The 113671-nt window shown below is 70.0% G+C and carries 99 protein-coding genes, 2 tRNA genes and 4 pseudogenes (1 of these 105 cut by a window edge); 55 read left to right on the plus strand and 50 right to left on the minus strand.

Annotated elements, in window-relative coordinates:
- Positions 1 to 143: 143 nt before the first annotated feature.
- Both ACZ6KY_RS29885 and ACZ6KY_RS29890 read right to left on the minus strand, forming a co-directional pair.
- Positions 144 to 479 carry a hypothetical protein gene (locus tag ACZ6KY_RS29885; RefSeq protein WP_469313375.1) on the minus strand — a complete coding sequence of 112 codons (336 nt, stop codon included), beginning with the start codon at positions 477 to 479 and terminating at the stop codon, positions 144 to 146.
- Positions 476 to 739 (minus strand): hypothetical protein, encoded by a 264-nt coding sequence (locus ACZ6KY_RS29890; protein WP_469313376.1) that lies wholly within the window; start codon positions 737 to 739, stop codon positions 476 to 478. Before ACZ6KY_RS29890 ends, ACZ6KY_RS29885 begins: the two co-directional genes overlap by 4 nt.
- 181 nt (positions 740 to 920) lie before the next feature.
- On the opposite strand from ACZ6KY_RS29890, the gene ACZ6KY_RS29895 reads away from it, so the two are divergent.
- The gene (locus tag ACZ6KY_RS29895; RefSeq protein ID WP_469313377.1) at positions 921 to 1913 is read left to right on the plus strand and encodes a helix-turn-helix transcriptional regulator; all 993 of its coding nucleotides are present in this window, start codon (positions 921 to 923) and stop codon (positions 1911 to 1913) included.
- A 68-nt stretch (positions 1914 to 1981) separates the two neighbouring features.
- On the opposite strand, the gene ACZ6KY_RS29900 is transcribed toward ACZ6KY_RS29895, so the two are convergent.
- The 3 genes from ACZ6KY_RS29900 to ACZ6KY_RS29910 form a co-directional block, all read right to left on the minus strand.
- Positions 1982 to 3046: a helix-turn-helix transcriptional regulator gene (locus ACZ6KY_RS29900; protein WP_469313378.1), complete on the minus strand. Its 1065-nt coding sequence runs from the start codon at positions 3044 to 3046 to the stop codon at positions 1982 to 1984.
- 355 nt (positions 3047 to 3401) lie between these two features.
- Positions 3402 to 4076: a M15 family metallopeptidase gene (locus ACZ6KY_RS29905; RefSeq protein WP_469313474.1), complete on the minus strand. Its 675-nt coding sequence runs from the start codon at positions 4074 to 4076 to the stop codon at positions 3402 to 3404.
- A 581-nt stretch (positions 4077 to 4657) separates the two neighbouring features.
- On the minus strand, positions 4658 to 5782 hold the full coding sequence (locus ACZ6KY_RS29910) for a sugar ABC transporter substrate-binding protein (protein WP_469313379.1): 1125 nt from the start codon (positions 5780 to 5782) through the stop codon (positions 4658 to 4660).
- A 281-nt stretch (positions 5783 to 6063) separates the two neighbouring features.
- Here ACZ6KY_RS29910 and ACZ6KY_RS29915 point away from each other — a divergent pair, with 281 nt between their 5' ends.
- Positions 6064 to 7734, plus strand: a complete 1671-nt coding sequence (locus ACZ6KY_RS29915; RefSeq protein WP_469313380.1) for a PA14 domain-containing protein — start codon at positions 6064 to 6066, stop codon at positions 7732 to 7734.
- Positions 7735 to 7801: 67 nt separating this feature from the next.
- Here the strand turns inward: ACZ6KY_RS29915 and ACZ6KY_RS29920 are convergent, their stop codons facing one another.
- From ACZ6KY_RS29920 to ACZ6KY_RS29940, 5 genes are all read right to left on the minus strand, one after another.
- Complete coding sequence (locus ACZ6KY_RS29920; protein WP_469313381.1) at positions 7802 to 8254, minus strand: heat shock protein transcriptional repressor HspR; 453 nt, start codon at positions 8252 to 8254, stop codon at positions 7802 to 7804.
- A 7-nt stretch (positions 8255 to 8261) separates the two neighbouring features.
- Complete coding sequence (dnaJ, locus tag ACZ6KY_RS29925; protein WP_469313382.1) at positions 8262 to 9455, minus strand: molecular chaperone DnaJ; 1194 nt, start codon at positions 9453 to 9455, stop codon at positions 8262 to 8264.
- 33 nt (positions 9456 to 9488) lie between these two features.
- Positions 9489 to 10148, minus strand: coding sequence for a nucleotide exchange factor GrpE (gene grpE / locus ACZ6KY_RS29930; protein ID WP_469313383.1), 660 nt, complete (start codon positions 10146 to 10148; stop codon positions 9489 to 9491).
- Entirely contained in the window at positions 10145 to 11989 is a 1845-nt protein-coding gene (dnaK, locus tag ACZ6KY_RS29935) for a molecular chaperone DnaK (RefSeq protein WP_355846512.1), read from the minus strand. Before dnaK ends, grpE begins: the two co-directional genes overlap by 4 nt.
- Positions 11990 to 12136: 147 nt before the next feature.
- Entirely contained in the window at positions 12137 to 13252 is a 1116-nt protein-coding gene (locus tag ACZ6KY_RS29940; RefSeq protein ID WP_469313384.1) for an MraY family glycosyltransferase, read from the minus strand.
- Between the two features lie 266 nt (positions 13253 to 13518).
- Here ACZ6KY_RS29940 and ACZ6KY_RS29945 point away from each other — a divergent pair, with 266 nt between their 5' ends.
- The 3 genes from ACZ6KY_RS29945 (at position 13519) to ACZ6KY_RS29955 (ending at position 19035) form a co-directional block, all read left to right on the plus strand.
- Positions 13519 to 15810 carry a (Fe-S)-binding protein gene (locus ACZ6KY_RS29945; RefSeq protein ID WP_469313385.1) on the plus strand — a complete coding sequence of 764 codons (2292 nt, stop codon included), beginning with the start codon at positions 13519 to 13521 and terminating at the stop codon, positions 15808 to 15810.
- Positions 15811 to 16136: 326 nt separating this feature from the next.
- Entirely contained in the window at positions 16137 to 17630 is a 1494-nt protein-coding gene (locus ACZ6KY_RS29950; RefSeq protein WP_469313386.1) for an FG-GAP and VCBS repeat-containing protein, read from the plus strand.
- A 331-nt stretch (positions 17631 to 17961) separates the two neighbouring features.
- Positions 17962 to 19035 (plus strand): Yip1 family protein, encoded by a 1074-nt coding sequence (locus ACZ6KY_RS29955; RefSeq protein WP_469313387.1) that lies wholly within the window; start codon positions 17962 to 17964, stop codon positions 19033 to 19035.
- Between the two features lie 188 nt (positions 19036 to 19223).
- Here the strand turns inward: ACZ6KY_RS29955 and ACZ6KY_RS29960 are convergent.
- Positions 19224 to 19313 (minus strand): annotated as a pseudogene (locus tag ACZ6KY_RS29960) (phosphoribosyltransferase); the annotation flags it as partial.
- A 70-nt stretch (positions 19314 to 19383) separates the two neighbouring features.
- Here ACZ6KY_RS29960 and ACZ6KY_RS29965 point away from each other — a divergent pair.
- Complete coding sequence (locus ACZ6KY_RS29965; protein WP_469313388.1) at positions 19384 to 21054, plus strand: recombinase family protein; 1671 nt, start codon at positions 19384 to 19386, stop codon at positions 21052 to 21054.
- Between the two features lie 732 nt (positions 21055 to 21786).
- Here ACZ6KY_RS29965 and ACZ6KY_RS29970 read toward each other — a convergent pair.
- Positions 21787 to 22203 carry a hypothetical protein gene (locus tag ACZ6KY_RS29970; protein ID WP_469313389.1) on the minus strand — a complete coding sequence of 139 codons (417 nt, stop codon included), beginning with the start codon at positions 22201 to 22203 and terminating at the stop codon, positions 21787 to 21789.
- Positions 22204 to 22978: 775 nt separating this feature from the next.
- On the opposite strand from ACZ6KY_RS29970, the gene ACZ6KY_RS29975 reads away from it, so the two are divergent.
- The 4 genes from ACZ6KY_RS29975 to ACZ6KY_RS29990 all read left to right on the plus strand — a co-directional run bounded on the left by ACZ6KY_RS29975 (position 22979) and on the right by ACZ6KY_RS29990 (position 26194).
- Complete coding sequence (locus ACZ6KY_RS29975) at positions 22979 to 23527, plus strand: hypothetical protein (RefSeq protein ID WP_469313390.1); 549 nt, start codon at positions 22979 to 22981, stop codon at positions 23525 to 23527.
- Between the two features lie 299 nt (positions 23528 to 23826).
- Positions 23827 to 24375, plus strand: a complete 549-nt coding sequence (locus ACZ6KY_RS29980) for a hypothetical protein (RefSeq protein WP_469313391.1) — start codon at positions 23827 to 23829, stop codon at positions 24373 to 24375.
- 456 nt (positions 24376 to 24831) lie between these two features.
- On the plus strand, positions 24832 to 25224 hold the full coding sequence (locus tag ACZ6KY_RS29985) for a hypothetical protein (RefSeq protein WP_469313392.1): 393 nt from the start codon (positions 24832 to 24834) through the stop codon (positions 25222 to 25224).
- Position 25225: 1 nt separating this feature from the next.
- Positions 25226 to 26194, plus strand: a complete 969-nt coding sequence (locus ACZ6KY_RS29990) for a hypothetical protein (RefSeq protein ID WP_469313393.1) — start codon at positions 25226 to 25228, stop codon at positions 26192 to 26194.
- Positions 26195 to 26927: 733 nt separating this feature from the next.
- Here ACZ6KY_RS29990 and ACZ6KY_RS29995 read toward each other — a convergent pair.
- The 5 genes from ACZ6KY_RS29995 to dcd form a co-directional block, all read right to left on the minus strand.
- Entirely contained in the window at positions 26928 to 27773 is an 846-nt protein-coding gene (locus ACZ6KY_RS29995) for a helix-turn-helix domain-containing protein (protein ID WP_469313394.1), read from the minus strand.
- On the minus strand, positions 27757 to 28287 hold the full coding sequence (locus ACZ6KY_RS30000) for a DUF6879 family protein (RefSeq protein ID WP_469313395.1): 531 nt from the start codon (positions 28285 to 28287) through the stop codon (positions 27757 to 27759). Before ACZ6KY_RS30000 ends, ACZ6KY_RS29995 begins: the two co-directional genes overlap by 17 nt.
- Positions 28271 to 28477, minus strand: coding sequence for a hypothetical protein (locus ACZ6KY_RS30005; RefSeq protein WP_469313396.1), 207 nt, complete (start codon positions 28475 to 28477; stop codon positions 28271 to 28273). Before ACZ6KY_RS30005 ends, ACZ6KY_RS30000 begins: the two co-directional genes overlap by 17 nt.
- Before the next feature lie 195 nt (positions 28478 to 28672).
- Positions 28673 to 29176, minus strand: coding sequence for a phosphoribosyltransferase (locus tag ACZ6KY_RS30010; protein WP_469313397.1), 504 nt, complete (start codon positions 29174 to 29176; stop codon positions 28673 to 28675).
- Between the two features lie 10 nt (positions 29177 to 29186).
- A complete protein-coding gene (dcd, locus tag ACZ6KY_RS30015; protein WP_351128951.1) occupies positions 29187 to 29762 on the minus strand; it encodes a dCTP deaminase in 576 nt (191 codons plus the stop codon).
- A gap of 606 nt (positions 29763 to 30368) precedes the next feature.
- On the opposite strand from dcd, the gene ACZ6KY_RS30020 reads away from it, so the two are divergent.
- A tRNA-Gly gene (locus tag ACZ6KY_RS30020) sits at positions 30369 to 30442 on the plus strand.
- 580 nt (positions 30443 to 31022) lie between these two features.
- Here the strand turns inward: ACZ6KY_RS30020 and ACZ6KY_RS30025 are convergent.
- Positions 31023 to 31114: transfer RNA gene (locus tag ACZ6KY_RS30025), tRNA-OTHER, on the minus strand.
- A gap of 494 nt (positions 31115 to 31608) precedes the next feature.
- Between ACZ6KY_RS30025 and ACZ6KY_RS30030 the strand changes: the two genes are divergently transcribed.
- The 5 genes from ACZ6KY_RS30030 to ACZ6KY_RS30050 all read left to right on the plus strand — a co-directional run bounded on the left by ACZ6KY_RS30030 (position 31609) and on the right by ACZ6KY_RS30050 (position 40155).
- The gene (locus ACZ6KY_RS30030) at positions 31609 to 33546 is read left to right on the plus strand and encodes an NHL repeat-containing protein (protein WP_469313398.1); all 1938 of its coding nucleotides are present in this window, start codon (positions 31609 to 31611) and stop codon (positions 33544 to 33546) included.
- 997 nt (positions 33547 to 34543) lie between these two features.
- Positions 34544 to 35803, plus strand: coding sequence for an SNIPE associated domain-containing protein (locus ACZ6KY_RS30035; protein ID WP_469313399.1), 1260 nt, complete (start codon positions 34544 to 34546; stop codon positions 35801 to 35803).
- Between the two features lie 451 nt (positions 35804 to 36254).
- The gene (locus ACZ6KY_RS30040) at positions 36255 to 37028 is read left to right on the plus strand and encodes a polysaccharide deacetylase family protein (RefSeq protein WP_469313400.1); all 774 of its coding nucleotides are present in this window, start codon (positions 36255 to 36257) and stop codon (positions 37026 to 37028) included.
- Between the two features lie 713 nt (positions 37029 to 37741).
- A complete protein-coding gene (locus ACZ6KY_RS30045) occupies positions 37742 to 39136 on the plus strand; it encodes a hypothetical protein (protein WP_469313401.1) in 1395 nt (464 codons plus the stop codon).
- A gap of 353 nt (positions 39137 to 39489) precedes the next feature.
- Entirely contained in the window at positions 39490 to 40155 is a 666-nt protein-coding gene (locus tag ACZ6KY_RS30050) for a DUF4142 domain-containing protein (protein ID WP_469313402.1), read from the plus strand.
- A gap of 194 nt (positions 40156 to 40349) precedes the next feature.
- On the opposite strand, the gene ACZ6KY_RS30055 is transcribed toward ACZ6KY_RS30050, so the two are convergent.
- Positions 40350 to 40937 carry a hypothetical protein gene (locus ACZ6KY_RS30055; RefSeq protein ID WP_469313403.1) on the minus strand — a complete coding sequence of 196 codons (588 nt, stop codon included), beginning with the start codon at positions 40935 to 40937 and terminating at the stop codon, positions 40350 to 40352.
- Positions 40938 to 41695: 758 nt separating this feature from the next.
- Here ACZ6KY_RS30055 and ACZ6KY_RS30060 point away from each other — a divergent pair.
- From ACZ6KY_RS30060 to ACZ6KY_RS30075, 4 genes are all read left to right on the plus strand, one after another.
- Positions 41696 to 41899, plus strand: coding sequence for a cold-shock protein (locus ACZ6KY_RS30060; protein ID WP_030224351.1), 204 nt, complete (start codon positions 41696 to 41698; stop codon positions 41897 to 41899).
- A gap of 694 nt (positions 41900 to 42593) precedes the next feature.
- On the plus strand, positions 42594 to 44087 hold the full coding sequence (locus tag ACZ6KY_RS30065; RefSeq protein WP_469313404.1) for a DEAD/DEAH box helicase: 1494 nt from the start codon (positions 42594 to 42596) through the stop codon (positions 44085 to 44087).
- 233 nt (positions 44088 to 44320) lie between these two features.
- Entirely contained in the window at positions 44321 to 44656 is a 336-nt protein-coding gene (locus tag ACZ6KY_RS30070) for a CBS domain-containing protein (protein ID WP_469313405.1), read from the plus strand.
- A gap of 77 nt (positions 44657 to 44733) precedes the next feature.
- Positions 44734 to 45048 (plus strand): SCO5918 family protein, encoded by a 315-nt coding sequence (locus ACZ6KY_RS30075; protein ID WP_469313406.1) that lies wholly within the window; start codon positions 44734 to 44736, stop codon positions 45046 to 45048.
- Between the two features lie 69 nt (positions 45049 to 45117).
- Here the strand turns inward: ACZ6KY_RS30075 and ACZ6KY_RS30080 are convergent, their stop codons facing one another.
- Positions 45118 to 45492, minus strand: a complete 375-nt coding sequence (locus ACZ6KY_RS30080) for a hypothetical protein (RefSeq protein ID WP_469313407.1) — start codon at positions 45490 to 45492, stop codon at positions 45118 to 45120.
- 453 nt (positions 45493 to 45945) lie between these two features.
- Here ACZ6KY_RS30080 and ACZ6KY_RS30085 point away from each other — a divergent pair, with 453 nt between their 5' ends.
- From ACZ6KY_RS30085 to ACZ6KY_RS30095, 3 genes are all read left to right on the plus strand, one after another.
- Entirely contained in the window at positions 45946 to 46290 is a 345-nt protein-coding gene (locus tag ACZ6KY_RS30085; protein ID WP_469313408.1) for a MerR family transcriptional regulator, read from the plus strand.
- Between the two features lie 439 nt (positions 46291 to 46729).
- Entirely contained in the window at positions 46730 to 47074 is a 345-nt protein-coding gene (locus ACZ6KY_RS30090; RefSeq protein ID WP_469313475.1) for a hypothetical protein, read from the plus strand.
- A 148-nt stretch (positions 47075 to 47222) separates the two neighbouring features.
- Positions 47223 to 48218, plus strand: coding sequence for an NAD-dependent epimerase/dehydratase family protein (locus ACZ6KY_RS30095; RefSeq protein WP_469313409.1), 996 nt, complete (start codon positions 47223 to 47225; stop codon positions 48216 to 48218).
- 261 nt (positions 48219 to 48479) lie between these two features.
- On the opposite strand, the gene ACZ6KY_RS30100 is transcribed toward ACZ6KY_RS30095, so the two are convergent.
- Both ACZ6KY_RS30100 and ACZ6KY_RS30105 read right to left on the minus strand, forming a co-directional pair.
- Positions 48480 to 49574, minus strand: coding sequence for a sensor histidine kinase (locus tag ACZ6KY_RS30100; RefSeq protein ID WP_469313476.1), 1095 nt, complete (start codon positions 49572 to 49574; stop codon positions 48480 to 48482).
- A 14-nt stretch (positions 49575 to 49588) separates the two neighbouring features.
- Positions 49589 to 50395 (minus strand): response regulator transcription factor, encoded by an 807-nt coding sequence (locus ACZ6KY_RS30105; RefSeq protein WP_469313410.1) that lies wholly within the window; start codon positions 50393 to 50395, stop codon positions 49589 to 49591.
- 316 nt (positions 50396 to 50711) lie between these two features.
- Between ACZ6KY_RS30105 and ACZ6KY_RS30110 the strand changes: the two are divergent.
- The 3 genes and pseudogenes from ACZ6KY_RS30110 to ACZ6KY_RS30120 form a co-directional block, all read left to right on the plus strand.
- Positions 50712 to 51398, plus strand: a pseudogene (locus ACZ6KY_RS30110) (glycosyltransferase family 2 protein); the annotation flags it as partial.
- Positions 51399 to 51628: 230 nt separating this feature from the next.
- A pseudogene (locus ACZ6KY_RS30115) lies at positions 51629 to 52237 on the plus strand (TIGR04282 family arsenosugar biosynthesis glycosyltransferase); the annotation flags it as partial.
- A gap of 485 nt (positions 52238 to 52722) precedes the next feature.
- Positions 52723 to 53754, plus strand: coding sequence for a class I SAM-dependent methyltransferase (locus ACZ6KY_RS30120; protein WP_469313411.1), 1032 nt, complete (start codon positions 52723 to 52725; stop codon positions 53752 to 53754).
- A gap of 385 nt (positions 53755 to 54139) precedes the next feature.
- Here ACZ6KY_RS30120 and ACZ6KY_RS30125 read toward each other — a convergent pair whose 3' ends face one another.
- The gene (locus ACZ6KY_RS30125; RefSeq protein ID WP_469313412.1) at positions 54140 to 55462 is read right to left on the minus strand and encodes a molybdopterin-dependent oxidoreductase; all 1323 of its coding nucleotides are present in this window, start codon (positions 55460 to 55462) and stop codon (positions 54140 to 54142) included.
- Between the two features lie 112 nt (positions 55463 to 55574).
- Here ACZ6KY_RS30125 and ACZ6KY_RS30130 point away from each other — a divergent pair, with 112 nt between their 5' ends.
- Positions 55575 to 57434: a hypothetical protein gene (locus ACZ6KY_RS30130; protein ID WP_469313413.1), complete on the plus strand. Its 1860-nt coding sequence runs from the start codon at positions 55575 to 55577 to the stop codon at positions 57432 to 57434.
- A 49-nt stretch (positions 57435 to 57483) separates the two neighbouring features.
- Here the strand turns inward: ACZ6KY_RS30130 and ACZ6KY_RS30135 are convergent, their stop codons facing one another.
- Positions 57484 to 58299, minus strand: a complete 816-nt coding sequence (locus ACZ6KY_RS30135; protein ID WP_469313414.1) for a hypothetical protein — start codon at positions 58297 to 58299, stop codon at positions 57484 to 57486.
- A gap of 332 nt (positions 58300 to 58631) precedes the next feature.
- Between ACZ6KY_RS30135 and ACZ6KY_RS30140 the strand changes: the two genes are divergently transcribed.
- The 4 genes from ACZ6KY_RS30140 (at position 58632) to ACZ6KY_RS30155 (ending at position 62520) form a co-directional block, all read left to right on the plus strand.
- Positions 58632 to 60101: an APC family permease gene (locus tag ACZ6KY_RS30140; protein WP_469313415.1), complete on the plus strand. Its 1470-nt coding sequence runs from the start codon at positions 58632 to 58634 to the stop codon at positions 60099 to 60101.
- Complete coding sequence (locus tag ACZ6KY_RS30145; RefSeq protein WP_469313416.1) at positions 60098 to 60535, plus strand: hypothetical protein; 438 nt, start codon at positions 60098 to 60100, stop codon at positions 60533 to 60535. Before ACZ6KY_RS30140 ends, ACZ6KY_RS30145 begins: the two co-directional genes overlap by 4 nt.
- Positions 60532 to 61896: a M20/M25/M40 family metallo-hydrolase gene (locus tag ACZ6KY_RS30150; RefSeq protein WP_469313417.1), complete on the plus strand. Its 1365-nt coding sequence runs from the start codon at positions 60532 to 60534 to the stop codon at positions 61894 to 61896. Before ACZ6KY_RS30145 ends, ACZ6KY_RS30150 begins: the two co-directional genes overlap by 4 nt.
- Before the next feature lie 228 nt (positions 61897 to 62124).
- A complete protein-coding gene (locus ACZ6KY_RS30155; protein ID WP_469313418.1) occupies positions 62125 to 62520 on the plus strand; it encodes a TOBE domain-containing protein in 396 nt (131 codons plus the stop codon).
- A 64-nt stretch (positions 62521 to 62584) separates the two neighbouring features.
- Here the strand turns inward: ACZ6KY_RS30155 and ACZ6KY_RS30160 are convergent, their stop codons facing one another.
- The 3 genes from ACZ6KY_RS30160 to ACZ6KY_RS30170 form a co-directional block, all read right to left on the minus strand.
- Positions 62585 to 63748, minus strand: a complete 1164-nt coding sequence (locus ACZ6KY_RS30160) for an NAD-dependent formate dehydrogenase (protein ID WP_469313419.1) — start codon at positions 63746 to 63748, stop codon at positions 62585 to 62587.
- Positions 63749 to 63851: 103 nt separating this feature from the next.
- A complete protein-coding gene (locus tag ACZ6KY_RS30165; RefSeq protein WP_469313420.1) occupies positions 63852 to 64787 on the minus strand; it encodes a LysR family transcriptional regulator in 936 nt (311 codons plus the stop codon).
- Between the two features lie 136 nt (positions 64788 to 64923).
- Positions 64924 to 65421, minus strand: coding sequence for a molybdopterin-dependent oxidoreductase (locus tag ACZ6KY_RS30170; protein WP_469313421.1), 498 nt, complete (start codon positions 65419 to 65421; stop codon positions 64924 to 64926).
- 220 nt (positions 65422 to 65641) lie between these two features.
- Here ACZ6KY_RS30170 and modA point away from each other — a divergent pair, with 220 nt between their 5' ends.
- The 3 genes from modA (at position 65642) to ACZ6KY_RS30185 (ending at position 68571) form a co-directional block, all read left to right on the plus strand.
- Complete coding sequence (gene modA / locus ACZ6KY_RS30175; protein WP_469313422.1) at positions 65642 to 66490, plus strand: molybdate ABC transporter substrate-binding protein; 849 nt, start codon at positions 65642 to 65644, stop codon at positions 66488 to 66490.
- 52 nt (positions 66491 to 66542) lie between these two features.
- Complete coding sequence (locus tag ACZ6KY_RS30180; protein WP_469313423.1) at positions 66543 to 67424, plus strand: ABC transporter permease; 882 nt, start codon at positions 66543 to 66545, stop codon at positions 67422 to 67424.
- 64 nt (positions 67425 to 67488) lie between these two features.
- Positions 67489 to 68571: an ABC transporter ATP-binding protein gene (locus ACZ6KY_RS30185; protein ID WP_469313424.1), complete on the plus strand. Its 1083-nt coding sequence runs from the start codon at positions 67489 to 67491 to the stop codon at positions 68569 to 68571.
- A 41-nt stretch (positions 68572 to 68612) separates the two neighbouring features.
- On the opposite strand, the gene ACZ6KY_RS30190 is transcribed toward ACZ6KY_RS30185, so the two are convergent.
- Positions 68613 to 69545 (minus strand): FkbM family methyltransferase, encoded by a 933-nt coding sequence (locus tag ACZ6KY_RS30190; protein WP_469313425.1) that lies wholly within the window; start codon positions 69543 to 69545, stop codon positions 68613 to 68615.
- Between the two features lie 81 nt (positions 69546 to 69626).
- Here ACZ6KY_RS30190 and ACZ6KY_RS30195 point away from each other — a divergent pair, with 81 nt between their 5' ends.
- Both ACZ6KY_RS30195 and ACZ6KY_RS30200 read left to right on the plus strand, forming a co-directional pair.
- Complete coding sequence (locus tag ACZ6KY_RS30195; protein ID WP_469313426.1) at positions 69627 to 70085, plus strand: cupin domain-containing protein; 459 nt, start codon at positions 69627 to 69629, stop codon at positions 70083 to 70085.
- 183 nt (positions 70086 to 70268) lie between these two features.
- Complete coding sequence (locus ACZ6KY_RS30200) at positions 70269 to 70688, plus strand: ATP-binding protein (RefSeq protein ID WP_469313427.1); 420 nt, start codon at positions 70269 to 70271, stop codon at positions 70686 to 70688.
- A gap of 284 nt (positions 70689 to 70972) precedes the next feature.
- Here ACZ6KY_RS30200 and ACZ6KY_RS30205 read toward each other — a convergent pair whose 3' ends face one another.
- Both ACZ6KY_RS30205 and ACZ6KY_RS30210 read right to left on the minus strand, forming a co-directional pair.
- Entirely contained in the window at positions 70973 to 71176 is a 204-nt protein-coding gene (locus tag ACZ6KY_RS30205; RefSeq protein ID WP_020871138.1) for a cold-shock protein, read from the minus strand.
- A gap of 280 nt (positions 71177 to 71456) precedes the next feature.
- On the minus strand, positions 71457 to 71771 hold the full coding sequence (locus ACZ6KY_RS30210; RefSeq protein ID WP_469313428.1) for a MerR family transcriptional regulator: 315 nt from the start codon (positions 71769 to 71771) through the stop codon (positions 71457 to 71459).
- 199 nt (positions 71772 to 71970) lie between these two features.
- On the opposite strand from ACZ6KY_RS30210, the gene ACZ6KY_RS30215 reads away from it, so the two are divergent.
- Positions 71971 to 72825 carry a hypothetical protein gene (locus ACZ6KY_RS30215; RefSeq protein WP_469313429.1) on the plus strand — a complete coding sequence of 285 codons (855 nt, stop codon included), beginning with the start codon at positions 71971 to 71973 and terminating at the stop codon, positions 72823 to 72825.
- A 214-nt stretch (positions 72826 to 73039) separates the two neighbouring features.
- On the opposite strand, the gene ACZ6KY_RS30220 is transcribed toward ACZ6KY_RS30215, so the two are convergent.
- The 6 genes from ACZ6KY_RS30220 to ACZ6KY_RS30245 form a co-directional block, all read right to left on the minus strand.
- Positions 73040 to 73261 (minus strand): hypothetical protein, encoded by a 222-nt coding sequence (locus ACZ6KY_RS30220; RefSeq protein ID WP_329300745.1) that lies wholly within the window; start codon positions 73259 to 73261, stop codon positions 73040 to 73042.
- 448 nt (positions 73262 to 73709) lie between these two features.
- On the minus strand, positions 73710 to 75299 hold the full coding sequence (locus ACZ6KY_RS30225; protein WP_469313430.1) for a transglycosylase domain-containing protein: 1590 nt from the start codon (positions 75297 to 75299) through the stop codon (positions 73710 to 73712).
- A 239-nt stretch (positions 75300 to 75538) separates the two neighbouring features.
- Entirely contained in the window at positions 75539 to 76276 is a 738-nt protein-coding gene (locus ACZ6KY_RS30230; RefSeq protein ID WP_469313431.1) for a hypothetical protein, read from the minus strand.
- On the minus strand, positions 76273 to 76824 hold the full coding sequence (locus ACZ6KY_RS30235; RefSeq protein ID WP_469313432.1) for a SigE family RNA polymerase sigma factor: 552 nt from the start codon (positions 76822 to 76824) through the stop codon (positions 76273 to 76275). The genes ACZ6KY_RS30230 and ACZ6KY_RS30235 overlap by 4 nt, the downstream gene beginning before the upstream one ends.
- 92 nt (positions 76825 to 76916) lie before the next feature.
- A complete protein-coding gene (locus ACZ6KY_RS30240) occupies positions 76917 to 77519 on the minus strand; it encodes a hypothetical protein (RefSeq protein ID WP_469313433.1) in 603 nt (200 codons plus the stop codon).
- Between the two features lie 125 nt (positions 77520 to 77644).
- Positions 77645 to 78607, minus strand: coding sequence for a L,D-transpeptidase (locus tag ACZ6KY_RS30245; protein ID WP_469313434.1), 963 nt, complete (start codon positions 78605 to 78607; stop codon positions 77645 to 77647).
- Between the two features lie 111 nt (positions 78608 to 78718).
- On the opposite strand from ACZ6KY_RS30245, the gene ACZ6KY_RS30250 reads away from it, so the two are divergent.
- The 4 genes from ACZ6KY_RS30250 to ACZ6KY_RS30265 are packed head-to-tail and all read left to right on the plus strand — an operon-like array spanning position 78719 to position 80484.
- Entirely contained in the window at positions 78719 to 79276 is a 558-nt protein-coding gene (locus tag ACZ6KY_RS30250) for a SigE family RNA polymerase sigma factor (RefSeq protein WP_469313435.1), read from the plus strand.
- Positions 79266 to 80015 (plus strand): L,D-transpeptidase family protein, encoded by a 750-nt coding sequence (locus tag ACZ6KY_RS30255; RefSeq protein ID WP_469313436.1) that lies wholly within the window; start codon positions 79266 to 79268, stop codon positions 80013 to 80015. The genes ACZ6KY_RS30250 and ACZ6KY_RS30255 overlap by 11 nt, the downstream gene beginning before the upstream one ends.
- 35 nt (positions 80016 to 80050) lie before the next feature.
- Positions 80051 to 80194, plus strand: a complete 144-nt coding sequence (locus ACZ6KY_RS30260) for a hypothetical protein (RefSeq protein ID WP_469313437.1) — start codon at positions 80051 to 80053, stop codon at positions 80192 to 80194.
- 11 nt (positions 80195 to 80205) lie between these two features.
- Positions 80206 to 80484 (plus strand): ribosomal protein L7/L12, encoded by a 279-nt coding sequence (locus ACZ6KY_RS30265; protein WP_469313438.1) that lies wholly within the window; start codon positions 80206 to 80208, stop codon positions 80482 to 80484.
- Positions 80485 to 80567: 83 nt separating this feature from the next.
- Here ACZ6KY_RS30265 and ACZ6KY_RS30270 read toward each other — a convergent pair whose 3' ends face one another.
- Positions 80568 to 81911, minus strand: a complete 1344-nt coding sequence (locus ACZ6KY_RS30270) for a helix-turn-helix domain-containing protein (RefSeq protein WP_469313439.1) — start codon at positions 81909 to 81911, stop codon at positions 80568 to 80570.
- Between the two features lie 151 nt (positions 81912 to 82062).
- On the opposite strand from ACZ6KY_RS30270, the gene ACZ6KY_RS30275 reads away from it, so the two are divergent.
- The gene (locus ACZ6KY_RS30275; RefSeq protein ID WP_469313440.1) at positions 82063 to 82212 is read left to right on the plus strand and encodes a hypothetical protein; all 150 of its coding nucleotides are present in this window, start codon (positions 82063 to 82065) and stop codon (positions 82210 to 82212) included.
- A gap of 54 nt (positions 82213 to 82266) precedes the next feature.
- Here ACZ6KY_RS30275 and ACZ6KY_RS30280 read toward each other — a convergent pair whose 3' ends face one another.
- Genes ACZ6KY_RS30280 through ACZ6KY_RS30295 form a run of 4 tightly spaced genes read right to left on the minus strand, consistent with a single transcriptional unit; the run spans position 82267 to position 83722 of the window.
- Positions 82267 to 82470 (minus strand): DUF397 domain-containing protein, encoded by a 204-nt coding sequence (locus tag ACZ6KY_RS30280; protein WP_469313441.1) that lies wholly within the window; start codon positions 82468 to 82470, stop codon positions 82267 to 82269.
- 12 nt (positions 82471 to 82482) lie between these two features.
- On the minus strand, positions 82483 to 82692 hold the full coding sequence (locus ACZ6KY_RS30285) for a DUF397 domain-containing protein (RefSeq protein ID WP_469313442.1): 210 nt from the start codon (positions 82690 to 82692) through the stop codon (positions 82483 to 82485).
- A 12-nt stretch (positions 82693 to 82704) separates the two neighbouring features.
- Positions 82705 to 82914: a DUF397 domain-containing protein gene (locus ACZ6KY_RS30290; RefSeq protein ID WP_469313443.1), complete on the minus strand. Its 210-nt coding sequence runs from the start codon at positions 82912 to 82914 to the stop codon at positions 82705 to 82707.
- Complete coding sequence (locus ACZ6KY_RS30295; protein ID WP_469313444.1) at positions 82874 to 83722, minus strand: helix-turn-helix domain-containing protein; 849 nt, start codon at positions 83720 to 83722, stop codon at positions 82874 to 82876. Before ACZ6KY_RS30295 ends, ACZ6KY_RS30290 begins: the two co-directional genes overlap by 41 nt.
- Before the next feature lie 86 nt (positions 83723 to 83808).
- Here ACZ6KY_RS30295 and ACZ6KY_RS30300 point away from each other — a divergent pair, with 86 nt between their 5' ends.
- On the plus strand, positions 83809 to 84258 hold the full coding sequence (locus ACZ6KY_RS30300; protein ID WP_469313445.1) for an ATP-binding protein: 450 nt from the start codon (positions 83809 to 83811) through the stop codon (positions 84256 to 84258).
- Between the two features lie 104 nt (positions 84259 to 84362).
- Positions 84363 to 85610 carry an amidohydrolase gene (locus tag ACZ6KY_RS30305; protein WP_469313446.1) on the plus strand — a complete coding sequence of 416 codons (1248 nt, stop codon included), beginning with the start codon at positions 84363 to 84365 and terminating at the stop codon, positions 85608 to 85610.
- A 108-nt stretch (positions 85611 to 85718) separates the two neighbouring features.
- Here the strand turns inward: ACZ6KY_RS30305 and ACZ6KY_RS30310 are convergent, their stop codons facing one another.
- From ACZ6KY_RS30310 to ACZ6KY_RS30320, 3 genes are all read right to left on the minus strand, one after another.
- A complete protein-coding gene (locus ACZ6KY_RS30310) occupies positions 85719 to 86963 on the minus strand; it encodes a hypothetical protein (RefSeq protein ID WP_469313447.1) in 1245 nt (414 codons plus the stop codon).
- 124 nt (positions 86964 to 87087) lie between these two features.
- Positions 87088 to 88263 carry a PP2C family protein-serine/threonine phosphatase gene (locus tag ACZ6KY_RS30315; protein ID WP_469313448.1) on the minus strand — a complete coding sequence of 392 codons (1176 nt, stop codon included), beginning with the start codon at positions 88261 to 88263 and terminating at the stop codon, positions 87088 to 87090.
- Between the two features lie 30 nt (positions 88264 to 88293).
- Entirely contained in the window at positions 88294 to 88932 is a 639-nt protein-coding gene (locus tag ACZ6KY_RS30320; RefSeq protein ID WP_469313449.1) for an NAD(P)-dependent oxidoreductase, read from the minus strand.
- A gap of 208 nt (positions 88933 to 89140) precedes the next feature.
- Here ACZ6KY_RS30320 and ACZ6KY_RS30325 point away from each other — a divergent pair, with 208 nt between their 5' ends.
- Positions 89141 to 89575 carry a hypothetical protein gene (locus ACZ6KY_RS30325; RefSeq protein ID WP_469313450.1) on the plus strand — a complete coding sequence of 145 codons (435 nt, stop codon included), beginning with the start codon at positions 89141 to 89143 and terminating at the stop codon, positions 89573 to 89575.
- Positions 89576 to 89696: 121 nt separating this feature from the next.
- On the opposite strand, the gene ACZ6KY_RS30330 is transcribed toward ACZ6KY_RS30325, so the two are convergent.
- Positions 89697 to 90254 carry an SH3 domain-containing protein gene (locus tag ACZ6KY_RS30330; protein WP_469313451.1) on the minus strand — a complete coding sequence of 186 codons (558 nt, stop codon included), beginning with the start codon at positions 90252 to 90254 and terminating at the stop codon, positions 89697 to 89699.
- A gap of 247 nt (positions 90255 to 90501) precedes the next feature.
- On the opposite strand from ACZ6KY_RS30330, the gene ACZ6KY_RS30335 reads away from it, so the two are divergent.
- The 7 genes and pseudogenes from ACZ6KY_RS30335 to ACZ6KY_RS30365 all read left to right on the plus strand — a co-directional run bounded on the left by ACZ6KY_RS30335 (position 90502) and on the right by ACZ6KY_RS30365 (position 101803).
- Positions 90502 to 91401: a hypothetical protein gene (locus ACZ6KY_RS30335; protein ID WP_469313452.1), complete on the plus strand. Its 900-nt coding sequence runs from the start codon at positions 90502 to 90504 to the stop codon at positions 91399 to 91401.
- Positions 91402 to 91462: 61 nt separating this feature from the next.
- Positions 91463 to 91822, plus strand: a pseudogene (locus ACZ6KY_RS30340) (endonuclease/exonuclease/phosphatase family protein); the annotation flags it as partial.
- A 50-nt stretch (positions 91823 to 91872) separates the two neighbouring features.
- The gene (locus ACZ6KY_RS30345) at positions 91873 to 93807 is read left to right on the plus strand and encodes an FUSC family protein (protein ID WP_469313453.1); all 1935 of its coding nucleotides are present in this window, start codon (positions 91873 to 91875) and stop codon (positions 93805 to 93807) included.
- A 281-nt stretch (positions 93808 to 94088) separates the two neighbouring features.
- Entirely contained in the window at positions 94089 to 95954 is a 1866-nt protein-coding gene (locus ACZ6KY_RS30350) for a VWA domain-containing protein (RefSeq protein WP_469313454.1), read from the plus strand.
- Between the two features lie 165 nt (positions 95955 to 96119).
- A complete protein-coding gene (gene metG / locus ACZ6KY_RS30355) occupies positions 96120 to 97853 on the plus strand; it encodes a methionine--tRNA ligase (protein ID WP_469313455.1) in 1734 nt (577 codons plus the stop codon).
- Between the two features lie 197 nt (positions 97854 to 98050).
- Positions 98051 to 101140, plus strand: coding sequence for an FG-GAP repeat domain-containing protein (locus ACZ6KY_RS30360; RefSeq protein WP_469313456.1), 3090 nt, complete (start codon positions 98051 to 98053; stop codon positions 101138 to 101140).
- A gap of 186 nt (positions 101141 to 101326) precedes the next feature.
- On the plus strand, positions 101327 to 101803 hold the full coding sequence (locus ACZ6KY_RS30365) for a hypothetical protein (RefSeq protein ID WP_469313457.1): 477 nt from the start codon (positions 101327 to 101329) through the stop codon (positions 101801 to 101803).
- A gap of 140 nt (positions 101804 to 101943) precedes the next feature.
- Here the strand turns inward: ACZ6KY_RS30365 and ACZ6KY_RS30370 are convergent, their stop codons facing one another.
- Positions 101944 to 102912, minus strand: coding sequence for an intradiol ring-cleavage dioxygenase (locus tag ACZ6KY_RS30370; protein ID WP_469313458.1), 969 nt, complete (start codon positions 102910 to 102912; stop codon positions 101944 to 101946).
- A 190-nt stretch (positions 102913 to 103102) separates the two neighbouring features.
- Entirely contained in the window at positions 103103 to 104866 is a 1764-nt protein-coding gene (aspS, locus tag ACZ6KY_RS30375) for an aspartate--tRNA ligase (RefSeq protein ID WP_469313459.1), read from the minus strand.
- A gap of 166 nt (positions 104867 to 105032) precedes the next feature.
- Here aspS and ACZ6KY_RS30380 point away from each other — a divergent pair, with 166 nt between their 5' ends.
- A complete protein-coding gene (locus ACZ6KY_RS30380) occupies positions 105033 to 107393 on the plus strand; it encodes an ATP-binding SpoIIE family protein phosphatase (protein ID WP_469313460.1) in 2361 nt (786 codons plus the stop codon).
- On the opposite strand, the gene ACZ6KY_RS30385 is transcribed toward ACZ6KY_RS30380, so the two are convergent.
- From ACZ6KY_RS30385 to ACZ6KY_RS30395, 3 genes are all read right to left on the minus strand, one after another.
- Complete coding sequence (locus ACZ6KY_RS30385) at positions 107300 to 108409, minus strand: AI-2E family transporter (RefSeq protein WP_469313461.1); 1110 nt, start codon at positions 108407 to 108409, stop codon at positions 107300 to 107302. The genes ACZ6KY_RS30380 and ACZ6KY_RS30385 overlap by 94 nt on opposite strands.
- 182 nt (positions 108410 to 108591) lie before the next feature.
- The gene (locus tag ACZ6KY_RS30390; RefSeq protein ID WP_469313462.1) at positions 108592 to 109563 is read right to left on the minus strand and encodes a pirin family protein; all 972 of its coding nucleotides are present in this window, start codon (positions 109561 to 109563) and stop codon (positions 108592 to 108594) included.
- A 200-nt stretch (positions 109564 to 109763) separates the two neighbouring features.
- The gene (locus ACZ6KY_RS30395) at positions 109764 to 110255 is read right to left on the minus strand and encodes an SseB family protein (protein ID WP_266760725.1); all 492 of its coding nucleotides are present in this window, start codon (positions 110253 to 110255) and stop codon (positions 109764 to 109766) included.
- A 143-nt stretch (positions 110256 to 110398) separates the two neighbouring features.
- Between ACZ6KY_RS30395 and ACZ6KY_RS30400 the strand changes: the two genes are divergently transcribed.
- Entirely contained in the window at positions 110399 to 112240 is a 1842-nt protein-coding gene (locus ACZ6KY_RS30400; protein WP_469313463.1) for an acyl-CoA dehydrogenase, read from the plus strand.
- Positions 112241 to 112492: 252 nt separating this feature from the next.
- Positions 112493 to 113671, plus strand: the 5' portion of a protein-coding gene (locus ACZ6KY_RS30405; RefSeq protein ID WP_469313464.1) for a M18 family aminopeptidase. 129 nt of this gene lie beyond the right edge of the window; 1179 of the gene's 1308 nt are visible here — the first part of the coding sequence; its start codon is at positions 112493 to 112495; its stop codon lies beyond the right edge, outside the window.

Here is a 113671-nt window from a genome sequence, read left to right on the forward strand (position 1 = left end):
CCCCCCCCCCCCCCCCCCCCCCCACCCCCCCCCCCCCCCCCCCCCCCCCCCCCCCCCCCCCCCCCCCCCCCCCCCCCCCCCCCCCCCCCCCCCCCGCTGCGGGGGGAAGTACCTGCGCGATCTACTACGACGGGGGAATCGCGTCAGGCACTGCGGGGGGTGGCTGCGATGGTCTCGACGTCAGGGACGTCCGGTCCGGCCAGCTGGTGGTCACGCTGGTCGAGGTTCACAAAGATCATTCCGTAACGGATGGCGCACCGGACGGGCTGCGGCGCCCCCCGAGGCCGCCGCAGACACCGGTAGGCCCGTACGTCCTCGTCGTCGTCGCGGGTGACGACGACGGGCTCCCCGAACACGGTCACCATCAGCGAGTCGCCGCTGTAGGGGATGGCGGTGACCAGGTCGATGAAGTGCCAGCCGGATCGGTAGGCGGTGGCCATTTCTCGGCGGAAGGAGCGGTCGTCGGGGGGAATGGTCATGCTTCTGCGCCCGCGGGGATGATCGTCCAGCCGCTGTCGCCCGGGTCCACGGCGGCTTCGACGTGGGTCCAGCCGCTGTCGCCCTGGACCGTCGCCTCGACGTGGGTCCAGCCGCTGTCACCCTGGACCGCCGCCTCGACAGCGGTCCAGCCGCTGTCCGCCGCGGTCGCCTTCACGCTGGTCCAACCGCTGTCCAGGGCGGCCCTCGTCCGGGCACCCCCGGCATCAAGACCCGAGCCCCCCAGGGCGCCGGACGCCACAGCGACAGAGAAGACTGCGGCAAGCACTGAACCAAGCAATCTCGCTCGCATAGTCGGCTTCGTCCTCACTTGATGGAATCTTCTCCCCCGTCGTCACAGACGATGGCTCATTCAGGCACGTCAATGCCACAGGAGCGATGCATCATGTTCCTGCACGTTCAGGACCCTGGGGGGTGGAGATTTGACCACAAAGAACTCACAACCGACACATCCCCACGCTGTCACCACGTTGTGTGACGAAGGAGCACGCCTTTACGCCAGTGCGCTGCACTCCGGCCGCATCACTCGGGTCGAAGTGGAAACAGCCCCTTGCCTCTTGGAGTTCGCACTGCTTCATCCCGATCCCGACGACGAGAAGTGGCTGCGCCCCGTTCCGCCGTCCGTCGCGCTCGCCCAACGCCTTCAGCCCCTGGAACGGGAGATCCAGGAACGCCGGCGGCTGGCGATCGAACTGACCGACTCCTTCGATCCGTTCATCGCGATCAGCACGCAGAGCGCGGCGAGCATCCACGCGATCACCGTCCTTGAGGGATTCGACCGGATCAACGCGGCACTCAATTCGGCCACCGCCGAGTGTCACACGGAGATGCTGACGATCCAGCCGGGCGGCGGCCGCCCCGCCGACGCCCTCATGCAGGCGCTGGAGCGCGACAGGCCGCTCACCGACCGCGGGGTGCGCATCCGCACGCTGTACCAGCACACCGCACGGCACAGCCAGGGCACGCTCGCCTATGTGGAGCGCATATCCGGCGGCCGGATCCAGGTCCGCACCCTCGAGGAACTCATCGAGCGGCTGATCATCTTCGACCGGACCGTCGCCTTCATACCGGCCAGCGACGACCGGCGGGTCGCCCTCGAACTCCGTCACCCCGGCCTGGTGCTGTACCTGAGCAAGGTCTTCGAGCAGCTCTGGCAGCGCGCGGTCCCGCTCACCGAGGACGTCCCGAACGATGTCGGCCCCAACGGCATCACCGGCGTACAGCGTTCCATCGCCAAACTGCTCATCGAGGGGCACGTGGACGAGGCAATAGCCCGCCGCCTGGGCATGAACGTCCGTACCTGCCGCGCCCACATCGCCAAGCTGGCCTCCGCCCTCGGCAGCGGGAGCCGGGCTCAACTCGGCTTCCTGATAGCGCAGTCGGGACTCCTGGACCAGCCCGAGGGAGGGGAGTGACCCCGGCTGCCGTCAGACCGCCGGCCCCGTCTCCCCGGGCGGTGGAAGCCGGACCCGGCCCGCCGTCCTCAACGGCCGGTCGGGGATCCGCGGTCGGGGACCGCGGGGGCTCCCGAGACCACCTCCGCGACGGTGACCGCCTCGAGTCCGGGGGAACGCTGAGGCCCGTCCAGCCCCGCCTGAGCGATCCGCACGCCCAACTGCGTCCGGCTCGCCGCGCCCAGCGTCTCCGACAGCCGGGCGATGTGCGCCCGGCACGTCCGCACGCTGATGCCCAGGCGTTCCGCGACGACCGCGTCCTGGTGGCCCTCGGCCAGCAGTGCCGCGATGGACCGCTCCCGATGGGTGATCCCCTCGATGCCCGTCGCGGGCATCGGCGAGGTCAGCGGGATTCCCAGCCGCCACAGCCGCTCGAAGACCGTCACCAAGTAGTCGACCAGCGCCGGGTGGCGCAGCTCAAGGGCGATCGTGCGGTCGGAGTTCGCGGGGATGAAGGCGACCGTGCGGTCGAAGAGGATGAGCCGTTCGACGACCTCGTCGAGGGTACGGGCCTCCGCCGCGTCGCCCATCAACTCCATGTAGTTCAACAGGCCTTGGCCGTGCCGGGCCACGTGGGTGTACAGATCGCGCATGCGTACCCCGCGCCGCCGCATCTCCAGTGCCCGGTGCAGGCCCTCGACGAGTTCGTCCTCGCGCCGGATGCCGCCCGGCTGCACCGTCAGGACCTCACGGGTGCACTCCTCGGTCGCCTTGTCCATGGCGGCGTGGATCCGCGGCAGCCCGTCGAGGACACGGATCGCCACCCCTTCGGCCGGCGCCCGCACCCGGCCGCCGAGGCCCGCGTACCACTCGAAGGCCGACACCGCGTCGCCCACCCGCGCCTGGCTCGCGCTGACTTCCTCGTACACACCGCGCAGGAGCCGGGTCATGACCTCCTGGGGCGAGGTCGGCACCAGCCAGCCCATGTCGTCCGGATCGGGGTGCAGCAGCGCCAGTTCCAGCAGGCAGGGCACCGCCTCGGCGTCCTCGCGGGGCACCCGGCCACGCCGCACGGCCCGGGAGTACACCCGGTCGCCCGCATCGCACAGTCGGTCAGCGCCGTGCGGATGCCTGTCCGTCCCGTGCCCGGCCATCTCCCACCCCTGGCTCCAGCTCCAACCCCTGGCGTGCAGCCCCGCGTCAGGGCGTCCTCCGCAGCGCAACTATGCGCGGACGCGTCCTGCATCGCAACAAGGCTGTATCACCCAGCGGCGTCCGTTCGCCCCGTCCCATCCGCATAAAGCACGACCTCCACCGCACTCGCTGCAACAAGCTGAAGGGGGTGTCACCCGGACGTCCGCCGCATCGCGGAACGGCCCGTGTGAGCACGCCGGGCCACGGCCGGGCCTCGGCGCCCGAGGCACAACTACCTTTGTTATCGCGGAACTTGGGATGGCACGGATGGTGTCCCCGGAGCCGAAGGCCACGCCGCGGACGCCGAAGCGGAGGCTACGAGGGGCCGACGGCCGTGACAGAAAGTTCACGGGGACCGTAGATCGCGTGAGCGGCACCCGTGGCGAGCGCCCAGTAACGGTCGCCGTAGGACCAATGCCACCACTCGGTCGGGTAGTTGACGAGGCCCGCGGCGGTCAGCGCGTCGGCCAGGAGCCGGCGGTGGGCACGCGCCGTCCCGCCGATGCCCTCCGCTGCGGTGTAACAGGCGCCGTCGCTGTCCTCGGGGTTCGCGTTCACGCGCGTACCCATGTCCAGTTCCCGGCCGTCGGCGTCCACGAGGGTGAGGTCGACGGCGGCGCCCGCGCTGTGCGGGGCGATCTCCGGCGGGGACACATAGCGGCTCGCCGCGTCGCGCAGGCGCCCGGCGTCCCACTCGGGGTGGTCCGCGCGCAGTCCGGCGGCGTACCGGTCGAAGTGGAGCCGCTGCGTCGAGGGCGGGCGGTAGCCCTCGACGAACAGCAGCCGCACACCGTCCGGCAGCAGGTCCCCCGCCGCCACGAGCCGGTTCAGCACCCCTTCGCGCAGATGCGCGTACGCCCCGGTGTCGTCGCCTCTGCGGGCGTCGACGGGGAACGGGTCCTCCGTCCGTACGTCGAGGAGCGGCTCGCCACAGTCCACGACGGGTATCGCGGCGATCTTCGGGTCGGACATCAACACGATCGAGGGCATGCGGGGATCATGCCGGATCGGCGCGTACGGCCCCAGGGGGGCGCGGGAAGTCCGGGTGCGCGCCCGGGCCAGGGCGCGCGGGTGCCGTGCGGTCAGACGGCCGCACAGGTCCCCTGACGGGCCCCGGGCCGCCCGCCACCCGGTCGTCCGGGCCCGGGCCCCGTGCCCGTCGCGCAGGGAGGCGCCGGGCGGGGCGGGTCGGTCGCGCAGGGCGCCGGTCGGGGTACCCGCCCGAGTGGTCGCCGAGACGCCACCCGGAGTGCCCGCCGAGGTGTCCGCCTGGGCGCCCGCCAGAATGGCCGCCGAGGCGCCGCCCAGGGTGCCCGCCGAGGCGCCGACCGGAGTAGCCGCCAAGGTGTCTGCCTGGGCGCCAGCCGAGGTGTCTGCCGGAGTGGCCGCCGTGGCGCCAGCCTGGGTGCCAGCCGGAGTAGCCGCCAAGGTGTCCGCCTGGGTGCCCGCCCAGGCGGACACGGAGCGGCCCCGGGTGCCGGTGCGCGCTCATGGCGCGCACCCGCAGCCGGGGCCGGAACCGTGCTGGTCCGTGCCCGCCGCCTCGGTCACGAGACAGCCGGGCGGACGTCCTACTTGATGCCGAGCGAGTTGCAGGCCGCCCTGTAGGGCGCCGTGCAGATCTGCTTGACGGTGTAGATGCTGTCCTGGACGACCGTGTTCTCGATGTTGTCCGTGGTGAGGTCCACCACGGGCACGAGCTGGGACGGGATGTCCTTGTTGGTGGGGCTGCTGACCTTGTCGCGGGTGAGCGCGTCGAACTCGATCGAACGGCCCTGGACCCGGGCGACCGCCATCTCGGCGGCGGCGCTGGCCTCCTGCGGGTACGACTTGTACACGCTCATGAACTGGTCGCCCTTGATGATCCGCTGCACGGCGACGAGCTCGGAGTCCTGACCGGTGACCGGCGGCACCTTGCTGACGCCCGCGGCCTTGAAGGCGTCGATGACCGCGCCCGCGATGCCGTCGTTGGCGGCGTAGACACCGGCGATGTTGCTCAGACCGATGTCCTGGATGGACTTCTCCATGTTGGCCTTGGCGTTGACCGGGTCCCAGTCCTTGGTGTCGTACTTGCTCGCGATGATCACCTTGTCCTGGAGCTCGGACATGGCGCCGGCCTTGAACTGCGCCGCGTTCGGGTCGGTCAGCGAGCCGTTCATCATGACGATCTTCTTCGAGGCCGAGTTGGTGCCCAGCGCGCCGACCAGGGCCTTGCCCTGGACCTCGCCGACCAGCTCGTTGTCGAAGGAGATGTACGCGTCGATCGGACCCTGCGCCAGACGGTCGTAGGCGATGACCGGGATACCGGCCTCCTTCGCCTTGCGGACGCCCTTCGCGATGGTCACCGAGTCCACCGAGTCCACGAGGATGACGTCGACCTTGTCGTCGACCATCTGCTGCATCTGACGCAGCTGCTTGGCGCCGTCCTGCTCGGCGTTGGCGTAGACGACGTCACCCTTGTGATCGGTGAGCTTCTGAACCTGCTCGCGGATGATCGGGTAGTCAAACTTCTCGTAACGGGTGTTCTCCTTCTCCGGAAGGAGCAGGCCCACCTTGATGTCGTCGCCCTTCGTGGGGCTTGCCGAGGTGCCGTTCCCGCCGAGTCCGACCATGCCGCAGCCCGAGAGGGTGACGGCCATGGCGGAGGACGCCAGGGATATGACGGTACGGCGGAGGCCGGTGTTACGAGTGTTCACATCAGGTGCCTTCCGGGCGAGGTTGCAGCATTGCGACCCAGGTGGCTGAAAGCCAACGCGGCGATCACCTCAGCGTCAAGGAGTAATCACTTAACGAGATGGCAACGGCGTTTCGTGTTCCACAAGTGAACACGACGGGAAAAGACTACGCCCATCCTTCCACCAATCCCCTCAGCTTCACCTTCTGTCATTCACAGGTACAACCAACTCCCGTGCGTGGGAGTCGTGATCGTCAACGGATTTTTAACCACCGTTGACGATCAGGCAGACAGAAGGAACGCATGACCAGAGCCACCGGCACGAAGGGCGCCCTCTCCTCGGCCCTCGTGCTCGCCATCGCGGGCGGACCGCTCACGGCAGTCGGCACAGCCGCCTCCGCAGTGACCAACTGCACATCGCCTTTCTATAAGCGGCAGTTCTACGCGAACACCGCATTCTCGGGCACTCCGAAAAAGACGGACTGCGACTCCGCGATCGACCAGAACTGGGGTTCCGGCGCGCCCGCGTCGGGTCTGCCCGCCGACAACTTCGGCGTCCGCTGGACGGTGACCCGCGACTTCGGCTCGGGCGGCCCCTTCACCCTCCCGCTCTCGGCCCAGGACGGAATACGGGCCTATCTGGACGACACACGCAAAGTCGACCTCTGGAAGAACGTTTCGGCCACTCAGTCAAAAACGGTCAACCTCACCATTCCGTCCGGAAAACACACACTGCGCGTCGATTTCGTCAACTGGACAGGCAAGGCAAACGTCACTTTCGCCTACAAACCCACCACTTCCCCCGGTGCCGACAAGATCAAGCCGCTTGTGCCCACGGGTTCTTCGGCCACGTACGACTCCGCCACGGGCAGGGCGAAGGTCTCCTGGTCCAAGAACCAGGAGATGGACCTCGCGGGATACCGCGTCCTCCGCCGCCTCAAGGGCAGCACCACGTGGACGCGACTGACCACCACGACCGCGACCTCGTACACCGACGCGCCCCTCCCGATGACCGGCGACACCTACTACTACGAGGTCCGCGCCTACGACAAGGCGGGCAACGAGTCCGCCGGCACGACGGACCGCCCGGTGACCACCGTCGACCGGACGGCGCCGGCGCGCGTCACCGGCCTGTCGGCCGAGGGCACCACCGCGGGCAACGTCCTGACGTGGCAGGCCTCCTCGAAGGACGTCGACCACTACGAGGTGTGGGGCGCGCCGCTCGGACAGAGCGACCCCGACGGTCCCCAGCCCGTGTTCGGGACGTCCTTCACGGACCCGGTCGCGCCGGTGGGGACCGGCTACCGGTACACCGTCCAGGCCGTCGACGGCGCCGGGAACATCTCCCCCGTCTCCGACGCCGTGACCGTCACGCGCCCGGAGGCGTCCACGGCGCCCGCGCCGTCCGCGCCCGTGGGCACGCCCGCCGACGCCTCCACCCACGTCACCTGGACCCCGGCGGACGATCCCGAGGCGCAGGTCACCGGGTTCCACGTCTACCGCCGTACGAGCCCTCAGGGCGCCTGGACCCTGCTGGGCGGCGCCGGAGCGTCGGCCGCCTCCTACGAGGACACCTCCGCCCCGAAGGGCGCCGCGTTCTACTACGTCGCCTCGGTCGACAGCGGGGGAGCCGAGTCGGCGCCCTCCGGGCAGGCCGCCGTCGACCGGCTGACCGCGGCCACCGCCACCGGACCCGCCGCGCCGCGGCTGAGCGTGGTCTCCGAAGGGGGTACGCGCTTCCCCATCACTGTCGGCGTGCGGCCCGGGACGGGTGACGAGGGACGGCTGCTGAAGGGGTACTCCTGGGACGTCTCCGGCGCCTGCGGCTTCAGCGGCACCCGGTTCACCGCGTCGGACACCCTCTCCTGGACCCCGCCGTACACGGGCCCGTGCACCGTCGCGGTCCGGGCGGTGGACGCCTACGGACGGGTGGGCGAGTCGGCCTCCTCCGTCGAGGTCATGGTCGGCCGCTGACCATGTGACGGCATGCGAAGGGGCCCGGAGGCCATCGGCCTCCGGGCCCCTTCGGGGTGTCCGGGTCCTACTCGGGCGACCGCTTGGGGCGCCACACCACCAGCGCGCTGGTCTGCTGGACCTCCTGGTACGGGACCAGGTCCCGGCGGTAGGAGGCGTGCACGGCGGCCTCGCGCTGCCGCATGGCGGCCGCGGCGCCGTCGAGGGCCGACTCCATCTCCGCGACACGGGACTGGAGCGCGGCCACCTGGTTCTCCAGCTCGATGATGCGCTTGATGCCGGCCAGGTTGATGCCCTCGTCCTGCGACAACTGCTGGACGGTGCGCAGCAGCTCGATGTCGCGGGCCGAGTAACGACGGCCCCGGCCCGCCGTGCGGTCGGGGGAGACCAGACCGAGCCGGTCGTACTGACGCAGTGTCTGCGGGTGCAGTCCGGAGAGCTGGGCCGCCACCGAGATGACGTAGACCGGAGTCTCCTCGGTCAGTTCGTACGGGTTGCGTCGACGACCGGTCGTGTCCATGGCTCCGTCATGCTCCCTTCGCGGCCTGGAACAGCTCCGCCCGCGGATCCTCACCCGCGGTCGCCTCGCGATACGCCTCCAGAGCGTCACGAGCCTTGCCGGACAGGTCCTGGGGAACCGTCACTTCGACGGTGACCAGGAGGTCGCCCCGCGTGCCGTCCTTGCGGACCGCGCCCCTGCCCCGGGCGCGCATGGTGCGTCCGTTGGGCGTGCCCGGCGGCAGCTTCAGAGTCACCGGGGGGCCGCCCAGGGTCGGCACCTTCACCTCGCCGCCGAGTGCCGCCTCCGCGAAGGTGACGGGCACGGTGACGGTGAGGTTGTCCTCCTTGCGGCCGAAGACCGGGTGGGCGTCCACGTGGACCGTGACGTACAGGTCGCCGGACGGGCCGCCCCGCTCGCCGGGCGCGCCCTTGCCGCGCAGCCGGATCCGCTGGCTGTCGCTGACGCCCGCCGGGATCCGGACCTGCATGGTCCGGGACGACTTGGCCCGGCCGCTGCCCTTGCAGATCTCGCAGGGGTTCTCCGAGATCAGGCCGCGGCCCTTGCAGTCCGGGCACGGGTCGGTGAGCGAGAAGCCACCGCCCGAGCCGCGGGCGACCTGGCCGGTGCCGACGCACGTCGGGCACACGCGCGGTGTGCCGTTCGCGTCGCCGGTGCCCGAACAGGCCTTGCAGGGCGCCTGCGAGGTCATGCGCAGCGGAACGGTCGCGCCGTCCACCGCCTCCGTGAAGGAGAGCGTGACCTCGGTGTCGATGTCCTGGCCGCGCCGGGGCTGCGTACGGGTGCCCGTGGTGGCGCCCCCGCGGTTGAACAGGCCCCCGAAGACGTCACCTATACCGCCGCCGAAGCCGCCGGCTCCTCCCGCTCCCTGGCCCTGGCCCTGGGCGCCGCCTCCGAAGAGGTCACCCAGGTCGAAGTTGAAGTTGCCGCCGCCGGCGCCGGGACCCGGCCGGAAGCCACCGTTGCCGAAGAGGGCGCGTGCCTCGTCGTACTCCTTGCGCTTCTTGGGGTCGCCGAGCACGTCGTTCGCCTCGGAGATCTCCTTGAAGCGCTCCTCGGCCTTGGCGTTGCCCTTGTTGGCGTCCGGGTGGAACTCGCGGGCGAGCTTCCGGTACGCCTTCTTGATCTCGGCCTCGGTGGCGTCCTTGGGGACGCCGAGGACCTTGTAGAAGTCCTTCTCGATGAAGTCCTTGGTGCTCATCCCCGACGTCCCTCCTCCCTCGTCCGTTCAAGCTCAGCCCTCGTCCGGGCCACCGCTCTCCTTGTCCTCGACCGCCTCGGCCGATTCCTCGGCCTTGACCGTCTGCGCCCCGGGCTGCGGCTCGGCGACGGCCACCCGCGCGGGGCGGATGGTGCGCTCGCCGAAGCGATACCCCGGCTGCAGAATCGCCACGCACGTCGTCTCCGTGACGTCCGGCGCGTACGAGTGCATCAGGGCCTCGTGGATCGTCGGGTCGAAGGGCTCGCCCTCCTTGCCGAACTGCTGGAGCCCCATCTTCGCCGCGACGGTCTCCAGCGATTCGGCGACGGACTTGAATCCGCCGACGAGCTCGCCGTGATCCCGCGCGCGGCCGATGTCGTCGAGTACGGGCAGGAGCTCGGTCAGGAGGCTCGCGACGGCGACCTCCCGGACCGCGATCCGGTCGCGCTCGACACGGCGGCGGTAGTTCTGGAACTCGGCCTGGAGCCGCTGGAGGTCCGCGGTGCGCTCGGTGAGCGCCATGCGGGCCTGGTCCAGCTGGGCCGTCAGGCCGACCAACTGTGCTGCTGCGTCCCCGTCCGGGGCCGCCGCCCCCTCCGCAGAGGGGGTGGCGGACTGCGGCTCGGCGTCGTCAGAGGTGGCGCCGGAAGGGACGTCGGGCTGCTCTTCGTAGCCCGGGGTCTCCTCCGTCACGCGGCACCGTCCCGGCGGTCCTCGTCGACGATCTCGGCGTCGACGACATCGTCGTCGGCCTTCGGGGCCTCGGCGCCGTGGGCGTCGCCACCCGCGGCCTGCGCGGCCTGGGCGTCGGCGTACATGGCCTGGCCGAGCTTCTGCGAGACCGCGGCGACCTTCTCCGTGGCGGTGCGGATCTCGGCGCTGTCCTCGCCCTTGAGCGCGGCCTTCAGCTCCTCGACGGACGCCTCGACCTCGGTCTTGATGTCGCCGGGGACCTTGTCCTCGTTGTCCTTGAGGAACTTCTCCGTCTGGTAGACGAGCTGCTCGCCCTGGTTGCGGGTCTCGGCGGCCTCGCGGCGGGCGTGGTCCTCGTCCGCGTACTTCTCGGCCTCCTGGCGCATCCGGTCGACCTCGTCCCTCGGCAGCGAGGAGCCGCCGGTGACGGTCATCTTCTGCTCCTTGCCCGTGCCGAGGTCCTTCGCGGTCACGTGCATGATGCCGTTGGCGTCGATGTCGAAGGCGACCTCGATCTGCGGGACACCGCGCGGGGCCGGCGGCAGACCGGTCAGCTCGAACATCCCGAGCTTCTTGTTGTACGCCGCGATCTCGCGCTCGCCCTGGTAGACCTGGATCTGCACGGACGGCTGGTTGTCCTCGGCCGTCGTGAAGATCTCGGAGCGCTTGGTCGGGATCGTGGTGTTGCGCTCGATGAGCTTGGTCATGATCCCTCCCTTGGTCTCGATACCGAGGGACAGCGGGGTCACGTCGAGGAGCAGGACGTCCTTGACCTCACCCTTGAGGACACCGGCCTGGAGGGCCGCGCCGATGGCGACGACCTCGTCCGGGTTCACACCCTTGTTGGCCTCGTTGCCACCGGTCAGCTCCTTGACGAGCTCGGCGACGGCGGGCATACGGGTGGAGCCGCCGACGAGAACGACGTGGTCGATCTCGGACAGCTGGATGCCGGCGTCCTTGATGACGTTGTGGAACGGCGTCTTGCAGCGCTCCAGAAGGTCGGCCGTCAGCTGCTGGAACTGGGCGCGCGTGAGCTTCTCGTCCAGGTGCAGCGGGCCCTCGGCGGAGGCCGTGATGTAGGGCAGGTTGATCGAGGTCTCGGTGGACGAGGACAGCTCGATCTTGGCCTTCTCTGCGGCCTCACGCAGACGCTGGAGCGCCATCTTGTCCTTGGCGAGGTCCACGCCGTGACCGGAGCGGAACTGCTGCACCAGGTAGTCGACGACGCGCTGGTCCCAGTCGTCACCACCGAGGTGGTTGTCACCGTTGGTGGCCTTCACCTCGACGACGCCGTCACCGATCTCCAGGAGGGACACGTCGAACGTGCCGCCACCGAGGTCGAAGACGAGGATCGTCTGGTCGTCCTTGTCGAGGCCGTACGCCAGGGCGGCGGCGGTCGGCTCGTTGACGATACGAAGGACGTTGAGACCGGCGATCTCACCGGCTTCCTTCGTCGCCTGACGCTCGGAGTCGTTGAAGTACGCCGGGACGGTGATGACCGCGTCGGCCACCTTCTCGCCCAGGTACGCCTCCGCGTCGCGCTTCAGCTTCTGCAGGATGAAGGCGCTCATCTGCTGCGGGTTGAAGCTCTTGCCGTCGAGCTCGATCTTCCAGTCCGTGCCCATGTGACGCTTCACCGAACGGATGGTCCGGTCCACGTTCGTGACCGCCTGGCGCTTGGCGACCTCGCCGACGAGCACCTCACCGTTCTTCGCGAAGGCGACGACGGACGGCGTGGTCCTGGCGCCCTCGGCGTTGGTGATGACGGTGGGCTCGCCGCCCTCCAGAACGCTGACGACCGAGTTCGTCGTGCCCAGGTCGATGCCGACCGCACGTGCCATTTCAATTCCTCCAACAATGACTTGAGTGGAACGGACTCAAGTGTGCACGACACCCGCCTCCCGGTCAACAGACATGAGCCTCAGGGGCTCAACTCTTATCCGCTCCTTACACGCATGGCGGCTCTGACCTGCTCCTTTCGCGCAGAGTCAGTGCACCTTCACCGGCCCCGGAGCCTCCGGACGGGGCCGTCCGGGTCTGCCCAGAGATCTCGGGGCGGGTCCCCCGGGCGCGGGGATCGCATGCGGATGCGGGCGGCGCGGGCGGGGTCCCGGACGCAGGGCCCCCACGACGGCGACCAGCGCCACGGCACCGGCCGGCCACCAGGCGGCTCCCGCCCCCAGCCACCCGAGATCGATGAGCAGCCCCACGAGCGCACCCGCGAACGCGGCGAGCCCCGTCACGACCATGACCCCCTGCCGGGTGAGCCCGGCCCGCCGCAGCCGGTGCGCCAGATGGTCCTGCGCCGGGCGCAGCAACGGCCGCCCCGCCCGCCGCCGCGACACGAGGACGAGGACGGCGTCGGCACTGGCCACGGCAGTCAGCGCGAACCCGGCGCCGAACCCGGGCCCGGCGGGCCGCTCGGCGTGCACCTGAACGACCGCCGCGGCCAGCACGAACCCGGCGAACAGCGAGCCGCACCGCCCCGGCGCGATCCGGGCCGGAGGCCATCCGTGCATCAGGAAGCCGGTGAGGGCGGCGGCCAGCACGCTGAGCAGCGCCGCGAGCCCGTCCATGATCTCGGCGGCCGCGCACCCGCTGAGCGCGAACGCGGTGATGACGCCGACCGTCCCCATCACCCCGTCGGCGTGGTCGAGCGAGCGGAAGGCCTGCGTGACGAAGACGATCCAGGCCACGGCCAGCGCCCCGGCGGGCATTCCCAGTTCGTCATAGGGGACGGTCAGCGCGGCGGCGACCGCGACACCGGCGGCGCACACCACGGGGGGCACGGGCAGCAGATCGGCGGCCAGGCCGAGCAGGGCGACCACGATCCCGGCGACCAGCAGCCGTCCGGCCTCCGGCCCGAGCGGGGCGGCGCCGGTCCAGTCCCCGGCCCAGCCGACGAGCGCCGTCCCGCCCACCACGGCCACCCCGCCGAGCAGGGGGACCGGCCGCCCTCTCCCGGGCGCCCGGGGTTTCGCCCGGCGCGCGGGAAGCCCCGTTCCGTCGACCGCGCCGAAGCGCAGGGAGAGCGACCGCAGCAGCGCGGCGAGCGCGGCGGTCAGGAGCAGAGCGGCGGTGGCGGCCGTGATTCCGTACAGCACGTCGCCAATTTAGGGGTAATTGTCACAGTATTGGGTGAATAACACGATCGGGTTTACGTGTCCTGCCGCCCCTGGGCGAACCGGACCTTCTGCCCGGCCCCCGCACGGCCACTCAGGCTTCCCTCAGCGACGCAGATCACCGCACCTCTGGCTACAGTGCGGCGGAGGAAGTGGGTAGTCTCAGACGGACTGCATAAGTTACCGCTTAGTAATCACCTTCGAGGTCACTCTCGAAGCAACACCTCGCAGGCCCGAGGAGCCCCCGAATGCAACTCGCCGCGATCATTGTGTCGCTGGTCCTGACCGTGGTCGGCGTCGCGCTGATCGCGCGGGCCGTCGCGCAGATCTACCGGTTCATCAAGCTCGGCCAGCCCGTACCCGCCGGCAGCCGCACCGACGACTGGAAGGCCCGCAGCGTCACGCTGGCCAAGGAGTTCGTCGGCCACACCCGTATGAACCGGTGGGGGATCATCGGCGTCGCGCACTGGTTCGTGGCCGTCGGCTTCCTGACCCTGGGCCTGACGATCGTCACGGCCTACGGTCAGCTGTTCAAGGCCGACTGGACGCTGCCGATCGTCGGCGGCTGGCTCCCGTACGAGCTCTACACCGAGTTCATCGCGCTGTTCACGACGCTCGGCATCATCGTGCTGATCGCGGTCCGCCAGCTGAACCGGCCGTCGAAGCCGGGCCGCAAGTCGCGCTTCGCCGGCTCCAAGACGGGCCAGGCCTACTTCGTCGAGGCCGTGATCCTCGTCATCGGCCTCGCGATCATGACCCTGCGCGGCCTGGAGGGCGCGATCCACGGTGTCGACCACTACGAGGCCGCGTACTGGGCCTCGTACCCCCTGGTCGCCGCCTTCAAGGGCCTGAGCTACGGAACGCTGCAGAACCTGGTCTACCTGACCGCCATGATCAAGCTCGGCGTCACCATGGGCTGGGCGATCACGGTCGGCCTGAACACCAACATGGGTGTCGCCTGGCACCGCTTCCTCGCCTTCCCCAACATCTGGTTCAAGCGCGACGCCAAGGGCGCGACCGCCCTCGGCGAGCTGCTCCCGATGACCAGCGGCGGCAAGGCCATCGACTTCACCGACCCCGGTGAGGACGACGTCTTCGGCGTCTCCCAGGTCGAGCAGTTCTCCTGGAAGGGCCTGCTCGACTTCTCCACCTGCACCGAGTGCGGCCGCTGCCAGTCGCAGTGCCCCGCCTGGAACACCGGCAAGCCGCTCTCCCCCAAGCTCCTCATCATGTCGCTGCGCGACCACGCGCACGCCAAGGCCCCGTACCTGCTGGCCGGCGGCGGCAAGAACATGGAGGGCGAGGAGAAGGCGTCCGAGGAGCAGCTCAAGGACGTCCCCGCGGCCGCCCTCGCCGAGGCCGAGCGCCCGCTGATCGGCACCGCGGAAGAGAACGGCGTCATCGACCCGGACGTCCTGTGGTCCTGCACCACCTGCGGCGCCTGCGTCGAGCAGTGCCCGGTGGACATCGAGCACATCGACCACATCGTCGACATGCGCCGCTACCAGGTGATGATCGAGAGCGCGTTCCCGTCCGAGGCGGGCACGATGCTCAAGAACCTGGAGAAGAAGGGCAACCCCTGGGGGCTGGCCAAGAAGCAGCGGCTGGAGTGGACCAAGGAGGTCGACTTCGAGATCCCCGTCGTCGGCCGCGACATCGAGGACCTCAGCGAGGTCGAGTACCTGTACTGGGTCGGCTGCGCCGGCGCTCTGGAAGACCGCGCCAAGAAGACGACGAAGGCCTTCGCCGAGCTGCTGCACATGGCGGGCGTCAAGTTCGCGATCATGGGCGGCGACGAGAAGTGCACCGGTGACTCCGCCCGCCGCCTCGGCAACGAGCCCCTGTTCCAGGAGCTCGGCATGGAGAACGTCGCGGCACTGAACATGGCGTTCGGCGAGGAGACGGACGACGAGGGCAACACCACCCCCGAGTCCAGGAAGCCGAAGTCGGCGAAGAAGATCGTCGCCACCTGCCCGCACTGCCTCAACACCATCGGCAACGAGTACCCGCAGCTCGGCGGCGACTACGAGGTCATCCACCACACCCAGCTGCTCCAGCACCTCATCGACGAGGGCAAGCTGCTCCCGGTGACTCCGGTGGAAGGGCTCATCACCTACCACGACCCGTGCTACCTGGGCCGCCACAACAAGATCTACACGCCCCCGCGCGAGATCATGTCCGCCGTCCCGGGCCTGCGCCAGCAGGAGATGCACCGCCACAAGGAACGCGGCTTCTGCTGCGGTGCCGGTGGCGCGCGGATGTGGATGGAGGAGCGGATCGGCAAGCGCATCAACAACGAGCGTGTCGACGAGGCTCTGTCGCTGAACCCCGACATCGTCTCCACCGCCTGCCCGTTCTGCCTCGTCATGCTGACCGACTCGGTCAACGGCAAGAAGAACGACGGCCAGGCCAAGGAGTCCGTCCAGGTCGTCGACGTCGCCCAGCTTCTCCTCGACTCCGTCAGGACCCCGGTCGAGGAAGAGCCCCCGGCGGGCGCGGCCGAGTCGGAGAGCGAGCCGGAGCCCGAGCCGGTGAAGTAGCCGGCCCCGGCCGGCCCAGCCGTCCGACAGGACTGTCCGACCCGGCTGTCCGCCCCAGCCGCCTGACCCGGCTGTCAGGCGCAGCCGGCCGCCCTGATCCGATCGGTACGACCGACACCCCCGTGCTCTCCGGAGCGCGGGGGTGTCGCCGTGTCCCGAGAGCGAAAAAAACCGAACTCACGTACAACCCTTACCTGCCACCAGCGGTCTCCTGTTCGCCGATCAGTCAGTGAACTGCCGTACAACTCCAGGCGAACACAGACGCTCGGATCCCATTGACAGGGGACGCGCGCCCAGCGTCCCCGCATGCCGCAGGAGAATCCCGCATGCATATGCGTCACCCGCACCACGTGCGACTCGCCCTCGCGACGGCAACGGCTGCCGCGCTGACGGGCGGTCTGCTCACCTTCTCGGCCGCGACCGCGACCGCCGCGGACTCCACGACGGTCCCGCAGGCCGACTTCAACGGCGACGGCATCGGCGACGTGGCCGTCTCGGCGCACGGCGCCTACGTCAGCGGTCACTCGGGCGCGGGCCAGATCGTCGCCCTCTACGGCACCGCCACCGGCGTGTCGTCCGCCAAGCGCTCCACGATCAGCCAGAACACCACCGGTGTCCCCGGCACCGCCGAGGCCGGGGACGGTTTCGGCGGTGAGACGGCGTACGCCGACTTCAACAACGACGGGTACGACGACCTCGCCGTCGCCTCCCCCTGGGAGAAGGTCGGCACCGACACCAACGGCGGCGCCCTCGCCATCCTCTGGGGCTCCGCGAGCGGCCTCACCGGCAAGAGCGTCGACGTCCCGGACCCGTCCCCCTCCTCGCACGACTACTGGGGCAAGGACCTGGCCGCCGGCGACTTCGACGGCGACGGCAAGGCCGACCTCGCGGTCGGCAGCTCCGCGAGCACGATCTACGTCTACAAGGGCGGCTTCAGCACGGCCGGCACCCCCGGGGCCCGTACGACGATCAAGCCCCCCATCCAGTCGGGCACCAACGACCACCCCTACGGCCCGCTCAGCCTGACCGCGGGTGACGTGAACGGCGACGGCAGGACCGACCTGATCGTCGACGGCTTCGAGACGCAGACCGACATCGGCTGGAACACGAACTACTACGTGCCCGGCACCGCGAGCGGTCTGAGCGTGGCGTCCGCCAAGGCCCTCAAGCCGGGCATGATCACCGCCGTCGGTGACATCAACGGCGACGGCTTCGGCGACATCGTCAGCGGCGCGGGCTGGGACGCCACCACGGACGACGGGCTCGAGCTCCCGGACGCCTCCAACGGCGGCCAGGTGAACATCACCTACGGCTCGGCGTCCGGCCCGGCCGGCACGACCGAGGTCACCCAGAACAGCGGCAGCGTCCCGGGCACCTCGGAGAAGGGCGACGCCTTCGGCTGGGACCTGGACATGGGCGACGTCAACGGAGACCGCTACCAGGACCTGGTCGTCTCGACCCCGAACGAGGACATCGACGGCGTCACCAACACGGGGATGGTCACCGTCCTGTACGGCTCCGCGACCGGCGTCAACGTCTCCTCCGGCACCCAGGCGTTCGCGCAGAGCACGGCGGGTGTCCCCGGCAACGACGAGAAGGGCGACCTGTTCGGCGCGGACGTCAAGCTCGACGACGTCAACGGCGACGGCAAGGCCGACCTGCTCGTCGGCTCGTACGAGAACGCCGCCAACGGCGCGGTCACGTACCTCCCCTCGAACGGCAGCAAGATCACCACCACCGGCTCCCGCACCGTCTCGCCGAGCACGTCGGGCGTCTCGACGTCGGGCACCCCGCAGTTCGGCGCCATCTTCGCCGACTGACCGAGTTCACTCCCAGGGCTGATCCCGGTCACCCCCGAACGGCCGAACTGTCGAACAGCCGAAGTCGTTTCATACGGTCGACGTTGTTTCGTACGGTCGAGGTTTCGAACAGTCGAAGTTTCGAACCGATGCTCGCGCGGCGACCAGGCCACTCGCCCCGAGGGGCCGCCCGTCCCCGGGTGGCCCCTCTCCCCGCACGCCGGGCCCGTACCGCTCACGGGCCCGGCGTGCCCCCTCTTTACTGTCTTCCGGGGTCCCGACCCTCCCCGCTCTCCGCGCATTCCGTCGAACAAGCGCTCCCGTAAGGGCCGCCCGGAGTGCCCCTTAGGGGATGTCACAGCTCGGACCCAATGCCCGGCCCGTTGCCCCGGGCCCGGCACGTCACTCTTCGGGACCAGGTACGTTCGATAACGTGGCTGGATTCAGGATCGGACGCGGCGGCCGGGACAACCGTGCCCCGCAAGCGCGACCGCAACAACAATCGCCGTACGGGCAGGCACCCCAGGGACGTGGGCAGCAGTCCCCCCAGGGGGGCGGGCAGCCGTCCTCCCAGGGAGGCGGGCAGCAGCCGTACGGCTATCCGCCCGCGCCGCCGCAGCCGCAGTACGGGGGACAGCCGCCGTACGGCGGACAGCAGGGCGGTCAGCCCTACCGCGGCGGACAGCAGGGCGGCTGGCCCCAGGGCGGCGGGCACGGCGGCGGACACGGCGAGCCGGAGTACTTCGGCGACGGTCACCCGCAGCAGGGCCCGGACCCGTACGCCGCGAACAGCCCTGGCCACACCCAGGCCTTCTCGATCGGCGAGGACCCGTACAACCAGGGCGAGACCTACCGTGCGGGCCAGGCGGCCGCGCCACCGGTCGGCCCGCGGCTGCACTGGAAGGACCTGCTCAAGGGCATCGTGACGGCCCCCAACCGGACCTTCCTCCAGATGCGCGACTACACGATGTGGGCCCCGGCCCTGATCGTGACGTTCCTCTACGGCCTGCTGGCGGTCTTCGGCTTCGACGGCGCCCGCCAGGACGCCATCAGCGCGACGCTCTCCAACGCCGTGCCGATCGTGCTGACGACCGCCGTCGCCCTCGTCCTCAGCACGTTCGTCCTGGGCGTGGTCACCCACAGCCTGGCCCGCCAGCTCGGCGGCGACGGCGCCTGGCAGCCCACGGTCGGCCTCTCCATGCTGATCATGTCCATCACGGACACCCCGCGGCTGCTCTTCGCCATGTTCCTCGGCGGCGACGCGTCCTTCGTCAAGCTCCTCGGCTGGATCACCTGGGTCGCCGCGGGCGCCCTGCTGACGCTGATGGTCGGCAAGTCCCACGACCTCCCGTGGCCCAAGGCCCTCGCCGCGTCATCCATTCAGCTGATCGCGATCCTGTCGATCATCAAGCTGGGCACGTTCTAGCGGCCTCCGCGCTTCCCGTACAGGGCTCACGCAGAGGCCCACGCAGACAGACAGACGACAGACGAGAGGGGCTCCCGGCACCAGGCCGGGAGCCCCTCTCGCGTTCCAGCGTTCCGGTCTGCCGTGTCAGACCTGCCATACCTGTCAGACCCGTCAGACACGGCATCCCGTTGGACCTGTCGGACCTGTCAGAGCGCGTCCTTCGACGGAGTGATCGGCTCGCCGGCCTTGCGTACCGGAGGGAGCACGCTCCAGGGGAAGTTGATCCACTCGTGGGTTCAGACTTCTTCCACACGCGCCTAGACTGGCTCCGCAGGCACACACGGTTGAGGTAAGGGAGCCAGGGCGTTGTACAAGCTGGAGACAGGTATGCGGGTGCTCCGCGTCCGCCGCATCAGCCGCGACACCGAGTCAAGTAGCTCGTTGGACCGCCAGCAGGAGCAGCAGACAGAAGCCCTCAAGGGCACCGGCTGCATCGTCGTGGACGACGTGGTGGACGCCACGGTGTCCGGGAAGATCAACCTTGATGACCGGCCCAAGCTGGGCAAGTGGATGAAGCAACCACTGTGGCACGAGTGGGACGCAATCATGGTCACGTCCTTGGACCGGATCACGAGAAACCAGGCTCACTGGGAAGCATTCGCCGAGAGATGCCACCAGGGCGGCAAGGAGATCATCTGTCTCGATGATCCTGCACTGGACATCCACACCGGCGTAGGCCGAGTGGTCGCCTATATCAAGGCATCCCAAGCCCAGGCATACCGAGAGGCAATCTCAGAGAAGCGCATAAATCAAAACGTCTCGTTCAGGGCGGCGCGACTTTGGGCAGGCGGCACATGGCCATTCGGCTACCGGCCGGTGCGCGTCAGCCATGAAGGAAAAGAAAGGTTCAAGCTCTTTCTTGACCCGGTGACTTCCGAACTGGTCCGAGAAGCCTACGAGCGGATCATCAACGACGAATGGTCACTCGGCAAGATTGCCCGCGACTGGAACGCGCGCGGAGTCCTTACTCCGAAGGATTACCAGCGGAGCGAAACGGCGATTACCAAGGGGCTCACTCCGGAGATCAGGGGAAGCAAGTGGTCCTCCAGTAACCTCGGAGCGATTTTGAAAAAGCCAGCCGTAAAGGGGCTGGCCATGCATAACGGTGAGTCCTTTAAAGAACATGGGATGGATGTCAGGTGGGCTGACCCGATCCTGACAGATGAAGAGTTTGACCGCCTCCAGGACGCATTGAAAAACATGGGAAAGAATCGAAGTGGCATCAGAGGCAACACCAATCCGATTTCAGGACTCGCGCTTTGTCCGTGCGGCTGCCGCCTCTACCCGGAAGTCAGAAACAATGCCCGCAAGGACGGCACCACTAAGGCGTACCACGTATTCCGGTGTGGATCTCGAATCCTGAACGGCACCTCGTGTGGATTCCAACCCACCTGGCCTCAAGATGTTGTTCTCAACGAACTGGAGGAAAGGTTCCTCAAGGGATACGGCGAAACTGAGATGATCGAGCGCACTTGGATTCCAGGCAAGAACAACAGGAAGCGCATTAAGGAACTAAAGGCATCAATCTCGAATCTGACTGACGCAATCGGCCAGGCTGCCTCCGCTACTGTCATTTCCAGCCTGGTAGCAGCACAGGAAACCAACTCGGGAGAACTCGCGACGCTGGAAAAGGAACCCTTCGTTTCCGGGTACTGGAAAGAGATGGGCACCGGTAAGACGTACGGCGAGATGTGGGCAGGACTCCGGGGATGGCAGGAGCGAGGGCCCTTCCTCCGGCGGGCAGGGTTCCGCATCTTGCCCGTGAAATCCGAGGGAGAAGCATTCTTCGCAGTGATCGGCGACATGACCAGTGACGCGGCCGCCGCCGATTCTGAGAACCAGTTCGACTCGAAGGAGTACGACAAGGCCGTACACGCCGCCTACCTTCAGATGATGGGGGCCCCAGACGGCATCGCTGAGTCGGTGGAAGACCTCCGAGCACTCCCACTACTGAAGCAGGCTGAACAGACGGCCTGATCCCCAGAGAAGCCCCCGGTGTCGAGCCGGGGGCTTTCTCATGCCCGCACGAATGTCCTCACGAAAAATAAGGAATCCAGCATTTGGACAGATGCAGCAAAAGATGCCTCTTGCCCAGTAATACCAAGGGCACGTGATTGTGGTCACACACCCAAAATGACCTCTCGTCTACGGCTTTCAAATCCACGGAGACTCGTACAGGATGGAAGACCGTATGACGTCCCGAGCAGTGTGACGCAGATATCCGGACCCCCCCGCACCCCCTGGCACACATATGAGAACTCACGCACACTCTCAGCAACACCACGAAACGAGTGCTGCTAAAGCTTCCGTCGACATCATCGACAAACAGCCTGAGCGCTTGTCTAAGCGCCTTTCTCGCAGCCTTCGGGCTGGCACTCTCGCTCTCTTCTCTCAGTCGTTCAGATCAAAGCTCACGACGTTGTCGACAAGGCAGACCGAAGCCACTCGCCATAGGTCGACGGCCGGTACCGAAGGACGGGCCACAACGGCACCCCTGGGCGGCTCAGACCCCCGGAGTCAGGTGTTGGATGCCGGGGAGGCCCTGAGAGGGCGGCAGGGGGAGACGCGGGCCCCCGGGGGTCTTGCCGACAACCCACTACCCCAGACATGCCGAAGGGGCCGACTCCAGAGCCGACCCCCAGGGGTCTTACTGAGCACCCATCCGGCTACTCGATTCCAGTCGAAGAGAGGGGTCCCCTCCCCCTATCCCTATTCGAGGAATCCCAGCTCCCTAGCTTTATCCAAGTGATTCTCAATAGTGCGGACATCATCCGGCAGGAAATACGACATCCTCTCGGCCGGCTCCGTGGCCCCTGTTTTACTCATTGCCGCATAAGCGGCGGACAGAGCTTTGAGGTAGTCGTCATCTATTGAATCTTTTCCATCACTCCGATAATCCCTCACTATCCGTAGCGAATCGAGAGCCGCATTCATAGCGGATGCAGACTCTGGGGGATTCGGGTGTATGAGCTTCACCTCTCGAAGCACTGAGTTCGTGATGCCGTACTCGGCGGCTCCCGACTTGCCGGTTGTGATGTGCAGCTCCGAGGGGAACGGGCCTGCCTCCGTCCAAACGGCCCGCACGGTCCAGGGGCCGATCTGCTGTGTCGTCTCTGTGCTCTCCATGCCGATGACCGTACTCCCTGGCACAGGGCCTCAACTCATGGACAGCCATTGCTACTTGCTCGCCCTCCCCCTTACTTAGTTAGTTAGGTAGAGGGACACCTAAATAAGTCTGAGAGTCGGATCACAGAACTCCCTCTTGAATCGACATCAACATGTCCCGTACAGTTGAAATTAGGAGCACGGAAGGAGCCACAACCCGCTGGAACAAACCTCCACACCTAGGTGGGAGGAGCTGGAAACCGATGGTCTGCGAGTCATTGCAGGTCAGGAATTTGCGGACATGATGTCCACTAATTACTCCTTCGGTCGTGGACGCCCGTCTGTGACGCTATTCACCCGCCGTGCCGTTCTCCTGGTGGGGATGAACTGAAGTCACTCAAAGACTTTGGTTCAGTCGGCACGGCGGTCAAGTAGCTATGCAGAGGGGCGACCCCTGGAAGGCTTCGAATTACGGGCCATCACGGCCCAATATTCTTCACCCGTCGTTCTGTACTCCTGATGGGGATGAACTGAGTTCCCTAAAGGAACCCGGTTCGGCAGGTAAGCGTGCCGCTTGAATCGGATTGGTAACCAATCAGTATTCGTTCGGCCGTGGTCGACCTTCGATGACCATCTTCACCCCTGACTCACGAGTCGGCATCAAACGATGCTGGCTCTTTTTTAATGCCCAGACACTCGACATCAACCTTTCCAAACTGTTCGCCTGACCGACACACCTATCTGAGGCACCAGCCATCGCGGCCGGTGCCTTTTTTCATGCCCAAGGAGCCAACACATGAACAACCCTTGCGACCACTGTGATACCCACGATCTCTGGGACGGGATGCATAGCAAGAATGCCGACGGCACTGGGCCCATCGGGGAGCGGTACTGCCGGAATCGACAGGAGCCTGTCTCGCATCCTGAAAAGGTCGAGTCGGTACCTACTCCCGCTGAACCCGAGAAAGCCTCGGGGAAGGGAAGGCAGAGGCATCCGAACCCCTGGCCTAAGTCCGAATGGGAGAAGGAAGTCATGGGGTGCCCCGGTATCCCGCCGTCGAAGATGGCCGCACTTTGGTCAGTGGCTCGGTTCGCCGACTGGGGTACCGGCAAGGACTCCAAGCAGCGGCAAACAATCCTGGCTGCTGCTGCCAAGAAGACTCCTCGTGCAATCCGGAAGGATCTGGATTGGTGCAGGGAGGCCGGTTGGCTTTACCGGTACGCCACCGAACGGGGAGAGGGGAAGCCGGATATTTACTGGCTCACCGTGCCGTCATGCGGTCACGGGCACAGCTTCGATGACCTCTGGGACCGGTCAGAGGAACTGTCCCAGAGCAACCACTGACCAAAAAGTTCCCCCATAACCTTGGACATTAATAACCTTGGAGAACTAGAACCTTGGAGTTCTAGTTCTTACAACTGGAGATAGATAGGGATAGCTCGACTGAGGGGTCGAGCAGCTATGGCCGCTGTTTGGCGGCCAAGTAGATATCCATACCTCAGATGCAAGGGAACCTTTGAGGTTCCCGTTATGCCTTATCGGCCAGCGGAGAGAGCTGGCCTCTATAGGGATCTCATCCTCAGACGGATCACCATTGAAGTATGCAGCTGACTAACTGTCAGCCTTATCGAAGGAGCCAACCCATGACGAACGTAAAGATCACTGACACCGAGGTAGACCAGTGGCTTGCCGAGAACGACCCCGAGTACGGCCAGGAGAAGCGCGACCGCTGTGATACCTGGCTTCGGTTCACGGTCGGTGCCGACGGGGCCGCCGATTGGCTCTGGGGCCACGATGACGAAGGACTGGCCCTCTCGGACATCTTCCAGTCGGGAACCCCTGAGAACAGCGGCTACGCCCTGGAGGTAACCGGCGTTCCCGAAGTGCAGGAGTACTGCCAGTGGGATGGATGCCTGGAAGCCCTGTACGGCCTCCAGGAAGCCCGCAAGGCCGGTCGGCCCCGGAAGTACTGCCCTGGACATCAGAGGGATGCCGAGGCCCGGCGTAGGCGTATGCAGCGACAGGGGATCACTGCTGGCCGACACCGAAACCTGAGCTACCGGCCTAAGGGTGAGCCCAAGCCAAAGGCTGTGTGGATTGGCAATCCATCAGAGGGCGGTAAGAGCATCGACCAGTACGAGCAATTCCGGCACGTATGGAAGTCCAGGAACCTTCCCTGCCGTGTTCGTTAGCCAGCGGGGGCATTTTTTTAGGGGCCCAGCCGGCTGGGGGCTAGAAATTTGTGTCGTGTTTATTCAGAGAAGGTGAAGGGATCTTAGTCGCTAACCTCTCTCAAGGCTTCGGCTGGCCCCTTCTTCTCTTAGAGGGTTTGGGCTCCGTTCGTTGTTCAGTTGCATGCATCCGAGAGATGGCCTCGACAGGTTTGGTTGGCTCCTCCTGTCGGGGCCTTTTCTGTGGCCCAAATCATTCAGGCCAGAATCTGAAAGGAGGTGATTCGCATGAAGGAGTGCACGCGATGTGAAGCGAAGAAGGACCTGTCCGAGTTTAACCGGGGAAGTGCCTTCGCTGATGGCCACCAGAGGTGGTGTCGAAAGTGTTTCCGTGAGTACAACCGACTCTGGGAGAGCCACCATAAGCGGACTCGCACGAAGCGATAGGAGCAAGAGCAATGAACAAGGAGAACGGATATGCCGGTGACGAGTAAGCCAGGGTTCACCCTACTTGAGACAACGAACCGAGCGGTGTTTTACCGGGCCCCCGCCCTTGAAAAGAGTTCAGACAGGATCCCGGTCAAGCTGACCCATTCGGCTCAGGTACTCCGCTATGCCGTCCAGGAGCTTCCCTCTGGGGCTAACGGGTCGGCAGTCGGGTTTGCATACGTCCAGACTGAGACAGGCTCCGTAATCGCCGTCCAGGCCCTTACCGGTGACTGCCTCGGGATAGTCGAGCGAGGCATCCGAGGCTGGCTCCGGCGTTTCAAGCTCGAACGGCGGGCAAGGGCGAGGTTCAAGAATGAGCTGCATGCACTACTGAAGGACGAACGAGTAGCGGAATTGGCCGCTGAGATCAAGGAGAAGTGACATGACTACGTACATGCCTCAGCAATTGAGCGACATCCCGGACCTTACTTATTCGGCCCAGCCGGTAAACATGGCCCACGTCGCTTACGAGCGAAACCGCATCGATCAGCTCGAACAGGAATTGCAGCAAAAGAGCGATCCGACTTACCGAGCTACCTTCGAGGCTCCGGCACTCCCCGGAGGATTCGTTAAGCACGAGACTGACGATTCCGCAGTGTCGGAAGCGGGCAAGGATCTGAATCGACGGCTTGAGTACGTCGAGCGAGCTAGCGCTGAGTGGGAGATCCAGAACGTTGATTATCTAGACAAGGTCGTGCGTCGGAATCGGGATGAAGCCGACTACCAAACTCGACTCGTGCAAGCCGTAAAAGCCGGTGCGGAGATTCCCGACCCGGTAGAGCATCAGGATTTGGGACCGCTGCACAAGCAGCTCAACAAGCTTGAGAATGCGATCACGGTTGGCGCAAAGGTGGCCCACGAAAGCCGGGCCAGGCTGGATGCCGCATACCTGGAGAGGTACGCGAGTGCCGATTACCGGAAGTGGGCTGACAAGGAGATCAGCAAGCGCACTCAGGATGCCGTCAAGGCTCTTGAACTTCTCCGCACTGCTCTGGATTCTCGTGCGTCTGTTATCGGCAAGCTTCCGGACGCATTCGCTGACTCTGATGGAGTGGCTTTCGTCCGGCCGGTGAACCTAGGCCGAGGCGGAATGGACCCCTTCACTCAGGAGGAGAAGCCGATCACTACAGAAAAGGCCATCGCCCACCTTCAGTCGACTACAGTTCCGGGCGACGGAATTCGGAAGTGGTCTAAGGCCCAGCTTTCGGATGACGAACTGGAGAGTTACGCCAACCGCTCCGCTAAGTCCAAGGCTGACCGGGAAGACACTCGTACCTCTGAGCAGAAGCGAAGCGATGCCGACAACGCTCACTACTCTCGTTACATAAACGAGGGGGGAGTCCTTAAGTGAGCGGGAGCGTTATGGAAGAGGCACGGAATTTTGTTAAGCAACATCGAGGATGGGTGCGAGGTGGGCCCCCTGCCCGCATCTATGAAGACTGGCAGACAGAGGCTGAGGAATTCAGTCTCCTCGGTTCCGGTGGACTGGACCCAACGGACAGTGAAAGCGTGCTAGACGCTTCGATCGAATACGAGAGGAACATTCCGCTGAAGTTCAGGATTTGGGACTGAGTGGTGAAGATGACGTCATTGAGGCCCCTACGGAAGGGGCCTCTTTTGGTGACAGATCCTGTGGGTTCGAAGTCTGGTCACTTTCCTGAGAGATGCTGGTCTTAGCCGCCCTTGGAAAGTTGTGGTCAAGCATCGTCACGGGTATGAACGGTGCGATAGCGCCGAACATGGCCCCTCCCTTTGGTCTCGCAGATCTGGCATGGGAAGTGGCACGAAGGGAGAGAGTTCGGAGGGAAGGAGATCACTCCCGATTTCTCGTCCAGGACTCCGTCATACTCCTCGTACCAAGCGTTCTCAGTGGCAGTGTCGTTTGATCTCAACATTGATGTCACTGACTTTCGAGAGGTCCCCTGCGGTCCGTGCAGTCTCCCTCTGACGACCAAGCGCCAAGCACACATCACACCCGGACATCGGCTCTGGTTCGGCGGCGAGCCCGAGTGGCAGTTTCACCGGTTCTTCCTGTGTGGTCTGCATGGTCCGATCATTCTCCGAACCCTGGGAGGATGCCAGAGCTATTCGCGTTGTCGGGTAAAGAAGATCTCTGACCAGTCGGACAATAGTCCCCGGCAATCGTCCCCGAACACTGCATAGGTCTCGTACCGCTCGAAGTCATCCCGGTAAGCGTTCACGTCACGGTGGTCCCTGAGGATCAAAACCCCAGTGCCGGTCTCCACTGTGGCTAGTCTTCGGTCATAGACCGTGAAGGTATTCAGCGGCATCTCTGGAATGTGACCGCTCAGAGGGATGACGCCGATCTTCACGTTAGGAATCCGGGAGACAGACACCAGCCAATCGAGCTGCATAGCCATGCCGACTGAAGGTAGGAACGGCCACCTAACGGCTTGCTCTGTGAGGATGAACGTAAACGACTTGGACGAGTCGTGCAGGATGCTTTGGCGTTCGAGCTTCCTGGCTACGGTCTTCGACTGGTCTCCGGGGACGCCCGCGAGACTTGCACGCACATACTCGGGTGTGGCCAAAAGGCCAGTGACGGCCGACAGCATGAAGAATCGGAACTCTGTCGAGGCCGCTTCCAGCCTCGCTAGCTCGTTCTGTTTCTTGTCCAATCCTCGACGGCGGGAGGACCAGTGATCCTGCCACTCGGTATTCGCAGTGCGAGCCAGGGACAGAAGCTCTTCGGCTTCCGGCCCCTCGGCTCCGAGTGCATCCAATATCAGTTCAACGTCGACTAGAGCGGGGGTGAGCTTCCCGCCCTCGATATTGCTGATCTTTGTTTGTGACATGGTGCAGCGGCGAGCCAGCGCCGTTTGTGTGACACCGGCCTGCTTCCGCAGCGTGCGCATTGCTTCGGCTAGGTCTGACCTCGATTGGCCCAGCCGTTCAGGTTCGAACGTCAAGACCCTTCACGTACTCCTCGAAGGACACCGACTCAGCTACAGCGATCCGCTGATACTCGATGAACGACGTCACGTCACCCTCGAATACCTCGCGGCTGATTTGCCGTCCGTCTGAGTGGTAGTTCATGAGAACCACTTCGGCGTGATCGAACATCCAGAAGTCCTGGACACCGGCGAGTGGGTTTGGCCGGTCGGTCACATCGAGAATGCGGATCTGTTCACCGGCCAGCGCGTGAGCGTTGTAGTAGCGGTGAAACTCGAACCTGAGGTAGTCGGACAGAGGGCGAGTCACAACGTGTACGCGGCCCTGAGAGCGCCCCTCGATCGCCTGTCGGCGTAGTCGGTCGGTGTACTCGTTCGCGACCGTCAGGGGATCGATCCGGGCGCCTGCCTTGAACGCTGCGAACTCCTCGGCCTCCGACGGCATGAGGTACAGCGGCAGGGTCTCCAGACGCCAGGCTTCCCCGGTGAACCCCTCGAACCGTGCGGCCCACTCCTCACCAGCCAAGAGCACGAACGGCCTCCCTCAGCGTCTCCTCGGGAATCTCGACCAGGCCCTCACCGTTGGGCGGCGTGAAGGCTGTGGACACATCGCCCTGGACGACGAACGAGCCTGAGGCGGTGCGGTAGACGTTGGCGCAGTCGTCCTGACCGCACTCGCCGGTGCCGTTGCCGGTCAGTCGTTGCAGCTCCTCGCGTGCCACCTGAACTCCCCTTCGACTGGCCCCTGTTGGGGCATCTGCATCGACCGTACGAGGGGGCGTGACCAGGGTCCATACGAGCCACAAAATATTCGCGACATCGGGTATCTCTGCGGTCGGCCGGTGGGCGGGCCACTCCCTAGCTGGACACACAGCAGCCCCCACCGGACGGCAGGGGCTTAGCGCTGCGACCTGGTCTTACGCGTCTAGGACGGTGGTGTGGTGGTGGACCACGGGCGGCTCAACGCTCCAGGGGAAATTAATCCAGACTGAGTCATCGGTCCGCTTCCAGACGTACTCGCACTTCACGAGCGACTGGGTCTTCTCGTAGATCACGGCGCTGCGGACCTCGGCGACGGCGTCGACGCAGAAGTCGTGCACGAGCTTGAGCGTCTTGCCCGTGTCGGCGACGTCGTCGGTGATCAGGACCTTCTTGTCGGAGAAGTCGATCGCGTTGGGGACGGGAGCGAGCATGACCGGCATCTCCAGCGTCGTCCCCACCCCGGTATAGAACTCGACGTTCACCAGATGGATGTTCTTGCAGTCGAGGGCGTAGGCCAGCCCGCCCGCGACGAAGACGCCGCCACGGGCGATGGAGAGCACGATGTCGGGCTCGTACCCGTCGTCGGCGATGGTCTGAGCGAGTTCGCGTACGGCGACGCCGAACCCTTCGTAGCTGAGGTTCTCGCGCGCAGGAGGCATGCCGATCGCCTCAGACCTGGGTGCGGTGGAAGTTCAGGAAGGACCGTGAGGCGGTCGGTCCGCGCTGGCCCTGGTACCGGGAGCCGTACCGGTCGCTGCCGTACGGGAACTCGGCGGGCGAACTGAGCCGGAACATGCACAGCTGCCCGATCTTCATCCCCGGCCACAGCTTGATCGGCAGGGTCGCGAGGTTGGACAGCTCAAGGGTGACGTGCCCGGAGAACCCGGGGTCGATGAACCCGGCGGTGGAGTGGGTGACCAGCCCCAGCCGTCCCAGGGAACTCTTGCCTTCGAGCCGCGAGGCGAGGTCGTCGGGCAGCGAGATGACCTCGTACGTACTGGCGAGGACGAACTCTCCGGGATGGAGGATGAACGGCTCGTCACCCTCGGGCTCGACGAGCCGCGTGAGATCCGCCTGCTCGACCGCGGGGTCGATGTGGGGGTAGCGGTGATTCTCGAACACCCGGAAGTAGCGGTCGAGCCGCACGTCGATGCTCGACGGCTGCACCATGGATTCGTCGTAGGGATCGATCCGGACCCGCCCGGCGTCGATCTCGGCCCGGATGTCCTTGTCTGAGAGAAGCACGCCCTGAGGATACGCAAGGCGCGCGGAGCCACCACCATCGTGACGACACCGCGCGCCCGTACCGCTCGCCACTACGGCGCCTTTTACCCCTGCTTACCTCTGCTGCTTACCTCTGCTGCTTACCTGTGCGCCCGTTGCCGCGGCGCCACTGCTGCTCCGTCACGCCACTACTGCTCCGTAGCTGCCTTCTCCAAGGCGACCGGCACCACACTGCGGAGCCGGGCACACCGTGGACACCGGAGCAGCCGGCCGGGGCCGAGCCGTTCGGCCTGCTGCATCGGGAACGAAGCGGTGCTGAACACGTGCCCCTCGGCACAACGGACGACGGTGCGCTCCATCAAGTCCCAGAGTCCCTTCCCCAAGAGCCGCGTCAGGCTGATGCCCTGACAACGAAAGCCACATTACGGGATGAAAGGAACGGCTCTCCAGGCGGCACTCCGACCCCGCCCGAACCCACTTCAACGCCCCCACCGTACGCCCCAACTCCGGCCTCTCGCAGCCGCATCCACCCTCCGAAACGCGAGCGGGCGCTGCGGCTCAGACGCCGGGGTACGGGCATGAGGTAGAGTGAGCGAGCATTCGACACCGGCCCAACCGGCGTCTTACGCGGGTGTAGTTTAGTGGTAGAACATCAGCTTCCCAAGCTGAGAGTGCGAGTTCGATTCTCGTCACCCGCTCCATGTGAAACCCCCAGGTCGATGACCCGGGGGTTCTTTGTTGTCCAGACCGGCGGGCGGGGCGCGCGCCACAACCAGACCATAGGGACCGGCTAGCTGCCGGTGAGGTCGGACGGCCGCCTCGAAGATCCCCTTCAGGCGCTGGCACGCCTTGCCGACGGTGGTCTGGCCTGTCCCCCGGCCGAGAGCCGCAATTGACACCGGCGGACTCGCCGACACCACAGGCCGGGATCGACTTCACGGCTTCCAGGCTTCGTCGATCTGGAACCACACAACGGTTCCACCGAAGCGGCTGGGGCCGGCCCCGCTCCCCGATCCACGGATCGCGGGTCCCGAGCCGATGGATCGACCCTGGGCGGGCGGTTGCTCCGACGACCCGCCATTCTGACCTCAGGGGGCACCGCGACGCGCCAGGCGTCACCGACGGCAGTTCCGCTGAACTACGGATCAGAAGGTGTCGTGCCCCAGTCGTACCCGATCCAGCGGGCAACAGCGGTGAACCGCGGGCACTCACGGGCACTCACGGGCAGCAAGCAACGCAACGACCCCTGACCGATGTTCCCGGTCAGGGACCGTTCACCTGTGGTGGGTGTGGGATTTGAACCCACGGTGACATCGCTGCCACGACGGCTTGCAAGGCCGCTCGCGGGCCCGCAGAGATTCCACCAGAAACCCGGCCCCTCACTTCTTCGGCTACTGATCGCACCCAGCGATCCTCGACTCAGCCGTTGAGACTCCACCCACCCGATCTGTGCGTGGCCAACCGCGACAAGTGGCAGCGGCTCGTCAATACGGATGATCGAGCTTGAACCAGGGATCGACATCCAGCTCAGCCGCCTCGGCGTCCATGGCCTCGGCAGCCAACGGGACGTCCAGGAGAGCGTGTGGTTCTCCGACTGCCCCGTCCTGCTCGACTTCACCGACGAACAAGAGGCCATGACCTCTTGGGAGCCGCCCTGCGTGTTCGGACTCCGCCTCGGGCGAGCCCGGCGAAGAAAGCGCGGACAGTCACTTGGAGAAACCCCCTCCTCAACTGTCACTGCCATGCCATACGCTGCGCGCAGCAGTCGCACCCCGCGTCGCCGCAGCTCAGCTGCCTTGTTCGGGGTCGGACGGTGCTTTCGTCCGCCTGGTCGACACCGGGCTCACTCATGGGGGTATCACCAACTGTGCGTACGCGCAGCGTCGCCACCGCGACGGCACTGGCCGTCCTCACCGGCTCGGCATTCCTGATCGGTATCCCCGCCGTACCCGCCGTGGCGGCCGGGCCCGCGGTCGTCAGCACACCCGGCGGGATGGTCGTCGACGGCGTTCTGCAGCGGGTCTTCGTCGGTGACCAGTGGAACGGGAAGATCCTGGCCGGCGACTACTCCGGCACCCTCGTCGACTCGGTGGACGGACTCGGGGCGGTCGCCGAACTGACCCTCGCCGCCGACGGCAAGACCCTGTACGCGGCTCTGCCAGACAGCCATCAGATCCTGGCCCTGGACGCTGTCACGCTCGACATCAAGGCCCGGTACGACGTGGCGGCAGCCGAAGGGCCGCGCCACCTCGCCTTCGCGGGCGGCAAGGTCTGGTTCGGCTACAAGGATCCGCAGGGCGGCAACTTGGGCTCGGTCGACCCGGCCGGAGGCACCGACGCCGTGACGCTCGGGAGGTTGCCGGACGGTCTGAGCGCCTCCGATGACCTGGTCCTCGACTCCGACCCCGGCAAGTCGGGCATGCTGGCGTTCGCCGAGACGGGCCTTGACGCGAGCGGCGGGATGGGGGTTCTGGACGTCTCCGGAACATCTCCTCAGGTCGTCGCCTACGACAACTCCCAGATTTCCGGGGCCGATGACGTCGATCTCGTACCCGGTGCTCAAGAGGTGCTGATCAACGCGCGGAATCGGTACGCCTACGCGGACGGGAAAATCACTGGCGCAGGCTTCTACCTGGATGGTGAGTGGAGTGGCGACATCTCACCGAGTGGCTTGATCGCCAAGTTCGACGACAGATATGTGGTGGTCTACCGGTCTGGCACGGACACCCCGATCGCCTTCCACCATGTCTCGGAAAACGGGGTGGGCGGAGTGGCATGGGCGCCGGACTCCTCGCGTCTGTTCGTACTCCAGGGGACGGACGGTGACGGCTATTTCCTCAAGGCGCTCACCGATCCGGCGCGGGACGTCCCGACCTTGATGGTGTACGCCCCGTCGACGGCCACCCGCGCCCGGCAGCTCACCGTCACCGGGGACCTGTCGATGACGCAGCTACTGCCTGACACGAAGCTCCAGGTCACCCGCACCGACCTGGAGTCCCCGAGCGGCAAGGCGCTGCCTGCCGTCACGGTGAAGGCGGACGGCTCGTACTCCTTCACCGACACCCCGCCCGCCGGCGGCACGGTCACTTACAAGGTGGCGTACGCGGGCGATGCCGATCGGGCGGCCGTCACCGCGAGCGACAAGGTGGCCGTCTCCCTCGACTCGACATCGCTGAGCCTGAACAACAACGGCAAGGTGTACGCCTACGGCACCGACGTGACCTTCACCGCGCACCTCGGTACGACGTACAAGAACCGCACGGTCGAGATCTGGGCCAACCCCTACGGCGGCGACAAGCCCAACAAGCTGGTCAAGACCGGGATGGTCAACTCCAGCGGCAACATCTCCGCGACGATCGACATGACCCGTGACACCGCGGTGACCGCGGTCTTCAAGGGCGATGCCCGCTTCAAGGCCAGGACCGTCGCATCCACGGGCTACGCCATGGTGAAGACCTCCACCGTCGTCTCGAAGCACTACAAGACGGCCAAGATCGGCTCGACGTCGTACTACTGGTTCCACAAGAGCACCAACCCACTGCTCACCACGACCATGACGTACTACCCGGGCCGCAAGCAGCGCGTGGACCTGCAGGTCTACCGGGCCGGTGAGTGGCAGACCGTTGACGACAGTCCGCAGTACTTCAAGCTTGACTCGAACGGCCGGTCGGCCGTGAGCCTGAAGTCTCCCGGCGCATCCGGCATCAAGGTGCGCATGCGCTCGTCGTACGAAAACGAATACTCAGGCGACAACGTCAACTCGACGACGCACGGCTCGTGGAAGTACCTGTACTTCTCCAACTAGTTGGCGGGAGAGCCCTTCCAATGCTCGCCATCAAGATCCAGATTTGTGTGCCCCGTCCGCAGACATCCCCACGAAGCGGCTTCAGGCTGCGGCGAAGTACAGCAACCGATCATGCCTGGTGACGTCCTGTAGGGGTCGTGGCGCGGCCGCTGCGACCGTTCCGCGTAAGGGCTACGGATCAGAAGGTGGTGAGGGGGGTGGGTACGGAGCCATTCGATGTCCCGGGGACCCCGATGCGGCCACCCCCTTGGCTGTCTGTTCCACAGCGAGAACGACGAACCGGCTCCTACCTGCCCCGGAACCCGACATCCGCCACTGACAACGCCCTCGCGTCGGCCGCCAACGCCCACCCATACGTGCCAGATGCGTGCCAGACCCTGCGGGGAACCACGGGGACCAGCGGGGAGCGCAACGGCGGATTCCCCAACAGCGTCAGCGCTCCGCCGCAGGTCAGCAGCCCAATCTGTCCTAGGTAACCTGAGCTTCCCAAGCTCAGGACGCAGGTCTGGTCCCGGTCGGGGGCAGTAACCTTCGTCTACTAACTTTCTGCGCTCTTGATGGTACAAAGAGTGAATTTGGTATCGGTCTGTGGGGACAGACCGAGTTGGGGGGCTCGATGTTGTATCGGTTCAATTCGCCGCCAGGTTGGCCGGCACCGCCTGCTGGGTGGATGCCGCCCCCCGGCTGGCATCCGGACCCGTCGTGGCCACCGCCGCCGTCAGGTTGGCAGCTTTGGGTGCCCGACACGACCGGCGGCGTGAGTCCCGTTGAGGCCAGCACCGGCTTCGCGCAACAGCGTGAGCAAGCCACGAGTGTCCAGCACGCGCCAACTGCGCCGCCCGGCTCGAACACCGACCGAGTTGTTGGTGAAAGGGCCGCTGTACCCTCGCATCCTTCCGTGCCCCAGGCTCGCCGAGGTGGTCTGTTCGGCAGACGTCGCCGTGACGAGGCCCAAGAGGTCGAACAACTGCGAGGGTGGATAGCGAGCACGCAGGGCATGGACACCGTTCAGGCCCTCGACGCCCTGCGTGTGGCGCGCGAGGAAGTCACTGCCTTGCGCGAAGCCGCGGAAGCTGAAGCGGCGGAGATCCGTCAAAGCGCGCGGGAAGAAGTGAAGAGGGAGAAGGAGGAGGCGAAAGAGGCTTCCAAGGACGCTGACCGAGCCCGGAAGGAAGCGGAGAAGGTCCGGCTGGACACCTATCACGCCAGCAACCGACTTGCCGCACTCCAGGCTCAGGTCGTCACCACCGACGAAACGGCGATGCTCCAACAGGTCGGAATCTACGCCTACCGGCACCAGTTGCAGGATGCCATTGCCTACCGCACTCGACTGGACTCGCTACAGGCCGAGATCAAGAACCTTGCCCGGACGGATCAAGCGGTACTCGCAGTTCAGTACTGGACGGTCAACGGTTCTGCCAGCGCCGGGCGCAAGATGGTACGGGACTTCTCGAAGCTCATGCTCAGGGCATACAACGCCGAGGCGGACTACGCGGTGCGGTCCATGCGCCCCCATCGTCTGACCTCGCTCGTCGACCGCCTGTACAAGAGTCGGGAGACCATCGCCAAGCTTGGCGCCACCATGCAGATCCGCATCTCCGATGCCTACCACGACAAGCGCGTGCGTGAGCTGCAGCTGACTGCGGACTTCCTGCAGAAGAAGGAGGAGGAGAAGGAAGCGCAGCGGGAGATCCGGGCGCGCGAGAAGGAAGAGGCCGCCGCGCAGCGGGAGTTGGACCGCGAACGGGAGAAGCTCCAGAAGGAGCTGAGCCACTACCAGGTCGCTCTGGAGCGGCTACGAGAACGTGGGGACACCGACGCCGTAGCGGAGATGGAAGCCAAACTCGCAGAGATCGAGGAGTCGCTCAGCTCCGTCGAGGCACGTGCCGCCAACGTCCGCGCCGGGTACGTGTACGTGATCTCCAACATCGGTGCCTTCGGCGAGCGGATGGTCAAGATCGGGATGACGCGGCGACTGGAACCATTGGAGCGCGTCTACGAGCTGAGCGGTGCGTCAGTGCCATTCCGGTTCGACGTCCATGCACTGATCTTCAGCAAGGACGCGGTCGGCCTGGAGTCACAGCTGCACCAGGAGTTCGCGGACCACCGGGTCAACCGCGTCAACGCACGAAAGGAGTTCTTCCGCGTCACCCCGGACCAGGTGCGCGATGCCCTCCAGCGGTACGCCGGCCAGCACCTCGTCGAGTTCACGGAAGAGCCTCAGGCCCTGGAATGGCGTGCCAGCCAGGCGAGCTGATCCGCCCAATCCAGCGAGAGGGAACCGGCGTGTCAATCGAGCCACCGGTTCCCTCAGCTACCCATGTCTGCGCACTGCCGACTCCGTACCGCAACCGCGCTGAACTTCGATGCGCGCACGGTGAACCATGCTCGCCGAGGTCATTTTTTCCGCGGTCGGGGCTTCGATAGCCGGAGGCCGTTCGGTTGAGGGGCCCACGTCGGCTCCGGCGGGCCACCGCGTGGGCGCGCGCCAGTGCCGGGGAGATACGCGCGATCGGGCCGAGCGGCTCGGTTTCGCCCACTGCTCGCTCGTTCGGTTTCGCTCGCTGCTCGCTCAGTTGTCCGTGAACTCCCCCGGAATTGTCCGTGATCGGTAACGGACGCATCCTGTGGCCGCCGCTCCTCGTCCTGTCAGGTGGTCGCGAGGTGACCGAGGGATCGGCGAGGAACTGCGGGAAAGCGGGGCGGACATGGCGCGGCACGGTGGTGGGCGGGGCTGGTACGGCAAGGTGGTCGGGGCGGCGCTCGGGGTGGCGTTGCTGGCCGCCGGCGCCTCGGTGTGGACCGCGCAGGCGGGTGCCGTGAGCGGCCAGTTGCCGAAGACGGCCGCGTCGGCCGCGCCGGGCAGTCGCGTCAAGGCGGTGGCGGTGACCATCGCGCACGCCTCGGACAAGGGGGCGCGCGGCGTCAACATCACCATCGACGACGGCCCGGACCCCGTGTGGACCCCTCAAGTGCTGGACGTGCTGCGGGAGTTCGGGGTGAAGGCCACGTTCTGCATGGTGGGGACGCAGGCGCAGGCCCACCCCGACCTCGTGAAGAAGGTGGTCGCGGCCGGGCACCGGCTGTGCGACCACTCGGTGTCGCACGACACCGCCATGGACAAGAAGTCCCAGGCGTACCAGTCGCAGCAGATACTCGACGCCGAACACATGATCACCGAGGCGTCCGGGGGCGTACGGCCGATGTACTACCGGGCGCCCGGCGGGGCCTTCACCCCCTACAGCCGCAAGCTGGCCGCCTCCCGTGGCATGCGCCCGCTCGGCTGGAACGTGGACTCCAAGGACTTCGAGCGGCCGGGCACGGACACCATCGTCGCCACCGTCGAACGGGAACTGCCCAACGGGCCGACGCTCCTCTTCCACGACGCCGGCGGCGACCGCTCCCAGACCGTCCAGGCCCTGCGCCGGATCCTCCCCCGACTCAAGCAGCAGGGCTACTCCTTCGGGTTCCCGGTGCGCTGAGCCCCCGCCCCGGCCGATGCCGACGTATGAACCGCGGCCTACGCCCCCGCGGGACCGAGGCGGTAGACGGCCCTGGAGCGTGAGGGACTCCGCCGGACACGGCACGGAACCAGCCCCCGGAGGGCGGCGACCGGCCGTGCAGTCAAAGCGGGGAACCAGCGTGTCCAACACCGTTCGGGACACGCGGCTGAGCACGGGTTCAGGCAAAAGGACTCGCTCCCGCTCAGTCCTTGGAAACGGTAGCCTTCCCCTCCGTTCGACAGTCCCTGGAGGCGTCCCGTGCACACCACCGTACGGTGGGTGAGGCGGGAGCCGGTCGGCTCCAACTCGGCCCGGGCTAGCTGGTGTTGGGCGCCCTGTCGCCTTGTCCGGCAGGCGGCGGAACGGGCGGCTTCCGCGCGGCCGCCACTACGTCTGCACCCCGTACCGCAAGGGAGCGGCTCCGCAGAGCCCGACCGCCCGGCCGCTGTCCGCCGGCATCGGCAAGCTCGCTCCGAGCCCGGACCTGGCCTGGCCCCTGTCCAGGAGTGACAGTCAAGAGGTGACCGCCGCGCCCGGGCCGCCGCTGTCGGCGGCCCGGGTATCCGGCATGCCCCCGGTTTCCCATCAATTCTCATGCGTCGGCCCGCGGCACCCCATACGATCCCCTCGCCGCCCGCACACCAGTACGCATCTGGGCACCGTCTGCGGGCATCCACCATGGGAGAGACCACTTGACCCTGTCCTTCGGCGCGCGAGCGCGCGCCGTCCTCGCTCCTCCGGGAGCCCTCGGCCTGTTACTGGCCGCCGCCGCGTCACCCGCGAGCGCGGCTGCCGGAACGCCCACCACTCCCACTCAGCTGTTCAACGGCTACCGGAACTGCTCGACCGACGCGGACCGGCCCACGTACCTCTGGGCCCGCGACGGCCTTGTGGTCGAGGGCATCCCCGGGACCACCGACCCCGGCGGCAGCTCCCAGCTCGCCGTGCGCTATCAGGTCTGGCCGGTCACCGACCCGGCGCAGACCACGACAGTCACCCGCGAGCACGCCACCTCCGGGTTCGAGGCCCCCGGCACCCTGCCCGCCGAAGCGCTCGCGAATGGGCAGAGCTACGCGTGGCGGGCGCAGACAGTGGCCGGGGGAGCGGCCTCGGACTGGTCCGCCGCCTGTTACGTCACGATCGACAACAGCGGCCCGGCAAGCACACCCACCATCTCCTCACCGAACTACCCGCCGGATGTGTGGAACCAGGGCGGCGAACCGGTCACGTTCACACTGAGCGCCCACGGTGTCGACGACGTCACCGGGTTCGAGTACTCCTGGAATCGGGACCTCCCGGTCATCGGCACGAACATCGGCGCCTATGGCGTTCCGCAGCCCGCCGACCCGTACGAGGACACGAGATACTTCAAGCGCGCCGACGCCCCCGGCGGTTCCGCCACGCTCAGCCTGATCCCGCCGAACGGCGCCGGTCTCATGACCCTGACGGTGCGCAGCCTGGACCGGGCCTTCAACGGGTCGGCGAGCACCAGCTACACGTTCCTCGTTCGCTCCAATGGTCCCAGCATCACCCCGGCCGTCCCGTCGCCCGAGTTCGGCAAGCCGACCACGTTCACGTTCCGGCCGGACCCCGCACTGCAGTCGGCAAGTCCGGTGGTCGGCTACTCCGTACAGATCAGCGGCGCTCAGGGCGGCGACAAGACCGTCGACGTCACGGCGGCGCCGGACGGCACCGCGACGATGGACCTCACGATGGACGGCGCCTACGGCGAGCGTCTCCGGGTCACCGGCAAGAGCGCGAACGGCTGGGTCAGTGACGCGGCATCGTGGGGCATCGGCTACGACACCACGTCCACCGTCGCTTCGGAGGTCTACCCCGAGAACGATTCCGGCGGGGGTGCGGGCGTCCCGGGCGCGTTCACGTTCGCCTCGAAGGTGGGGGACGTCGCGAGCTACACGTACTCCTTCAACGGGGACCAGGAGGTCACGGTCGCCGCGGACGACGACAACGCCGCGAGCATCGAATGGACCCCGGCCTCGGACGGCTCGTACGAACTCCAGGTCTACGCGACGACCCGCTCCGGCATCCAACTGGCGCCCTACTACTACTCCTTCACCGTGAGCTGAAACCACGCACCGGCCGGACCCTCGACCGCGAACCGAAGGCCCGGGCCGACCGTCCGGGCCTTCCCGCTGTCCCCCGTCGGCTCCCGCGCGGATCGGGAGCCGGTGTGCCGGTGCTGCCGCGGGCTCCGGTGTCCGTCCGGCCCTGGTAACCGGGGCCGTTCGGCCCTATCGGTCCCGGGCGGGGAAGTGATCTTCTGGCGCGGCGGCCGGGTGCCCCAGCTTCCGCAACTCCCGTTCCCCCGTACGGGAAGGGGCCGGAGCACTCGGTACGCGCCAAGAGCGGGCTCCGGCCGGTACGGACCGCACCGGCCGAGCGCGGGTTCCGGAAACCAGTCGGTCCCAGGGAGGCTCAGTTGCGACGCAGCTTCGTCACGATCTTCATGGTGCTGGCCATCGGCGGCACGATCGGCTCACTCGCGTACCCGGTGTTCTACTCGTACCCTCACCGTTTCGACGCCGTGAAGGCCGCCGTGGCCGACCCCGGCCCCGTGGTGAGCACACCGTGGGGACCGCTGAGCGCCGCCGATCGCGACCTCGTGGTGCGGGTGGAGCTGGACGGGCTGTGGGAGATACCCGCGGGCCGACAGGCGGTCAAGCGGGCCCCCACGAAGGCGATCAAGGAGGCGGGCGGCCATCTGGTGGCCGGCCACACCGACCTCGACAAACGCGTCCGCACCGTCGCGACCGACCTCGCCATCGTGCTGCCGACCCAGCCGACCGCGGAGCAGCAGGGCTGGCTCGCCGAACTGTCGGCGGCCCAGGGCGAGGACTACCGGCAGAAGTTCGCGAATCTGCTGCGCGACGAGCACGGCCGGATCTTCCAGGCGCTCGCGCAGGTGCGCAGCAGCACCCGCAACACGCTGGTGCGGGAGCTGGCCACGGTCACCAACCAGACCGAGCTCGACCACATCTCGGTACTGGAGAAGACCGGATACGTCGACTTCGACGCCATCGCGCACGAGGCGACAGCCGCTCCCTCCGCGATCCCGACAGGGCTTCCGGCGCCGACGTCGCCGTGAGCACCGGCGGCCCCGGCACATCCCGTACGGCGGGCCGAGTGACCGACACCAGACCGACCGGATGCCCGTCAGCAGACCGACCGGGTGCCCGTCGCAGGGCGGCCGAGTGCCCGTCACCTGTTCGGTCAGGTGTCGGTCACCTGTTCAGCCTTGGCGCGTTGCCCGTGGTCCGGGCGGCTTGTCGGCTCAGTGGCTCAGTGCGCGACCGAGCAGTCCCCCCAGGCGGCGGCCAGGGCGTGGGGAATCGCCGGGATGTCTCCGCAGCCGTGCGGTCCGGCGGGGAAACCGTCGCTCGCGACGTAGACCCAGCCGCCGCCTGAGCCGCGGAAGTACTTGAAGGCACTGCCCTCGTCCTGCATGCCCACGCGTTCCGCGTACGTGGCCCCGGCGGTGAGCCCGAATCGGGTGGCGGCGTAACGGACGGTGCCGCACTGGCCGTAGAAGAACACGTGCGGCACCGGCTCGATGTGCGTGAAGTGGGTGACGTCGTGCCGGTACACCCGGGTCACGGCGGCCTTCACCTCGTCGCCCACGGCCAGGTTGCGGCAGCCGGTAACGGCCGTGGGCGGGTGGCTGGTCGGAGCGCTGGCCGAGCCGCGCGACGGCGCGGGCGTAGACGCGCCGGCGGGACTCGACGAGGGTGACGTGGCCGGGGCCGGGGCGTCCGCGGCCGAAGCGGGGGTACCCGCGGCGGAACCCGCGCCCGCCGAGCTCTGGCACCCCGTCAACAGCATGATCCCGCCGGCCAGCGCTATCGCCGACGTACGTCCGAGTCCGGGCATGACCCATCCTTTTTCTCGACGACTTCTCCGGCCGGCGTCTCCCGACCGACGAAGTCGTGGTCACGGCCTGCGTGACCACGGCATACGGCCGCTGTGCACCCGGCCGCGGGTTCAGCAGGTTCTGCCCCGAAGGACAGCGCGGGACCGCCCGGTAGTTGCGGGGAGGAGCATGCGGGATGGTCTCGATTCCGCATACGGGCCGTCCCGCCCGCGACGACCCCTGTCGGACGGCAGTCCTGGTGGTGACCAGTCCTGCCCTACGGGCCGTCCCGCCGGTGCCCCTGCCTGTCGTACGGCTGTCGTACGGCCGGTCCCGGCGGCGACCGTCACCGTCGCGCGATGCGGAGTAGGGTGCCGTCACCGTCACGTTGAGGCGCGTCGCGCTCGTGGCCGGGCGGTGACGGCGCGGGTCGATTGTCGTCACATTTTCCGAACTCCGCCGCATGATCCCCGGGGCAGAAACGCTGCGATCGGGGCGAGCCAATATCTGTGGCGGCGACGTAAGAAATCAACGGCGGACGCGATGAGGATTTCTTGATCGACAGGCCGAGCGAAGTTATCCGCCGCGCGCAGTCGATCGTGCCGTGCTACTGTCGATAGCAGTTGCAGTTGTGGTTCCCAAAAACTTGTGAGCATCCACCCTCTTCTTGCAGGGTGGAGTTCTTTTGTATCCGGTCTTTTTCCGGCGGGGTAATCATCACGGCGACGCGGAGTCAGCACAATGCGGACCCCGAGCACCGTCCCGAAGGAGAATTGACATGGCTACTGGCACCGTGAAGTGGTTCAACGCTGAAAAGGGCTTCGGCTTCATCGAGCAGGACGGCGGCGGCGCTGACGTCTTCGCCCACTACTCGAACATCGCCGCGCAGGGCTTCCGTGAGCTCCAGGAAGGCCAGAAGGTGTCCTTCGACATCGCGCAGGGCCAGAAGGGCCCGACGGCGGAGAACATCGTTCCCGCCTGACACCCGCACGCACGACGCAGCTGGGACCCGCACCTTGGGGTGCGGGTCCCAGCTCGCCGCGTTTCCGGTGCAGACGTCCCGGCGGTTCGCGGTGAGTTCGACCCGCGACCACGCTTCCGGGAGTTCAGGATCGGATCAGGTCCACGGCGGCCCGCCCTTCCGGGGCGACGGCCCTCGGTACGGAAGTCCCCACCCACCGCTCGGAAAACGAACGCGTCGGAGCGGGGCCCGTGCCCGGACCTTTCGGCTCTTTTCCTGATCCTCTACCGCCACCGGTCTCGCGTCCGGGCCGCATCCGGTCCACTCCTCATCCGCTCCTGGTCCACTCCTGGTCCACGTCGGCTTGTTCCACTCTTGGCCCGCTCCGGGTCTACGTAAGGGCCGCGTAAGGTCTGCGTAGGGGTCGTGTAAGGGCCGCGTCCGGTCCACTCCCGTGTTCTGTCGCACGTCGTCCGGCGCTTCCCGTTCGTTTCCCTTCGATTCCCTTCGCTTTTCTTCATACCGCTCCACTCCGCTCCACCCTCTTCATTCCTCTTTTTCCGGGATCGCGCCGCCTGTCCGGCAGCACATCCCGTGAGGGATCTCACCGATCCGATTCGGTGGTGAATTTCATTCGGCTCGTTCTCGCGATTCTCTGCGCTGCTCATTCGCTGCGGGAATTCCTTGATACGCGCCCGGTCAAGGAAGGTTCCGCATGAACCGCACGCGCACCAACGATCGCTACTCCCGCACCCGCACCGAGGGTGCCGGCGCCAAGAGGAGCGGCGGCAGCCGATTCGGCGCCCCGTCCTCGGGCCGTTCCGGCGGTCCCAGCCGGTCGAAGGGCTACGGACGCCAGCAGGCCTCCCCGCAGGGAGAGTTCGCGGTGCCGGTGACGATCACGCCCGCTCTGCCGCCCGTGGAGGCGTTCGCCGACCTCGCCCTGCCGGAGCAGTTGCTCGCGGCGCTCGGCCACGAGGGCGTCAGCGTCCCGTTCCCGATCCAGGGCGCGACCCTGCCGAACTCCCTCGCGGGCCGTGACGTACTCGGCCGGGGCCGCACCGGCTCGGGCAAGACCCTGGCCTTCGGCCTCGCGCTGCTGGCCCGTACCGCCGGTCAGCGCGCCGAGCCCAGGCAGCCGCTGGCCCTGGTCCTCGTGCCCACCCGGGAGCTGGCCCAGCAGGTCACCGACGCGCTCACCCCGTACGCCCGTTCCCTGCGCCTGCGGATGGCCACCGTGGTCGGCGGGATGTCGATCGGCCGCCAGGCCGGTGCCCTGCGCGGCGGGGCCGAGGTCGTCGTCGCTACGCCGGGCCGGCTCAAGGACCTCATCGAGCGGGGCGACTGCCGACTGAACCAGGTCGCCATCACCGTCCTCGACGAGGCCGACCAGATGGCCGACATGGGCTTCATGCCGCAGGTCACGGCGCTGCTCGACCAGGTGCGTCCGGAAGGGCAGCGGATGCTCTTCTCCGCCACCCTGGACCGCAACGTCGATCTGCTGGTCCGCCGCTACCTCTCCGACCCGGTGGTCCACTCCGTCGACCCGTCCGCGGGCGCGGTCACGACGATGGAGCACCACGTCCTGCACGTGCAGGCCTCGGACAAGAACCGGACGACCACCGAGATCGCCGCGCGCGACGGCCGGGTGATCATGTTCCTGGACACCAAGCACGCGGTGGACCGGCTGACCGAGCACCTGCTGAGCAGCGGTGTCCGCGCCGCCGCCCTGCACGGCGGCAAGTCCCAGCCGCAGCGCACGCGGACCCTGGCCCAGTTCAAGACGGGGCACGTGACGGTCCTGGTGGCGACCAACGTCGCGGCGCGTGGCATCCACGTCGACAACCTCGACCTCGTCGTCAACGTCGACCCGCCGACGGACCACAAGGACTACCTGCACCGCGGCGGCCGTACGGCCCGTGCCGGCGAGTCCGGCAGTGTGGTGACACTGGTGATGCCCAACCAGCGCCGCGAGATGACCCGGTTGATGGCCGCTGCCGGTATCACCCCGCAGACCAGTCAAGTGCGTTCGGGCGAGGCGGAGTTGAACCGCATCACCGGCGCCCAGGCGCCCTCGGGCGTGCCGGTCGTCATCCGTGCGCCGGTGACTGAGCGTCCCCGCCGTAGCGCCTCGCCCTCCTCCCGGGGCCGCCGCGGCCGCTCCGGCCAGGGCCGCTCCACCGCCACCGCCACACATCGCACGGCCTAGCAGTAATCCAGGCCGTCAAGCGTCGGCTGTCAGCCGACGCTTGACGGCTGACAGCTGTCGGCTGACGCTTGACGGCTGACGGGCCCACGCCCGTCGGCCGACACCCGCCCGACAGCCGACGGCTCAGAACCGCGACAAGCTGGTCGCCGGTGACTGATCACCGGCGACCGGCCACCGGTCGGCCACCGGCACCCGTCGTCGCTTGCCCGCACTCACCCGCAGGAGGCACCCCCTTGGCGCTCGTTCAGACGCAGCCGCGTTCCGCGGGACCCGTACCGGCCTTCGCACCGGCCTTCGTACCGGCCGTGCCGACCGTCGTCGTCGACCTGAGGGACGCCTCCGGGCCGCGGGTGCGGGGCGACATGACCGTCGAGGTGGCGCTGTCCGTCATGGCGGGCGCCCGTGTCGGGTATCTCCTCGTCTGCGACGAGGACGACCAGTGCACGGGCTCGGTCACCGAGGCCCAGCTCGCCGTCGTCCGCGACGGTTCCGCGTACACGGACCGGGTCCGCGTACGTGATGTCCTCGGCCCCCGCCGCACCCCGGGCGCCCTCGCCCTCTCCCACTGAGCGTCCCGCCGTCCCCGGCCGGCCCGCTCGGCCCGGCTCGCCGCTCGGGCCTTTTTTCCCGCTACCTGTGAGGCATCATGCGCTGTGTCATCGCCCGCTTCCCGTTCGATCTCACCAAGAGTGGTGTGCTGGAGTCGATGAAGGGGATCAAGCCCGAGCCGATCACGGGTGAGTCCGTGATCATCGGCCGCTGCCACTACCCCGTCAAGCAGGTGGGCGAGGTCATCACCCGCCAGGACCGCCGCGACTTCACGAGCGGCGAAGTGACCCGGGCCATGGCCCGTCTCGGCTTCACCTGCCGTACCCCTGAGGTGCCCGCACCCGCGCCCGTCCTCAGCCCGCTCCAGAACGCCTCGGCGCTGCTCGGCAGCCCCGAACCGCTCGAGCTCTGAGGACCTCCGCAGACATCAGGACAGCCATGAGGGCCCCGCCGACACGGTCGGCGGGGCCCTCATCGCGTTTCACTGGTCGGAGTAGCTGAAGTCGCCCACGGTCCAGGCGCCGACGTCGGCGATGGCGACGCGGTACATCCCGCCGGTGTCGGGAATCCCGACGCTGCCCTGAAGGATGCGGGCGAGATGGAAGTGCAGATGGGTCGGCGCCACGGCGCGGTCGCTCCGGCCCGCCGTCCGGTCGGGGGCGAACACGTCGGAGAACGGGCCGAGGCGGTCCGAGTCCTTCAGGACCTCCGACACCCGCTCCCGCCACACGGCCTCGGGAGCCAGCCGGCCGGTGATGACGGCACCACCGACGACCACGGTCAACGACATCTGCGTGCTGTGCCCGGACTCCACCATGGCGGAGATGTCAACGAGGAGCTCGTCAGGGTTCGACATGGAAGTCGATTCTATTCAGCGGCCCGCCCTGCCGCCGCGCCGGTCACCGCGTGACGCAGAATATCTCGGCCCCGAGCATCTTAAAATCTGTCTTTGTCACGGTAGACATCGGGCGGTGGCGTGGTTAGGGTTTCTTGTGCAGACATCGTCGGGCCGGAGGAGTTCACTGTCGGTCCGGCCTGTGATCGACACGACGGAAGGACGGAGGAAGCAGACGCCATCAGGATCGCCCGGCCCGAGATCATTCCGGTCCGGGTACCGCAAGAACCCGGAATGGACGGTGGTTCCCGGTCACGCCTACACGATCCCCGCTGACCCGCCCCTCACTCGGGCCCGGTAGCGGAAACAGACGGTCGGCTCCGCAGTAGAGCCGGCAGATGGTGTTCAATTTCCTTCGGGGCCCTGGTGCCGTACGGCGGCGGGGCCCCTCGACGCGTGCCACAACGAGGTGAAATGACAGCGGACACTCCACTCACTGGTCGTCTCGACGACGACGACTACCCCGCGTACACGATGGGCAGGGCGGCCGAGATGCTCGGCACCACGCCGGGCTTCCTCCGAGCCATCGGTGAGGCCCGCCTGATCACTCCGCTCCGCTCGGAGGGCGGCCACCGTCGCTACTCCCGCTATCAGCTGAGGATCGCCGCCCGCGCGCGGGAACTCGTCGACAGGGGAACCCCGATCGAGGCCGCTTGTCGCATCGTCATTCTTGAGGACCAGCTCGAAGAGGCTCAGCGCATCAACGCCGAGTACCGGCGCGGCGCGCAGGCGGCACCGGAGGGATCCAGCGCGGGCTGAACCCGCCCGCTGACGGGCCGGCCGACACGGCCGCGTGGAACGGACACGCCCGGTCGACACCCGGCCGACACCCACGATCGACACCCCTGGGTGGAGTGTCCGCGACCGGGAACGGGATCTCGTTGACACCGGGGGTCGCCCGGCGTTGACTGACAGCCCGGTGTGTGGCCCATGCCACTCGGGTGACCGTGGCGGCTGTGATCACCACGGTGACGACCCTTCCGGAACGCCCGCACCGATCGTCACCACACCGGACCGATCGCCACCAACCCGGTCGTCAGCACGCCGGACCGATCGTCACCACTCGATCGCCGCGACATGACCGTCACGACACGACGTCACACCCGATCGGCACGGCACGATCGTTGCGACATGATCGTCGCCACCCGATCTCGCTACGCGCCCCGCCGGTACGACGTACAGGAAGTGGCCCACGATGATGTACGACCAGACACGCGCCCAGCAGCCCCCGGACAGGCAACCCGGCTCGGCCGGGCGTCGCACGCCGGGCCCGGAACCGCTCCTCGGGGCGGACGAGCGTGCCGAACTCACCCAGCGGCTCCACCACGCCCTCAACACCTTCGCGCACAGCCCGCGTGAGGCGCTGGAGGAGGCCGAGACCGCGTTCGACGAGGCCGCGGCCCATCTCATGAGCGCCCTCACGGAACGGCGGCACTCGCTTCACGAGGGCTGGCACGGCCAGGACCCCGCGACCCAGTCCGACGAACTCCGGCACGCGTTGCGGCAGTACCGCGAGATCACCCAACGGCTGCTCCGCATGTGAGCACCCGCAGCCGCGCCCCGGGCCGGAACCCGCCGGTGCCGGGCGTGCCGTCGGCCCAGGTCCTGCCGCGGGCCCAGGTCTTACGGAGCGGTGACGTGGTGGGCGTGGTGATGCCGGCGGACGGGGTCGCGGTTCTAGCGTTCGTCTCATGCGTGTACTGGTTACCGGCGGGGCCGGGTTCATCGGAGGTCAGGTCGTCGCGGCGCTGCGCGCGCGGGGGCATGAGGCGGTTGTGTTCGACCTGCGGGACGGACTCGACGTGCGGGACGCCGGGGCCGTCGCGGGAGCGCTGAACGGCGTGGACGCGGTGTGCCATCAGGCCGCGATGGTGGGCCTCGGCGTCGGGTTCGGCGACGCGGTCGAATACGTGTCGCGCAATGACCTCGGTACGGCCGTGCTGCTCGCGGGGATGGCGGACGCGGGGGTACGACGGCTCGTGCTCGCCGGGTCCATGGTCGTGTACGGCGAGGGACGCTACGCGTGCGAGTGGCACGGGGTGGTGCGGCCGGGGCCGCGGGCCGTCGCCGATCTGGACGCGGGACACTTCGAGCCGCGCTGTCCGCGGTGCGGTGAGGAACTGATGCCGGGTCTGGTGGGCGAGGACGCGCCCGTCGACCCGCGCAATGTGTACGCGACGACCAAGCTGGCGCAGGAGCATCTGGCGGCGGCGTGGGCCCGTTCGACGGACGGCACGGCGGTGTCGCTCCGCTATCACAACGTCTACGGCCCCGGGATGCCCCGCGACACCCCGTACGCGGGCGTCGCCTCCTTCTTCCGGTCCGCGCTCGCCCGCGGCGAGGCCCCGCGCGTCTTCGAGGACGGCGGACAGCGGCGGGACTTCGTCCACGTGTCGGATGTGGCCGCCGCCAACGTGGCCGCGCTGGAGGCGAGTTCGCGGGACGGCGCCCTCACCGTCTACAACACCGGCAGCGGCGAGCCGCGTACGGTCGGCGAGATGGCACGGGCCCTGGCGGACGCGTACGGCGGGCCCGAGCCGGTCGTCACCGGGGAGTACCGGCTCGGGGACGTACGGCACATCACCGCGGACTCGGCCCGGCTGCGGGCCGAACTGGGGTGGAAGGCGGAGACCGGATTCACCGAGGGAATGCGGGAGTTCGCGACGGCCCCGCTGCGCGAGCAGTAGGGCTTCCGACAGCACGGGCCCGGACCCCCGGCAGCACGCGCGCCGGCCGGGACCTCCGCAGTAGACCGCCCCCCGCCGGACCTCCGGCTGCCAGGCAAGCGCGGCGGCCGCGATCCCCGCCGCGTCGCGCCAGCCAGATCGCCGGCCGCCTCGCGCCGGCCGGGGCTCTGGGCGCGCGCGGGCCAAGACCTCTGGGAGCAGGCACGCGCCGGGCAGGGGCTTCGGGAGTCGAGGCCCCGGCCGGGAAGGCCGGGGCGTTCCTCACAACCCCGCCATCGGGAGGGTGACCTCGAAGCGGCAGCCGCCGGGGACGTTGTGGACGGCGGCCATGCCCCGGTGGGCCTCGACGATGCCCCGCACGATGGCGAGGCCGAGGCCCGCTCCGGCGGGAGGCGTACGGGCGTGGGTGCCGCGCCAGCCGGTGTCGAAGACGCGCGGAAGGTCCTCCTCCGGGATGCCCCCGCAGCCGTCGGTGACGGACAGGACGACGCCCGTGTCCGAGCGTTCGGCGGCGACCGCGACCGTGCCGTCGGCGGGCGTACGGCGGATCGCGTTGACGAGGAGGTTGCCGAGCACGCGGCTCATCTCCTTGCCGTCGACCTCGACCGGCACCTGCTCGATGCGGTTCCCGACCAGCCGTACGCCGTGCTCGCGGGCCAGCGGGTCCGCTCCCGCGAGGGCGTCACCCACGAGGTCGTACACGGAGACGCGGGAGGGGGACAGGGCGAGGGCGCCCGCGTGGATCCGGGAGAGTTCGAAGAGGTCGCCGACCATGCCGTTGAGGCGCTCGACCTCCGTACGGATCTGACGCAGATAGCGGTTCGGGTCCGCCGCCACACCGTCCTCCAGGGCCTCGGACATCGCGCGCAGCCCGGCGAGCGGGGTGCGCAGGTCGTGCGAGATCCAGGCGACGAGCTCGCGCCGCGAGGTCTCCAGGGCACGCTCGCGGTCACGGGACTCGGCGAGCTTGCGGCTGGTGGCCGCCAACTCGCGGCTGAGCGCGGAGAGTTCGGCGGTCGCCGGACCCTCGGGGGCCGCGAAGTCGCCGCCGTCGCCGAACGAGCGGGCGGCGAGGGTCAGCGCCCTGCTGCGGGCCACGACCCAGCGGCCCAGCAGGAGCGCGGTGGCCAGCGAGACGACGGCCGCCATGGTGATGACCGTCGTGACCACGCTCAGGTCGTGCGGGGAAAGGAACATCGCCCACGCCACCGCCAGCGTTCCCGCGAGCATCGCGCAGACGGCCACGGCGGCGACGACCGCGACGGAGGCGGTGAGCGAGCGGCGCCGGAGCAGCCGGAGCGCGCCCACGCCGAGCAGACCGGCCGCGGCGGCGCCGAGGAAGGCGAACAGGGCCATGACGAGTATGTCGTTCACGAGCGGGCCTCTTCCTCGGGCGTTTCCTCGGACGTTTCCTCGGGCGCGGGGTGGGGCGGTCCGGCGGCGGTGGGCCGGGCCGCCGCTTCCGTGTCGTCGAAGCGGTAGCCCACGCCCCACACCGTCTGGATCAGGCGGGGCCGTGCGGGATCGTCCTCGACCTTGCCGCGCAGCCGGCGTACGTGGACGGTGACCGTCGACAGGTCGCCGAAGTCCCAGCCCCACACCTCGCGCATCAGGTCCTCGCGGGCGTACGCCCGGCCGGGGTGCCGGAGGAAGAAGGCGAGGAGGTCGAACTCGCGCAGGGTGAGGGCGAGTTCGGCGCCGTCCTTGGTGGCGCGGCGGGCCGACGGGTCGACGGCGAGACCGGCGGCGCGCAGCGGGCGCGCGGCGGCCACCGGCCGGGTCCTGCGCAGCACGGACTCGACCCGCAGGACCAGTTCCCGCGGGCTGAACGGCTTGGTGACGTAGTCGTCGGCACCGACCTCCAGGCCGAGGATCCGGTCGTCCTCGTCGCCGCGCGCGGTGAGCATGATGACCGGCACGGGCCCCTGGGCGCGCAGCCGGCGGCACACCTCCAGGCCGTCCATGCCCGGCAGCATCAGGTCGAGCACCACCAGGCCGGGCCGGTGCGCGGCGGCCCGGGCGAGCGCGGTGGGACCGTCCGCGGCGCGGTCCACGAGATACCCGGCGCGGTCGAGGTACCCGGAGACGACCTCGGCCACGGTCGGGTCGTCGTCCACGACGAGGACCCGGGTGGCCGCCGCGCCGGGAAGCGCACCGGTCTCTCCGCGGGAGCTCACGGCGGGCCCCGGGCGGGGGCTCGGCGCGTGCCCCGAGGGAGGGTTCGGCACGAACACCGAGGGAGGGCTCGGCGCGGACTCCGGGTGAGGGTCCACGGCGGGCCCCGGCTGCGTATCCGGAGCGGTCACCGGGTGCGGGCCCGTGACCGGTCCAGGGTCCCCGTTCGCACTCGGGGCAGGTCCGGCACCTGGGGATTCGTGCGGTTGATGCATGAATCCAGCGTCCCACCCGGCCGGGACCGCTGCGGCTGGTCGAGGCCGACGTCCGAGTTTCGTAAGGACATGAAGTCCGGTATATCCCTTTCGTGTTCGTAAGGTGAAGCCTGTGACGACCTTTCCCGTACCGGACCCGGACGTCGACCTGGTCCTTCCCTGTCTGAACGAGGCCGGCGCCCTGCCCTGGGTGCTCTCCCGGATCCCGCCCGGCTGGCGCGCGCTGGTCGTGGACAACGGTTCCACGGACGGCTCCGCGGAACTGGCCCGCGCGCTCGGCGCGACCGTCGTGCGCGAGGAGCGCCGCGGTTTCGGCGCCGCCTGCCACGCCGGACTGACCGCCGCCACCGCGGACATCGTCTGCTTCTGCGACTGCGACGGCTCCCTCGACCCGGCCCTGCTCCTGCCGTTCGTCGCCGAGGTCCGGGCCGGCGAGGCCGACCTCGTGCTCGGCCGGCGCCGGCCGAGCGGGCGTGGCGCCTGGCCCGCGCACGCCCGTGCGGGCAACATCGCGCTGGCCCGGATGCTCCGCCGCCGCACCGGCCTGCGCCTGCACGACCTCGGTCCGCTGCGCGCGGCCCGCCGTGAGGCGCTGCTCGGCCTCGGGCTCACCGACCGGCGCAGCGGCTATCCGCTCCAGATGGTCGTCCGCGCCGCCGACGCCGGGTGGCGCGTCGCCGAGCACGACGTGCCGTATCTGGCCCGCACCGGCGTCTCCAAGGTCACCGGCACCTGGCGCGGCACCTGGCAGGCGGTACGGGACATGAGCCGCGTCCTGGCCGAACCGCCCGTGCCCGTACGGGTTCACGCCGAGGCCCAGGCCCCGTCCCCCGGCCGGACCCAGGCCGCCGACCGGACTCCGGACAGGACCGCAGACCGGACCGCAGCGCAGGCCGGAGCCCGGGCCAGATCGCAGGCCGGGGCGCAGACCGCAGCACAGACCGGAGCCCAGGTACTGGCCCCGGCGCCGTCTCCGGCGTCGGCTCCGGCCCTCGCGCCATCCCGAGGAGGAACCGTCCAGTGAGCGTCACCCTGCTCGTCATCGCCAAGGAACCGCGCCCCGGACGGGTGAAGACCCGGCTCACGCCGCCGTTCACTCCCCGGGAAGCGGCGACGCTCGCGGAGGCGGCCCTCGTGGACACCCTGCGCGCGGTGGCGGCGACGCCCGCGCGCCGCCGGGTCCTCGTGCTCGACGGGGCGCCCGGCCCCTGGCTTCCGGACGGCTTCGACGTCGTACGCCAGTGCGCGGGCACTCTGGACGAGCGACTGGCCGCGGCGTTCGCGGGCTGCGACGGGCCCGCGCTGCTCATCGGCATGGACACACCCCAGGTGACGCCCGCCCTGCTCACGGTGGACTTCGCGGACTGCGACGCGTACTTCGGGCCGGCCGAGGACGGCGGCTTCTGGGCGCTGGGCCTCGCCGAACCCGACCCGGAGCTCCTGCGGGGCGTACCGATGTCGACGCACACCACGGGTGCGGTGCAGCGGGAGCGGCTCGTCGGGGCCGGGCTGCGGGTACGGGATCTGCCCCGCCTGCGGGACGTCGACACGGCCGCGGACGCGACGGCGGTCGCGGCGTCCGCGCCCGAAGGGGTCTTCGCGGCGGAACTGGGCCGGCTCGGGACGGTGATCGCACCGGCCGCCGGACACGTTCCCCGACCGTCCACGGGCGGAGCGTCCGGGCGGATGCCCGAGCCGATCCCCGAGCAGGTCCCGGGGCAGGTCCCGGGCCAGGTCCTCGAGCAGATCCCGGAGCCGATCCCCGGACAGACCGCGGGGCGGACGGAGCGGGCCTCGGGAGCGGCGACCGAGGAGACCTCGGGATTCATCGCAGGGCTCAAGGCCGCGCAGGCCGCCCGGCTCCCGGCCGGAATCGACACCGGCCGCGAGACCGGCCCGGCAGCCGGGCAGCGGGGTGCCGGACGATGAGCGGCGCACGCGGAACGGCCGCGCGGGGCAGGGGCGTCGCACGGAGCTCCGTGCCGGTCGCGGGAACCGGGAGCGGTCCCGGCACAGGGACCAGGGCAGGTGCGAGGACGGGAATGGGGACCGGGACGAGGACCGAACCCGAGACCAGGAACGGGAACGGGAACGGGACGGGGACGGGGAACGGGATGACTGGGGGCGGGAACGGGACCGAGACCGGAACCAGGACGGGGAACGGGAACGGGAACGGGAACAGCGTCGGCAGTGGGGCCGAGACTGGCGCCGGAGCCGCAACCGACAGTGGAGCCGGAAGGGGAGCCGGGACAAGGGCCCCGTTCGGGCGGGCCGCGCGGTCCTGGGCCGCCGATCCCTACGCCGACGCGCTGGGTGCCGGCCGGGGGCCGCTGTTCCTGCGGCGGACGGACGGCTGGCTGCTCCCCCTGGAGGTCGAGCGCTGGTGCGCCCGCGCCGACGCGGTGGACCTACAGGTGCTGGCGTACTGCGAGGGCGCCGTGCTCGACGTGGGGTGCGGGCCGGGACGGCTGGTCGCGGAACTCGCCGCGCGAGGGTGCCCCGCACTCGGCATCGACGTCAGCGAGGCCGCCGTGGCCCGTACCGTGCGGCTCGGCGGGCAGGCGCTGCACCGGTCGGTCTTCGAGCCGCTCCCCGGCGAGGGCCGCTGGGGCACCGCCCTCCTCGTCGACGGCAACATCGGCATCGGCGGCGACCCGGCCGCCCTCCTGCGTCGCACGGCCGAACTCCTCGCCCCTGGCGGCCTGCTGATCGCCGAGACCGTGGCGGGCGCGGACGTCGACGAACGCGTCGACGTCCGTATCGTCCGCGCCGCGCACGAGGAGGCGGAGACCGGGGACGGGGCCGAGGACGAGACCGAGGACGACAGCCCGGCCGGAACCGGGACCGGGACCGGGAGCGATGGCGAGGGCGGTGCCCAGGGACCGTCGGGCGACCGGGGCGCCTTCCCGTGGGCCCGGCTCGGCACCCCGGCCCTGCTCCGGCACGCGGCCCGCGCCGGATGGCGCGCGGACGCTCAGTGGGCGGCGGGGGGACGGTCCTTCGTGGCCCTGCGCAACGGGCCACGGCGGGACGCCCGGAAGGACCGCAGGACGAGCAGCAGCGCGGACCCGGCGAACAGCACCGCCGTGATCAGCAGCCAGTGGGCCAGGAAGTCGTCGGCCGGCAGGGCGGTCGCCGACCGGTAGTGGTCGGCGATCTGCCCGCTGATCAGCGGGAACCACACCAGCAGCAGAAGACCGGAGAGGGCCGCCGGAACCCGGACGTACATCGTCCGGTCCCGGTGGCCGGTCGCGTCCAGCGTCTTCGAGACGACCCGGTCCGCACCGGCGTACAACGGCACCAGCACCAGGTCGTGCAGCACCGCCGCGCCCACGAACCAGAGCGCAACCCGGGACCAGTCGGCCGCGAGCAGCCGCACCCCCGCGTAGGCGGCGAGCGCGAACGAGCAGGCCAGCAGGAGGAGTTGGAAGGGGCTGCCGATCAGCTCCCGGCCGGGACGCGGACGCGTCGCCGGGCGCAGCCCCTCAAACCGTCGCCGCAGCCCAAGTCGTCGCGGGTCAAGTCGTCGCATCACAGGTCTCCGAACGTCATCCGGGCCACCCACTTGGTGTTCAGCACACCGGGCGCGGCCGGAACGATGATCCGCGCCGGGTAGCCGTGATCGGGGGTCAGGTCCTCGCCGTTGACGAACAGGGCGAGCAGGGAACGCGGATCGCGCACCTGGTTGTCGCGCAGGGCGGCCACCCGGAACGCCCCGCGCCGCTGCAACGACTCCACGAGTACGTCGGGGGCCGCGTCCTTCTCGTAGCCGACGAGCCCGGCCAGGTCCCGCAGCCGCACGCCCCGCCACCACTGGTCGGACGTCGACCAGCCCTCGACGCAGGCGATGGGCAACGCGGCGCTGTACAGGGGGAGTCTCTGGAGTTCGGCGCGGCTCAGCCGGACGGTCCGGCCCTTTCCCGCGACGACCAGACGCCAGGCCTCTTCGCTGGTCTCCGTGGCGGTGATGCCGCGTGACGCGGCCGTCTTGTTGATCTGGAAGCCGCCCGGTCCTGAGCCCGGTTCGGCGCCGCCGTGCGGGGCCAGGATCGCCGTGTCGCGCAGCGGCCCGTCGAAGCTGTGGCCCGCCGTGGTGGCGACCAGGAGCAGGGACCCGCCTCCGACGAACCCGAGGGCCCCGCGCCGCGAGACGGTGGGCGGCAGGGGATCGGGGGACACCAACTCGTCCTCGGGCCGCGCCGGTTCACCCGCGTCGGCCAGCGAACTCGCCCCCGGCCGGAGGCCTGCCTGCTCCGGCCGGGGACTCGTCTGCTCCGGCCGCGGGCTCGGGCGGCGGACATGGCGCAGGTTGCGGATAGCCGCCGGCACCCGCAGGACCGCGTGCGTCACGAACGCCGCGATGAACACCCAGGCGCCGTAGAAGTGCAGCGTGTAGAAGGAGCCGGGAAAGACGTAGTCGAGCTGGATGTTCAGCACGCCGGTGGTGAACTCGAAGAGCGCGCCCCCGACCAGAAGCAGCAGCGAGAGCCGTTCCAGCGCGTGGGCGAGCGAGCGGGCCGGCGGCAGCGCGAACAACTTCGGTACGACCGACCACAGTTTCGCCAGCAGGACCGGGATCAGCGCGACGCCGAGCGTGACGTGCACGCCCTGCGTGAAGCGGTACAGCCACACCGGACCCGTCGGCCAGGAGAAGAGGTAGAACCCGAGGATCCCCTTGTCGGGGGTCTTGTCGTTCACGGCCGAGAGGTTCGGGTTGTAGGCCGCGTACGAGAGGAGCCCGGTCACGAACAGCACCGTGATCCCGACGAGCAGCACCACGCCGAGCACGGAGGTGAACCAGGGGCCGCGCAGCGGGCTGCGCCAGAACGCGGGTGACGAGGGAGACCGTGGCATGCCCCGACCGTAGGCCGGGGGCACCCCCGAACGGGTTCTCAAACCATGACGAAACTCTGACGTCCACCTCAGTGGCCCCGCTTACCGGAGCCTCCCGGCCTAGCGTGCGAGGGTGAACCGCGATCTCCCCCGCGATCAGCCTCGCGACCGCCCCGAAGACCCTTCCCGGGCCCTCCCCCCGGCACCCCCGGCACCCCCGGCTCCTCCCCGGGCAGTTCCCCGGCCACTTCCCCGGGGCCTGTCACAGATCCCGTACCGGGCCTGGGACCGGGCCCTGTCCCAGGCCCGGCTCCCCGGTCTTTCCCGGGCGCTGCTGGGCGACCTGCCCCGGGACGTCCTGCGCGACCTGGCCGCCGCGCTGGCCGCCGCGCTGCTCGTCCTGACGGCGGTGGTCGTCGGTTATGTCATCGAGCACCGCGACGGCACGCTGTTCGTCAGCGCCGCGCCGCTGTACGGGCACTGGGGGCCGCATGTCGGGCCCGGCACCGCGGCCGCCATCGCCGTGGCCCTCGCGGTCGTGGCGTACGGACCTCTCCTCGCCGCCCGGCTGCCCTGGCGGAGGCTGCTCCTCGCCGTGTGGGGCACGACGACGGCGTGGACGTTCTCCCTCGCGCTGATCGACGGCTGGGAGCGGGGCGTGGCCCGGCGCCTCACCACGCGGTACGAATATCTCCAGGTCATCTCGCCGGTCAACCGCTTCCACGACATCCCGGCCGCCCTGCGGGACTTCACCCACCACATCCTGTTGCACTCCCCCGACCACTGGCCCGCGCACATCGCCGGACATCCGCCGGCCGCCACCCTCACCTTCGTCCTCCTCGACCGGATCGGACTGGGCGGCGGGGCCTGGGCGGGCGTCTGGTGCGTCACCGTCGGCGCGACGGCCGGGGCGGCGGTGCTCGTCACCGTGCGCGTCCTGGCCGGGGAGGCTCTCGCCCGGCGCGCCGCGCCCTTCCTCGCCCTCGCCCCGGCGGCCGTGTGGATGGGCACCTCGGCGGACGGCTACTTCGCGGCCGTCGCCGCCTGGGCCCTCGCCCTGCTCGCCCTCGCGGTCACGGGACACCGGCCGCGGACGGCCGGCCTCGCCTCCGGACTCCTCCTCGGCCTCACCGCGTATCTCTCGTACGGGCTGACCCTGATCTCCGTGATCGCCTGCGCCGTCCTGCTGCTCGGGCGCCGCTCCAGGCTCCGCCCGCTCCCGTACACCATGGCCGGACTCACCGTCGTACCCCTGGTGTTCACCCTGCTCGGCTTCAACTGGTTCGAGGCGTACCACCTGTTGGTCACCCGCTACTACGAAGGGGCGGGCGGTATCCGGCCGTACGGCTACTGGGTCTGGGCGAATCTCGCCTGCACGGCGCTGATCGCGGGACCGGCGACCGTGGCGGGTCTGCGCAGGGCGGGGGCGGCGGTCGTACGGATCGGGGCGGCCCCGGTACGGCTCCGGACCGCACCCGCACGCGGCACCGCGACGGCCGCACACGAGCCTCCGACTCCCGTCGGCGCGGTCTCGGGGGCGGCCTCGGAGGCGGCCTCGGGTACGAACCGAGGCGGTCGCGCGAGCACCGCCACGGATACGGGCCGATACGAGGGCGCGAACACCGCCACGGGCCCGGGCGCGAACGCGCGTCAGGGTTCCCGTACGGACCTGGCCGCCGCCGGTCCGGCCCCCCGGAGCGGCATCGCGCGGGAACACCTCGCCGGCGCCGCGCCCGGCACAGTCGCCGGCGCCGGAGCCCGCCCCACCGTCGGCGGTGCCCCGCGGCTCGCCGTCCTCGTCATCGGAGCGCTGCTCGCCCTCCTCGTCGCCGATCTCTCCGGCATGAGCAAGGCGGAGACCGAACGCATCTGGCTGCCGTTCGTGATGTGGATGCTCCCGGCGGGGGCGTTCCTCCCCCGGCCCCGCGCCTGGCTCATCGCCCAGGCGACGCTGGCCCTGCTCCTCAACCACCTTGTACTGACGGGCTGGTGACCGTCCGGGCCGGCCCCGGTCGCTCCGGAGCCGGCCCGCAGACGGATCGTCAGGTCACGTCGACGAAGTCACCCGGGGCCGTGGCCGCTCCCGTCGTGGACGTGCCGCCGAAGGTCCAGCGCCAGTAGCCGTCGGTGTTCGCCGGGACGGTGGTCTTCAGCGCCCCGGTGGAACCGGACGTCACCGTCTTCACGGTGGAGTACGTGGAGCTGCCCTTCGGGCGGAACTGGAGTTTCGCCGACTGCCCCGCGAAGCCGGTGTACTTGTGCTTCACCCAGTCGGCGCGGGTGAGGCTGCCCGTGACCGTGAGCGTCCTGCCCTTCGCCACCGGCTCCGGCGAGGCGTTCGCGGTGAGCTTCGCCCAGCGCCTGACCGAAACGCTGCCGGGCGCCGTCTTGTGCTCCTCGGCCTTCAGCGAGCCGCTGGACTTGAACAGGCGCATCGCCAGCCCGATCTTCCAGGTGGTGGCGTCACCGTTGGAGTCGAGGGTGTAGCGCGGTTCGATGTACAGCTCGCCCTCGCAGTGCGCCGTGTGCGCGCTCTTCTCGAAACAGGTGTAACTCCCCATGTAGATGCCCCCGCCCTCGGCGCCCGCCGCGGCGGTGGTGCCGTGGTAGAGGTAGGGATCGGTCGTCCAGTCCAACGGGCCCTCCACCGTGTAACCGGAGGGCAGTGCGATGTCGAACGTGACCGGAGGTTCCTTCTCCTCCGAGGTGCCCACCACGATCGGCAGGCCCTTGTTGACGACCACGTTCGACATGGTGATGCCGGTGCTCGCGGCCTGCGCCTCCGGCGCTGTCAGCGCGGTGAGCGCCAGGGCCCCCACGAGCGCCGCCACGGCGCCGGTTCGTCTGCCAGGGTTCATTCCCACCTCTTCGCCACGCGTACGCGATACGGAACCGCCCCGGACGGACAGGTGTTCGGGTAGCGGGAGGGGGAGGTCATCAAGCGCGTGATCATGTCCGGGCGATGAGGTGGGACGACTCAGCGCTCGGCGTCCGCCGACCGGGCCCACGAAATCCGGTCCGCTCGGTGTCCGCAGACCGGGCACGAACCCGGCACCCCCCGAACGGGCGAGAAGGACCGCGGGTCCGCGAGGGACGAGGCTCACTCGGGCGGCTCACCCGGCGCGCGGCGCCGCTCACCCGCGCAGAGGCTGGCCTCATCGCTTTCGACCCGCGAACAGGGAGGGGTCCGATGAGCTCGATGGACATGCCCGCGGATGCCCCACGGCAATCGGCGCGGGCCGCACACGCCACGATCCCGGCGGCGCCCAGACTCACCTGGCTGACGCTGGCGCTGATGACGACGGCGTCCGTGGCGAGTCTGCGAGCCGCTCCCACCATGGCGGTCTACGGGCTGGCCTGCGTGTTCCTGTACCTGGTCCCGGCGGTCGTGTTCCTGCTGCCGACCGCCCTCGTCTCCGCGGAGCTCGCCTCGGGCTGGAACGGCGGTGTCTACCGCTGGGTGAGCGAGGGGCTGTCCAAGCCGCTCGGCTTCCTCGCCGTGTGGTGCCAGTTCGCGATGACGATCTTCTACTACCCGAGCCTGCTGGCCTTCGTGGCGAGCACCCTCGCGTACGTGATCGACCCGGCGCTCGCCTCCAGCGGCCTCTACACCGCGATCGTCATCATGGTCCTGTACTGGACCGGCGTCTGGATCTCCTCGCGCGGCACCAAGGCCCTCGCGGGGCTGTCCAGTTGGGGCCTGGTCATCGGCACCCTGATCCCCGGCACGATCCTCGTCGTGCTCGGCATGGTCTTCCTCGCCCAGGGCAACCCCTCGGCCGCGCCCATGACGGCCAGCCATCTGCTGCCGGAGTGGACGGGCCTGGCCAGCCTCGTGCTGATCGTCAACAACTTCCTCTCCTACTCCGGCATGGAGATGAACGCCGTCCACGTGTCGTCGCTGAAGAACCCGGCGAAGGAATACCCGAAGTCGATGTTCCTGGCGATGGGCCTGGTGCTGCTGATCTTCATCCTGCCCGCGCTGGCCATCAGCTGGGTGGTCCCCGCCAACCAGACCAGCCTCACCGCCGGTGTCATGCAGGCGTTCGACGCGTTCTTCTCGTACTTCGACATCGGCTGGATGACCCCGATCGCGGCGGTGATGCTGATCTCCGCGTCGCTGGCCGGCATGCTGACCTGGCTCGCCGGACCGTCCAAGGGCCTGCTGGAGATCTCCCGCAGCGAGGGCTATCTTCCGCCGTTCCTCCAGCAGTTGAACCGGTTCGGCGTCCAGCAGAACATCCTGGTGGCCCAGGGTGCCGTGACCACGGTGATCGCCCTGGGCTACGCGTTCATCCCGAACGTCTCCAACGTGTACTGGATCTTCTCGACGATCACCACGCAGGTGTATCTCATCGTCTATCTGCTGATGTTCGTCGCCGCGATGAATCTGCGGAAGAACCAGCCCGACCACCCGCGCGGCTACCGCGTCCCCGCCCTCAGACTGACGTGCGTCGTCGGGCTGCTGTCCTCGGCCGCGGCCATGGTCATCGGCTTCGTGCCGCCCTCGCAGTTCGGCGGCGGCAGCGTGCTGGTGTACGTCGTCATCATCGGCAGCGGTCTGGGCCTCCTCGGCCTGCTGATCCCGTGGGCCTTCCTGAAGTTCCGCAAGCCGAGCTGGCAGACGGAGGCCGCGCGCGAGGCGGAGGCGGGGTCATGAGTCCCACCCGGTTCGCGTCCGAGCACAGGTGGATCTACATCGGCGCGATCGTCGTGCTGCTCACGCTCGTCGTGATCGGACTCGTGCGCTACGCGGCCATCACGACGAACAGCAAGGCCGCGAGCAAGGCCAACGAACTCGCCGACGCCGCCGTGGCGTCCGGCCTCCCCCGCCCCGACACCGAGCTGATCGAAAGCCTCCTGGGCACCGACGGCGGCCTGGTCTGCGACGACCCCGCGAGCGCCCTCAAGTCGGCCCTGTGGAAGATCAACGTGTCGAACGGCGCCGCGTTCGTCGGCCAGCGGCCCGTCATCGGCGACGGCAGTGCGCTCAAGGCCGAGGCCGCGATCCTGAAGATCTACTGCCCGGAGAAGCTGGACACGTTCCAGGACAGGCTCGACACCCTGAAGACCGACGACACGGTGAGGCGGTGACCGTGTCCGAACTCGCAGGGAAAATCGCCGGGTTGATGGGCCGGGCCAGGACGGACCTGGCCGAGCTGGTCGCCATCCCGTCCGTCGCCGACCCGCGCCAGTACCCGCCCGAGGAGTGCCGACGGGCCGCGCAATGGGTGGCCGACGCCTTCACCGAGGCGGGGCTGCGGGACGTCCACCTCGCCGAGACACCCGACGGGAGCCACGCCGTCATCGGCCACCGCCCGCCGCCGCCCGGCGCGCCCACCGTCCTGCTGTACTGCCACTACGACGTGCAGCCGCCGCTGGACGACGACGCCTGGACCACCCCGCCCTTCACCCTCACCGAACGCGACGGCCGCTGGTACGGGCGCGGCACGGCGGACTGCAAGGGCAACATCGTGATGCACCTGACCGCACTGCGGGCGCTCGGCGACGACATCCCGGTCGGCCTGAAGTTCGTCGCCGAGGGGTCGGAGGAGCAGGGCACGGGCGGTCTGGAGAGTTACGTGGCCCAGCACCCGGAGCAGTTCCTCGCCGACGCGCTGCTGGTGTGCGACACCGGCAACGCGGAGGTCGGCACGGGCACCGCCACCGTCACCCTGCGCGGCCTCGCCAGCGTCGTCGTCACCGTCGACACGCTGGCCGGAGAGGTGCACTCGGGCATGTTCGGCGGCCCCGCCCCGGACGCGCTCGCCGCGCTGATCCAGATGCTCGCCACCCTGCGCGACCCGGCCACCGGCGCGACCCGTGTCAACGACCTCGACTGCGAGGGCGGTTGGGAGGGAGTCGGCTACGACGAGGCCCAGTTCCGCGCGGACGCCGGGGTGCTGGACGGCGTCCGTCTCACCGGGACCGGCACGGTCGCCGACCGGCTGTGGGCCCGCCCCGCCGTCACCGTCCTCGGCATCGACTGCCCCCCGGTGGTCGGCTCCGCCGCCGCCGTACCGCCCACCGCACGGGCCCGGGTGAGCCTGCGCGTCCCGCCCGGCACGAACCCGGTGGCGGCCCGCGCGGCCCTCACCCGGCATCTCACCGAGGCCGCGCCCTGGGGAGCCCGGGTCACCGTCGAGGACGAGAGCGCCGGCGCCCCCTTCCGGGCGGCCACCGACGGCCCCGCCTACACCGCGCTCGGCCACGCCATGCGGGAGGTCTACGGCAAGCCCATGGCCTTCCTCGGCCAGGGCGGCTCCATCCCGCTGTGCAACGTCCTCGCCGAGACCTACCCGCGCGCCGAGATCATCCTCATGGGCGTGGAGGAACCCCGCTGTCTCATCCACGCGCCCAACGAGAGCGTCGACCCGGCCGAGATCGAGCACATGGCCCAGGTCGAGGCACTCTTCCTGCGCGCCTACGCGGCCGTGGGGAGCCGCGGCCGCTGAACGGACACGCGAAGGCCGAGCCCATCGTCAAGAAGGGCTTCGGGAAGTTCTGGGCCACGCACATCAAGGTGGAGCGTTCGGGAGTGCCGAGGCTCGACTGACGGCGGCAACGGTCCGGGCAGGGGCCTTCGTCCTGCCCCACACGGCTGCCACCCTGTCCGGAACGGCTCGCGCCCCGCCCGGGGTTCGGCTTGCAGGTGCGAGGACCGCCTGCCTATCGTCGCGCGTATGCAGTCCTACACGATCGGCCAGGCCGCCCGGCTCCTCGGGGTGAGCCCCGACACCGCCCGGCGTTGGGCGGACGCCGGGCGGGTGACCACGCATCGGGACGACAGCGGACGACGGCTCATCGAGGGGCGCGACCTCGCCGCGTTCTCGGTGGAGCTGGCCGGCACCGGCGGTGAGGAGGGCGTCACCTCCTACACGTCCGTCCGCAACGCCTTCCCCGGCATCGTCACCGCCGTCAAACTCGGCGATGTCGCGGCCCAGGTGGAGATCCAGGCGGGACCGCACCGGCTGGTCTCCCTGCTGACCCGGGAGGCGGTCGAGGAACTGGGCCTGGAAGTCGGTGTGGAGGCCACCGCCCGGGTCAAGTCGACCAACGTGCACATCGACCGCGCCTGAGCGACCGCCGGTTTCAGAGGTCGGAAGACCGTCGTCGGGCCGTCGAGCACGAGCGCCGCCGGGGTCAGGAGACCGTCGTCGAGTACGAGTGGGCTCCCGTCCCGGCCAGCGCGCCCCCGTCGACGATCAGGTACTCGTCGCGGATCGGGGTGCCGTCCAGCCAGCATTCCAGGATCTCCCGGGTGCCCGCCGCGTAGCGGGCCTGCGCGGAGAGCGAGGAACCCGAGATGTGCGGGGTCATCCCGTGATGCGGCATGGTGCGCCAGGGGTGGTCGGCGGGCGCCGGCTGCGGATACCAGACATCGCCCGCGTACCCGGCCAACTGCCCGCTGACCAGCGCTCGTTCGATCACGTCCCGGTCCACGATCCGGGCCCGTGCCGTGTTGATGAGATACGCCCCGCGCTTCATCGTGGCGAGCAGCCCGTCGCCGAACAGACCCTCGGTCTCCGGGTGCAGCGGAGCGTTGATGGTCACGACGTCGCAGTGCGGTGCCATGTCGGCCGCGGTCGGGTGGAAGGTGAGCCCGAGCTCCCGCTCGACGGCCTCCGGCAGCCGGTGGCGGTCCGTGTAGTGGAGCGACACGTCGAAGGGCGCGAGCCGCCGCAGCACCGCGAGCCCGATCCGTCCGGCGGCGACCGTACCGACGTGCATGCCCTCCAGGTCGTACGAACGGGCCACGCAGTCCGCGATGTTCCAGCCGCCGTCGAGCACGACCCGGTGCGAGGGCAGGTAGTTGCGGACGAGCGAGAGCGTCGTCATCACCACGTGTTCGGCGACGCTGATGCTGTTGCAGTACGTCACCTCGGCGACCGTCACCCCGTGCGCGATGGCCGCGTCGAGGTCGACGTGGTCGGAGCCGATGCCCGCCGTGACCGCCAGTTTCAGGTTCTTGGCGGCGGCGATGCGCTCGGGGGTGAGGTACGCGGGCCAGAACGGCTGCGAGATGACGACGTCCGCGTCGGGCAGTTCCCGGTCGAAGACCGATCCGGTGCCGTCCTTGTCGGAGGTGACGACCAGGGTGTGACCGCGCTCCTCAAGGAAGCGGCGCAGCCCGAGTTCGCCGGTCACACTGCCGAGCAGCCGCCCGGGGACGAAGTCGGTCCCCTTCGGGGTGGGCGCGGTCTGGCCGCCGGGATAGTGGTCGATGACGGGGAGGCCGTCCCGGGCGTACGTCGTCGGATATCCGTCGGCCGGGTCGTCGTACAGCACGCAGAGCACCTTGGCCATGTCGCGGCTCTCCTCAACTCCGTTGTCCGTAAGGTGCTTCCACCATCCTCGGAGTCAAATGCGCTGGTCAAAGCGAACGTTGCTATGTGCTGATAGCCGCGGGCTATGAACTCGCCTCACCCAGATGCGTCTTCAGCAAGGAGTCCAGCGCGTCGCGCACCCCCGCCTCCCGGGCCACCCTCAACAGCGCCTGCGCCAGCACCGATTCGGGCTCGTGCCGGGCGACCACGAGGCCGACCCGGGGCCCGTGCACGGGCCCGTCGAGCGGCACCACCCGCATCCCCTCCGGCACCCCGGACATGTGCAGCCAGGCGTGCGAGATCACGCTCGACCAACGGCCCCCGGGGAGCTGCGCGTACAGCCCGGCGACGGTGTCCGACTCGATCGCCGGAGCCGCCCGCGCGCCGTCCGCGGCGAAGCACTCGTCGATGATCCGGCGGTTGCGCATCCGTGGGCTCAGCAGACACAGCGGGAGAGCGGCCACCTGCGCCCAGCGGGCGGTCGCCGCGCCGGCCAGCGGACCGTCCACCGGGGTGAGCAGCACATACCGCTCCTCGTACAGCGGGAAGCGCCGTACGTGCCGCAGGTCGTCGTCGTCGAGATACGTCATCGCCGCGTCGAGCTCGAACTCGGCGAGCCCGTGCGTGATCTGCGCCGACGACAGCGACTCCAGGCTGACCCGGGCCCGTGTGTGGCGCTCGCAGAACGGGGTGGTCAGCAGGGACGCGGCGGGCAGCGCGGTGGGCACGATGCCGAGGCGCAGGGTGCCGGTCAGGCCGCCGCGCAGCGCCGACAACTCCTGGCGCAGGGCGTCCCGTTCGGCGAGGATCCGGTGCGCCCAGGCGAGGACGACCTCGCCCTCCGGGGTCAGCCCCTCGTACCGTCGGCCGCGGCGCACGATCGGCACGTCCAGCTCGTGTTCGAGCCGGCGGATCGCGGCGGACAACGACGGCTGCGACACGAAGCAGGCCGCCGCCGCCCGCGCGAAGTGCCGCTCCCGGGCGAGCGCGACCAGATACTCCAGCTGACGCAGCAGCACGCGCCACCTCCCGTAGGCGCGCCAGCGTCCCAGACGCGGGGCGCCCTGTCACGACCCGGCGATCGGACTCCCGGCCCAGGCGGCCGGACTCACGCCGGGCGGGCCGGCGCGGGCGAGCCCGGACCGGCACGGATGGTCAGCCGGAGGGCTCGTCCGGCCAGGGCGGGTAACGGCCGTCCACCCGGATGGCGTTGATGCCGCTGATGTGCCGGGCTCCGCACCGGTCCTGCGGCAGGACCAGTTGCGGGCCCGCCCGGTCCAGCGGGGTGCCGTCGATGCCGACCGCGAGCAGCACCGGAGCGTCCGCGAAGTCGGGGTCGATCTCGGCCCAGGTGAGCAGCGCGTGGTGGCCGTCCGCGCCCGCCACCGCGATGAGGAAGCGCAGCCGGTCCTTGCGGCGGGCCGGATCGAAGCGGGGTCCGGCGTCCAACAGCACGTCGTGCAGCAGCGGGCCCTCGAAACCGTGGTGCCGCACTCCGCTGGTCGAACACTCGAAGCTGACCCGGACCCGGTGCTGGGGCCACGCGAACAGGTCGGGCACGGTCAGTCTGGCCGGCCGGGCGAGGTCACCGGTCAGAGCGAGTTCCGCGAGCGGGGGAGCGGGCGGCGTCGGCTGTGTCAGGGACTGGCTCACTGGGCAGTACCTCCCGCAGGACCGTACCCGGCGGGCGGTCCCGTACAAACGCACATGCGTACATCCGACAGCCGTACGCACAGCTCATGCGATGCGACAGGAGACTTAAAGCTCGCACATGCGGAAGTATGATCAGCGCATAACAGAACGTGAGCTCATGACTGGAGATCACGACGGAGGCTTCAGCGAGCCTCAGAGTTTCCGAGGGAGTAGATCCGTGATGACCCGATCCGCGCGCCGGACCCGCCGCACCAACCGGACCCTGCAGGTGGCCGGCGTCGGTGCCGCCGCGCTGCTGGCCCTGAGCGCCTGCTCCTCCTCCGACGGCAAGTCCGACTCCTCCGACAAGGCGAAGTCGTCCGCCTCGACGTCCTCCTCGACGAAGCTCTCCGGCACGGTGACCGTGTTCGCCGCCGCCTCCCTGAAGGAGAGCTTCACGGCCCTCGGCCAGGAGTTCGAGAAGGCCCACCCGGGCACCAAGGTGACCTTCAACTTCGGCGGCAGCGACACCCTCGCCGCGAGCATCACGGGCGGTGCCCCGGCGGACGTCTTCGCCGCCGCCAGCCCGAAGACGATGGCGATCGTGACCGACAAGAACGACGCGGCGACCGCCCCCGCCACCTTCGTGCGCAACCAGCTGGAGATCGCGACCCTGCCCGGCAACCCGGACAAGGTCGCCTCCCTGAAGGACCTCACCAAGTCCGGCCTCAAGGTCGTCCTGTGCGACAAGACGGTGCCGTGCGGCGCCGCCGCGCAGAAGGCGCTGGACGCGAGCAAGCTGAAGCTCACCCCCGCCTCCTACGAGCAGGACGTCAAGAGCGCCCTGACCAAGGTGGAGCTGAAGGAGGCCGACGCGGCGGTCGTGTACAAGACCGATGTGAAAGCCGCGGGTGACAAGGTGGAGGGCGTGGAGTTCCCCGAGTCGGCCAACGCCATCAACGACTACCCGATCGCCCTGCTCAAGAACGCGCCGAACGCGGCCGCGGCCAAGGCGTTCATCGAGCTGGTGCGGTCCGCGGAGGGCCAGAAGGTGCTGACGACAGCCGGCTTCCTACAGCCCACGTCCTGACATCCGCCCCTGTCAGCCACGTCCGGACAGCCGTGCCCCGTCTCCTGAAGCCATGAGTGATCCCGTGACCTCGCTCGACAAGTCCGACGCCGCGGCCGGCGCCCTCACGGGTGGGCCGCGGCGCGGACGTGGCCGGACGCGGGGCCGGGTGCGGCGCGGGGCGCCGCTTCCTCTCCTGCTGCCGGCCCTCGCCGGGCTCACGTTCCTGCTCCTCCCGCTCCTCGCGCTGCTCGTCCGGGCGCCCTGGCGCAGCCTGCCGGAACAGCTGACCAAGCCCGAGATCTGGCAGGCCCTCCGGCTGTCCCTGTTCTCGGCCACGGCGGCCACCGCGGTGTGCCTGGTGCTCGGGGTGCCGCTCGCCTGGCTGCTGGCGCGTACGGAGTTCCCCGGGCGCGGGCTCGTCCGGGCCCTGGTCACGCTGCCGCTGGTACTGCCCCCGGTGGTGGGCGGTGTCGCGCTGCTGCTGGCCCTCGGCCGCAACGGCGTCGTCGGGAAGCTGCTCGACTCGTGGTTCGGGATCACGCTGCCCTTCACCACGGCCGGGGTGGTCGTGGCCGAGGCCTTCGTGGCGATGCCCTTCCTGGTGATCAGCGTGGAGGGCACCCTGCGGGCGGCCGACCCGCGCTACGAGGAAGCCGCCATGACCCTCGGCGCCTCCCGCTTCACCGCGTTCCGCCGGGTCACCCTGCCCCTCATCGCGCCGGGCATCGCCGCCGGTTCCGTCCTGGCCTGGGCCCGCGCGCTGGGCGAGTTCGGCGCGACGATCACCTTCGCGGGCAACTTCCCGGGCCGGACCCAGACCATGCCGCTGGCCGTCTACCTGGCCCTGCAGAGCGATCCCGACGCCGCTATCGCGCTGAGCCTCGTCCTGCTCGTGGTGTCGATCGCGGTTCTCGCCGGCCTGCGGGACCGCTGGATGACGGCGGGGTCATGACGGACGTCCATGCGAGCGTGAGCGTCACGCCGGACATCTCCACGAGGGTGAGGTGACCCGCGTCATGACCGACGCGACCCCGGCGGCCACGGCCGCGCCGTCCGGCAAGGGACTCGACGCCCGTCTCGTCGTCCGGCGCGGCTCGTTCCACCTCGACATCGAGCTCTCCGCCGCCCCTGGTGACGTCGTCGCGCTGCTCGGGCCGAACGGCGCGGGCAAGACCACCGCGCTGCGCGCGCTGGCCGGGCTCACCCCGCTGTCCGAGGGCGGCCGGCTGCGGCTGGACGGCGTCTCCCTGGACCGTACGCCGCCCGAGTCCCGCCCCGTCGGCGTCGTCTTCCAGGACTATCTGCTCTTCCCGCACCTGTCCGCGCTCGACAACGTCGCCTTCGGGCCGCGCTGCCAGGGCGTATCCAAAGCGGAGGCGCGGGCACAGGCCGCCATCTGGCTGGAACGCATGGGCCTCGCCGACCACGCCGGGGCCAAGCCGCGCCGGCTCTCCGGCGGGCAGGCGCAACGGGTCGCCGTCGCCCGCGCCCTCGCCGTCCACCCCCGGCTGCTGCTGCTCGACGAACCGCTCGCCGCGCTGGACGCCCGTACGCGCCTGGACGTACGGGCCCAACTCCGGCATCACCTGGCCGACTTCGAGGCCGTCGCCGTCCTCGTCACGCACGACCCGCTGGACGCGATGGTGCTGGCCGACCGGCTCGTGGTCGTCGAGGACGGCCGGGTCGTCCAGGAGGGCAGCCCCTCGGACATCGCCCGCAGGCCGCGCACCGACTACATCGCCCAGCTGGTCGGCCTCAACCTCTACCGGGGCGAGGCCGAGGGCCACACCGTACGGCTGGAGGCGGGCCCGGCGATCACCACGACCGAGACGCTCGACGGACCCGTCTTCGTGGCGTTCCCGCCGAGCGCCGTCACGCTCCACCGCGACCGCCCCACCGGCTCCAGCGCCCGCAACCTGTGGCAGTGCCGCGTGAGTGGTCTGGAGACGCACGGCGACCAGATCCGCGCGGACCTCACCGGCGAACTCCCGCTCGCCGCAGACCTGACGACGGTCGCCGCGGCGGAACTCGACCTGCGTCCGGGCGCCGCCGTCTGGGCCACGGTGAAAGCGGTCCAGACACACGCCTATCCGGCCTAGGGTCCCCCGCCAAAGCGCCGACCGACGCCAGTCCGGAGGCGCTACTCCCCGGGTGGGACAGCCGTCGCGCGGGCCATCACGCAGTCGAACTCCACCACCCGGCCGGTCGCCGCCTCCCGTGACACCGGGTACATGCCGGTGATCTCGAAGCCGCTCTCCTCGTAGACCGCGATGGCCTCGCCCATCCGGGGGCTGCCCTCGTACAGCCGCAGCGTGGCGACCTCCGACTGCATCCCCACGAACTCCGCGGCGCGCTCTCCGGCACCGGCGAACACCTCCAGGTCGTAGCCCTGGGTGTCCATCTTCAAGTAGGGGCGGGGGTCGGTGATCCCGGCGAGCGCCTTGTCCATCATCCCGTCGAGACGGCGGACCTCGATGTCCTCGGTACGGGTCTTGGCGAAGCGCTTGTAGCGGTCCTTGCCGTAATCGCTGGGCGGGAGAAGGGAGTTCATGGTATTCCAGCCCACATGGATGGACTGGGTCGTGTCCTCCCGGCCGAGGCCGACCTGGTGCACCTGCCAGTCGGGATCCCCCTCGGCCGCCTCCCGGAGCTTGCCGAAGGCCTCCGCGGTCGGCTCGAAGGAGACGATCCGGCCCCTGTAGCCGAGGCGGCGCAACTGACGCCCGAACTGGCCGGAGTTGGCGCCCACGTCGAAGACGCAGTTCACCTCGTACCGCTTGAGCAGGGCGGTCACGTGCTGCCCGCAGAGATAGGCCGCGGCCGACAGCTGGAACTTGCGTTCGTCGGCCGCCGTCTCCTTCTCGTCGAGCAGGAGACGGGCGCCGGTGCCGCCGAGCGGAACGTGCTTCCAGGCCGCCGTCCGCCCGCGCAGCACCAGATCGGCGCCCTCGCCGAGGGCGACGCGTCTGCGCACACCGCGCCGGTAGACCACCGCGGCTCCCGATCCGAGGTCCAGCACCTGCACCCCTACGCGGGGAAGCAGACCTAGCAGCTTTCTGTGAAGGGTCGCCATGGCCCACACCCTGTCAGACATCCCCGCGTGTCCACCGGGAGTTGGTTGAACCCCCTTCCGGCCGCGTGATAGAGGCAGGGGGTGACCTCTCCTGAGACCGGGATTCCGGAACTGGCCGCCGCCCTGAACATGAAACCCCACCCGGAGGGCGGCTGGTTCGTCGAGACCTGGACCGCGCCGCAGGCCTTCCGGCCCGACGGCTACCCCGGCCCCCGCGCCGCCGCCTCCGCCATCTACTTCCTCCTCACGCCCGGCGACACCTCCGCCTGGCACACCGTCCGCTCGGACGAACTCTGGCTGTGGCACCGCGGCGGCCCGCTGGACGTGCTGCTCGGCGGCGACGGGACAACTCCCCAGTCCACCCCGCAGGTTGTCCGTCTCGGCCCCCGCGTCGAGGCCGGGGAGCGCCCCCAGGCACTCGTTCCCGGCGGTGTCTGGCAGTCCGCCCGTCCGGCCGGCGACGAGGAGGTTCTGGTGAGCTGCGTGGTGGCGCCCGGCTTCGACTACGACGACTTCCACCTGCTGGACTCGGGGCGCTGAAACGGCCGTTGAGCGGCCTGTGGCGGCTTTGTGACGTAGGTCGTTGGTTGCGGATCGCCCGGGTGGGGCATCACCCGAGGGCAGGACCGGCCGCGCACCGCTTCGCGCGGGGTCCCGGTCGACGGGGACGGAGCCGTCGGCCGGATACCGGTTGTCCTGGGAGGGGGAAGAGAGGTGTCAGTCATGCGTGCGCACCAGCGCACCGTCCGGCCGACCGCCCGCGTGGAGTACACACTGCCGCGTACGGCCGTATCGGCGGGCAGGGCCCGCAAGCTGACGACGGCTTTTCTGACCCGGCCGCGTCCACGGCTCGCGTCGCCGACCGCCGACCAGGTGGACGACGCCACACTGATCGCCTCCGAGCTCGTCGCCAACGCCGTACGGCACGGCCGCAGCGGATGCAGACTGCGTCTGCAACTGGGGCACGGACGGGTGACGGTCGAGGTCCGCGACGACAGTCCCGGACGGCCGCGGGTCGGCGTGCTGGACGCGGAATCGGAAAGCGGCCGGGGCCTGGCGATGGTCCAGCAGCTCGCCCACAGCCTGGAGGTCGTCAGCACGGGCCCGGGCGGCAAGACCGTCCGCGCGGTCCTGGCGGTGTAGCGACGGGCCTTACGCCGTCGTCGCCGTCGAGCCCGCCATCCGGATCGCGCTCGGCATCGGCACCGGCGTCAAGGTCGCCGTGGCCGTCCGCGTCGGCATCCGCATCGAGATCGGCGAGCGTCGCGCCGGATGCGTTCGGCGCGGTCGAACCGATGAGCCGAGTTCGGCGCCGCCGAGAGTGGGCACAAGGCGCCGAAAATTCACCGCAATTTCAATGACCGCAAAAGACGGATGGCCGACACCCACACCTTGCGGTGCGGACGCCGGCCATCCGGTGTCCCGGACTAGGCGGGGACGATGTTCTCCGCCTGCGGGCCCTTCTGGCCCTGCGTGACGTCGAAGGTCACCTTCTGGCCTTCCTGGAGCTCACGGAAGCCAGAGGTGGCGATGTTCGAGTAGTGAGCGAAGACGTCGGCGCCGCCGCCATCCTGCTCGATGAAGCCGAAGCCCTTTTCCGCGTTGAACCACTTCACGGTGCCAGTAGCCATGTCAAATCTCCTTCGGGGCAAAGCTCGAAGGTCCACACTGTGTGGACCTGCGTCGCCGTGATGATTACCCCAACCGGAATGCACCGGAAAAACTTTGGGAACCACAACTGCAACTGAAATCGACAGTAGCACGCTGCGGGCCTCGAAGGGGGCGCGCTATCTCACCCCGTCGCGGGGAATATTAAAACCTCGCGGGCCCGTGCACCAAATTCTGTATCGGCCGAAGCAGGTATCCCGGAACGGGCCGGAAAACGGCCTCAGAGTGCCTCTGACGTCCCGCTCACGCGTCCTGCGGTGCCGACCCGCGCAGCTCCTCGTTGATCCGCAGGGCCTCGTCGAGGCAGTCCTCCAGCGTGACGATCCGGCAGGCCGCCTCGACGGGCGTGCCCTGGTCGACGAGATCCCGGGCGCGGGCCGCGACCCGCAGCTGGTTGCGGGAGTAACGACGGTGACCGCCCTCGGAGCGCCGCGGCGTGATCAGTCCGGCCTCCCCGACGGCCCGCAAAAACGCGGGGGTGGCGCCGATCAGCTCGGCGGCGCGACCCATCGTGTAGGCGGGGTAGTCGTCGTCGTCGAACCGGTCGGTGGGGCTCATGGTGCTTCCCTGGGGCGCGTGCATCACCTTCCACTTTGGCAGATCCCGGCCGGTACCGGCCGGGGCACCCGGCATCGGCCCGGTGACATCCGCGCGCCGCACTCACCCGGACGGCCCGGTGCGCTGGTGGGCGGCCCCGGCCGGTGATGGCGTGGAGGGACACAGCCCGATCTCGGGACCGTCCTCGGGAGGCCTCCGTATGAACCGTCCGTCCTGTCTCCTCGCGTCCGCCCTGACCGCGGGGATGCTGTTCTCGACGGCCGCCTGCTCGAACGGCGGAGGGGACGGCGGCGGCTCCGGCCGTACGGACACCCCCGCGTCCCCCACCACCGCGTCCGGCGTCCCGGCCTCCCCCGTCGCCGAGGAGTCCGGCGCCGCGTCGCCCTCGCCCTCCCCTTCCGTCCGTACGCTCACCAAGGCCGAGGCGCAGGCCGCGCTGATCACCAACTCCGACCTGGGGTCGCAGTGGGACGAGTCGAAGGGCGTGGCGGCCTGGCACGACACGGTGCTCAAGAGCAAGGTCGACGAGGCGGACTTCGTCACCGACAAGGCGAACGCCAAGCAGTGCCAGAAACTGCTGGACGGTCTGTACTCCGAGGACCTGCTGGGCAAGCCGCAGGGCGCCAGTGCCGTCACCGGCTTCGACGACAGCGACAACGACGCCCAGATGCGCTACGAGGTCGCCTCGTACGGGAAGAGCTCGCTGGACGCACAGCTGAAGTGGCTGAGCACGCTGCCGGACGTCTGTGACCAGTTCACGGCCGTCAACGGCAACGGCGACAAGCAGACCGTCCAGGTCGTCTCGACCCATCTGCCCGATGTGGGGAACGCCCGCCAGGGGCTCCAGGTCACGATGAGCGGTGAGCTGGAGGGCGACCCCGAGACCCTGACGCTCGACTTCGCCGCCGTGCGGGTCGGCGACAGCGCCTTCTCCCTCACCAACGGCGGCCTCTCCGGAACCGAACACGGATCAACCGAACAGGCGGTCGAGGCGGGCACGAACCGCCTTCAGGACGTCCTTGCGGGGAAGTCACCCGCGCCGACACAGGGGTGACGAGCCCGGCCCGGCCGGAACCCGGCGGGAGGCATGCGGGGCCTGGCGAGAGGCATGCGGTGTGGGCCGTTCGGAACGGGAACGGTGATGCGGGACGGCCAGGGGTGATTCACGTGGCCGGCCTCGACGGCCGCGCACCGCGGCCCCGGCAACCTGTGGTGGGGCTGCCGCGGGCTGAGGTGGCGGGCCGGGGTGTTACGTCACTGCGGGCGAGTCAGAGCCGGTCCATCCGGGAGTAGGGGCTCAGGACGCGGACCTGGCGGGCGCCGAAGTCGACGAGCATCGCGATGCCCTCTTCGACGCCGACGATCGTGCCCAGGCCGTACTGGTCGTGGGAGACGCGGTCTCCGAGGCTGAACTCCTTGGCCACGGGGACGACGGGTGCGGCGAAGGGGCTGGTGGGCAGGTGGCGCCGGGGCGCGGAGGATTTACTCATCGTGATTCCAGTATGGGCCCTATTCCGGTGGGCGGTAGGGCTTGATGGTCTCGATCCCGCTCCGACTCGGCGTCCCGGACCGCTCCGCGACACGGTGGGCGGGGACCCCGGTGCGCGGTCCCCGCCCGGTCCGCCCGGCGTTCCCTGAGGTCAGCCCTCGGGGCGGCGGTCCCGTGATCTTTCCGGCGCGCGGAGCCGTCCACCGGGCGAGCCTGTTGTGCACCGGACAGGCCGCGACGACGGGTCCGGGACGGGCCGGACCCGCCGTCGCGAGACGCCGGTACGAGTGATCCCCCCGGGGGGCGTACGCCGGCACGCCCCCGGTCCCGCTCTCCGGAGAGGGGGGATGCCCAGGTCCTGTCCCAGACGACTCCGGCGAGGGACGCGATCGCCATGAGCCGGATAGTTGGCCGTTGAAACAAATTTCCGGTGTACGCGATCCGGCCCTTCATCCACCCCCGGATGTCGGCCTGGTCACCTGAACCGGCCACGCGGTGACGGGATTCAGCCGGTTCATGACGCTCGCCACGACATTGGCCGCCATGTTCGTCGCCGCGGAAGGGAGTTGGGCGATGCGGGCCGGGTGCCGGCCGTGGGCGGGATGCTGGGCGAAGAGGGCGACCGTGGTGGACAGCTTCGCGTCGTACATGGTCTGCCACAGGGTGCGGGTTCCGGCACCGCCGGTGAACACCCCCCAGGCCCCGCCGGCGGGGTGCAGGAACTTCGCGACGAGCTGCGCGGAGGACGGGTCCATCGCGGTGCGGGTGTGCGGGCGGGCGGTGTAGAGGGTGCGGCCGTCCCGGGTGATCCGCTGGACGGTGTACGGCTCGGCGTACGTGCCGCCGGACGCCGCCGCGGCGTACGCGGCCGCCAGCGAGAGCGGAGTGGGCGCGGCGCGCTTCGCGAGCGCGGTCAGCGGCGGGCGGAGCTTCACCCTGGTGAACGGCTCCAGCGCCGTGCCCGCCTCCACCGCTCCGGCCAGCGCGTCGTTGAACGGCTGCCGGGCGTAGTCCGCGCCCCCGTACAGCACACGGACCGCGCCGTCGCCCGGCACCAGCGCGACGATCGAGGAGTGCAGGCTGACGCCCTTGGCGCCCGCCGGGTCGGCGACCTGTTCGGCCGCCGCGTCCTGGGCGGCGAGGTCGAAGGTGGTACGGACGGTGTAACCGCCGCGGGCCAGTTCGTCCTGGGTGATGCCGAGCCGGTCGGCGGCCTCCGCGGAAGCCGCGTCGATCAGATACTGGCGCTGGCCGTCCGTGGCCCCGGGCGGATAGAAGCGGAACGCGGGGAGACGGGCCGCGGCGCGCTGGGCCGGCGTGATCGCCCCGCTGTCGGCCATCGCGTCCAGCACCCACTCCCAGCGGCGCGTCAGCTTCGCCGTCACCGCGGCGTCCGAGCCCGCCTTCTCGTAGTACGAGGGGATGTTGATGACGGCGGCGAGGGCGGCGCCCTGACTGACCGACAGAGCGGACGCGTCGACGCCGAAGTAGTTGCGCGCGGCGGCCTGGATGCCCGCGGCGCCGCGTCCGAAGTAGACCGTGTTGAGGTAGCCCTCCAGGATCTCGTTCTTCGACCGGGTGCGGTCCAGCTTGATCGCGATCAGCGCCTCGCGCGCCTTGCGGGACAGCGACTGCTGGGGACTGAGCAGGGCGTTCTTCACGTACTGCTGGGTGATCGTGGAGCCGCCCTGCCGGCCGCCGCCGCTCACCGTCGACCAGGCCGCCCGGACGATCGCGGTCGGCGAGATGCCGGAGTCCGTACGGAAGGAACGGTTCTCCGCGGCGATCACCGCCTCCTGGACATATCGCGGCACCTGGGCGAGCGGGACCTCCTGCCGGTCCACCGGGCCGCGCCGCCCCAGATAGTCGCCCCGGGTGTCGGTGAAGACCGTGCTCTGCATCGCCGTCTCCGGGTGCGGCTTGGGAATCCCGGTGAGCCGGTACGCCACCACCGCCGCGCCGGCGAGCGTGAGCACGAGGACGAGCAGGACGACCAGCGCGTGGCGCAGCCGGCGGCCGCGGGTGCGGCGGACCTTCACGCGCCGGGCGCGGAGGACGCGGCCGAGGCCGGACCGGACGCGGGCACCCGGGCGCCCGCTCCGCGCGGGGGCGGTGGTCCCCGCGCGCGTCCCCCTCCAGGACGGTGTCCCCGGCACGGCTCGCGGACCCCTCGCGCCTCGCGAGCCCCGCACACCTCGCGGGTCCCGCACGCCTCGCAGGCCCGTCACGCCTCGCGAGCCCCGCGCACTTCGAGCGCCCCGCTCGCCTCGCGGGCCCTTCACGGCAGGTATCCCTGGCTCGCCAGCACCGCGCCCGAACTGTCGTACACCGTGACTCTCCGGGGGGCCAGCGACGGGGTGTCGTCCGGGACCGGGGTGGGCGGGCCCGGCGTCACCGCGTACCAGGCGCCCCAGCCGGGCCTGCCCGCGAGGGTCAGGGCGGTGGCGTGGACGACGCCCGCGGCGGTCGTGACCTCGACGTGGGCCGCTTCGCCCGAGCCGTGGAAGACCCCGGAGAGGAACGTGCGGCCGTCGTTCCAGTAGGACGCCTGGAGCGAGACGCCGGGGCTGCTCGAATCGAGGTTGCCGTTCACGACGCTGTGGATCTGGACCGGCAAGCCCGGTTCCGTCCAGCGCGAGCCTTCCTTCGTCAGCCAGATCTCGGTGCCGGAGGCCACCCGCACCCGCTCACCGGGCGCCACGACCCGCACCCGCCCGGCGGTCTCCGCGGGGGAGGGGGTCGCGCTGTCGCCATGGGCGGCGGGCGAGCTCACCGGCTCGCCGAACCCGAGGCCGGCGCCGTCGTGGAGTCCGACCACGGCGAGCGGCACCAGCAGCGCACCGCAGGCGGCCCCGAGCACGACGGTCCTGCGCCGGCGCCGGCGCCTGCGGCCCTCGCGTTCGATGGCGACGAGCGGAACGGCGGAGGGTGTGACGTCGTACGCGGCGTCTGCGAACACCTCGCGCAGCCGCTCGGCGTCGGCCGACATGCGCTCGGAACGGGACGAGAGACTCATGAGCGTGCTCCGGAGACGGGGTGGCGGCCGGCGAACACCGGGTGGGCGCGCAGCGCCTGGAGGCCGCGCCGGGCATGGGTCTTGACGGTGCCGACCGAGCAACCGAGCAGCTGGGCCGTCTCGGCCTCGCCCAGGTCCTCCCAGTAACGCAGCACCAGGACGGCGCGCTGCCGTGCCGACAGCGCGGCCAACGCGGTGTCCAGAGCGGCCCGTTGGGTGACCGTCTCGGCGTGTCCGGGATCGCGCTGGTGCGCCCGCTCGGGCACGAAGGGCATCAGGAGCTGCACGACCCGTCTCTTGCGGGTCCGGCTGATGTTGTTGTTGACCAGCGAGCGGCGTACGTAGAAGTCGACGTCGTCGCTCGGGATGCGCCGCCAGCGGGCGTACACCTTGGCCAGCGTGGTCTGGACGAGATCCTCGGCGTCGTGGAAGTCGCCGGTGAGCAGGTGCGCGGTGCGCACCAGGCGGGGCCAGGCAGCACCGGCGTACGCGGCGAAGTCACCACTGTCGGCGTGGACTTGGGAGGTGGCGATGAGGTTGTGCGGCACGACCTGCGGTCCCTCGGGTCGGGTGCGTGGGGGGTGGTTCGGTGGGCACGGGAGCCGGAGTCCTGCACGGCCCGGCTCCCGTGCCCGCGTGCTCAGTTCAGGTCCAGCCGGGAGTAGACGTCGCCCTCGGTGTCGCGGACGACGATGTGGCGGACGGCGAAGCCGTCGCGGCTCTCGGCCGGCAGGTCGGCGCCGGCGTACCAGACGCCCCAGCCGGGGTTGCCCGCGAGTTCCAGGAGCTTGCCGTGCAGGGTCCCGGCGGTGGTCCGTACCGTGACGCGCGAGGCGGTGCCCTTGCCGCCGTAGTACACGCCGGACAGAGTGGCGTGGCCTTCGGCGGTGACCTCGGTGTACGCCGAGACGCCGGGCGTGTGGAGGTCGATGTTCCCGTCGGCCACGCTCGTGAAGCGGGGATCGGGGTCGCCGGGCATCGTCCAGTGCTTGCCCTCCGCCGTCAGCCAGAACTCGGCGCCGCCGGGCTCCCCGACGTGCTCGTCAGGGGCGACGATCCGGGCGGTGGGAGCGATCTTCGCCACCGGGAGAGGGGTGGCGTGCGCCGACCGGACGGTGACCCGCGCCGACTGGCCTGAGGCGGGCGCCGCCTTCCCGGGCGGGACGCCGTACGCCGCCGTGGGCGCCCCGATCAGCGCCACGGCGACCGCGGCCGCCGCGACATACTTCCGAATCCTTGCCATGAACGGACAACTCCTCGTGATGTGACCGACGTTCGGGCGGTACAAGGGCGCCTCTCCCCTCCTACAAACTCCCGGCGCCCGCGGGCCGGATGACACCGGCCGGAGATTTTCCGCACGGATGTGCGTCAGCCGAGCGCGCTCGTCGCCCGCCACTGGTCCCAGCTCAGGTTCCAGTCGCCGTAGCCGTTGCCGACGGCGACCGTGTCCCGGGAGCCGACGACCTTGACGACGTCGCCGGGGACGACCTCGTCGTAGAACCGCTTCGCGGGGCCGCCGGTGGCGAGTCCGACGCAGCCGTGCGTGACGTTCTGGCGCCCGCCGTAGGTGTTCGCCTTCGGGTTCTGGTGGAGGTACGTGCCCGAGGCGGTGAGGTGGACGGCGTAGTAGTAATAGCCCGCGTACGCGTCGCCGTAGCCGACGCTCCGGGAGTTCATGAAGACCTTGGGCGCCTTGTCGGAGACGACCATCGTGCCGTTCCAGGTGTCCATGCCCGGCGCGCCCGCGGTGATCGGGACGCGGCGCGACGAACCGGCCGTCTCGAGCGTCATGAAGTGTGTACGGACATCCACTGTGGCGACGAGGGAGCGGCCGACCGTGAAATGCCTGGTGATTCCGGCTCCGGCCCGGACGGTGACCGCCGTGCCGGGCTTCCAGTACGTGTGGGGGCGGAAGTCGACGCGCCCGCCGTCGGCGAGGTTGCGGTCCCTGACCCAGCCCCAGGAGCCCTCGACATCGGCGGTCACCTTCAACTGCCCTTCCACATCGGCCCGTTCGGCCACGGGTATCGGCTGGTCGAAGGTCACCGAGATCGGCATGCCGACGCCCACGGTCTGCCCGTCGGTGATGTTGATGTGGGCGCCCGTCAGGGACCTGGGCGGTGTGGCGGAGGGCTTCGGCCGGGCCTTGCCCGCAGGACCGGCGGTCCCGGTGGCGGCCGGCTCACCGCCGGGCCCGGCCCCCCTGCCCCCGCCGCCGTCGGCCACCGCCTGCGCCTGCGCCGAACACCCGGTGAGCGCGAGCGCGCACACGGCCGCCGCGCTCCAGGCCCGGGCGAACCGGCCCCGGCCGCCTCTCAGTTCCGTGGTCATGGTGATCCCCCTGTGGTGTGTTTCGATGTGCGACGTACGGGACCTGTACGCACGGCGGGGACGGCCGGGTTGCACACGGCCGGCGAAACCGCGGAAATTCCGGCGGGGGGCATGACCGAGGAAGAGTTCGACGCGTTCTACGCGACCGCGTTTCCCCGGCTGACCGGCCAGCTCTACGCGTTCACGGGGGACCACGGCGAGGCGCAGGACGTCGTCCAGGAGGCGTTCGTCCGCGCCTGGGACCGGCGGAAGGAGTTCCTCGCCGACGGGGCGCCCGAGGCGTGGATACGGACCGTGGCGACACGGCTCGCGGTGAGCCGCTGGCGCCGCGCGCGCCGCTGGCTGGAGCTGGTGCGGCGCACACCGCCCTCGGACCACACCCCGGGCCCCGGCCCCGAGCGCGCCACACTCGTAGCCGCGCTGCGTACGCTGCCCGAGGCACAGCGGATGGCGATCGTTCTGCACCATCTGTGCGACTTGAGTGTCGAGCAGGTAGCCTCCGAAACCGGTGCCCCCGTGGGCACGGTCAAGGCCCGGCTCTCCCGTGGCCGGGCGGCGCTGGCACGGGTGCTCTCGGAGGATTCGGCGGACTCGGCCGGTTCCGCGCGTCCGCCGGACTCCGCGGGCATGCCGGACATCGGGGAGAGGGAGGACGACCGTGTCCGATGAACTCACCTCTGATCTGCGGGAGTTGGCGGCCGAGAGCGAGCGACCGCCGACGCTGACCGGTGCGCAGATCCGAGGCCGGGCGGTACGCCGCCGACGCCGCCGACGCCGTACGGCACTGGCCGCGGCCGGCGCCTCCGCCGCGGGAGCGCTCGCCCTGGTCCTCACGCTCGGCCTGGACGGCGGCACACACCACGTTCCGCCCCTGGCCGCGACCCCCGCCGTCACCCCGAGCCCGCAGGTGGCGGCGCCGGACGCCACGATCGACCTGGGCCGGCGGGTGGTCTCGGTCGTCGGCCGCGAACTGACGCTCACCTCCGACAGCCTGACGGGTTACGTGCCGCCCCTCCGGGCGACGGTCACCGCCAAGAGGGCCTCCATGAGGGTGACCAGCAAGACCGTCGGCCACGGCGACACGTACAGCTTCATGGCCTCCTGGACGATCGAACTCACCGCCCCCAACGGCAGGATGGACTACGTCGGCGCCCTGGCGGGCAACGAGGACGGCGTCCACGCATCGCCCCCCGGCTGGATCGGTCTGCGCCAGGCCGACGCCAAGTGGCTGTACCGGCAGCTCGCGCCGGGCTCGGTGGTCGAGATCAAGCCGTCGAGCGGCGGGCCTTCTTCGCCGGACCCGACGGCGGTGGACGGGGGCACGGTGACGGCGGGCTCGGACACGGGCACGGGCACGGGCCTGGTCACCGGCACAGGTGCCCCGGCCTCGGGAACCTCGGGCGGCTAGGCCGACGCGCTCCCGGCACCGGCGCGGGCCTCGAAGTGTCCGTCGAGCTGTGCGCCGAAGCGCCCGTCGAGTTGCGCGGCGAGCGCGGCGAACGTCGCCTCCGGCCGCTCGACGAGGGTGAACGGGTCACGCCGCTCGGCCTGTTGCGCCGCCTCGGTTCCCCGGGCGAGGCGTCCTAGGATCGCTGACCATGGAATTAACAGGTCTCATCGCCCTCGCCGGACTCATCGTCGCGAGCTTCGCCGCGCTGGAAGGCAGGCTCGCCCGCACCGACCGCCGGATCGCCCACGTCGAGCGCCAACTCGACCTGATACTCGACCGGCTCAGCATCCGCGAGGAGCCCCCGCACCTGCCCGAGGTCATCGCCCTCGTACGCGACGGCAAGAAGATCCAGGCGATCAAGGCCTACCGGACGGCCACGGGAGCGGGCCTGAAGGAGGCGAAGGACGCGGTGGACAACATGGCCTGACGCCGCCCCGCCGGTCCATCCCGTCCGGGTCGGAGCGGGGTTGGGCCGGGGCCGGACCACCTGCCGGTCGAATGTGTCCGGGGTCAGAGCGGGGGTTGGGCCGGGGCCGGGCCGAGGGTTGTCGTTCCCGGGGCGGTGCGGTGGCCGAGGCCGGTGCGGTAGGCGTCCAGGGCCGCTTCCACCCGGCCGGTGCGCCGCAGCAGGTCGCCCAGCAGCCGGCACAGGTCCGCCAGGTCACCGGCCGCGCCCGCCCGCTCCAGCAGGCTCATCGCCCGCACGTAGTGCTCCTCGGCCGCCTCGGTGTCCCGGGCGTCCTCCGCGATGATGCCGAGCAGGCGGTGCGCGGCGGCCGAGTGGATGGCGCCCCGCTCGGAATGCAGATCGCCGAGCACCTGTTGCAGCAGCTCACCGGCCTCGTCGGACTTGCCGCGCCGGTGCAGCACGTCGGCCAGTTCCACCGCGACCTGGCTGGTGTAGAGCGCGGCCCGCTTCGCGGAGAGCATGGCCTGCGCCTCGCGCAACTCGCCCTCGGCGCGCTCCAGTTCGCCGTTCTGCGCGTACAGGTATCCGCGCATCCAGTGGCAGTTGGCGAGTTCGGTACGGATCTGGAGCTGCCGGTAGAGCTCGGCGGCCTTGGCGAGGGACACGTCGGCCTCGACGATCCGCCCCTCGGCGATCATCGTCCGCGCCACCGACCGGTGCATCCGTGCCACCAGCGCCGGGTCACCGACCTGCGGCGCGAGGGCGAGCGCGAACTCGGCCGCCTGGGCGGCACGGGCGTGCGCGCCCATGTCCATGTAGGGCGCGATCACACCCGTATAGAGGAGGAGCAGCGCTTCGGGGTCGTGCAGGCCCGTCCGGTTGAGCTCGTCGAGGGTGGACTCGAACAGGTAGCAGGCGTAACGGAGTTCACCGGCGAGGTAGTGGGAGACCGCCCGGCCGCGCACGGCGGGCACCCGCTGGGGCAGCGGCGCGTCCCCGATCCGCTGCTCGGACTCCTCGAAACGCCGCTGCGCCGTTTCCAGGTCCCCGATGTCCAGGGCGCATTCGCCGAGCCCGAGGAGCGCCGCGGCCTGTTCCGCGACCAGCCCGTGGGACTCCGCCTCCGCGAGCAGCGCGGCGTAGATCTCCGCGGCCGGTTCGGCCTCTCCGGTGGCGAGCGTGCGCTGCGCGTCGGTCAGCCGCAGCCGCAGGTCGGTGGCGAGGTGGGCGGGCCGCCCGGTCGCCAGTTCCTCGTACGCGACCCCGAGCCGTCCGGCTATGTGCCGCAGCGCCGGTTCGGAGGCCCGGACCCGGCCGGCCTCCAGGGTGGAGATGTACGCGGGCGTGTACGCGGGCTCCGCGAGCTGTTTCTGCGTCAAACCACGTTCCGTGCGCAGCTGTTGCACCCTGCGCCCGATGATCTCAGGGTCGTCCCGCTCCGCCATGGGTCAAGCATGCCATCAAGCCGAGTCAAGTCAGTCCAGCTTTTGACTACTGTCCAACCTCACGGGCCCTCTTGCGACGGGAGCCCCGGAGCCTCTACGTTAAGCGCCGGATTAAGCCTGCTTAATACGCCGCTGTTGTTGCGAGGTCACCGTGCTCCGACGTATTTCCGCGCGCTACTCCAGAGGGCTTCTGGCCGCCGCCATCGCGGTCGCCGCGCTGGTCACGGCGGCGAACATCGGCCCGGCGAGAGCGGCCGAACCGGCCCCCGCCGCGCACACCGCCGCACACACCGCTCCGTAGACGGCGACCGGGGCACGCCGACGTCCACCTGACCTGCCCCGGGCCCCGAACCCGTCAGAGGCTGCCGTCCACCGCCGCCCCGACGAACACGGCGAAGGCAACGGCCCCGACCGTGAAGACGCCGAGGCCGGGGTACTTCGAATCGCGGACGGCCACGCGGGTAGCCAAGGGGGCCACCTCGACGCACTCGCCGCCGCTGCTCCCGCTGTACGACGACTTACGCCACCGCGCACGCGTCAGATCCGACCTGTTCTCCATGGCGTTCCTCCATCAGCCGAGCAGGGTGCCGTCCACCGCTGCCCCGACGAACACGGCGAAGGCACCGGCCCCGACCGTGAAGACGCCGAGGCCGGGGTACTTCGAATCGCGGACGGCCACGCGGGTAGCCAAGGGGGCCACCTCGACGCACTCGCCGCCGCTGCTCCCGCTGTACGTCGACTTACGCCACCGCGCACGCGTCAGATCCGACCTGTTCTCCATGGCGTTCCTCCATCAGCCGAGCAGGGTGCCGTCCACCGCTGCCCCGACGAACACGGCGAAGGCACCGGCCCCGACCGTGAAGACGCCTTGGGCAGGGTTCTTCGAGTCGCGGAGGGCCACGCGGGCGGCCAAGAGGGCCACTTCGACGCACTGACCTCCGGTGTCGCCGCTGTACGACGACTTACGCCATCGCGCCGCCGTCAGATCCTGGCTGGTGCCCATAACGCCCCTCCATCACACGAGCGATCAGCTCGGCCGAGGCCTCAACGGACAGGGCGGCGGCCTTCAAATGATCGTATCGAAGGAAGCCCTCCTTGAGACTCGCCGGATTGGCCGTCATGTGCCCCTGCACGAAGTCCTCGGTGTAGACGACGTCCGGGTCGCCTTCGAAGCGCAGGAGGTTGAACGAACCCATCGATCCGAGGTGTTGACCGGCCTCGAACGGCAGCACCTGGACCTGCGTCCAGCCGTCACCCGGCAGATGCAACAGACGCCCGAGTTGGTCTCGCATGACATCTGCGCTCCCGACCTGCCGGTGCAACACCGCTTCGTCCAACACGACCCACGCCACGGGCGGTTCGTCCCGGACCAGGACCCGCTGCCGCTCCAGCCGGGCGGCCACCCTGGCGTCGAGGTCCTCTTCGCTCCGCGATCCCAACACCGCCCGCGCGTACCCCGGGGTTTGAAGAAGCCCGTCCACCAACTGCGCCTGGAACGAGTAGATGTAGGCGGCCCTCGCCTCCATCTCCGCGTACGCCTGGAACCAGGTCGGCAACTGGCTCCGGAGCACCAGCCCGATGAGACGGGAGAACGCCCCGCCCGTCAGCAGGGCCGCGTCGACGCGCTCGGCGAAATCGCGGGTCGGCACCTTGTGGGCCGTCTCGACCTGGCCGATCAGGGAGCCGGTGCAGAAGATGATGTCGCCCAGCTCGCCCTGTCTCAGCCCCGCGGCCTCTCTCAGCCGGCGCAGCTCCGAGCCGAAGTAGTCCAACGGGGAGGCGCTGGGGTCCAGTTCACGGATGTTGGGCATGGGAAGGTCACCCCCGGGTCCGAACGCCGAGCGGCGTTCCATTCGACTTGTAGCCGAGCGTAACCGGACCACTCCACTCTGGAGTCGTGAATCATGCAACTGACCTGCCGAACGGGACGATCGACGCCAGGTACGGCATCCGCTTCACCGTGGGTGAGCACTCTGCGCGGCAGCTGCGCCGGATCCTGAAGGCGTATCTGGTCGCCTGGGAGATGCCGGAGCTGACGGACGCGGCGACGCTGGCGCTGACCGAGCTGGTCACGAACGTCGTACGTCATGTGCCCGACCGGCGCGCCGCGCTGCTGATGCTGTGGCGAACGGACGGCGTACGGGTGGAGGTGACCGACACCTGTCCGCGGCCACCCCGGGCGCACCGGCCACCTCTGCCAACAGCTGTGGACGGCGAACCCGCGGAGGGCGGGCGCGGGCTGCTGATCGTGGACGCGGTGACCGACCGGTGGGGCTGGCATCCGCTGCCGGGACGCGGCAAGACCGTCTGGTTCGAGTGCCACACCCCGGTCCGCACGCCTGCGTGAACCACCCGCCGGGCGTCCTCGCGGTCGCCCCGCGTTCGGGTCGTACGACGGCGACAGCGGCGAATCCCCCCTCACGAGGGACACGCGGCGCCTACGCTGGCCGCGTGACCTCTACAGCCGCTCGCACCGCGCTGGACCTCACCGCCGACCTCCCGGTTCTCGCCCTGGAGGACTTCTACCGTGACCTGCACCGGCATCCCGAGCTGTCGCTGCGCGAACACCGTACGGCCGCCGCCCTCGCGGAGCGGCTGCGCAGGGCCGGGTACGACACGACCGAGGGCGTCGGCGGTACGGGCGTCGTCGGCGTGCTGCGGAACGGGGACGGGCCCACCGTGCTGCTGCGCGCCGACATGGACGCGCTGCCCGTCGCCGAGGAGACCGGGCTGCCGTACGCCTCGGGGACCGACGGGGTCATGCACGCCTGCGGTCACGATCTGCACGTCACCTGGCTGACCGGTGCGGCGGAGGCGCTCGCGGCCGGGCGCGACACCTGGTCCGGCACGCTGGTGCTGGTGGGGCAGCCCGCCGAGGAGACCGGCGAGGGCGCGGCCCGCATGGTCGCGGACGGGCTCCACGAACGCTTCCCGCGGCCCGACGTGCTGCTCGCCCAGCACGCGGTGCCCGGCCCCGCCGGGCTGTACGCGCACTCCCCGGGCCTGATCATGTCCGCCTCGACCGACATCGACATCGTCGTGCACGGGCGGGGCGGGCACGGCTCACGGCCCGAGGCGACCGTCGACCCGGTGGTGACGGCGGCGTACATCGTGACGCGGCTCCAGACGGTCGTCAGCCGGGAGATCGCGGCCCAGGATTCCGCCGTGCTCACGGTGGGGCGGATCGAGGCCGGCACCCGGCACAACATCATCCCGTCCGAGGCCCGGATCGCCCTGAACCTGCGGACCCAGTCGCAGGACGTGCGGGAGCGGATGATCGCAGCCGTGCGGCGCGTCGCGGCGGGCGAGTGCGCGGCGGCCGGCTGCCCGAGCGAGCCCGACGTCATGGTGGGCAGCGACTTCCCCGTGACCGTCAACGACGCCGACACCGACCGGCGGATCGCCGCCGTGCACGGCGAGGTCTTCGGTGCCGGGACGATCCTCGACCCCGGTCCGGCCATGGCCAGCGAGGACTTCCCGCGGCTCGCGGCCGGTGGGATCCCCTACTCCTACTGGTTCGTGACCAGTACCCCGGCCGACGTGTGGAACGCGGCCCCGGGCGGCGACGACCTCATGACCCGGCTCGCGGCCGTGCCCAGCAACCACAGCCCGCGCTTCGCCCCCGACCTCAGCACGGTCGCGCCGGGCGTACGGACCCTGGTGTCGGGAGCGCTGGCTTCACTGTCGACCGACGGCTGAACTCCCCCGGAGGCAGATCCCGTACGCAGATCCCCGGCACGGGCGTCCGGAGCCGGGCCCGCGGACACAGACCTGCGGGCTCAGACCCCCGGAAGCAATGCGATGGACTCAGGCCTGCGGACTCAATGCCTGAGTCTGCAACTGGCGCAACTGTTGGCGCACGTGGTCGAGCGCGCCCTCCCGGCGGCCGGGCACACGCAGCCTCAACCGGGCCAGCTCCGCGCCGAGTTCGCGGGCCCGCGCCGGATCGTCGATACGGCCCCACTGGTGGTGGGCGCGGTCCACGGCCGACTCCACCTCCGGGGCGTCCGGCGCCTGCCCCGCGTCCAGCCGGGTCCCCGCGAGGGCCAGCCAACCGCGACAGCTGCGCTCCGGGTCCCCCGCGAACATCGCCAGGTCGGCCCGTACCTCCATCCAGTGCAGCACCTGCTCGGAGCCGGTCCCGTGCGCGCGCAGCGCCTCCCGCTCCCGCCGCCCCGCCAGGTCGAGAGCCTCGTCGTGGCGGCCGTCCCGGACGGCGGCGGTGATCTCCTCGTGGGGATCGGACGGTGCCGACCTGACGGGCTGAGCCGCTTGGCCGGGAAGGGTCACGGGCGGCGTGGGCTGCGCGGGCGGCACGGCCGGTTGAAGCAGCGGGGGCGGCGGGGTGCCCGGCGGTGACGTCACGGTCGTGAACCCCGGTGCCGGGGGCCAGGGCTGCCCGGCCCATTGCCGCACGGGTGCGAACACCAGGTCCGCCGCCCCCGGCCGGGCGGTCTCCTCGCCCGATGTCCTCGTCAGGGCCTGCTGGTGGAGCTGGAGGAGGGGAGGCCGGTGGCCGCTGCGGAGAAGGGTGGCGACGGCTCTCATGTACGTCGGCTGCGCCACCCTGCGGCGGGACGGCGGCGGGGCGACACGGCCGTACAGCTCGGTCGACGGGCCCACCGTGAGAGGGCGCCCGGCGAGGAACGTCCAGGTGTCCGCGTCCGCGTGCAGGTCGATGAACACGGTCGTCGAACCCGGCGGGCGCAGCCGGAGTTCCTCGGTGACCCAGTGCCAGGGGAAGGCCGTGTAGCGGACCGTCGCCGGGGTGGTGCGGGCCAGCGCGAGGTGCGGACGCCTTTGCCTGCGGTCCAGTTGGAGCTGTCCGGTCACGAACATCGACAGCGGTCCCGGAGCCGTCGCCGCCGCGCGCAGCCGGGTCAGCACGGCCTGCGGCTCCAACGGGTCGGCCAGTTCGACGATGTTCGCCGTGTCGGTGCCCGACAGCACCGACGGAGCGACGGCCGCGAGCACCGGGAGCACGGAAGCCGCGTCCACCAGACACCCCTTGCCCACCGGCGAGGCCGCGAGGAGCAGCACGGTTCCGGGCATAGGTTCCCTCCCCCATCGATCAGGTACCTCAGCACCGTAACGGCTGCGCATGCAAAGGGGGGACGCGAAGAGAGCGAACGCCCGGTCCGGCCCAGGGCCCCGGAGTCCGCGTCCGCGGCTCCCGCTACGTCCGCGGCTCGCCGCGCGCCCGGCGCCGTACGGCGAAGATCGTCGTGTCGTCGCCGAGCCGGCCGCCGCAGTGGTCCAGCGTGCCGTCGCGCACGAACCGTACGAGAAGGTGCGGCTCCGCGGTGCGCGGGTCCCGTGCCAGCGCCTTCGTGAGGGCGCCGCGGAGCGGGAAGAAGTCGCCCGCCGCGTCACGGGCCTCCGTCACCCCGTCCGTGACCAGCAGCAACGTCTCGCCGGGCGCGAGCGGGACCCGGAGCACCGGTGGCGGCTCGGGCGTCAACTCGCCGAGGCCGAGCGGGAGTCCGTCCCCGGGCGGCAGGCTCCGTACACCCTCGGCAGTGACCACGAGCGGAGGTTCGTGGCCGAAGTTGATGACCTCGACGGTGTCCGGCGTGTCCTCGGGGAAGGCGACCAGGACCCCGGTCGCGAAACGGCCTCCCTCCTCACGGCCGAGCGCCGCGCAGTAACGGACGTGCCGCAGCATCCGGACCTCCAGCCGCCCGGCGACCGTGTCGAGGACCGGCTCGTGGTACCCCGCCTCGCGGAACGTGCCGAGCAGCGCGGCCGCCGCCTCCACCGCCGCCAGGCCCTTGCCCTGGACGTCACCGAGCAGCACACGGGTGCCGTGCAGGCCGGGCTGGATGTCGTAGAAGTCGCCGCCGACGCGGGCGACGCTGTCGGCGGCGAGGTAGACGGCCGCGTGCTCCAGGCCGCCCCAGTCCGGCGGCATCGGACGCAGCACGGTGCGCCGGGTGGTCTCGGCGATGTCCCGCATGCGCATCATGCGCCGCTCGCCGCGCAGCCGCACCGAGCAGGCGAGGACCGCGAGGACACCGCCCGCCAGGACGAGGATGAGGTCGGGCAGACCCGTCCGGTACTGGTGCGGCCACGAGAGGTCCACGGCGACGTAGGTGAGCAGCGCCAGCACGGCGAAGGCCACCGTGCCCGGCACCCCGCAGATCGCGGCGGCGATGGCCGGTACCAGCGCCACCCAGGAGATGAGCCGGAATCTGCCGGAGGTGTTCGCGTCGAGCAGCACGATGCCGAGGAGCAGCACCAGCGGCACCCAGGCGACGCCGCGCCCGCGCGGCCACAGGGTTTTCCGCTGCTGGACGGCGTCCGGCCGCCCGGAGGGCGGGAATCGGCCGAATACGGATCTCCGGTCGGCCACCTCGCCGTACCGCCTCCTTCTGTCGTGCTCTCAGTAGGCGACGGACATGCGGCCGTGCGGGTGAATGGGCATCTCCAGCTGGTCGACGAAGGCCATCGCGTAGTCCTCGGCGCTGATCCGGCTGTGGCCTTCCGCGTCGGTCAGCATGCGGTCGCCGCCGATCCTGAATTCGCCCGTGCGTTCGCCTGGTCCGATCTCGGCGGCGGGTGAGATGTAGGTCCAGTCGAGGTCGTCGACGTCGGTCCGCAGATAGGCGAGGGCGTCGCGGTGCGCCAGCGCCTCGGGAAGGTAGGCCTCGGGGAAGTCGGGCTGGTCACAGGCGGCCTCACCGGGCGCGACCTCCAGGGTGCCCGCGCCGCCGACGATCACGAGCCGCTGCACCCCGGCCGACCGGACGCCCTCCACCAGGGAGTGGTTGAGGGCGAGGAAGGGTTCGCGGGGATCCGAGCCGTCCCGGGGCGGGACGCAGGCCGACCCCACCGCATCCGCTTCGGCCACCAGTTCGGCGACCTTCGCCGCGTCCGAGGCGTCGGCCGCCGTGGCGGCGACCCCGGGGACCGGGGACTGTCCGGACCGGCTGACCGCGACGACCTGGTGTCCGCGCGCCGACGCCTCCGTGGCGATACGGCTGCCGACCATGCCGGTGGCACCAAAAAGTACGAGCTTCATGCACCTCAGCGAAGCACGCGACCATGATCACCGCATCCCGGCGGAACGGCGGAGCGGCGGACGCGGGTGCCGCGGGGGTTACGGGGAGGATGCCGGGGGTGACCGGGTGGGATGCCGGGGGGTGTCCGGAGTGGGTGCCGCCCCGACTTGCCAGGGGCTTCGGCGAGGTGTGACCTGGAAGGCGGGGCGAGCAGAGAGGAGTCCTTCCATGGCTCAAGCCGCACCCGTGTCAGGGACACCACGTACATCAGGATCGACCGACGTCTTCGGGGAACAGACCCACACGATCGCGAAGTGGGCGATACCCGTCGCCGGCGGGCTCGTCTACGGCTACTGGGCCGCCGCCATCAACCGGAACGCCGGTGGCATCACGGGCTGGAACGTGCTGTTCGGCTTCGTGTGCGCCATCGCGTTCGCGGCGGCCTACATAGGCGTCCGCATACTGGCGCCCACGCTGCGGCGCGAGATGCACGCACTGGCGTGGGCCGTGTTCGCGGGCTGCGCGTTCGGCTTCCTGTACAGCCAGACCGACGCGACCGTCCTGCGGTCCGTGTTCATGTCGCTGGCGGTCGCCGCGAGCGTGTACGCGGTGGCCTTCTACCGCTACTACACGCACGAGGACGCGGCGGGAAGGACGAGCTGACGTCGTACGTCGCATGTGTGCCGTTCCGACGTCGTAGGACGCCGGAACGGCACACGGCGCACATGGCGCACGAGGCCCCGGCGGACTGCCGGGGCCTCATGCGTCTCCCTCACTCACCTACTCACCTGCCACCTGGGACCCAGTCCCAGGAGTTCGAGGAGGAGCCGGACACGGTCCAGCTCCACGCGCTGGAGACGGTGAAGGTCCAGGAACCGGAGGCCGTCACACTCCAGCCGGGGTCGTTCGCCGGGTTCCGGTTGTTGTCCCAGTGCGCGTTGTGCCACGTCCCGTCCTTCTGGTCGGGACACGGGTCCGAGCAACTCGGCACCCGCTGGCCGCCGGTGTCGACGAAGGCCGCGCTGGCCCAGGCATGGGCACCGACGAGCCAGTACCAACTGGTGTTGCCGGAGACGCTCTGCCCGCTCACCGCGCACTGGACGCGGTCCTGGCTGCCCGGTGAGAGCGAGCCGACGACGGGCGACCTCGTGCTGGGCTGAAGCCGCACGTTCAGTTCTCCACGGGAGACGACGGTGCCCCAGACGGGACTGCCGGAGCCGCCACCGTCGCCGGTGTGCGCCGACGGAACCGCCGCCATGGAGGTGCCGGCGGCCGCGACGGTCAGTACACCGCCGCTGAGCAGGGCCGCGGCAAGAGTCCGCAGGGCCGGGGTGGTGCGCATATCGGCCTCCTTTTCCCCAGATCCAGGAAACACCCGTTCGGGTGAGGGCTCCACCGGAGCGACCAAAGCCCTTGGGGCCACTGGGATGCACGGGGGTGAGCCACGCCGCCGGGTGTCCTCCGGCGAGGTCCAGGGCGAGGTCACCGGCGGCCTTGCGACCGCGGCGGCTGCCCGTTCGGCTTGTCGTATGCGCCCATTTGCAGTCAACCCGGTCGCGTTCGGGGGCCGCGACGCCTTGCCTGAAGACGTGTCCCCTCGTGTCCGGAGCGCTCTGTCGGCCGTGCTGATCGTGCTCGCCTGCCTCCTCGCGCCGCTCGGCGCGCTGTCGACGTGGGCGACGTACGGGCTCGGCGACTCCGAGCGGTACGAGGCCAGCATGGCGCCGCTCGCCGCCGACGACGACGTCCGGGACGCCATCGCGGCCGGCGTCACCGACGACATCCTGCGCGAGGTCCACGTACGGCCGAGGCTCCAGGGGCCGGTGAACCACTTCGTGCGGGACGCCGTGCGCTCGTTCACCGAGACCGAGGCGTACCGCACGGCGTGGGAGGCCGCCAACATGGCCGCGCACGACGCCGTGATGCGGGCGCTGCGCGAGGACCACGAGGGTGCAGTGACCGTCGACCTCGCGCCCGTCACCGAGCGGGTCAAGCGCCGACTCGCCGACGACCACATGCCGTTGGCCGACCGGATCCCCGTCGAGCACACCGAGGTCACCGTGCTCGAAGCCGAGGACCTGGCCCAGCTCAGGAAGGGGTTCCACGTGCTCGAAGTCGCCGGTTTCTGGCTGCCGGTGGCGTCGGTCGTCTTCGCGGCGATCGGGATCGTCATCGCCGTGCGCCGCCGCCGGGCGGTCCTCGCGACGGGCCTCGGCACCGCGCTGGGCGCCGCGCTGCTCGGTGTCGCGATCACCGTCGGCCGCAGACTCACCCTCGACGACCTGCCGCCCGATGTGTCCCGCATGGCCGCGGGCGCGGTGTACGACGCCCTCACCGAGACCCTCCGGTTCGTCAGCTGGCTGCTGCTGGCCGCGGGTCTGACGGTGGCGCTGACCGCCGCACTGGCCGACGCGTACGCGCGCTACCGGCGAGCGGCCGAGGCGCCACGGCAGACTCCGGCCGAGCCGTCGACCCGCGTGGGCGCCTGACTCCGGCCGAGCAGTCGACCCGCGTGGGCGCCCGACTCCGCCCCGAGCGCACGCAAGGCGCCGCCGGCGACTCGCGCATCCGATGCCTCCGCTCCCCGGCCAACTCGACCTATGATGGCACGAATTGGGCGAACTGCGCGACTATGCCGCGAAGTCGCACGAACCAACCCTGCTCGCCGGGGACTTCAACGCCTCCCAGGATCACGCCGTCTTCCGCCGCATCCTGGACACCGGGCTGCGCGACAGCGCCCGGCTCGCCGGTTCACCGCGCGCCCCGAGCTGGCCTGCCAGGACCACACCGGCGTTCGGCGCGCAGATCGACCACGTCCTCGTCTCCGCCGGCTTCTCCGCCGAGCGGGCCGTCTTCCTGCGGATCAGCGGCAGCGACCACCGCGCCCTCGTCGTCGACCTCACCCTCCACCGGCGGGACCGAACCGGAGGAAACCCGCGGGAAACCGTCATACTTGCGCCATGTCCCGCGCGTTCCCCGTCGGCCTCACCCCTCCCGACTGGCTGGTCAGGAACCTCAAACCGCAGCGGGTGCCCGTCAACCGGGCCGCCACCGCCCGCGCCGCCGTCGCCCTGTCGCTCCCCCTCGCCGTCGGCCTCGCCTACGGACAGCCCGCGTACGGCGCCCTGGCCTCCATGGGCGCGCTGTCCGGAGTCATCAGCGACACCGCGGACGCGTACCGCATGCGGATCTTCAACATCGCCTTCCCACAGTTCTTCGGCGCGATCGGCGTCACGATCGGCGCCGCGGTCTTCGGCCACGGCTGGGTCGCCGTCGTCGCCCTGACCGGGGTCGCCCTGGTCTCCGGGATGGTCTCGTCGATCGGCGCCGTCGCCTCCGTCACCGGACTGCTGCTGCTCCTCAACTGCGTGATCGGCGCCGGGCTTCCGCTGCCCGGCGCCTGGTGGCTCGCCCCGCTGCTGATGTCCGGCGGCGGGCTCCTCGTCCTCGCGCTGACCCTGCTCGCCTGGCCGCTGCGCTCGGGGGTGCCGGAGCGGTCCGCCGTCGCGAGCACCTACCGCACGGCCGCGGACCTGCTCGCCGCGAGCGGCACCGACGACTACGAACGCCTCCGCCTCGCCGTCACCCGGTCCCTGAACGAGTCGTACGACATCGTCCTCGCCCGGCGCGCGTTCCACCACGGCCGCAGCCCCGACCTCGTCCGGCTGCTCGCCCAGCTCAACGCCGTCACCCCCGTCGTCGAGGCCGCACCCGCCGCCCACCAGCGGGGCAAACCGCTCTCCGCCGAAATCCCGGCCGCCGTACGCCGGCTCGCCGAGACCGTCGAGACCGGCGGCACCGGCCCCCTGGAACTGCGGCTGCCCACTCCGGCCGACGAGACCGCGCGCGCCGTCGACCACGCCCTGCGGCACGCCGCCGACGTCGTGACGGAACGGTCCCCCGACCCGCACGCCCTCGACGACCGTCTCGGCCGGCCCGCCGCGCTCCGGGTCCGCGCCGCCCGCGCCACCCGCAACGTCCTGCTGTCAGCGGCCTCCTGGCGCTACGGCGTCCGCCTCGCCCTGTGCATCGGCCTCGGCCAGGTGCTGGTCTCGACCGTCGCGGTGCCACGCTCGTACTGGGTCGCGCTCACCATCACGTTCGTCATGAAACCCGACTACGGCTCGGTCTTCTCCCGGGCACTGCTGCGCGCGCTCGGCACGGTCGCGGGCCTCGTGGTCGCGGCGGCCGTGCTGACCGTCGTGCCGCGCGGCTGGTGGGACGTACCCGTGCTGATGCTGCTCGCCGCGCTCATCCCGGCCCTGACCCCCCGGGGCTACGGCTATCAGACCGCCGCCATCACCCCGGTGATCCTCCTGCTGTCCGACATCCTCAACCACCAGGGCACCGGGTTGATCGCCCCCCGCCTCGTCGACTCCCTCGTCGGCTGCGCCATCGCCCTGGTCGCCGGTTACCTCCTCTGGCCGGAGAGCTGGCGCGCCCGGGTGGGCGACCGGCTCGCGGACGCGGTCGCCGACACCGCCGGCCATGTCGAGCTGGCCTTCGGGGACGCCGCCGAGCCCGCGGCCCGCGCCCGCAGCAGGCGCCGCCTGTACCGCGACCTGTCCTCCATCCGTACGGAGTTCCAGCGCGCCCTGACCGAACCGCCCCCGAGCGGACGCCGCGCCGCCGCCTGGATGCCGCTCGTCGTCGCCGTCGAACGGATCGTGGACGCGACGACCGCCGCCCGGGTCCGCGTCAAACAGGGCGCGGCCGAGCCGTCCGCCGCCGAGATCTCCAGCATCGCGCGCCAGCTGCGGGAACTGTCCGAGGGACTGCGCGAGACGGACGTGCTCGTCGCCGTCCGCGCCGAACTCACCGGGCCCTCGGACAGCGTGCTCGAACCGGTGCGGCAGGAGGTGGCGGCGGCCAGATCGATCGCCTCGCCGCACTGACCGAAGCGGCACCGGAGTCCGGACGCGCCTCACCCTCCCCTTTACCCTCCCCTTGCGATCCCTTCACACAAGCGTGATATCAGGGGAAGACGCGCGGTGAAACCCCAAATTCTGACAAATCACCGCGGTAGGAAAGTGAACCAGTGGGCGCCGCAAGGGGGTTGACGTGACGGTCGTCCGGTGTGCCGCCCCTGCCGAAGATCACCATCTATGGCCGCTAACCTTACGTGTCCGTCCTGGCCAGGGATTGACGGGATCAACTCACGCGAAGGGTTGCGCACATGGGCATTCTCACTCTCCTGCGGAATGCGATCGGCCGCTCACGCAAGGGTCGTGACGCCGACGCGGAGACCTCGCGAGAGGCCACGTCGACCGCGACGGTCCCGGCTCCCGCCGCGGAGCCGACGCTTTCTCCGGAGGCCGAGCCGGCCTCCACCCCCGTACCGGAGGCCGAGGCCACCGTCCCGGCTCCCGCGTCCGAGCCCACGCCCTCCGTGGTCGACGAACTGGTGTCGGCCGCCTTCGACAACGTGACAGTGCCGAAGCAGACCCCGTCCCCTTCCGCGGAAGAGACGCCTGCGGCAGAGCACCCGGCCGAGGAAACCCCGGAAGCGCCGGCAGAGGCAGCAACAGAGACCGAGCCCGCCGTCGCCCCCGAAGCGGAGGCGGCGCCCGTCGCCGAGGCCGAGGCCGAGGCGACCGCCGAGACCGAGCCCGTCACCGAGACGGACGCTGTCGCTGAGGCCGAGGCCGAGGTCAAGGCCGAGCCGACCGCTGAGGCCGAGGCCGAGCCCGTCACCGAGACGGAGCCCGTTGCTGAGGCCGAGCCGGTCGTCGAGGTCGAGCCGGTCGTCGAGGCCGAGGCTGAGCCCGTGGCCGCGGCTGAGGCCGAGGTCGAGGCTGCCGCCGAGGTCGAGGCGGAGCCGGTCGCGGAGGCCGAACCCAGAGCCGAGGCCGAGCCGGTCACCGAGGCGGAAGCCGCTGCCGAGCCCGAGGCCGAGCCGGTCGTCGAGGCGGAAGCCGCTGCCGAGCCCGAGGCCGAGCCGGTCACCGAGGCGGAGCCCGTCGCCGAGCCGGAAGCAGCCGTAGAGGCCGAGCCCGTTGCCGAGGCTGCGGCTCCGGTCGAGCCCGAGCCCGCCGCGGAGGCGGAGCCGGTCATCGAGACCACGCCCGTCGCCGAGACGGAGGCCGTCGCCGAGCCCGAGGCCGAGCAGATCGTCGAGGCCGAGCCGGCCGTCGCCGAGGAGGTCACTCCGGTGACCGCGCAGGTGGACGAGCCCGCGGTCGCCGACGGCGGCGAGGTCCCGCAGGTGGCACCCGCAGCCGACGTCGAAAGCCGCACGGATGGTGCGGGTGGGAACGAAGACGCCGAGGGCGAAGCCGAGGCGGAAGCCGACGTCGCCGAGGCGGAAGCCGACGTGACCGAGGGCGAAGCCGAGGCGGAGCCGGTTGCGGCCGAAGGCGAAGCCGCGGCGACGCCGGGTGCCTCCGCCGTCACGGCAGCCGACGTCAGGGCGGAAGCCCCGGCCCTGGTCACGGCGTACCAGGAAGCGGGTACCGCGCTCCAGAAGCGGGACCTCACCGGCGCACGCGCCAAGGTCTACCTCGTACTCGACCGCTCGTCGTCCATGCGCGCGTACTACAAGGACGGCTCCGCCCAGGCCCTCGGCGAGCAGGCCCTCGCCCTCGCCGCCCACCTGGACCCGAACGCGACCGTCCACGTCGTCTTCTTCTCCACCGAGCTGGACGGCACCGGCGCTCTCACGCTCGCCGAGCACGAGAACAAGGTCGACGACCTGCACGCCGGCCTCGGCCGCATGGGCCGTACGAGCTACCACGCCGCCGTGAAGGAAGTCCTCACCCACTACCAGGGGTCGGGCACCACCGACCCGGCCCTGGTGATCTTCCAGACGGACGGCGCACCCGACGCCAAGACCCCCGCCACCCAGTCCCTCACGGACGCGGCGAAGGACCACCCGGGCGTCTTCTTCTCCTTCGTCGCCTTCGGCGAGCACGACAACAAGGCCTTCGACTACCTGCGCCGGCTGAAGACCGGGAACACGGCCTTCTTCCACGCGGGCCCGACCCCGCGCGAGCTGACGGACGTCGAGGTCTACGACGGCGTGCTGGAGAACTGGCGCCCGTAGCCCCCTGTCCGACCACCACCCCGGCCGCCCCCTTCCCACGCCTTAAAACGGGAAGCGGGCGGCCCACCCATGTCGGATACGATTTCAAGGTTCACCGGCGACGAGCCGCCCACCGGAAATCCGACGCGATCGTCGCCCCACGCAGCGACCTGGGAGCAGCCCGCGATGGCTCGACACCTCATCACCAGCGCCCTTCCGTACATCAACGGGATCAAGCACCTGGGCAACATGGTGGGGTCCATGCTCCCGGCGGACGTGTACTCCCGGTACCTCCGCCAGCGCGGCCACGACGTCCTGTACATCTGCGCGACGGACGAGCACGGCACCCCCGCCGAGCTGGCGGCCAAGGAGCGCGGCCTGCCGGTCGACGAGTTCTGCGCGCAGGCGCACGACGCGCAGAAGGCCGTGTACGACGGCTTCGAGCTGGCCTTCGACTACTTCGGCCGCAGCTCAAGCCCGGAGAACCGTGACATCACCCAGCACTTCGCGCGCCGCCTGAACGAGAACGGCTTCATCGAGGAGCGCGCGATCCGGCAGGTGTACTCGCCCGCCGACGGCCGTTTCCTCCCGGACCGCTATGTCGAGGGCACCTGCCCGCACTGCGGTTACGACAAGGCCCGCGGCGACCAGTGCGAGAACTGCACGCGCGTCCTGGACCCCACGGACCTGATCAACCCGCGTTCGGCGATCTCCGGCTCGACGGACCTGGAGGTCCGCGAGACGAAGCACCTCTTCCTCCTCCAGTCGAAGCTCCAGCACGAGGTCGAGGAGTGGGTGGCCCGCCACGAGGCCGAGTGGCCGCAGCTCGCCTCCTCCATCGCCCGCAAGTGGCTGACCGAGGGCCTGCACGACCGCGCGATCACCCGTGACCTGGACTGGGGCGTCCCGGTCCCGTCCGACACCTGGCCGGAGCTGGCGGCCGAGGGCAAGGTCTTCTACGTCTGGTTCGACGCCCCGATCGAGTACATCGGCGCGACGAAGGAGTGGGCCGACCAGTCCGGCCAGGACGCTGAGAACCGTGACTGGAAGTCCTGGTGGTACGACGCGGACTCCGGCGAGAACCCGGTCCGCTACACGCAGTTCATGGCGAAGGACAACGTGCCCTTCCACACCGTCATGTTCCCGGCCACCGAGCTGGGCGTGCGCGAGCCGTGGAAGAAGGTCGACTACGTCAAGGCCTTCAACTGGCTGACGTACTACGGCGGGAAGTTCTCCACGTCCCAGAAGCGCGGTGTCTTCACGGACCAGGCGCTGAACATCCTGCCCGCCGACTACTGGCGCTACTTCCTCATCGCGAACGCCCCCGAGTCGGACGACTCCTCGTTCACCTGGGAGCACTTCACCACCACGGTGAACAAGGACCTGGCCGACACCCTCGGCAACTTCGTCAACCGCGTCCTGTCCTTCTCCAAGAAGCGCTTCGGCGAGGAGGTCCCGGCGGGTTCGGAGGCCGGTGAGGCCGAGGCGAAGCTGGGCGTGGAGATCGCGGGCCTGCTCGCGGAGTACGAGACCCAGATGGAAGCCCTCCAGTACCGCAAGGCCGCCGCCGCGCTGCGCGCCCTGTGGTCCGCGGGCAACTCCTACCTGGAGGAGAAGGCCCCCTGGCTGGAGATCAAGACCAGCCCCGAGGGCGCGGCGCTGACGCTCCGCACGGCGATGAACCTGATCCACCTGTACTCGGTGGTCTCGGAGCCCTTCATCCCGGCGTCCGCCCGCGCGATGCGCTCGGCCTTCGCCCTCGCGGACGACACGGCGACCTGGGTGAGCGCCGACGAGGCCCGCGCCCTGTCCTTCCTCCCCGCCGGAACCCCCTTCACCGTTCCCCCGGTCCTCTTCGCCAAGATCACGGACGAGGACCTGGAGTCGTACAAGGAGCGCTTCGGCGGCACACCGGAGTAACGGCGACCGCTCGACAGGAGCCCGGGAACGATCCGTTCCCGGGCTCCTCGCATGCCACGGGTCTCCCACGGCCGTCCGGTGAACATCACCCCACCAGCGGCTTTACCGTACCCTGACCATCGGACCGACCGTCACCTCCTGTTAGCATCCGCGCACTTGTACGAGGGCGGAGGCCCTCGTGGGGAGGGACAGTTCGCATGGGCAGACACGCCCCGGGACGGCGCGGCCTTGCCGCGGCCGTCTCCGCCATAGCGGTCGCCGTGGCGGCCGCCACCATCGCCGTTCTGCCGCAGAACGGCGCCTCGGCGGACCCGGCCGCACCGGCCGGGACCGCCTCCGAGATCACCCTGACCGACCCCGCCGACGCACAACCGCGCGCCGACCGCCCGCTGGTGGCCGGCGCGAGCGGCTTCCTGCACCGGCAGACCGGGATCACCGGGCTGCTGTGGACGGACTACGCCGACGGCACCAGCACGGTCGTGAGGACCGCCGACGGGGTGTACGCCCCCTCGGGTTCCTGCGCAAGCCTCGGCGGGCCGAACTGCGCGGTCGCCTGGTACGGCAGCGACAGCGACCTGGTCGCGCTGCCGTCGGCCGGTTCCGTGGCCCTGTGGGACCCGGCGACCCGGACGACGTCGTCGTTCACCTCGGACGAGGCGTACCGGGGGCTGGCCGGACGGACGGTCCTCACCGAGTGGTCGGTGCACGACCTCGTCGACGGCGTCTGGCGGTCCCGTGCGATCAAGCCCGACAACATGCGGATCGAGTCGCTCAGCGTCAGGGCCGCCGACGCGCACGGCGTGCTCTTCGGGTTCGGCAGTGACGTGTACTACCTCGACCTGGCGACGGCCACCGCCACCCTGGCCTTCTCCGGCCCGCAGTCGCAGCGGTACGACGTCCTCGACGACGACTGGATCGGCTGGTACAGCTCCGCCAGCGGCACTCTGCACGTCAAGCCCCGCACGGACCCCGGCGCCGCCGAGCAGGTGATCGACCTGCCCTCGCCCGGTGCCCAGCTCGACGGCGCCCCGGTGCTCACCGGCGACTGGCTGCTGCTCCCGCTGGACACCGGCACCGGGACCAGCACGCTGCGGGCCGACTCCCTGAAGGACGGCTCCTCGCAGACCCTGGCGGCCAAGGCGGGGGCGTACGTGCTCCGCGCGTCCGGCGACACCGCCCTCGTCACCGGCGGCAGCGGCGCGAGCGACTGGTGGGTGCGGCGCTTCACCGAGGCCGCCGACGGCACGCCCGGCCTGGGCCGGCTCGCCCGGATCCCGGCGACGGAGAACGCGAAGACCGGCCTGGCGCTCAGCCGCGGCAGCCTCCGCGTCGCCGAGGACGACCCGAGCGGCACCATGGACACCACCTCGCTGCGCACGCTCGCCGTGGTCGGCGGGCAGCTCACCGCCTCCGCTCCCGAGGCCGGGGACAAGGTGCAGCCGGCCTGTCCGTACACGGGCGCGAGCTGCTCGATGCTCTGGGGCAATCTCGCCGACGGCTCCAGGGACGCCTTCCTCACCACCACCGCCCCAGGCTCGCGCGGCATTGACCGACTGGTCGCCATCGACGACGGCTCCTCCGACTGGTCCCTGGAGTTCGGCACCACGGGCGGCCACATCGTCGACGTCTCGGACAACTACGCCGTCTACGACTCCGGGGGCGCCTCCCCGGCCCAGTACGTCGGGCAGTTCGGGCAGGCGCAGTTGCTGAAGCGCTCCGTGCGCGCCGCCGCCCTGAACGGCTCCACCCTGTGGGGCGCCTCCACCACCGGCAAGCTGACCTCCTACAGCCTGACCGAGGGCAAGACCCTCACCACGGTGACCGTCCCCGGCCTGTCCTGCGTGCCGGGCGAACTCCAGGCGGCGGGCCGCTGGGTGTACTGGGCGTGCGCCGACGGCTCGGCCGGCGTGTACGACACCAAGGCCGCCACCTCCCGCGCGGTGAGCGGCGGCGACGTGCTGCTCGGCGACGGCTTCACCGTCCGCCACGACCGCACCGCGGGCACCCTGCTGCTGACGGACGCGGCCACCGGCACCAGCCGCGTGCTCGCGACCGATGTCGCCGACACCGGCCTCGCCACGGACCGCCGCTTCAAGTGGACCGTGGACGAGTACACGGGCCTGGTGGCCTGGACCGACCCGTACGAGCGGACGCACGTCGCCCGGACCGGCGTCACCCCGTCGGCCGTGACGGCCTTCAAGTCCGAGGCGACGGACTACGCCTACCCCACGATGCCCTTCCACGGCTCCTGGCTGCTCTCCCGCCCCGTCACCTCCTGGTCGGTCACCTTCGCCTCGGTCCAGAGCGGCGCGAAGGGCAAGGCCACCCGCACGGTCACCGGGGGCGCGTCCACCGTCTCGGTGGCCACGGACTGGTACGGCACGACGGTCGACAACGCCCGCTTCCCCAACGGGGAGTTCACCTGGACCCTCAAGGCCACCGGCATCGGCACCGCTTCGCCGGTCACCGCGTCGACCGGCAAGGGCTTCCTCTTGAGCGGCACACCGGTACGGCACGACTTCGGCAGCCCCGACGGACCCGACGGCCGCGGCGACCTCCTCACCCTGAACTCGTCCGGCGGCCTGACCTTCCAGTCGGGTACCGGCAGGGGCACGTTCGGCGAGAAGATCAGCGGTTCCGGCTGGGCCGCCGGCATCAAGGCCGTGCCGTTCGGCGACCTCGACGGCGACCGCTGCAACGACGTCCTGGTCCGGCTGAGCAGCGGCGCCCTGCGGGCGTACAAGCCGCACTGCGGCGCCGCGGTCACCCCGAAAACGTCGTACACCACGCTCGCGAGCAGCGGCTGGACCCAGTACGACGTCCTGACCTCGCCGGGCGACGTGAGCGGCGACGGCCGACCCGACCTGATCGCGCGTGTCGCGTCCACCGGGACCGTCTACCTCTACAAGGGGACGAGCACGGGCACGCTGTCGGCCCGTGCGAAGCTCTACGACGCCTGGAAGGGCTACAAGAAGATCGTCGGGGCCGGTGACCTCGACGGCGACGGCATCGGCGACCTGCTCGCCCAGGACACGTCCGACACCCTCTACCGCTACAGCGGCAAGGGGGACGGCACCTTCGCCGCCAGGGTCAAGGTGTTCGGCGACTGGGGCGGCTCCTACAACACCGTCGCCGTCGTCGGTGACATCACCGACGACGGCAGGGCCGACCTGGTCTCCCGGGACACGAGCGGCAACCTCTACCGCAACAACGGAGACGGCAAGGGGTCGTTCGGCTCCCGCACGAAAATAGCCACCGGCTGGAGCGGATACCGGTCGATCTCCTGAGGCCTCCCGGCCGGGAAAGGGGGCAGCGGACGACCGTCCGCTGCCCCCTTTCCCATCGCCGAGGGCCAGGTGAGAGGGTGGTTAAGACCCGGCAAAGAGCCGGGAAAGCCACCCTCTGTCCGATGCCGCCGATCCGTAATGGACCCCGGCGCCACAAGGCCCTCGGTCACCCGTATGGTTTCCGCCATGGCAGTCCCCGAGGTCATTCCGATCGCCTACGAACCGAAGCACCGCACCGAGACAATCGGCCGGTACGCGGACGGTCAGTTTTTGGCGTCGATCACGTACGCCTTCCCCGAAGGGTTCCGTCCCGACGACGGCTGGGAAGAGCACAAACGTCTGTACACGGTGCTCCACACCTTCGACGCCGAGGGCCGCTACCGCGACTCGGAGGTCTGGTGCGCCGGCACCTGGGCCGAACAGCAACGAGCCTCCCAGGGCGAATACTCGGTGCTGTCCCGCGCCCGCGTCCACCTGGCGAAACTGCTGCGCAGCCTGCCCCGGCGCTCGTACACGGACATCGCGATACGCCCGTTCCAGCTCACCGTCGACGGCGTGCTGTTCGGCCTGCTGACCGGCGTGGACGAGGGCGAGCCCTGGGCCGAGCTGTACCCGGACCGCCTCGGCTTCGCAGAACCGTGGGACGGCACGTACGACACCTGAGCGCCCCGGAGGGCACTCCGGAGCACGACTGATCGGGTCCCGGACGGAAAGGGGCCCGGAACCAGCGGCTTCCGGGCCTCTGCCTGTCAGGGAGTCGAGGCCCGGAACCCGGCGTGGTCCGGGCCCCCGTGTGTCGAGGGTCAGGACGACGTGGCCGACGCGCTCGGCTGGGTGTCCGTGCTGTCGTGGGTCTCGTCGGGGGCGACGCCCAGGGTCAGGTGGGCGTGGACGCCCTTGGCGATGTGCCGCTTGTTGTACGAGAGGTACAGCAGCCCGCCCTCGTGACCGTTGTCCGGGTAGATCGTGTCCTCGTCCAGCGTCGTGCGGGTGGTCGTGTTCGTGGAGTACGGGGCGACCTCCGCCGACGCCAGAACCGCCTTCTCCGCGAAGAAGAGCTGGCCCGTGTGGCAGGTGTGGCCGCCCTCGTAGCCCGCGTCGGTCCACGTGCCGTCCACATGGACCTTCACGTGGATGTGGACGCAACGGCCCCGGTACCAGCCGGGGAAGACCGTCCTGAAGGTGACGTGGCCGTGCCGGTCCGTCTTCCAGGTGCCGCGCAGATACCGCTTGTCGTCGGTGGGCTCGGCGTGACCGCCACCGCCTCCGGGCGGCCCGCCGGTCGGGGGCTCGCCGGTCGGCGTGCCCGTGGGGGTGCCGGACGGGACATCCGTGGGACCGCCCGACGGACCGCCGCCGCCACCGCCGTTGCTCATCGCCTCGTAGCCGGAGTACACGCCCAGCGCCGAACAGTGCCAGATGTCCACCGCGGCGTTCCTGACCGGCTTGCAGGTGTCCGCGTCGATCACCTTGAGCTCAAGGGTCAGCGGGATGCCTTCCTGGTCCTCGGTGATGTCCTGACGGATCTTGTCCGCGTCGATGTAGTAGGGGCCCTCGGTGGTCTCCGAGGTCAGCGTGTAGCAGGTCTCCGCGCCCGACGCGGCCGCCGCTCTGCCGGTCGTGACCTCGTCCGCGGACGCGGTAGCGGCGATACCGCCGCCCACGCCCACAGCCGCCACGGCCGCTCCACCTACGACGACGACCTTGCGCCGGGTCATGTTCCGTTTGTACGCGGGTCCTTGGGGCTCAGCGGGTCCTTGGGTGTCAGTCATGCGCCGGACGGTAGGGAGCCGACCTGTCAGCAGCATGGGTGCGGACTGTGGTTTCGCACGCCACGCAAAAGTGGCCCGGAACCATCGCTGGTTCCGAGCCACTTCCGTAAACGCCTTGCCTGTTTCGGCCGCGAGGCCTGCCTCAGCCCGCGCTGCCCACCGACTGCGAGACCTGCTTCGGCCGCGCCGCCTACTTCGGCTGCGGCTTGCGCACCGAGATGTGCAGCTCGCGCAGCCGCGTCTCGTCCAGCTCCGTGGGCGCGCCCATCATCAGGTCCTGCGCGTTGCCGTTGAGCGGGAACGCGATCGTCTCGCGGATGTTCGGCTCGTCCGCGAGCAGCATGACGATGCGGTCGACGCCCGGGGCGATACCGCCGTGCGGCGGGGCGCCGAAGCGGAAGGCGCGCAGCATGCCGGCGAACTGCTCCTCGACGGTCTCCCGGTCGTAGCCCGCGATCTCGAAGGCCTTGAGCATGATCTCGGGCTCGTGGTTCCGGATCGCGCCGGAGGACAGCTCGACGCCGTTGCAGACGATGTCGTACTGCCAGCCGAGGATGTCCAGCGGGTCCTGGGTCTCCAGGGCCTCCAGACCGCCCTGCGGCATCGAGAACGGGTTGTGCGAGAAGTCGATCTTGCCGGTGTCCTCGTCCTTCTCGTACATCGGGAAGTCGACGATCCAGCAGAAGCGGAAGACGTTCTCCTCGAAGTTGCCCGAGCGCTTCGCGGCCTCGACCCGCACCGCGCCCATGATCTTCGAGACCTCGTCGAACTCGCCCGCGCCGAAGAACACCGCGTGGCCGGGGGCCAGCGAGAGGCGCTTGGTCAGCTCGGCGACGTTCTCCTCGGTGAGGAACTTGGCGATCGGGCCGGTCAGCGAGCCGTCCTCGCCCACGCGCACCCAGGCCAGGCCCTTGGCGCCCTGCTCGACCGCGTAGTCACCGAGACCGTCGAAGAACTTCCGCGACTGGCCGGACACGTCCGGCACCGGCAGCGCGCGCACGTGCTTGCCCGCGAAGGCCTTGAACTCGGAGCCCTCGAAGATGTCGGTGATGTCGACGAGCTCCAGCTGGGCCCGCAGGTCCGGCTTGTCGGAGCCGTACTTCAGCATCGACTCGCGGAACGGGATGCGCGGGAAGGGGGAGGTGACGTGACGGTCACCGCCGAACTCCTCGAACAGCTCCGTCATGAGCTTCTCGATGGGCTGGAACACGTCCTCCTGCTCGACGAAGGACATCTCCACGTCGAGCTGGTAGAACTCGCCCGGCGAACGGTCCGCGCGGGCGTCCTCGTCGCGGAAGCAGGGCGCGATCTGGAAGTAGCGGTCGAAGCCGGAGATCATCAGCAGCTGCTTGAACTGCTGCGGCGCCTGCGGGAGCGCGTAGAACTTGCCCGGGTTCAGCCGGGAGGGGACCACGAAGTCGCGCGCGCCCTCGGGGGAGGTGGCGCTGAGGATCGGGGTCGCCATCTCGTTGAAGCCCAGCGCCGTCATCTTGTGACGGATCGCGGAGATCACGGCCGTACGCAGCAGGATGTTGCGGTGCATGCGCTCGCGGCGCAGGTCGAGGAAGCGGTACTCCAGGCGCCGCTCCTCGTTGACCCCGTCCTCGGCGTTGATCGTGAACGGCAGTGGCGCGGCGGCGCCGAGCAGCTCGACCTCGCTCACCTCGACCTCGACCTCGCCGGTCGGCAGGTCGGGGTTCACGTTCTCCGTACCGCGCGAGACGACCTTGCCGTCGATGCGGACGGTCGACTCCTTGGAGACCTTGTCGAGGGCCTCGTAGGCGGGCGTGCCCGGGCGGGCGACGAGCTGCGTGATGCCGTAGTGGTCGCGCAGATCGATGAAGAGGATGCCACCCAGGTCTCGGCGATTGTGCAGCCAGCCGCTCAGCCGGACGTCGCTGCCGACGTCAGAGGCGCGGAGCTCGCCGCAGGTGTGGGACCTGTACCGATGCATCGTCGTTCATCCAGTCTTCGCGGATAGAGGGCCTGTTTCACGTGAAACACCCCCAGGGTACCGGGCAGCCCGGGATCACCTCCCCATCATTGACCGCTCCGCCACCGCTCAGCGCCCCGGACGGCATCGGTGGCAGGCACCGATCACCTGTTCATACAGTGGGCGCATGCGCACTGGAGAGCCCCTGCCCACTGTGGGGGACGTCCTGGCCACTCTGGCGACCGGCGTGTGGCGCTGGGACAGCGCCGCGGGCCTCTTCACCTTCGACGCGGAGGCCGCACGGCTCATCGGCATGCCCGCGGAGCCGAGGACGCTCTCCGAGGCGGGCGCACGCTCCCACTTCCATCCCGTCGACTGGAACGAGATGGACGGAGTGGTGCAGCTCGCCGTGGCCGAGGGCACGCTCGCCGAGGCCCGGATGCGGATCATGGACGAGCACGGCCGGGTGCTCCGCACGGTCCGCAGCCGCTCCAAGCCGCTCATCGACCCCGAGACCGGGCAGTACGAGCTGATCGGCACCCTTCAGGAGGTCAGCGAACCGCCTCCGGGAGCCGCCGCGCGCACCCCCGTCACCGGGGACTGGCGCCGCTCGCGGGAGGCGTTCCTGCTGGACGCCGGACGGGCGCTGGCCGAGGCCCGGTCCACGGCGGAGGTACTGCGGGTGGCCGCGGGGCTGTCGATGCCCGGCTTCTCACCGGACGGACTCGCCGTCTTCGGCGCGGAGGGCGACCGGCTGACGATCATCGGCCATCACGGGCACCAGCCGGGCGACGAGGGACCCTTCTCGCACATGTCGCTGGCCACGGACTATCCGGCCGCCGAGGTCGTCCGTACGGGCCGTGCGGTCTACCTCTCCACCCCCGACGACTACAAGGACCGCTACCCGGCGTCCTGGCCGCTCGCCCAGCGCTTCGGACGGCAGTCGTGGGCGTTCCTCCCGCTCACCGTCGCCGGCAGCACCATGGGCGCGTGGATGGCGGCCTTCACGTATCCGGTCACCTTCACGCCCGACGAGCGCTCGGTCCTCAGCACCGTCGCCCGCATGCTCGCGCAGGCCCTCTCACGCGCCGGCACCGCCGAGACCGAGCGGGAGCTGACCGACGGCCTCCAGCGCTCGATGATGCCGACGCTCGGCCCGCAGATGCCGGGCATGAGCGTCGCCGCACGCTACGTCCCGACCGGCGGCGGCCTCCAGGTCGGGGGCGACTGGTACGACATGATCCCGCTGCCCGCCGGCCGCTACGCCCTGGCCATCGGCGACGTGCAGGGCCACGACGTCCGCGCGGCAGGCCTGATGGGCCAGCTCCGGATAGCCCTGCGCGCGTACGCCGCCGAAGGCCACCGCCCCGACGCGGTGCTGTCCCGGGCCTCGCGTTTCCTCTACGGAGTCACCGACTCGGTGACCTACGGATCGAGCGGCGGCGCCGACGACGGCGAGGACCCGGCGGATCCCGCCGATGTGCGCTTCGCGACTTGTCTGTACGTCGAGGTCGACCCGGCGACCGGGACGCTCGACATCGCCCGCGCCGGGCATCCCGACCCCGCGATACGCATGGCGGACGGGACGGTGCTGATGCGGCCCACGGCGGGCGGGCTGCCGCTCGGCATCGACCCGGACGCCGACTACCCGACCACCCGGCTCGTCCTGGAGCCGGGCGAGACCATGCTGATCTGCACCGACGGGCTCATCGAGACCGGCGGCCACGACCTCGACACCGGCTGGCGCCGTATCCGCCGGACGCTCGAATCCCACGACGGCGACATGGAGTCGCTCGCCGACGCGCTCGTCCAGGCCGTGCACGGGCCCTCCTCCCACCACACCACCGGTCCGCTGGCCGACCGGCGCGAGGACGACATAGCGGTGCTGCTGCTGTCCCGGCTGGGTGTGGAGGGCGCCTACGACGACACGGCCCCGACGGTACGGCCGACGGCGCGCCGCACGATGCTGACCGTCGCGCAGGCCGAGCCCGAGCGGATCGCGGACGCCCGTCAGCAGCTGCGGGAGCTCCTGCACGACTGGGCCTCCGCCGACCAGCTCGACTCCGCGGTCCTCCTAGTCTCCGAGATGGTCACCAACGTCCTCGTGCACACCGACGCCGACGCGCTGCTCGTCGCCGAGGTGACGGGCGAACCGGCCAAGCGGCGGATGCGGGTCGAGGTCACCGACGGCAGCGACGACCTGCCGCACCGGCGCCATCCGGGGGAACTGGCGTCGTCCGGGCGCGGCCTGGTGCTCGTCGAAATGCTCGCGGACGCGTGGGGGGTGGACCCGCGGGGCGAGGGCAAGAGCATCTGGTTCGAGTTCTCCGAGGCCCCGGACACGGAATCCGGCAAGCCCGGGACCTCGGACGACTCCGCGTTGCTCGACGCGTGGGAGGCGCTCGGGGAGAGCACGGACCTCGGCGAACCGGTGGTCACGGGCCCCGCGGACGGCTACGAGTCCTCGGACGGTCCCGGTGCCCCCGGCACTCCGGGGAATCCCGGCGCCGCCGGTCCTTCCGGTCCCTCGGCTCCCTCGGGCGCGTAAAGCAGACGGAGTTCGTGCACCACGCCGAAGACTGCCGCCGTCAGCGGTACGGCGAGCAGCATGCCGAGGACGCCCGCGACGGACGCGCCCGCCGTGATCGCGAGCAGCACCACCGCCGGATGCATCTGCACCTGCCGGCTCTGGATCATCGGCTGGAGGCCGTATCCCTCCAGCATCTGGATCGCGAGCACGAGCCCGAGCGTCCACAGGGCGATGACGAACCCTCGGTCGGCGAGCGCGACCAGGACGGCCACCGCGCCGGAGAGGAACGCGCCGAGATACGGGATGTACGCCCCCACGAAGACCAGCGCGCCGAGCCCGACGGCGCCCGGGACGCGCAGGACCAGGAGCCCGACGGTGATGCAGAGGGCGTCGATGAGCGCGATGATCGTCGTCCCGCGCATGAAGCCCTCGACGGCCGCGAAGGCGCGCCGGGCCATGGCCTCGACGACGTCGGCGGTCCCCCGGGGCGCCAGCGACCGCAGGGATCCGGCCACCCGGTGCGAGTCGCGCAGGAAGAAGAACACGAGCAGCAGGGCGAGGAAACCCATGGCGAGGGTCTCGGCAACGACGCTGACACCGCTGACGACGTTGGACGCGGCCGTGCCGCCGAACTTGGCCAGCAGGTCCTTGGAGTTGGCGGCGATGTCGTCGAGCGAGGTACCCGCCGCGCCGAAGTGCTCGGCGACGGAACGCGAGGCCTGCCGGAGCGAGGACACGATCTGGGCGCCGGTGTGGAAAAGCGCGGCGACGACGACGTAGACGGCGCCGCCGACCACGACGGCCACCGCGACGCAGGTCAGGGCGGCGGCGAGCGAGCGGTTGATCCGCGCCTTGACCATCCGCCGGTACAGCGGCCCGAGCAGGGCGGTCCCGAGCAGCGCGAGCAGCACCGGCACCACCGCCGTACGGAACTCCCCGCACAGCAGGATCCCCACCCATCCCACACCGGCGGCCAGCAGGATCACGGCACACCAGGCCGCCAACCGCCGGGCACCCTCAGGGAGTAGCTGCACCCTGCCAGCTGACCATGCGTCAGCCGAACCGGCGCCCGGGAGAGCCCGAACGGGGGAGGAGGCCCGCGGAGGCAGCGCTCGCGCGGGGCGCGGAGAAGCCCCGTCCGGCTACCGGACGGGGCTTCTCCGCGCTCCATCGCTCACGAGGGCGCCGGGAATCCTCGGAAGGCCCCGGGGAGGGCCTACAGCCCGCCCTCCGACATCCCGTGCACCGCCGGGATGGTCCCCAGGCGGCCCTTCTGGAAGTCCTCGAAGGCCTGCTGGAGCTCGTCACGGGTGTTCATCACGAACGGCCCGTAGTGGGCCATCGGCTCACGGATCGGCCGCCCTCCGAGGAGGACGACCTCCAGGTCCGGCGTGTTGGAGTCCTGCTTCTCGTCCGCGCGGACGGTCAGCGAGGAACCCGCGCCGAACACGGCGGTCTGGCCGGTGTGGACCGGGCGGCGGTCCGCGCCCACGCTGCCGCGTCCGGCGAGGACGTACGCGAGGCCGTTGAAGTCCTCGCGCCACGGCAGGGTGATCTCGGCGCCGGGCCGCAGGGTGGCGTGGACCATGGTGATCGGGGTGTGCGTGATGCCCGGTCCCTGGTGGCCGTCGAGCTCACCGGCGATGACGCGCAGGAGCGCGCCGCCGTCCGCGGTGCTGAGGAGCTGCACCGTGCCGCCCCGGATGTCCTGGTACCGCGGGGCCATCATCTTGTCCTTGGCCGGCAGGTTCACCCAGAGCTGGAGCCCGTGGAAGAGCCCGCCCGACATCACGAGGTGCTCCGGCGGCGCCTCGATGTGGAGCAGACCGGAACCGGCCGTCATCCACTGCGTGTCACCGTTGGTGATCGTGCCGCCGCCACCGTTGGAGTCCTGGTGGTCGAAAATGCCGTCGATGATGTACGTCACGGTCTCGAAGCCGCGGTGCGGGTGCCAGGGGGTGCCCTTCGGCTCGCCCGGCGCGTACTCCACCTCACCCATCTGGTCCATCATGATGAACGGGTCGAGGTGCTTGTAGTTGATCCCGGCGAACGCGCGGCGGACCGGGAAACCCTCGCCCTCGAAGCCACTGGGCGCGGTCGTCACGGCCAGCACGGGACGCTCCACGGCGTCGGCCGGCGCCGCCACTCGGGGCAGGGCCAGCGGGTTCTCGACAGTCACTGCGGGCATGTCGGTACCTCCTTGTGCTTCGAGTTTAGTTGAGGATTGAACTTTCTGCTACCCGTAACGACGCGCGCCCGGAGGGCATTCCCTCCGGGCGTCACGTGTTCGTGAGGCAGTGCGGCCGTGCGGACGGCGGGCCACCGATCGTTCGGACGGTGGCCCGTCGACCCGGCCCGCGGCGGCCCGTCAGCCGTGGATGCGGCCCGTCAGCCGTACATACGGCGCATCGCGAAGTCCACCATCTGCTCCACGGCCTTAGCGTCGAAGACCATCCGGTGCTCACCCTCCATGTCGATCACGAAGCCGTAGCCCGTGGGCAGGAGGTCGATCACCTCGGCTCCGGTGATCACGAAGTACTTGGACTCCTTGCCCGCGTACCGGCGCAGTTCCTTGAGCGAGGTGAACATCGGGATGACAGGCTGCTGGGTGTTGTGCAGCGCCAGGAATCCGGGGTTGTCCCCGCGCGGGCAGTACACCTTCGACGTGGCGAAGACCTGCTGGAAGTCCTCGGCGGCCATGGACCCCGTGGTGAACGCGCGGACCGCGTCCGGAAGGGACGGCGGGGACGGCTCGGGATACAGGGGCGGCTGCTGGCCGTACCCGCCCGGCATCTGTCCGCCAGGCATCTGGCCGGGCATCTGCTGCTGCGGCGGGACGTACCCCTGCTGGGCGCCCGCGTTCTGCTCGTAGCCGTACATGCGTCAAAGAGTAGTGGGCCACATATGGCCCACCCGGGGTTGCTTCTTATTACTGACGGGTAGCATCATCGAAGCTACTTGTTGGTACGTGAACCAGATGCGAGGAGTCAGTGCCTCGCCGATCCCTTAACGGAGCCGTCGCCATGGGGCATTACAAGTCGAATCTCCGCGACATCGAGTTCAACCTCTTCGAGGTGCTCGGGCGCGACAAGCTGTACGGCACCGGCCCGTTCGCGGAGATGGACACGGACACCGCCAAGAGCATCCTCGAGGAGCTGACCCGCCTCTCGGAGAACGAGCTGGCCGAGTCCTTCGTCGACGCCGACCGCAACCCGCCGGTCTTCGACCCGGAGACCAACACGGCGCCGGTCCCGGCTTCCTTCAAGAAGTCGTACAAGGCGTTCATGGACTCCGAGTACTGGCGTCTCGGCGTGCCCGAGGAGATCGGCGGTTCCACCGCGCCCCGCTCCCTGATCTGGGCGTACGCGGAGCTGATCCTCGGCGCGAACCCGGCGGTCTGGATGTACTCCAGCGGCCCCGCGTTCGCCGGCATCCTCTTCGAGGAGGGCAACGAGGTCCAGAAGCACATCGCGACGATGGCCGTCGACAAGCGGTGGGGCTCCACCATGGTGCTCACCGAGCCGGACGCCGGCTCCGACGTGGGCGCCGGCCGCACCAAGGCGATCCAGCAGGAGGACGGCTCCTGGCACATCGAGGGCGTGAAGCGCTTCATCACCTCGGGTGAGCACGACATGGAGGAGAACATCCTCCACTACGTCCTCGCCCGCCCCGAGGGCGGCGGCCCCGGCACCAAGGGCCTGTCCCTCTTCCTCGTCCCGAAGTACGAGTTCGACTTCGAGACCGGCGAGCTGGGCGAGCGCAACGGCGTGTACGCGACGAACGTCGAGCACAAGATGGGCCTCAAGGCCTCCAACACCTGCGAGATGACCTTCGGCGACCGCCACCCCGCCAAGGGCTGGCTGATCGGCGACAAGCACGACGGCATCCGCCAGATGTTCCGCATCATCGAGTTCGCCCGCATGATGGTCGGCACGAAGGCGATCTCCACCCTTTCGACCGGCTACCTGAACGCGCTGGAGTACGCCAAGGAGCGCGTCCAGGGTCCCGACCTCGCGGAGTTCATGGACAAGGCCGCGCCCAAGGTCACCATCACGCACCACCCGGACGTGCGCCGCTCGCTGATGACGCAGAAGGCGTACGCCGAGGGCATGCGCGCCCTGGTGCTGCACACCGCCGCGGTCCAGGACGAGATCCAGGTCCTGGAGGCCGCCGGTGAGGACACCGCCGCCGCCGAGGCCCTGAACGACCTCCTCCTGCCGATCGTGAAGGGCTACGGCTCCGAGAAGGGCTACGAGCTGCTCGCCCAGTCGCTCCAGATCTTCGGCGGCTCCGGCTTCCTGCAGGAGTACCCGATCGAGCAGTACATCCGCGACGCCAAGATCGACACGCTGTACGAGGGCACCACCGCGATCCAGGGCCAGGACTTCTTCTTCCGGAAGATCGTCCGCAACCAGGGCGCGGCCCTGAACACCCTCGCCGAGGACATCAAGAAGTTCCTGGCGCTCGGCACGGGCGGCGAGGAGCTGTCCGCCGCCCGCGAGCAGCTCGCGAAGGCGGCCGTCGAGCTGGAGGCCATCGTCGGCCTGATGCTGACCGACCTCGCGGCCACCGAGCAGGACGTCAAGAACATCTACAAGGTGGGCCTCAACACCACCCGCCTCCTGATGGCCTCCGGCGACGTGGTCGTCGGCTACCTGCTGCTGCGTGGTGCCGCCGTCGCCGCCGAGAAGCTGGAGACCGCCTCCGCCAAGGCTGTGTCCTCCAAGGACGTGGCGTTCTACACCGGCAAGATCGCGGCCGCGCGGTTCTTCGCCGCCAACGTGCTGCCGGGCGTCACCGGTGCCCGCAAGCTCGCCGAGGGCGTCGACCTGGACCTGATGGAGCTGGACGAGGCCGCCTTCTAGGAGTCCGCCGGGCCCCGCGACGCCGGGGCCCACGAGTTCTCCGGCCCCCGCGAAGCCTGGGGCCAAAGATCCACCGACCCCCGCGAAACCGGGGGCCCAAGGGGCCGCCGGGCCAGGCGAGGCCGGGCGGGCACCGGCCCGGCATCTGTCCGTCCGGTCAGGTGTCCCAAGGTGCCCACCCTTCACATCCCCCTTACGAGGGCCCGCTCCCAACCCCGGGAGCGGGTCCTCGCGCGTCGTTAAGGTGAACCCATGAGTGCACCCACCCGGTTCGACCGCGGCCACACCGACGACCTCATGTCCTTCCTCGCGGCGAGCCCGACGCCGTACCACGCCGTGGCGACCGCCGCCGAGCGGCTGGAGAAGGCCGGATTCCGTCAGGTCGCCGAGACCGACGCGTGGGAAGGGACCAGCGGCGGGAAGTACGTGCTGCGCGGAGGGGCGATCATCGCCTGGTACGTGCCGGAGGGCGCCGAGCCGCACACCCCGTTCCGCATCATCGGCGCGCACACCGACTCCCCGAACCTGCGGGTCAAGCCGCTGCCGGACACCGGGGCGCACGGCTGGCGGCAGGTGGCCGTGGAGATCTACGGCGGCCCGCTGCTGAACTCCTGGCTCGACCGGGACCTGGGCCTGGCCGGACGCCTGTCGCTGCGGGACGGCTCGACCCGCCTGGTCAACATCGACCGCGCCCTGCTGCGCGTGCCCCAGCTCGCCATCCACCTGGACCGTTCCGTCAACGACGGGCTCAAGCTCGACAAGCAGCGGCACCTCCAGCCCGTCTGGGGACTCGGCGACACCCGCGAGGGCGATCTGATCAGCTTCCTGGAGGAGGAGTCGGGGCTGCCCGCGGGCGAGGTCACCGGCTGGGACCTCATGACCCACTCCATCGAGCGGCCCTCCTACCTGGGCCGCGACGAGGAGCTGCTCGCCGGGCCGCGCATGGACAACCTGCTGTCCGTGCACGCCGCCACGGCCGCACTGGCCGCGGTCGCGACGCCCGACGCCGGACTCCCGTACATCCCGGTCCTCGCCGCCTTCGACCACGAGGAGAACGGCTCGCAGAGCGACACCGGCGCCGACGGACCGCTGCTCGGCAGTGTGCTGGAACGTTCTGTCTTCGCTCGCGGCGGTTCCTACGAGGACCGGGCGCGCGCGTTCGCCGGCACCGTCTGTCTCTCCTGCGACACCGGTCACGCCGTGCACCCCAACTACGCCGAGCGGCACGACCCGACACACCACCCGCGTGCCAACGGCGGCCCCATCCTCAAGGTGAACGTCAACAACCGCTACGCCACCGACGGTTCGGGCCGCGCGGTGTTCGCCGCCGCCTGCGAGAAGGCCGGCGTGCCCTTCCAGTCCTTCGTCTCCAACAACTCCATGCCCTGCGGCACCACCATCGGCCCCATCACGGCGGCCCGGCACGGCATC

It is taken from the genome of Streptomyces sp. NPDC042002 (assembly GCF_055588305.1).

What these genes read in the sequence shown, in the direction of transcription:
- ACZ6KY_RS30055 (WP_469313403.1), bottom strand. Translation starts at nt 40,937, where the DNA reads ATGCCCGGACTCGGACGTACGTCGGCGATAGCGCTGGCCGGCGGGATC.
- ACZ6KY_RS29915 (WP_469313380.1), top strand. Translation starts at nt 6,064, where the DNA reads ATGACCAGAGCCACCGGCACGAAGGGCGCCCTCTCCTCGGCCCTCGTG.
- metG (WP_469313455.1), top strand. Translation starts at nt 96,120, where the DNA reads ATGGCTCGACACCTCATCACCAGCGCCCTTCCGTACATCAACGGGATC.
- ACZ6KY_RS29905 (WP_469313474.1), bottom strand. Translation starts at nt 4,076, where the DNA reads ATGCCCTCGATCGTGTTGATGTCCGACCCGAAGATCGCCGCGATACCC.
- ACZ6KY_RS29920 (WP_469313381.1), bottom strand. Translation starts at nt 8,254, where the DNA reads ATGGACACGACCGGTCGTCGACGCAACCCGTACGAACTGACCGAGGAG.
- ACZ6KY_RS30145 (WP_469313416.1), top strand. Translation starts at nt 60,098, where the DNA reads ATGAGTCCCACCCGGTTCGCGTCCGAGCACAGGTGGATCTACATCGGC.
- ACZ6KY_RS30140 (WP_469313415.1), top strand. Translation starts at nt 58,632, where the DNA reads ATGAGCTCGATGGACATGCCCGCGGATGCCCCACGGCAATCGGCGCGG.
- ACZ6KY_RS30205 (WP_020871138.1), bottom strand. Translation starts at nt 71,176, where the DNA reads ATGGCTACTGGCACCGTGAAGTGGTTCAACGCGGAAAAGGGCTTCGGC.
- ACZ6KY_RS30085 (WP_469313408.1), top strand. Translation starts at nt 45,946, where the DNA reads ATGACAGCGGACACTCCACTCACTGGTCGTCTCGACGACGACGACTAC.
- ACZ6KY_RS30330 (WP_469313451.1), bottom strand. Translation starts at nt 90,254, where the DNA reads ATGCGCACCACCCCGGCCCTGCGGACTCTTGCCGCGGCCCTGCTCAGC.
- ACZ6KY_RS30010 (WP_469313397.1), bottom strand. Translation starts at nt 29,176, where the DNA reads ATGCCTCCTGCGCGCGAGAACCTCAGCTACGAAGGGTTCGGCGTCGCC.
- ACZ6KY_RS30135 (WP_469313414.1), bottom strand. Translation starts at nt 58,299, where the DNA reads ATGAACCCTGGCAGACGAACCGGCGCCGTGGCGGCGCTCGTGGGGGCC.
- aspS (WP_469313459.1), bottom strand. Translation starts at nt 104,866, where the DNA reads ATGCATCGGTACAGGTCCCACACCTGCGGCGAGCTCCGCGCCTCTGAC.
- modA (WP_469313422.1), top strand. Translation starts at nt 65,642, where the DNA reads ATGACCCGATCCGCGCGCCGGACCCGCCGCACCAACCGGACCCTGCAG.
- ACZ6KY_RS30040 (WP_469313400.1), top strand. Translation starts at nt 36,255, where the DNA reads ATGGCGCGGCACGGTGGTGGGCGGGGCTGGTACGGCAAGGTGGTCGGG.
- ACZ6KY_RS30065 (WP_469313404.1), top strand. Translation starts at nt 42,594, where the DNA reads ATGAACCGCACGCGCACCAACGATCGCTACTCCCGCACCCGCACCGAG.
- ACZ6KY_RS30250 (WP_469313435.1), top strand. Translation starts at nt 78,719, where the DNA reads ATGACCGAGGAAGAGTTCGACGCGTTCTACGCGACCGCGTTTCCCCGG.
- ACZ6KY_RS30180 (WP_469313423.1), top strand. Translation starts at nt 66,543, where the DNA reads ATGAGTGATCCCGTGACCTCGCTCGACAAGTCCGACGCCGCGGCCGGC.
- ACZ6KY_RS30280 (WP_469313441.1), bottom strand. Translation starts at nt 82,470, where the DNA reads ATGGAGAACAGGTCGGATCTGACGCGTGCGCGGTGGCGTAAGTCGTCG.
- ACZ6KY_RS30095 (WP_469313409.1), top strand. Translation starts at nt 47,223, where the DNA reads ATGCGTGTACTGGTTACCGGCGGGGCCGGGTTCATCGGAGGTCAGGTC.
- ACZ6KY_RS29980 (WP_469313391.1), top strand. Translation starts at nt 23,827, where the DNA reads ATGACGAACGTAAAGATCACTGACACCGAGGTAGACCAGTGGCTTGCC.
- ACZ6KY_RS30230 (WP_469313431.1), bottom strand. Translation starts at nt 76,276, where the DNA reads ATGAGTCTCTCGTCCCGTTCCGAGCGCATGTCGGCCGACGCCGAGCGG.
- ACZ6KY_RS30100 (WP_469313476.1), bottom strand. Translation starts at nt 49,574, where the DNA reads ATGGCCCTGTTCGCCTTCCTCGGCGCCGCCGCGGCCGGTCTGCTCGGC.
- ACZ6KY_RS30310 (WP_469313447.1), bottom strand. Translation starts at nt 86,963, where the DNA reads ATGCCCGGAACCGTGCTGCTCCTCGCGGCCTCGCCGGTGGGCAAGGGG.
- ACZ6KY_RS29970 (WP_469313389.1), bottom strand. Translation starts at nt 22,203, where the DNA reads ATGGAGAGCACAGAGACGACACAGCAGATCGGCCCCTGGACCGTGCGG.
- ACZ6KY_RS30365 (WP_469313457.1), top strand. Translation starts at nt 101,327, where the DNA reads ATGGCAGTCCCCGAGGTCATTCCGATCGCCTACGAACCGAAGCACCGC.
- ACZ6KY_RS30125 (WP_469313412.1), bottom strand. Translation starts at nt 55,462, where the DNA reads ATGCCACGGTCTCCCTCGTCACCCGCGTTCTGGCGCAGCCCGCTGCGC.
- ACZ6KY_RS30390 (WP_469313462.1), bottom strand. Translation starts at nt 109,563, where the DNA reads ATGCCCGCAGTGACTGTCGAGAACCCGCTGGCCCTGCCCCGAGTGGCG.
- ACZ6KY_RS29945 (WP_469313385.1), top strand. Translation starts at nt 13,519, where the DNA reads ATGCAACTCGCCGCGATCATTGTGTCGCTGGTCCTGACCGTGGTCGGC.
- ACZ6KY_RS30060 (WP_030224351.1), top strand. Translation starts at nt 41,696, where the DNA reads ATGGCTACTGGCACCGTGAAGTGGTTCAACGCTGAAAAGGGCTTCGGC.
- dnaJ (WP_469313382.1), bottom strand. Translation starts at nt 9,455, where the DNA reads ATGAGCACCAAGGACTTCATCGAGAAGGACTTCTACAAGGTCCTCGGC.
- ACZ6KY_RS30350 (WP_469313454.1), top strand. Translation starts at nt 94,089, where the DNA reads ATGGGCATTCTCACTCTCCTGCGGAATGCGATCGGCCGCTCACGCAAG.
- ACZ6KY_RS30155 (WP_469313418.1), top strand. Translation starts at nt 62,125, where the DNA reads ATGCAGTCCTACACGATCGGCCAGGCCGCCCGGCTCCTCGGGGTGAGC.
- ACZ6KY_RS30370 (WP_469313458.1), bottom strand. Translation starts at nt 102,912, where the DNA reads ATGACTGACACCCAAGGACCCGCTGAGCCCCAAGGACCCGCGTACAAA.
- ACZ6KY_RS30400 (WP_469313463.1), top strand. Translation starts at nt 110,399, where the DNA reads ATGGGGCATTACAAGTCGAATCTCCGCGACATCGAGTTCAACCTCTTC.
- ACZ6KY_RS30200 (WP_469313427.1), top strand. Translation starts at nt 70,269, where the DNA reads ATGCGTGCGCACCAGCGCACCGTCCGGCCGACCGCCCGCGTGGAGTAC.
- ACZ6KY_RS30210 (WP_469313428.1), bottom strand. Translation starts at nt 71,771, where the DNA reads ATGAGCCCCACCGACCGGTTCGACGACGACGACTACCCCGCCTACACG.
- ACZ6KY_RS29955 (WP_469313387.1), top strand. Translation starts at nt 17,962, where the DNA reads ATGTCACAGCTCGGACCCAATGCCCGGCCCGTTGCCCCGGGCCCGGCA.
- ACZ6KY_RS30215 (WP_469313429.1), top strand. Translation starts at nt 71,971, where the DNA reads ATGAACCGTCCGTCCTGTCTCCTCGCGTCCGCCCTGACCGCGGGGATG.
- ACZ6KY_RS30290 (WP_469313443.1), bottom strand. Translation starts at nt 82,914, where the DNA reads ATGGGCACCAGCCAGGATCTGACGGCGGCGCGATGGCGTAAGTCGTCG.
- ACZ6KY_RS30325 (WP_469313450.1), top strand. Translation starts at nt 89,141, where the DNA reads ATGGCTCAAGCCGCACCCGTGTCAGGGACACCACGTACATCAGGATCG.
- ACZ6KY_RS30120 (WP_469313411.1), top strand. Translation starts at nt 52,723, where the DNA reads ATGACTGGGGGCGGGAACGGGACCGAGACCGGAACCAGGACGGGGAAC.
- ACZ6KY_RS30220 (WP_329300745.1), bottom strand. Translation starts at nt 73,261, where the DNA reads ATGAGTAAATCCTCCGCGCCCCGGCGCCACCTGCCCACCAGCCCCTTC.
- ACZ6KY_RS29885 (WP_469313375.1), bottom strand. Translation starts at nt 479, where the DNA reads ATGACCATTCCCCCCGACGACCGCTCCTTCCGCCGAGAAATGGCCACC.
- ACZ6KY_RS30270 (WP_469313439.1), bottom strand. Translation starts at nt 81,911, where the DNA reads ATGGCGGAGCGGGACGACCCTGAGATCATCGGGCGCAGGGTGCAACAG.
- ACZ6KY_RS29985 (WP_469313392.1), top strand. Translation starts at nt 24,832, where the DNA reads ATGCCGGTGACGAGTAAGCCAGGGTTCACCCTACTTGAGACAACGAAC.
- ACZ6KY_RS30080 (WP_469313407.1), bottom strand. Translation starts at nt 45,492, where the DNA reads ATGTCGAACCCTGACGAGCTCCTCGTTGACATCTCCGCCATGGTGGAG.
- ACZ6KY_RS30345 (WP_469313453.1), top strand. Translation starts at nt 91,873, where the DNA reads ATGTCCCGCGCGTTCCCCGTCGGCCTCACCCCTCCCGACTGGCTGGTC.
- ACZ6KY_RS30160 (WP_469313419.1), bottom strand. Translation starts at nt 63,748, where the DNA reads ATGGCCAAGGTGCTCTGCGTGCTGTACGACGACCCGGCCGACGGATAT.
- ACZ6KY_RS29900 (WP_469313378.1), bottom strand. Translation starts at nt 3,046, where the DNA reads ATGGCCGGGCACGGGACGGACAGGCATCCGCACGGCGCTGACCGACTG.
- ACZ6KY_RS30075 (WP_469313406.1), top strand. Translation starts at nt 44,734, where the DNA reads ATGCGCTGTGTCATCGCCCGCTTCCCGTTCGATCTCACCAAGAGTGGT.
- ACZ6KY_RS29950 (WP_469313386.1), top strand. Translation starts at nt 16,137, where the DNA reads ATGCATATGCGTCACCCGCACCACGTGCGACTCGCCCTCGCGACGGCA.
- ACZ6KY_RS29990 (WP_469313393.1), top strand. Translation starts at nt 25,226, where the DNA reads ATGACTACGTACATGCCTCAGCAATTGAGCGACATCCCGGACCTTACT.
- ACZ6KY_RS30320 (WP_469313449.1), bottom strand. Translation starts at nt 88,932, where the DNA reads ATGAAGCTCGTACTTTTTGGTGCCACCGGCATGGTCGGCAGCCGTATC.
- ACZ6KY_RS30035 (WP_469313399.1), top strand. Translation starts at nt 34,544, where the DNA reads ATGGACACCGTTCAGGCCCTCGACGCCCTGCGTGTGGCGCGCGAGGAA.
- ACZ6KY_RS30265 (WP_469313438.1), top strand. Translation starts at nt 80,206, where the DNA reads ATGGAATTAACAGGTCTCATCGCCCTCGCCGGACTCATCGTCGCGAGC.
- ACZ6KY_RS30190 (WP_469313425.1), bottom strand. Translation starts at nt 69,545, where the DNA reads ATGGCGACCCTTCACAGAAAGCTGCTAGGTCTGCTTCCCCGCGTAGGG.
- ACZ6KY_RS30395 (WP_266760725.1), bottom strand. Translation starts at nt 110,255, where the DNA reads ATGTACGGCTACGAGCAGAACGCGGGCGCCCAGCAGGGGTACGTCCCG.
- ACZ6KY_RS30285 (WP_469313442.1), bottom strand. Translation starts at nt 82,692, where the DNA reads ATGGAGAACAGGTCGGATCTGACGCGTGCGCGGTGGCGTAAGTCGACG.
- ACZ6KY_RS30245 (WP_469313434.1), bottom strand. Translation starts at nt 78,607, where the DNA reads ATGACCACGGAACTGAGAGGCGGCCGGGGCCGGTTCGCCCGGGCCTGG.
- ACZ6KY_RS30360 (WP_469313456.1), top strand. Translation starts at nt 98,051, where the DNA reads ATGGGCAGACACGCCCCGGGACGGCGCGGCCTTGCCGCGGCCGTCTCC.
- ACZ6KY_RS30380 (WP_469313460.1), top strand. Translation starts at nt 105,033, where the DNA reads ATGCGCACTGGAGAGCCCCTGCCCACTGTGGGGGACGTCCTGGCCACT.
- ACZ6KY_RS30090 (WP_469313475.1), top strand. Translation starts at nt 46,730, where the DNA reads ATGTACGACCAGACACGCGCCCAGCAGCCCCCGGACAGGCAACCCGGC.
- ACZ6KY_RS30185 (WP_469313424.1), top strand. Translation starts at nt 67,489, where the DNA reads ATGACCGACGCGACCCCGGCGGCCACGGCCGCGCCGTCCGGCAAGGGA.
- ACZ6KY_RS30295 (WP_469313444.1), bottom strand. Translation starts at nt 83,722, where the DNA reads ATGCCCAACATCCGTGAACTGGACCCCAGCGCCTCCCCGTTGGACTAC.
- ACZ6KY_RS29975 (WP_469313390.1), top strand. Translation starts at nt 22,979, where the DNA reads ATGAACAACCCTTGCGACCACTGTGATACCCACGATCTCTGGGACGGG.
- ACZ6KY_RS30240 (WP_469313433.1), bottom strand. Translation starts at nt 77,519, where the DNA reads ATGGCAAGGATTCGGAAGTATGTCGCGGCGGCCGCGGTCGCCGTGGCG.
- dnaK (WP_355846512.1), bottom strand. Translation starts at nt 11,989, where the DNA reads ATGGCACGTGCGGTCGGCATCGACCTGGGCACGACGAACTCGGTCGTC.